The sequence below is a fragment of the Pseudoalteromonas sp. JSTW genome (assembly GCF_013423925.1).
GTDB classification, from domain to species: Bacteria; Pseudomonadota; Gammaproteobacteria; order Enterobacterales; family Alteromonadaceae; genus Pseudoalteromonas; species Pseudoalteromonas lipolytica.
In genome coordinates, this window is the sequence record NZ_CP058972.1 from 1,893,874 (window position 1) to 2,009,216 (window position 115,343).

99 protein-coding genes and 2 tRNA genes (2 of these 101 only partly in view) are annotated in these 115,343 nt (G+C 40.7%); 40 read left to right on the forward strand and 61 right to left on the reverse strand.

The window, feature by feature from the left end:
• The 4 genes from GZH31_RS08720 to GZH31_RS08735 form a co-directional block, all read right to left on the reverse strand.
• A protein-coding gene (locus GZH31_RS08720; RefSeq protein ID WP_180310857.1) for a M28 family metallopeptidase crosses the window boundary here: on the reverse strand, window positions 1-978 show its 5' portion. Its footprint begins 417 nt before the window's first position; 978 of the gene's 1,395 nt are visible here — the first part of the coding sequence; the start codon lies at window positions 976-978; its stop codon lies beyond the left edge, outside the window.
• Window positions 979-1,186: 208 nt separating this feature from the next.
• A complete protein-coding gene (locus GZH31_RS08725; RefSeq protein WP_180310858.1) occupies window positions 1,187-2,098 on the reverse strand; it encodes a diguanylate cyclase domain-containing protein in 912 nt (303 codons plus the stop codon).
• Window positions 2,099-2,166: 68 nt separating this feature from the next.
• Window positions 2,167-2,562, reverse strand: coding sequence for a VanZ family protein (locus tag GZH31_RS08730; protein ID WP_180310859.1), 396 nt, complete (start codon window positions 2,560-2,562; stop codon window positions 2,167-2,169).
• 4 nt (window positions 2,563-2,566) lie between these two features.
• Entirely contained in the window at window positions 2,567-3,394 is an 828-nt protein-coding gene (locus GZH31_RS08735; protein ID WP_180310860.1) for an alpha/beta hydrolase family protein, read from the reverse strand.
• Window positions 3,395-3,552: 158 nt separating this feature from the next.
• Between GZH31_RS08735 and GZH31_RS08740 the strand changes: the two genes are divergently transcribed.
• On the forward strand, window positions 3,553-5,400 hold the full coding sequence (locus GZH31_RS08740; RefSeq protein WP_074989601.1) for an ABC transporter ATP-binding protein: 1,848 nt from the start codon (window positions 3,553-3,555) through the stop codon (window positions 5,398-5,400).
• A gap of 116 nt (window positions 5,401-5,516) precedes the next feature.
• Here the strand turns inward: GZH31_RS08740 and GZH31_RS08745 are convergent, their stop codons facing one another.
• Window positions 5,517-5,933 (reverse strand): MAPEG family protein, encoded by a 417-nt coding sequence (locus GZH31_RS08745; protein WP_036968147.1) that lies wholly within the window; start codon window positions 5,931-5,933, stop codon window positions 5,517-5,519.
• A gap of 1,119 nt (window positions 5,934-7,052) precedes the next feature.
• Between GZH31_RS08745 and GZH31_RS08750 the strand changes: the two genes are divergently transcribed.
• Window positions 7,053-8,252 carry an Nramp family divalent metal transporter gene (locus tag GZH31_RS08750; RefSeq protein WP_036968144.1) on the forward strand — a complete coding sequence of 400 codons (1,200 nt, stop codon included), beginning with the start codon at window positions 7,053-7,055 and terminating at the stop codon, window positions 8,250-8,252.
• A 139-nt stretch (window positions 8,253-8,391) separates the two neighbouring features.
• Here GZH31_RS08750 and GZH31_RS08755 read toward each other — a convergent pair whose 3' ends face one another.
• The 7 genes from GZH31_RS08755 to lrp all read right to left on the reverse strand — a co-directional run bounded on the left by GZH31_RS08755 (window position 8,392) and on the right by lrp (window position 16,911).
• Window positions 8,392-9,936, reverse strand: coding sequence for an arylsulfatase (locus tag GZH31_RS08755; protein WP_065979977.1), 1,545 nt, complete (start codon window positions 9,934-9,936; stop codon window positions 8,392-8,394).
• A 202-nt stretch (window positions 9,937-10,138) separates the two neighbouring features.
• The gene (gene serS / locus GZH31_RS08760) at window positions 10,139-11,443 is read right to left on the reverse strand and encodes a serine--tRNA ligase (protein WP_036968138.1); all 1,305 of its coding nucleotides are present in this window, start codon (window positions 11,441-11,443) and stop codon (window positions 10,139-10,141) included.
• A gap of 8 nt (window positions 11,444-11,451) precedes the next feature.
• Window positions 11,452-11,838 (reverse strand): fluoride efflux transporter CrcB, encoded by a 387-nt coding sequence (crcB, locus tag GZH31_RS08765; RefSeq protein WP_074989576.1) that lies wholly within the window; start codon window positions 11,836-11,838, stop codon window positions 11,452-11,454.
• On the reverse strand, window positions 11,831-13,168 hold the full coding sequence (locus GZH31_RS08770) for a replication-associated recombination protein A (protein WP_036968135.1): 1,338 nt from the start codon (window positions 13,166-13,168) through the stop codon (window positions 11,831-11,833). The genes crcB and GZH31_RS08770 overlap by 8 nt, the downstream gene beginning before the upstream one ends.
• Before the next feature lie 3 nt (window positions 13,169-13,171).
• A complete protein-coding gene (gene lolA, locus GZH31_RS08775) occupies window positions 13,172-13,798 on the reverse strand; it encodes an outer membrane lipoprotein chaperone LolA (RefSeq protein WP_065979979.1) in 627 nt (208 codons plus the stop codon).
• Window positions 13,798-16,290: a DNA translocase FtsK gene (locus GZH31_RS08780; protein ID WP_036968127.1), complete on the reverse strand. Its 2,493-nt coding sequence runs from the start codon at window positions 16,288-16,290 to the stop codon at window positions 13,798-13,800. The genes lolA and GZH31_RS08780 overlap by 1 nt, the downstream gene beginning before the upstream one ends.
• A 141-nt stretch (window positions 16,291-16,431) precedes the next feature.
• Window positions 16,432-16,911 carry a leucine-responsive transcriptional regulator Lrp gene (gene lrp, locus GZH31_RS08785; RefSeq protein ID WP_036968123.1) on the reverse strand — a complete coding sequence of 160 codons (480 nt, stop codon included), beginning with the start codon at window positions 16,909-16,911 and terminating at the stop codon, window positions 16,432-16,434.
• A 142-nt stretch (window positions 16,912-17,053) separates the two neighbouring features.
• Between lrp and ald the strand changes: the two genes are divergently transcribed.
• Window positions 17,054-18,175, forward strand: coding sequence for an alanine dehydrogenase (gene ald, locus GZH31_RS08790; RefSeq protein WP_036968120.1), 1,122 nt, complete (start codon window positions 17,054-17,056; stop codon window positions 18,173-18,175).
• Window positions 18,176-18,249: 74 nt separating this feature from the next.
• Here ald and tnpA read toward each other — a convergent pair whose 3' ends face one another.
• Both tnpA and pssA read right to left on the reverse strand, forming a co-directional pair.
• On the reverse strand, window positions 18,250-18,684 hold the full coding sequence (gene tnpA, locus GZH31_RS08795) for an IS200/IS605 family transposase (RefSeq protein ID WP_036970631.1): 435 nt from the start codon (window positions 18,682-18,684) through the stop codon (window positions 18,250-18,252).
• Between the two features lie 152 nt (window positions 18,685-18,836).
• Entirely contained in the window at window positions 18,837-20,162 is a 1,326-nt protein-coding gene (gene pssA, locus GZH31_RS08800) for a CDP-diacylglycerol--serine O-phosphatidyltransferase (RefSeq protein ID WP_180310861.1), read from the reverse strand.
• A gap of 288 nt (window positions 20,163-20,450) precedes the next feature.
• Here pssA and trxB point away from each other — a divergent pair, with 288 nt between their 5' ends.
• The 4 genes from trxB to infA all read left to right on the forward strand — a co-directional run bounded on the left by trxB (window position 20,451) and on the right by infA (window position 23,229).
• Entirely contained in the window at window positions 20,451-21,401 is a 951-nt protein-coding gene (gene trxB, locus GZH31_RS08805; RefSeq protein WP_180310862.1) for a thioredoxin-disulfide reductase, read from the forward strand.
• 105 nt (window positions 21,402-21,506) lie between these two features.
• Window positions 21,507-22,223, forward strand: coding sequence for a leucyl/phenylalanyl-tRNA--protein transferase (aat, locus tag GZH31_RS08810; protein WP_036968111.1), 717 nt, complete (start codon window positions 21,507-21,509; stop codon window positions 22,221-22,223).
• Window positions 22,216-22,920, forward strand: a complete 705-nt coding sequence (locus GZH31_RS08815; protein ID WP_036968108.1) for an arginyltransferase — start codon at window positions 22,216-22,218, stop codon at window positions 22,918-22,920. Before aat ends, GZH31_RS08815 begins: the two co-directional genes overlap by 8 nt.
• Window positions 22,921-23,010: 90 nt before the next feature.
• On the forward strand, window positions 23,011-23,229 hold the full coding sequence (gene infA, locus GZH31_RS08820; protein WP_002962494.1) for a translation initiation factor IF-1: 219 nt from the start codon (window positions 23,011-23,013) through the stop codon (window positions 23,227-23,229).
• A gap of 173 nt (window positions 23,230-23,402) precedes the next feature.
• Here infA and clpA read toward each other — a convergent pair whose 3' ends face one another.
• Window positions 23,403-25,667 carry an ATP-dependent Clp protease ATP-binding subunit ClpA gene (gene clpA / locus GZH31_RS08825; protein ID WP_036968105.1) on the reverse strand — a complete coding sequence of 755 codons (2,265 nt, stop codon included), beginning with the start codon at window positions 25,665-25,667 and terminating at the stop codon, window positions 23,403-23,405.
• A 70-nt stretch (window positions 25,668-25,737) separates the two neighbouring features.
• Window positions 25,738-26,046, reverse strand: coding sequence for an ATP-dependent Clp protease adapter ClpS (gene clpS, locus GZH31_RS08830; protein ID WP_174403847.1), 309 nt, complete (start codon window positions 26,044-26,046; stop codon window positions 25,738-25,740).
• 209 nt (window positions 26,047-26,255) lie between these two features.
• On the opposite strand from clpS, the gene cspD reads away from it, so the two are divergent.
• Both cspD and GZH31_RS08840 read left to right on the forward strand, forming a co-directional pair.
• On the forward strand, window positions 26,256-26,471 hold the full coding sequence (gene cspD / locus GZH31_RS08835) for a cold shock domain-containing protein CspD (RefSeq protein WP_036968098.1): 216 nt from the start codon (window positions 26,256-26,258) through the stop codon (window positions 26,469-26,471).
• 560 nt (window positions 26,472-27,031) lie between these two features.
• Entirely contained in the window at window positions 27,032-29,254 is a 2,223-nt protein-coding gene (locus GZH31_RS08840; protein WP_180310863.1) for an NADP-dependent isocitrate dehydrogenase, read from the forward strand.
• A gap of 301 nt (window positions 29,255-29,555) precedes the next feature.
• Here the strand turns inward: GZH31_RS08840 and GZH31_RS08845 are convergent, their stop codons facing one another.
• The 3 genes from GZH31_RS08845 to GZH31_RS08855 all read right to left on the reverse strand — a co-directional run bounded on the left by GZH31_RS08845 (window position 29,556) and on the right by GZH31_RS08855 (window position 33,076).
• Complete coding sequence (locus GZH31_RS08845) at window positions 29,556-30,782, reverse strand: amidohydrolase family protein (RefSeq protein ID WP_036968090.1); 1,227 nt, start codon at window positions 30,780-30,782, stop codon at window positions 29,556-29,558.
• Window positions 30,783-30,793: 11 nt separating this feature from the next.
• Entirely contained in the window at window positions 30,794-32,176 is a 1,383-nt protein-coding gene (locus GZH31_RS08850; RefSeq protein WP_036968087.1) for an amidohydrolase, read from the reverse strand.
• 114 nt (window positions 32,177-32,290) lie between these two features.
• Window positions 32,291-33,076 carry a hypothetical protein gene (locus tag GZH31_RS08855; RefSeq protein WP_074989370.1) on the reverse strand — a complete coding sequence of 262 codons (786 nt, stop codon included), beginning with the start codon at window positions 33,074-33,076 and terminating at the stop codon, window positions 32,291-32,293.
• A gap of 364 nt (window positions 33,077-33,440) precedes the next feature.
• Here GZH31_RS08855 and GZH31_RS08860 point away from each other — a divergent pair, with 364 nt between their 5' ends.
• Window positions 33,441-33,803 (forward strand): DUF3718 domain-containing protein, encoded by a 363-nt coding sequence (locus GZH31_RS08860; protein ID WP_036968081.1) that lies wholly within the window; start codon window positions 33,441-33,443, stop codon window positions 33,801-33,803.
• A gap of 47 nt (window positions 33,804-33,850) precedes the next feature.
• Here the strand turns inward: GZH31_RS08860 and GZH31_RS08865 are convergent, their stop codons facing one another.
• Window positions 33,851-34,546, reverse strand: coding sequence for a hypothetical protein (locus GZH31_RS08865; protein WP_036968078.1), 696 nt, complete (start codon window positions 34,544-34,546; stop codon window positions 33,851-33,853).
• A 111-nt stretch (window positions 34,547-34,657) separates the two neighbouring features.
• Between GZH31_RS08865 and GZH31_RS08870 the strand changes: the two genes are divergently transcribed.
• A complete protein-coding gene (locus GZH31_RS08870; RefSeq protein WP_065978462.1) occupies window positions 34,658-35,518 on the forward strand; it encodes a fructosamine kinase family protein in 861 nt (286 codons plus the stop codon).
• A 212-nt stretch (window positions 35,519-35,730) separates the two neighbouring features.
• Window positions 35,731-35,934, forward strand: a complete 204-nt coding sequence (locus tag GZH31_RS08875; RefSeq protein WP_036968072.1) for a CPXCG motif-containing cysteine-rich protein — start codon at window positions 35,731-35,733, stop codon at window positions 35,932-35,934.
• Here GZH31_RS08875 and GZH31_RS08880 read toward each other — a convergent pair.
• Window positions 35,931-36,560 carry a riboflavin synthase subunit alpha gene (locus tag GZH31_RS08880; RefSeq protein WP_180310864.1) on the reverse strand — a complete coding sequence of 210 codons (630 nt, stop codon included), beginning with the start codon at window positions 36,558-36,560 and terminating at the stop codon, window positions 35,931-35,933. The two genes, GZH31_RS08875 and GZH31_RS08880, sit on opposite strands and share 4 nt — an antisense overlap.
• Window positions 36,561-36,657: 97 nt before the next feature.
• Between GZH31_RS08880 and GZH31_RS08885 the strand changes: the two genes are divergently transcribed.
• The 15 genes from GZH31_RS08885 to GZH31_RS08955 all read left to right on the forward strand — a co-directional run bounded on the left by GZH31_RS08885 (window position 36,658) and on the right by GZH31_RS08955 (window position 53,909).
• A complete protein-coding gene (locus GZH31_RS08885; protein WP_180310865.1) occupies window positions 36,658-38,013 on the forward strand; it encodes an MATE family efflux transporter in 1,356 nt (451 codons plus the stop codon).
• A gap of 28 nt (window positions 38,014-38,041) precedes the next feature.
• Window positions 38,042-39,010: a DUF3080 family protein gene (locus tag GZH31_RS08890; protein ID WP_180310866.1), complete on the forward strand. Its 969-nt coding sequence runs from the start codon at window positions 38,042-38,044 to the stop codon at window positions 39,008-39,010.
• Between the two features lie 113 nt (window positions 39,011-39,123).
• Window positions 39,124-39,200, forward strand: a tRNA-Val gene (locus tag GZH31_RS08895).
• A 26-nt stretch (window positions 39,201-39,226) separates the two neighbouring features.
• Window positions 39,227-39,303: transfer RNA gene (locus GZH31_RS08900), tRNA-Val, on the forward strand.
• 578 nt (window positions 39,304-39,881) lie between these two features.
• Entirely contained in the window at window positions 39,882-42,854 is a 2,973-nt protein-coding gene (locus tag GZH31_RS08905) for a TonB-dependent receptor (RefSeq protein WP_180310867.1), read from the forward strand.
• 201 nt (window positions 42,855-43,055) lie between these two features.
• Window positions 43,056-44,582 (forward strand): tryptophan halogenase family protein, encoded by a 1,527-nt coding sequence (locus tag GZH31_RS08910; protein ID WP_075593518.1) that lies wholly within the window; start codon window positions 43,056-43,058, stop codon window positions 44,580-44,582.
• Between the two features lie 9 nt (window positions 44,583-44,591).
• Window positions 44,592-46,079, forward strand: a complete 1,488-nt coding sequence (locus GZH31_RS08915; protein WP_180310868.1) for a tryptophan halogenase family protein — start codon at window positions 44,592-44,594, stop codon at window positions 46,077-46,079.
• A gap of 408 nt (window positions 46,080-46,487) precedes the next feature.
• Window positions 46,488-47,816 (forward strand): GH1 family beta-glucosidase, encoded by a 1,329-nt coding sequence (locus GZH31_RS08920; RefSeq protein WP_180310869.1) that lies wholly within the window; start codon window positions 46,488-46,490, stop codon window positions 47,814-47,816.
• A gap of 17 nt (window positions 47,817-47,833) precedes the next feature.
• Window positions 47,834-49,366 (forward strand): MFS transporter, encoded by a 1,533-nt coding sequence (locus GZH31_RS08925; RefSeq protein WP_180310870.1) that lies wholly within the window; start codon window positions 47,834-47,836, stop codon window positions 49,364-49,366.
• 34 nt (window positions 49,367-49,400) lie between these two features.
• Window positions 49,401-50,402 (forward strand): LacI family DNA-binding transcriptional regulator, encoded by a 1,002-nt coding sequence (locus GZH31_RS08930; protein ID WP_036968046.1) that lies wholly within the window; start codon window positions 49,401-49,403, stop codon window positions 50,400-50,402.
• A 110-nt stretch (window positions 50,403-50,512) separates the two neighbouring features.
• On the forward strand, window positions 50,513-50,917 hold the full coding sequence (locus GZH31_RS08935) for a MerR family transcriptional regulator (protein ID WP_180310871.1): 405 nt from the start codon (window positions 50,513-50,515) through the stop codon (window positions 50,915-50,917).
• 152 nt (window positions 50,918-51,069) lie between these two features.
• Window positions 51,070-51,765 carry a DUF4336 domain-containing protein gene (locus tag GZH31_RS08940; RefSeq protein ID WP_075593515.1) on the forward strand — a complete coding sequence of 232 codons (696 nt, stop codon included), beginning with the start codon at window positions 51,070-51,072 and terminating at the stop codon, window positions 51,763-51,765.
• Between the two features lie 166 nt (window positions 51,766-51,931).
• Window positions 51,932-52,312, forward strand: a complete 381-nt coding sequence (locus GZH31_RS08945; protein ID WP_180310872.1) for an NAD(P)H-dependent oxidoreductase — start codon at window positions 51,932-51,934, stop codon at window positions 52,310-52,312.
• A gap of 266 nt (window positions 52,313-52,578) precedes the next feature.
• Window positions 52,579-53,220 carry a bifunctional 2-polyprenyl-6-hydroxyphenol methylase/3-demethylubiquinol 3-O-methyltransferase UbiG gene (locus GZH31_RS08950; RefSeq protein WP_306822749.1) on the forward strand — a complete coding sequence of 214 codons (642 nt, stop codon included), beginning with the start codon at window positions 52,579-52,581 and terminating at the stop codon, window positions 53,218-53,220.
• 32 nt (window positions 53,221-53,252) lie between these two features.
• Window positions 53,253-53,909, forward strand: coding sequence for a LysE family translocator (locus GZH31_RS08955; protein ID WP_074989381.1), 657 nt, complete (start codon window positions 53,253-53,255; stop codon window positions 53,907-53,909).
• 69 nt (window positions 53,910-53,978) lie between these two features.
• Here GZH31_RS08955 and GZH31_RS08960 read toward each other — a convergent pair whose 3' ends face one another.
• The 6 genes from GZH31_RS08960 to bla form a co-directional block, all read right to left on the reverse strand.
• Window positions 53,979-54,770, reverse strand: a complete 792-nt coding sequence (locus GZH31_RS08960; RefSeq protein ID WP_180310873.1) for a LytTR family DNA-binding domain-containing protein — start codon at window positions 54,768-54,770, stop codon at window positions 53,979-53,981.
• Window positions 54,767-55,738, reverse strand: a complete 972-nt coding sequence (locus GZH31_RS08965) for a sensor histidine kinase (protein ID WP_206770745.1) — start codon at window positions 55,736-55,738, stop codon at window positions 54,767-54,769. Before GZH31_RS08965 ends, GZH31_RS08960 begins: the two co-directional genes overlap by 4 nt.
• Window positions 55,739-55,880: 142 nt before the next feature.
• Window positions 55,881-58,412 carry a glycoside hydrolase family 3 protein gene (locus tag GZH31_RS08970; protein ID WP_180310874.1) on the reverse strand — a complete coding sequence of 844 codons (2,532 nt, stop codon included), beginning with the start codon at window positions 58,410-58,412 and terminating at the stop codon, window positions 55,881-55,883.
• 35 nt (window positions 58,413-58,447) lie between these two features.
• Window positions 58,448-59,224 carry a family 16 glycosylhydrolase gene (locus GZH31_RS08975; RefSeq protein WP_065978475.1) on the reverse strand — a complete coding sequence of 259 codons (777 nt, stop codon included), beginning with the start codon at window positions 59,222-59,224 and terminating at the stop codon, window positions 58,448-58,450.
• Between the two features lie 60 nt (window positions 59,225-59,284).
• Window positions 59,285-61,975, reverse strand: a complete 2,691-nt coding sequence (locus GZH31_RS08980; protein WP_180310875.1) for a TonB-dependent receptor — start codon at window positions 61,973-61,975, stop codon at window positions 59,285-59,287.
• Between the two features lie 265 nt (window positions 61,976-62,240).
• Entirely contained in the window at window positions 62,241-62,996 is a 756-nt protein-coding gene (bla, locus tag GZH31_RS08985; RefSeq protein WP_180310876.1) for a subclass B1 metallo-beta-lactamase, read from the reverse strand.
• Window positions 62,997-63,284: 288 nt separating this feature from the next.
• Between bla and GZH31_RS08990 the strand changes: the two genes are divergently transcribed.
• Window positions 63,285-64,193, forward strand: coding sequence for an ABC transporter substrate-binding protein (locus GZH31_RS08990; protein ID WP_036968026.1), 909 nt, complete (start codon window positions 63,285-63,287; stop codon window positions 64,191-64,193).
• Between the two features lie 15 nt (window positions 64,194-64,208).
• Here the strand turns inward: GZH31_RS08990 and GZH31_RS08995 are convergent, their stop codons facing one another.
• The 8 genes from GZH31_RS08995 to GZH31_RS09030 all read right to left on the reverse strand — a co-directional run bounded on the left by GZH31_RS08995 (window position 64,209) and on the right by GZH31_RS09030 (window position 77,368).
• Window positions 64,209-66,077: a hypothetical protein gene (locus GZH31_RS08995; RefSeq protein ID WP_180310877.1), complete on the reverse strand. Its 1,869-nt coding sequence runs from the start codon at window positions 66,075-66,077 to the stop codon at window positions 64,209-64,211.
• A 9-nt stretch (window positions 66,078-66,086) separates the two neighbouring features.
• Window positions 66,087-67,178, reverse strand: coding sequence for a hypothetical protein (locus tag GZH31_RS09000; protein WP_075593509.1), 1,092 nt, complete (start codon window positions 67,176-67,178; stop codon window positions 66,087-66,089).
• Between the two features lie 59 nt (window positions 67,179-67,237).
• Window positions 67,238-70,312 (reverse strand): hypothetical protein, encoded by a 3,075-nt coding sequence (locus tag GZH31_RS09005; RefSeq protein WP_180310878.1) that lies wholly within the window; start codon window positions 70,310-70,312, stop codon window positions 67,238-67,240.
• 362 nt (window positions 70,313-70,674) lie between these two features.
• Window positions 70,675-71,844, reverse strand: coding sequence for a 2-methylaconitate cis-trans isomerase PrpF (gene prpF / locus GZH31_RS09010; RefSeq protein WP_180310879.1), 1,170 nt, complete (start codon window positions 71,842-71,844; stop codon window positions 70,675-70,677).
• A gap of 2 nt (window positions 71,845-71,846) precedes the next feature.
• Complete coding sequence (acnD, locus tag GZH31_RS09015) at window positions 71,847-74,438, reverse strand: Fe/S-dependent 2-methylisocitrate dehydratase AcnD (protein ID WP_180310880.1); 2,592 nt, start codon at window positions 74,436-74,438, stop codon at window positions 71,847-71,849.
• A gap of 116 nt (window positions 74,439-74,554) precedes the next feature.
• Complete coding sequence (gene prpC / locus GZH31_RS09020) at window positions 74,555-75,679, reverse strand: 2-methylcitrate synthase (RefSeq protein WP_118844358.1); 1,125 nt, start codon at window positions 75,677-75,679, stop codon at window positions 74,555-74,557.
• 24 nt (window positions 75,680-75,703) lie between these two features.
• Complete coding sequence (prpB, locus tag GZH31_RS09025; protein WP_036968012.1) at window positions 75,704-76,579, reverse strand: methylisocitrate lyase; 876 nt, start codon at window positions 76,577-76,579, stop codon at window positions 75,704-75,706.
• 87 nt (window positions 76,580-76,666) lie between these two features.
• Window positions 76,667-77,368: a GntR family transcriptional regulator gene (locus GZH31_RS09030; RefSeq protein ID WP_036968009.1), complete on the reverse strand. Its 702-nt coding sequence runs from the start codon at window positions 77,366-77,368 to the stop codon at window positions 76,667-76,669.
• Between the two features lie 281 nt (window positions 77,369-77,649).
• On the opposite strand from GZH31_RS09030, the gene rsmF reads away from it, so the two are divergent.
• The 3 genes from rsmF (at window position 77,650) to GZH31_RS09040 (ending at window position 80,214) form a co-directional block, all read left to right on the forward strand.
• Window positions 77,650-79,089, forward strand: coding sequence for a 16S rRNA (cytosine(1407)-C(5))-methyltransferase RsmF (rsmF, locus tag GZH31_RS09035; RefSeq protein WP_180310881.1), 1,440 nt, complete (start codon window positions 77,650-77,652; stop codon window positions 79,087-79,089).
• A gap of 310 nt (window positions 79,090-79,399) precedes the next feature.
• Window positions 79,400-79,648: a polysaccharide deacetylase family protein gene (locus GZH31_RS20000; protein ID WP_257473644.1), complete on the forward strand. Its 249-nt coding sequence runs from the start codon at window positions 79,400-79,402 to the stop codon at window positions 79,646-79,648.
• Window positions 79,639-80,214 (forward strand): polysaccharide deacetylase family protein, encoded by a 576-nt coding sequence (locus GZH31_RS09040; protein ID WP_257473645.1) that lies wholly within the window; start codon window positions 79,639-79,641, stop codon window positions 80,212-80,214. Before GZH31_RS20000 ends, GZH31_RS09040 begins: the two co-directional genes overlap by 10 nt.
• Here GZH31_RS09040 and GZH31_RS09045 read toward each other — a convergent pair.
• The 14 genes from GZH31_RS09045 to yceD all read right to left on the reverse strand — a co-directional run bounded on the left by GZH31_RS09045 (window position 80,211) and on the right by yceD (window position 91,912).
• Window positions 80,211-82,064 carry an alkaline phosphatase D family protein gene (locus tag GZH31_RS09045; RefSeq protein ID WP_180310882.1) on the reverse strand — a complete coding sequence of 618 codons (1,854 nt, stop codon included), beginning with the start codon at window positions 82,062-82,064 and terminating at the stop codon, window positions 80,211-80,213. The two genes, GZH31_RS09040 and GZH31_RS09045, sit on opposite strands and share 4 nt — an antisense overlap.
• A gap of 2 nt (window positions 82,065-82,066) precedes the next feature.
• Window positions 82,067-82,846 carry a TatD family hydrolase gene (locus tag GZH31_RS09050; protein ID WP_180310883.1) on the reverse strand — a complete coding sequence of 260 codons (780 nt, stop codon included), beginning with the start codon at window positions 82,844-82,846 and terminating at the stop codon, window positions 82,067-82,069.
• A gap of 12 nt (window positions 82,847-82,858) precedes the next feature.
• Window positions 82,859-83,185 (reverse strand): PilZ domain-containing protein, encoded by a 327-nt coding sequence (locus tag GZH31_RS09055; RefSeq protein WP_036967997.1) that lies wholly within the window; start codon window positions 83,183-83,185, stop codon window positions 82,859-82,861.
• 8 nt (window positions 83,186-83,193) lie between these two features.
• Window positions 83,194-84,087: a DNA polymerase III subunit gene (locus GZH31_RS09060; RefSeq protein ID WP_118844363.1), complete on the reverse strand. Its 894-nt coding sequence runs from the start codon at window positions 84,085-84,087 to the stop codon at window positions 83,194-83,196.
• Between the two features lies 1 nt (window position 84,088).
• Window positions 84,089-84,715: a dTMP kinase gene (tmk, locus tag GZH31_RS09065; RefSeq protein WP_036967991.1), complete on the reverse strand. Its 627-nt coding sequence runs from the start codon at window positions 84,713-84,715 to the stop codon at window positions 84,089-84,091.
• A 15-nt stretch (window positions 84,716-84,730) separates the two neighbouring features.
• The gene (mltG, locus tag GZH31_RS09070; protein WP_074989391.1) at window positions 84,731-85,711 is read right to left on the reverse strand and encodes an endolytic transglycosylase MltG; all 981 of its coding nucleotides are present in this window, start codon (window positions 85,709-85,711) and stop codon (window positions 84,731-84,733) included.
• Window positions 85,708-86,520: an aminodeoxychorismate lyase gene (pabC, locus tag GZH31_RS09075; RefSeq protein ID WP_180310884.1), complete on the reverse strand. Its 813-nt coding sequence runs from the start codon at window positions 86,518-86,520 to the stop codon at window positions 85,708-85,710. Before pabC ends, mltG begins: the two co-directional genes overlap by 4 nt.
• A 59-nt stretch (window positions 86,521-86,579) precedes the next feature.
• Window positions 86,580-87,818: a beta-ketoacyl-ACP synthase II gene (fabF, locus tag GZH31_RS09080; protein WP_036967982.1), complete on the reverse strand. Its 1,239-nt coding sequence runs from the start codon at window positions 87,816-87,818 to the stop codon at window positions 86,580-86,582.
• A gap of 117 nt (window positions 87,819-87,935) precedes the next feature.
• Window positions 87,936-88,172: an acyl carrier protein gene (gene acpP, locus GZH31_RS09085; RefSeq protein WP_016707440.1), complete on the reverse strand. Its 237-nt coding sequence runs from the start codon at window positions 88,170-88,172 to the stop codon at window positions 87,936-87,938.
• A gap of 238 nt (window positions 88,173-88,410) precedes the next feature.
• On the reverse strand, window positions 88,411-89,157 hold the full coding sequence (gene fabG, locus GZH31_RS09090) for a 3-oxoacyl-ACP reductase FabG (RefSeq protein WP_036967976.1): 747 nt from the start codon (window positions 89,155-89,157) through the stop codon (window positions 88,411-88,413).
• A gap of 11 nt (window positions 89,158-89,168) precedes the next feature.
• Window positions 89,169-90,095 carry an ACP S-malonyltransferase gene (gene fabD, locus GZH31_RS09095; protein ID WP_180310885.1) on the reverse strand — a complete coding sequence of 309 codons (927 nt, stop codon included), beginning with the start codon at window positions 90,093-90,095 and terminating at the stop codon, window positions 89,169-89,171.
• A 71-nt stretch (window positions 90,096-90,166) separates the two neighbouring features.
• Window positions 90,167-91,195: a phosphate acyltransferase PlsX gene (plsX, locus tag GZH31_RS09100; RefSeq protein WP_036967971.1), complete on the reverse strand. Its 1,029-nt coding sequence runs from the start codon at window positions 91,193-91,195 to the stop codon at window positions 90,167-90,169.
• An 11-nt stretch (window positions 91,196-91,206) separates the two neighbouring features.
• Entirely contained in the window at window positions 91,207-91,377 is a 171-nt protein-coding gene (rpmF, locus tag GZH31_RS09105; RefSeq protein ID WP_036967969.1) for a 50S ribosomal protein L32, read from the reverse strand.
• A gap of 10 nt (window positions 91,378-91,387) precedes the next feature.
• Window positions 91,388-91,912 (reverse strand): 23S rRNA accumulation protein YceD, encoded by a 525-nt coding sequence (gene yceD, locus GZH31_RS09110; RefSeq protein WP_036967966.1) that lies wholly within the window; start codon window positions 91,910-91,912, stop codon window positions 91,388-91,390.
• A 141-nt stretch (window positions 91,913-92,053) separates the two neighbouring features.
• On the opposite strand from yceD, the gene GZH31_RS09115 reads away from it, so the two are divergent.
• Window positions 92,054-92,662 carry a nucleoside triphosphate pyrophosphatase gene (locus GZH31_RS09115; RefSeq protein ID WP_180310886.1) on the forward strand — a complete coding sequence of 203 codons (609 nt, stop codon included), beginning with the start codon at window positions 92,054-92,056 and terminating at the stop codon, window positions 92,660-92,662.
• Here the strand turns inward: GZH31_RS09115 and GZH31_RS09120 are convergent.
• The gene (locus GZH31_RS09120; RefSeq protein ID WP_180310887.1) at window positions 92,598-93,290 is read right to left on the reverse strand and encodes an HAD family hydrolase; all 693 of its coding nucleotides are present in this window, start codon (window positions 93,288-93,290) and stop codon (window positions 92,598-92,600) included. The two genes, GZH31_RS09115 and GZH31_RS09120, sit on opposite strands and share 65 nt — an antisense overlap.
• Window positions 93,277-94,245, reverse strand: coding sequence for a 23S rRNA pseudouridine(955/2504/2580) synthase RluC (gene rluC, locus GZH31_RS09125; RefSeq protein WP_180310888.1), 969 nt, complete (start codon window positions 94,243-94,245; stop codon window positions 93,277-93,279). Before rluC ends, GZH31_RS09120 begins: the two co-directional genes overlap by 14 nt.
• Window positions 94,246-94,867: 622 nt before the next feature.
• On the opposite strand from rluC, the gene rne reads away from it, so the two are divergent.
• Window positions 94,868-98,083, forward strand: a complete 3,216-nt coding sequence (gene rne / locus GZH31_RS09130; RefSeq protein WP_180310889.1) for a ribonuclease E — start codon at window positions 94,868-94,870, stop codon at window positions 98,081-98,083.
• Window positions 98,084-98,121: 38 nt separating this feature from the next.
• Here rne and GZH31_RS09135 read toward each other — a convergent pair.
• The 7 genes from GZH31_RS09135 to yejK form a co-directional block, all read right to left on the reverse strand.
• Window positions 98,122-99,362, reverse strand: a protein-coding gene (locus GZH31_RS09135; RefSeq protein WP_374027183.1) for an IS3 family transposase whose coding sequence is annotated in 2 segments (ribosomal slippage) — window positions 98,122-99,005 and window positions 99,005-99,362 — 1,242 coding nt in all. Because the reading frame shifts where the segments join, the coding sequence is not laid out codon by codon here.
• A 100-nt stretch (window positions 99,363-99,462) separates the two neighbouring features.
• Window positions 99,463-100,329 carry a PhzF family phenazine biosynthesis protein gene (locus GZH31_RS09140; protein WP_180310891.1) on the reverse strand — a complete coding sequence of 289 codons (867 nt, stop codon included), beginning with the start codon at window positions 100,327-100,329 and terminating at the stop codon, window positions 99,463-99,465.
• Between the two features lie 286 nt (window positions 100,330-100,615).
• Window positions 100,616-101,035, reverse strand: coding sequence for a hypothetical protein (locus GZH31_RS09145; RefSeq protein ID WP_180310892.1), 420 nt, complete (start codon window positions 101,033-101,035; stop codon window positions 100,616-100,618).
• A gap of 980 nt (window positions 101,036-102,015) precedes the next feature.
• The gene (locus GZH31_RS09150) at window positions 102,016-102,288 is read right to left on the reverse strand and encodes a hypothetical protein (RefSeq protein ID WP_180310893.1); all 273 of its coding nucleotides are present in this window, start codon (window positions 102,286-102,288) and stop codon (window positions 102,016-102,018) included.
• Window positions 102,289-102,312: 24 nt separating this feature from the next.
• On the reverse strand, window positions 102,313-102,678 hold the full coding sequence (locus GZH31_RS09155) for a cupin domain-containing protein (protein ID WP_074989399.1): 366 nt from the start codon (window positions 102,676-102,678) through the stop codon (window positions 102,313-102,315).
• Window positions 102,679-102,833: 155 nt separating this feature from the next.
• Window positions 102,834-103,337, reverse strand: a complete 504-nt coding sequence (locus GZH31_RS09160; RefSeq protein ID WP_180310894.1) for a DinB family protein — start codon at window positions 103,335-103,337, stop codon at window positions 102,834-102,836.
• 190 nt (window positions 103,338-103,527) lie between these two features.
• The gene (gene yejK, locus GZH31_RS09165) at window positions 103,528-104,544 is read right to left on the reverse strand and encodes a nucleoid-associated protein YejK (RefSeq protein ID WP_180310895.1); all 1,017 of its coding nucleotides are present in this window, start codon (window positions 104,542-104,544) and stop codon (window positions 103,528-103,530) included.
• A 63-nt stretch (window positions 104,545-104,607) separates the two neighbouring features.
• Between yejK and GZH31_RS09170 the strand changes: the two genes are divergently transcribed.
• The 6 genes from GZH31_RS09170 to GZH31_RS09195 all read left to right on the forward strand — a co-directional run bounded on the left by GZH31_RS09170 (window position 104,608) and on the right by GZH31_RS09195 (window position 110,285).
• Complete coding sequence (locus tag GZH31_RS09170; protein WP_036967930.1) at window positions 104,608-104,820, forward strand: DUF1414 domain-containing protein; 213 nt, start codon at window positions 104,608-104,610, stop codon at window positions 104,818-104,820.
• A gap of 5 nt (window positions 104,821-104,825) precedes the next feature.
• A complete protein-coding gene (locus GZH31_RS09175; protein WP_065978494.1) occupies window positions 104,826-106,319 on the forward strand; it encodes a DUF3413 domain-containing protein in 1,494 nt (497 codons plus the stop codon).
• Between the two features lie 75 nt (window positions 106,320-106,394).
• Complete coding sequence (locus GZH31_RS09180; protein ID WP_036967925.1) at window positions 106,395-106,868, forward strand: DUF4124 domain-containing protein; 474 nt, start codon at window positions 106,395-106,397, stop codon at window positions 106,866-106,868.
• A 100-nt stretch (window positions 106,869-106,968) separates the two neighbouring features.
• Window positions 106,969-108,693, forward strand: coding sequence for a bifunctional isocitrate dehydrogenase kinase/phosphatase (gene aceK / locus GZH31_RS09185; RefSeq protein ID WP_036967922.1), 1,725 nt, complete (start codon window positions 106,969-106,971; stop codon window positions 108,691-108,693).
• Between the two features lie 16 nt (window positions 108,694-108,709).
• Window positions 108,710-109,648 carry a LysR family transcriptional regulator gene (locus GZH31_RS09190; protein WP_036967919.1) on the forward strand — a complete coding sequence of 313 codons (939 nt, stop codon included), beginning with the start codon at window positions 108,710-108,712 and terminating at the stop codon, window positions 109,646-109,648.
• Between the two features lie 193 nt (window positions 109,649-109,841).
• Entirely contained in the window at window positions 109,842-110,285 is a 444-nt protein-coding gene (locus GZH31_RS09195) for a PA2169 family four-helix-bundle protein (RefSeq protein ID WP_036967916.1), read from the forward strand.
• 57 nt (window positions 110,286-110,342) lie between these two features.
• Here the strand turns inward: GZH31_RS09195 and GZH31_RS09200 are convergent, their stop codons facing one another.
• The gene (locus tag GZH31_RS09200) at window positions 110,343-111,320 is read right to left on the reverse strand and encodes a catalase family peroxidase (protein ID WP_180310896.1); all 978 of its coding nucleotides are present in this window, start codon (window positions 111,318-111,320) and stop codon (window positions 110,343-110,345) included.
• A 289-nt stretch (window positions 111,321-111,609) separates the two neighbouring features.
• Between GZH31_RS09200 and GZH31_RS09205 the strand changes: the two genes are divergently transcribed.
• Complete coding sequence (locus GZH31_RS09205) at window positions 111,610-112,008, forward strand: biopolymer transporter ExbD (protein ID WP_036969180.1); 399 nt, start codon at window positions 111,610-111,612, stop codon at window positions 112,006-112,008.
• Window positions 112,009-112,066: 58 nt separating this feature from the next.
• Here GZH31_RS09205 and GZH31_RS09210 read toward each other — a convergent pair whose 3' ends face one another.
• Together GZH31_RS09210 and GZH31_RS09215 are read right to left on the reverse strand one after the other, a co-directional pair.
• Entirely contained in the window at window positions 112,067-114,973 is a 2,907-nt protein-coding gene (locus tag GZH31_RS09210; protein ID WP_374027184.1) for a TonB-dependent receptor plug domain-containing protein, read from the reverse strand.
• Window positions 114,974-115,098: 125 nt separating this feature from the next.
• Window positions 115,099-115,343, reverse strand: partial view of a FecR family protein gene (locus GZH31_RS09215; protein ID WP_036967913.1) — the 3' portion only. 826 nt of this gene lie beyond the right edge of the window; 245 of the gene's 1,071 nt are visible here — the last part of the coding sequence; its start codon lies off the right edge, out of view; its stop codon occupies window positions 115,099-115,101.

Consider the following 115,343-nt stretch of genomic DNA (forward strand, 5'->3'; position numbering starts at 1 on the left):
ATGTTGTTGATTATAATTTTCGTTGGTTTCCATTATACGAACAGCAGCAAAGCCAACATCGTTGAATGGGCGGTGATGCCCTCCACGCCCAAACCTGTCTAATCGATACACCAACATGGTATCAAGATTTTCTATGTATTTGTCGGCGATTGTATCGATGTAGCGTGCGAGGTTGCGGCTCGCAGAATCGACTTCTCCCCCGGTAAACCGACGCTTATGGGCTTGTTCTTTGGTTTCAATAACCCGTGTGCCTTCAGAGAAAATACGTGCGGTGGTGTTATCTGTTACACCATTAATACCGGTAGAATTACCGATCATATCGTTATTTAAGACAGCATGTACTCGCCAGTTATTATCTTGCGCGTATTTCGCTAATATTTTACCACCAAACAATCCTTGCTCTTCACCTGATAGTGCGGCATAAACAATCGAGCCATTAAATGTGTATTGTGACAACACTCGCGCAGACTCAATCACACCCGCTACACCTGAGGCATTATCGTTCGCACCCAGTGCATCTGAGGTGTAGTCCATCACATCACTGACACGAGAATCGATATCACCCGACATCATAACCATCCGATTAGGGTCAACCTGTCCTCGCTGAATGGCAATTATATTTACCACTTCAACAGGGTTTGGAATACGTTTTTCGCCAGAAATAGTGTCTTTGACCTCAATGATTTCAAGGCACTGGCCACACGCTTTTGAAATTGCTTCAAACTCCGCTTTTATCCAGCGTCTTGCAGCCCCAATACCACGAGTATTTGATTTAGTCTCTGATAAAGTATGTCGCGTGCCAAAATCAACCAAGGTTTGAATATCTTGCTCTATACGGGTCTTTGAAACTGCACTGGCTATTTCATGCAACGCTCGTTGGTTATTAACTTCAGGCGTTGTGGCGTGTGCAGCCGTTGCTAATAGTAATGATGAGCCAAACAAAACACTGCTCGTTGTTATTGTTTTTCGCTTTAACATAGTGTCACTCCTTCAATGAATCATTCAAGGCTAACTAATATTTCGCTTCAAGCAATAGTAATGAGTTAGAAGACAGATTATTAGGTTAAAACTTTTAACACAGCAGATAGGTATTAAGCGCCTCTATTAAATAAAGGCGATTGCTTTTTGTAATATGTGTCTATTTAAAGACCTATTTTGATGGCCTGAGTCGCAGTTGAACTTTTACTTATGGTTTAATACTTTGAGCGCCGGGTAGCTTTATATCATCGTTATAAAACACAACTTGATTCCCCCCCGAATGCTTGGCACGGTACATGGCTTTATCAGCACATTGAATCAAATACTCTGCATCACCATAATATTCAGGAAACATTACGGCCCCCATACTAGGGGAGTAAGCAAGCTCGGCATCGTTAAATTCAAGTGGCTTTGCTATCTCTTTCTTTAACGTGTCGACCAACATAAGAATGTCTTGCTTGTTCTTTATACTGTTTAAAATGACAACGAACTCATCACCCCCTAAGCGACCTACACTGTCATTTTTTTTAAGCACATGACGAATTCGCATCGCGATGGTTTTTAATAATTTATCACCTGCTGCATGACCATGAATATCATTAACTTGCTTAAATCCATCTATATCAATAAACAACACCCCAAGCACCGACGAAAGCGTATTAGCGATTGACAGTGATTCTTCAAGTTGGTTTATTAAAAAGCTTCGGTTTGGTAAGTCAGTGAGTGGGTCATGCCCTGCTAAATAGATAAGCTTTTGTTCGAGGTTTTTTTGCTCTGTTATGTCATACGCAATGGCGACTCTGACTTGCTTATCTTGTGACCAATACACTGACCACAAAACATGCACGATCCGGCCATCTTTTCTTACCCAGCGATTTTCAAACCGTGGATGCTGATTGTTGTTCATTATTTGGTTAATTGCGTGTATGGTTTTTGCTCTGTCTTCGGGGTAAACAAAATCGAGCATTTGTCTATTAATTGCTTCGCCAGGTGAATAACCAAAAATAGTTTCGAAGGCAGGATTTGTAAAAAGTAAGCAACCTTTAACATCTACAACACACACAGCGTCTAGTAAAAGCTCAACAATATCAGGCAAATATTCAGATGTTTTTGTATTCATAAGCGACTTCTAAGCAACCCATATTCTGAGTATAGCCGAAACAAAGCGAGTCACTAAACCACTAAAAATTAATTTTTGATCGGGTATAAGCGCTTAGATAACCAAACAGAAATACCACTAAAAAAAGCAATGCCCATAAAATCAGCGACTAAATCAATAAAATCCAACGTCCGAGTTTCAACAAAGTATTGACTCAACTCCTCTAACACCACGAACGTTACCACGATTGCTGCGGCATAATAGATAGTGTACCCGGCCACAACAAACGTTTTAAATTTAAAGGCAAGATTAATAAACAAAGTAAGTAACCCGAACAGACAAAAATGGCCTACTTTATCACCGTAAGGAATGGCAGCAACGAGATCAAAAAACACCGCTTTCTGACCCGTATTAGCGAGGTAAATTACCCAGCCGATAAAAATAAAAAAAGCAGCAGCTAAAACGACCAGTGCGCGTTGTAACATGTTATTACTCCATATGAGATGTTAAGAATAAAAACTGATAAGGGATCACTCGACGCCAATAATGCCAGTCATGTTTCCCAGCACGCTCAATATAGTCATGGCGTATTCGCATTGCGAGCATAGCGTGGTGTAATGCACGATTCTGTTCAATAAAAAAGTCATCAACTCCTATATCGAGCATAATCGCTAAACTGTCGTCGCCTTTTTTCCAAGCCGTATTCCCGGCAGCTATTTTATGAAGGTTGTTTATAATGGCAATATCATCCCAGCGGGCTTTATTTTGTGCATAACTGCCCAGCACATTTGCTAAGTCAAATTCTGCCGAAAACGGCCTTACATCAACCCCAGCTGAGATACCCGATACCGCAGCAAACCGTTCAGGGTTATTAATTGCAATATGCAATGCACCAAACCCTCCCATCGACAAGCCTGTTATTGCTCTGCCTGATTTACTGGCATTCGTTGCATATGTATTATCAATAAAATTAACGACATCATCTGCAATGTATGTTTCGTATTGAGATGCGTTATCTACTTCAGAATCAACATACCACGAACCATAGTTACCATCCGGATTGACGATAATGACGTTATAGTGATCTGCTAATCTTTCTATCTCTGTCAGGTTTGACCAATCGGTATGGTTTCCGCTAAAGCCGTGCAATACGTACACCACGTTATAACGTACAGACGAATTGTAACCCTGCGGTAGAATGACAGTCAGCGGCTTTTCAATCGCTGTTTTTTGACCTTTAAACGTAACGGTTTCGAGCTGATACGCACTGACAGGCAAACACACTAATAGCGACAATGCACAGAGTAATTTTTTCATGATGGCGTCCTTTTTCCTGCTATGTTTTCATTAATTTAAATACATGTAAATACATGAATAAATGTTGTATTTTAAACGTTATTTTTATCGTAAATGCTCTGCTAAAAAGCCAGCTCAATGATATAGTACCACTACTTAATTTTATAAAAGCGTCGCTTATGTATCGTATATTTGAACGGATGACCAATCCATTTCCTAAAGAAAAGCCTTCTCAGCCGCCCAATAGTTTGTTTGCTTTTTGCCGCCATTATACGCGAGGCATGGAGCTGTCATTATTCTTTATGTCATTAAGTGCAGCTGCATTAGCTATTTTAGAGGTTTCTCTTTTTAGTTACATGGGTCAGTTAGTTGACTGGCTAGGCCAATACACACCAGAGACTTTATTTGTTGAGCAAAAATCTGAGTTGATCAGAATGGCTGTGATACTGCTTGTTGTGTTGCCTATCGTGGTGTTTTTTCACTCTGCGGTTTTACACCAAGCACTCCTAGGTAACTACCCAATGTCTATACGTTGGTTAGCTCACCGCTACTTACTTCGCCAAAGTATCAGTTTTTATCAAAATGAGTTTGCGGGCCGCATTGCGACTAAAGTAATGCAAACCTCTCTTGCAGTTCGCGAGGCCGTGATGAAGCTGCTCGATGTTTTGATGTACATTGTGGTGTATTTTGGCGCGATGGTATTTTTAGTCGCAGAATCTGACTGGCGTTTAATGATCCCACTATTAGTTTGGTTACTATTATATGCAGCCATTCAACTTTACTTTGTTCCTAAGCTAAAGCGTGTTGCCAGCTCGCAAGCTGATGCACGCTCAGAAATGACAGGCCGCGTAGTCGATAGTTACACCAACATTTCAACAATCAAATTGTTCTCTTATACTCAGCGAGAAGAGCAATACGCCAAAGACAGCATGGATGTGTTTTTACAACCTGTTTATAAGCAAATGCGTTTAGTGACGAGCCTTAACTTTTCGATCAATACCTTAAATTATTTACTGGTCTTTAGTATTGCTGCCTTATCTTTATACCTGTGGTCGATTAGCGCTATTTCTGTTGGTGCAATCGCTATTGCTGTCAGTCTTTCATTGCGATTAAACGGGATGGCACAGTGGATCATGTGGGAAATTAGCAGCCTATTTGAAAACATTGGCACGGTTGCCGATGGTATGAAGACTTTATCGACGCCTATCGAGGTTGACGATCAACCCAACGCGTCAACGCTTGCGGTATCGAAAGGTGCAATTAACTTTGAAAACGTGCAGTTTAATTATGGTAAAGCAGCAAATGAAACGCACCGTGGCCCCGTTATTAATGGTTTAAATTTAAACATTAAAGCAGGTGAGAAAATTGGCCTAGTTGGCCGCTCAGGTGCCGGTAAATCAACGTTGGTTAATTTGCTTCTTCGCTTTTACGATGTTGATTCCGGAAATATCACCATTGATAACCAAAATATTGCTACGGTAAGCCAAGAGAGCTTACGTAAACACATCGCAATGGTGACGCAAGACACATCACTACTGCATCGCTCTGTAAAAGATAACATCTTATATGGTAGACCTGATGCAACAGAAGATGAAATGTTAGCCGCAGCAAAACAAGCAAAAGCGCTTGAGTTTATCGAAGATTTAGAAGACAGCAAAGGCAATAAAGGGTTTGCTGCTCAAGTGGGTGAGCGAGGTGTCAAACTATCTGGGGGACAGCGCCAGCGAATCGCGATTGCACGCGTACTACTTAAAGATGCACCCATTCTCATTTTAGACGAAGCAACCAGTGCGCTTGACTCCGAGGTCGAAGCCGCTATACAGACCAGCCTTGATGATTTAATGACGGGTAAAACGGTCATCGCAATTGCCCATCGCTTATCAACCATTGCGCAAATGGACAGACTCATCGTGCTGGATGAAGGCGGTGTTGTTGAACAAGGCAGCCATGAACAATTAATAGCGCAAGGCGGTATTTATGCTGCCTTATGGTCTCATCAAACCGGTGGTTTTATAGGTGTTGAGTAGTAAATCGCGTATTTAAACGCTTAATCGCAGAGGCATTGATAATTCATTCAATGCCTCTTTTTTTTCGCTAATGTGGTTTAAAAACAAAGCACATTAGGCTTAAAAAATGATGACCACTACACTAAACGTAACCCTATTAATACCACGAGGGCTATATTGGCAATCGCTGCAATCAAAAAGAAATAGCTGCGCGGGCTTGGGTTCTTTTCTGTTGCAATAGCGTAATACAGCAGCATGTGAATAATCCTTGCTATCACATACACCCAGATACACAGAGCGAATACATTACTATTCACATTTAGAAAAAAACCTAAAAATACCGCACCTAAAAACAACGGGCTATTTTCTAAACTATTCATAAACGTGCGATGCGCACGAAATACAAAGCTTTCATGACCCAAAGATGCGTTAAACTTACCAGGTACAGCACCGGGTTGTTTTGCCTTAACAACCGCAGCCACACCCCATTGAACAATAAGCATGATTAAGTAAACATAGACAGCAAAATAAGCAGACAAGGTTAATTCAGGCATTGTTAATTCCTTTTGTTAAAATAAGACGAATTATTTTAACCTTGCAAAAAGCAAACCAATTTAACCCACTGATTTTTAATGAGATTAATTTTTTAAAATCTTAAAACTGCATAATTAGTACGGACTGTGTATAAATTTTACAATGTGTGTGCCACATGCAATATGCGCTTATTTCCCGCGACCACTTCATTAAGTGCCCAACCTTATGCCCTAAAATATAAAGTACCCTAAAACATAAAGTACCCTAGCATTGCCATAAAAACACTGATAACCCGCTGTTTCATTTATTCAAGGCGCGAACATTCTTATCAAGACTGTTTAAAGAGTATTTTGCTTTCTCGAAGAGCTAAATAAAGTAAAATCAGACATATCATTTGTTGTCGATAAAATGCCCCAGCTCCTGCGATGTACCAGCGCGGGCCGAGCGCGCTTTGCTGCAGTAATGAATGACCAACAGGCTGGCTACTTGCTGCCTAAGTCACCAAGCGATGCGCTGTATACTATTGTACGCTTGTCAGTAGTCACTGAATTGAAAAGTCCGATATTAGTAGTACACCGTAAGCTTTGCTTGTGCTGCAACTCGGGCAATCCCTGTTGCTTTGCCGTCTTTAGAGATTGAACCCAGTTTACAATGCGTTGTTGGTGACATTAAAGTTCTGTTCTTTAGTTGCAAAACCAAATGACTGTGCGTAATTAACATGACCATGGAATGCGCTGAACACGCTTTGATAAAGTTAACTCACTCAACGTTCACTGCCATTTATCTCACTGCGCTAAATAAATGTGTATGACGCAATACCGCAAACAGCGTCGCAAATAAACAAGAATATTTTTTATTGTGCTCATTTTTACTATATTGATTTAAGAACGTTAAAACACTAAAAAGAGTAAATAAATTCATTCAAATAATCATAATTAAGTATGCTAACTATCAATTTACTTGCACTTTTGAAGTAGTTTTCGTTTTGCCCCCTCAAATCTCACCGTTTTTACTTTACCCTCAGAACCACACATTATATCGTGAGCATCTACAGACAGCACTTCTCACACGGTGGCTTTGCTGCCTAGCGATGAGTTGATTAGCTAAAATTCACTATTCTAATAATAAAAAGGTTTTACATGCGTTTAGGACCCGGACTTCTTGTCACTGCTGCCTTTATAGGCCCAGGCACCATTACCACCGCAAGCGTTGCAGGGGCAAACTTTGGTTTTGCTTTAATTTGGACACTCTTATTTTCGGTTATCGCCACTATTTTGCTGCAATCTATGGCTGCTAGACTCGGTGTTACAACGGGACAAGACTTAGCAACTGCACTGAGAACAACCATCAAAACGCCTGTGTTTAAGTTATTAGCCGCGTTTTTGGTGATCAGCGCAATAGGGATTGGCAGTGCAGCCTATGAAGCAGGCAACCTCTCTGGAGCAAGCCTGGGTTTACAAGAAATATTGCCCTCGTTTAATCCTTTGATTTGGACACCTTTGATTGCAATTTTAAGTGTCGTGCTGTTGTATACCGGAAAGCATAAAGTAATTGAAGGTGCATTGATCGTTTTAGTTGTGCTGATGAGCTTGGTCTTTATTTCGACATTAATAATGGCTGCGCCGCCCTTAACTCTCGTTTTAAAAGGCTTTATACCAAGTTTACCTGATAACTCCATTACCACGGTATTAGCCTTAATCGGCACCACCATTGTTCCTTATAATCTGTTTTTACATTCAGGCGTCCTTGCCCAAAAACATGACAAAAATAAAGATATTGAAAAGGTTATTAAAGAAACTAATGTAGATACCAGTATCTCAATAACCCTTGGCGGTATTATTACCTTAGCAATTTTATCAACAGCTTCCGTGGCATTTTATGGCACCGATGCGGGTAAAATTTCTGCAGCCAATATGGCCGTACAACTAGAGCCTTTGTTGGGTGGAATGGCTCACTACTTTTTTGCTATTGGCTTATGTGCTGCGGGCCTCACCAGTGCAATAACGGCTCCTCTAGCGGGTGCATATGCCGTGTGTGGTATGTTGGGTTGGTCAACAAAAATGAGTAATACACGCTTTAAAGGTGTGGCAATTATTATCCTAGCGTTTGGTGCGGTTGTGGCGTCTCTCGGACTTGACCCTGTTGCGGTGATCATCTTTGCGCAAGCAGCCAATGGCTTACTCCTGCCGATTGTGACTTGCTACCTTGTTTGGTTGGTGAATCAAAAATCAATTATGGGAGAATACACTAACTCTGTTTTTGTTAATGTTGTTATTTTCCCTGTCTTGTTACTCATTTTTAGTTTAAGTATTTATAAATTATTCAGTTTGATTTTCTAAAGTGATTGTGCGAAATGGTAAAATCAAAGCCATTTATAACAGATTAGTCGTCCATACCAGCGCAATATTACTTAATCAAAAGCCGCATGGTTTCCCTATGCGGCTTAAATTTTATGCGCTCAAGTCTATGCGCTTTGTCTTATTGCTTACCTGACATTAACTGCTCCATAAGCTGGCTAAAGTCAAAGCTTGCTGCTTTTTGAAGCGGTGGGTATTCAGTAAGCGACTTAATATGCTCACCTAATAAGTGTTGTACAGGTTCGTTAAGCCATTGTTTAGCCTGAACTATATCAGAGCGGTCAGTCAAACCATCAAAGCTTTCAAACGGATCCATGCGAAGGTTGTAGAAAATGGGGAACTTTTGTTTTTCATACTGTGCATAGTAGTTTTCGCTTGTTTCAAAATGCAGCTTCCATTGTTTATAGCGAATCGCTTTAATGCTTGATTCGTAATAATAGAAAAAGTGGTCACGTGCACTGTCATCTGTTTTTCCTAACCAGTAATCTAAGTTATTTACACCATCAAGTGGCTGTTTATGCTCTTTAAGTGCTTTTTTGGCTACATTAGGCTCACCCGCAGCAGCTGCCAAAGTGGTGTAAATATCCATGTGTGTTTGAATACCGTTTAAAATTCTATCTGCGGGTACTTTACCTGGCCAACGAACAATCATTGGTACACGTACACCGCCTTCGTAGGTTGTCATTTTTTCTCCACGGAATGGCGTTGTACCACCATGAAGACGCGCACTGTGTTCTGGACCATTATCTGTCGAGTAAACAACGATCGTATTATCTAGCACACCCATGTCTTGAAGTGCAGCCATCAATTCACCCACTTGTTGATCATGCTCAATTAAGCCACTACCATACAAATCGTGCTCTGTAGTGTGCTTGGCAGCTAAATAACGACTTTCATCACTTAAACGGGTATACATGTGCATACGGCTTGGATTAAACCACACAAAGAACGGCTTATTCTCTTTTTGTGCTCGCTTGATAAAGTCTAAACTTGCATCCATGAATTCTTTATCAACCGTTTTCATTCGCTCGCGAGAAAGCTGGCCTGTGTCTTTAATTTTTTGCTTACCAACTTTACCAAATCGTGGATCAACTGTTTTGTCATCTACATTAGTTGCATAAGTGTGTAAAACCCCGCGTGTACCGTATTTTTTGAAGAATTCAGGATCTTTAGGGTAATCAACTTGCTCAAACTCTTCTTGGGTATTTAAGTGATATAAGTTTCCAAAGAATTCATCAAAACCATGAACGGTTGGTAAGTGCTCGTTGCGATCACCTAAATGGTTTTTACCGAATTGACCCGTAGCGTAACCTTGCTCTTTAAGAACTTCAGCAAGAGTATAGGAGCCCGCTTTTAAACCAAGCTCTGCGCCGGGTCTGCCAACAGTTGTCATGCCACTACGGATTGGGTACTGTCCGGTAATAAGGGCCGCGCGACCAGCAGTACATGACGGTTGAGCATAATGATCAGTGAACATCGTGCCTTCATGGGCGAGTTTATCAATATTTGGGGTTTTATAGCCCATTGTACCCAAACCATAGGCACTTATATTCTGCCACCCTACATCATCAGGGAATATTATAAGAATATTGGGTTTATCTTTAGCGAACGCCACTGAGCTTACTAAATACAAAGCAGCAGATGCGACGGCGAGAAATCTTTTCATAACAGCAATCCTTCGTGTTTTGGAGTATCACAATCCACTTAACTAAATGATTAAGTATTAATGTAGATTGGTATTGAGTACTAAAGGTACCTTTTTAGTCTACTAAATGTTTACACTTCCGCAAATTAATTAGTTAAAAAACAAACAAAAATGCCGCATGGTTTCCCTATGCGGCATTTTTAACTTATTAGGCTAATAAAACTTATTTAATAACCTCTAAGCCTCCCATGTATGGGCGTAATACCTCTGGCACAACAATTGAACCATCAGCTTGTTGATAGTTTTCTAAAATGGCAACCAATGTACGACCTACAGCCAAACCTGAACCATTAAGTGTATGCAATAGTTCTGGTTTTTTCTCACCTTGACGACGGAAACGCGCTTGCATGCGACGTGCTTGGAAATCAACCATGTTTGAACACGATGAAATTTCACGGTAGGTATTTTGTGCAGGTAACCATACTTCTAAATCGTAAGTTTTCGCAGCACCAAAGCCCATATCGCCGGTACAAAGAATCACTTTACGGTAAGGAAGCTCTAATGCTTGTAAGATTTGCTCTGCGTGACCTGTTAGCTCTTCTAGCGCTTGCATTGAGTCTTCTGGTTTTACTAGCTGTACTAATTCAACTTTGTCGAATTGGTGCTGACGAATAAGACCACGTGTATCACGACCATAGCTGCCGGCCTCACTGCGGAAACATGGCGTATGCGCGGTTAAACGAATTGGCAAGTCACTTTCGTCATAAATTTCATCGCGGGCACAGTTCGTAAGGGGTACTTCTGCTGTTGGAATTAAGCTAAAACCAGGTTGTTGTTGACCTTCGTCATCCACTAAACCTAACGTGTGGAATAAATCACCGGCGAACTTAGGCAGTTGGCTTGTACCGTACAAACTTGCGCTATTAACAAGGTAAGGTACGTACATTTCTGTGTAACCGTTTTTATCGGTGTGCGTATCAAGCATGAATTGAGTTAATGCACGGTGCATACGCGCAACTTGGCCACGCATCACAGTAAAACGTGCACCACTGATCTTCACGCCCATTTCAAAATCAAGACCCTTTACGTCTTGACCTACATCAACGTGATCTTTTACTTCAAAGTCAAATGATTTTGGTGTACCCCACGTTGAGATTTCAACGTTTTGCTCTTCATCTTCACCAACAGGAACTGACTCATCTGGTAAGTTTGGAATGGCAAGGGCAATTTGCTTAAGCTCTTCAAGCACTGCGTCTTGCTCTGCTTTTACGCTGTCTAGTTCATCCCCAAGGGTACTGACCGAATCAAGCAAAGCTTGTGCTTTATCGTGCTCGCCTTTGGCTTTAGCTTGGCCGATAGCTTTGGAACTTGCGTTACGTTCGCTTTGAAGTTCTTGCGTTTTTACTTGTAATGTTTTGCGTTTTTCTTCAAGTGCAGTCACTGCATCGATATCAAGTTCAAAGCCGCGTGTTGCTAAACGCGCAGCCGCTTGTTCAATATCTTGACGTAAATATTTAGAATCTAACATGTTAGTTTTTAACCTTTTTGCATTACCAGCTGAAGGCCCAGCCAAGCCATAAATATACACACCACCACGTTTAAGGTGATATTGAGGGCCATTTTAAAAAAGTGACCTTGTTGCAACAGCAACAACGAATCCATTGAGAATGTTGAAAAGGTGGTCAATGCACCTAAAAAGCCAATACCAATTAAGGTCTTAGCAGGGCTAACAGCGATTATTTCTTTTTCAATCAAGCCGTATAAAATGCCCATTAACAATGAACCAAGAATATTAACTGTCAACGTGCCAAAAGGGAATCCCCTACCCAGCAGTTTTAGCATTGTTTCGCTAAGAAAATAGCGTAAGCAAGCACCTGATGCGCCACCCAATGCAATCATCATGTAAAGTTTTAAACTATTCATAACGTTTAATATCGCTTTGCTCATTTCGCTGCGTTAAATAATCCAGCTTTTGTTTTATTTTTTGCTCAAGCCCGCGATCCGTAGGAAAGTAATACTGCCTATCGCTAATAGCTTCAGGAAAATATTTTTCGCCTGCGGCAAATGCGCCTTCTTCGTTATGCGCATAACGATACTCAGCACCATAGCCCAAATCTTTCATTAGGCTGGTAGGTGCATTACGCAGGTGCTCTGGTACAGGGTAACTAGGTTCATTTTGCGCATCGTGCTTGGCCTGATTAAAAGCCATATACACAGCATTGCTCTTAGGCGCACTGGCTAAATAGAGCGTGGCTTGCGCTATGGCACGTTCACCTTCACTTGGCCCCACTCGCTGATAAATATCCCATGCATTGAGTGCAACTTCCATAGCGCGAGGGTCTGCATTGCCGATATCTTCTGTCGCGATGGCTAATAAACGTCTTGCAACATATAGCGGGTCGCCCCCCCCCGCTAAAATACGGCAATACCAATATAAAGCACCATCGGGTGAGCTGCCTCGTACAGACTTATGAAACGCAGAGATTAGATCGTAAAACTCATCGCCCCCTTTGTCATATTTCGCTAAATGCGTTGGCAGCACTTGACTTAAAACATGCTGATCAATTAGGTAATTACCTTGTTTTTCAGTGGTTAAATCAACGGCTTGTTCAAGTAAATTGAGTACTTTACGGGCATCACCGTCGCTGGCTTGGCAAAGTGCCTGCTTTGCGTTATCGGCAATGACGATGTTTTTTTCACTTAGCTCTACATCATCACGTAATGCGCGCTCAATCACATTGTGTAAATCGGTTTGCTCTAACGCTTTAAGTACATAAACACGCGCACGTGAAAGTATGGCGTTATTGAGTGCAAACGAAGGATTTTCTGTGGTGGCGCCAACAAAAATAAACGTGCCGTCTTCTATGTGAGGCAAGAAGGCATCTTGTTGTGATTTATTAAAACGGTGTACTTCGTCGACAAATAATAGCGTACGCTGACCTCGCCCAGCAAGGTTAGCTTTGGCTTCATTGACCGCTTCACGGATGTCTTTTACGCCAGCGGTGACAGCAGACATTTGAATAAGACTTGCATCTGCATGATTAGCAATAATTTGCGCAAGAGTGGTTTTGCCAACCCCCGGCGGGCCCCACAAAATCAGGCTGTGGCAGCGCCCAGCTAAAATTGCTTGGTATAGCGGTTTATCAGGGCTTAAAAGATGTTGCTGACCAATGTAGTCATTCAATGTTTCAGGTCGCATGCGCGCCGCAAGTGGGCGCACATCAGGACCAAAATTAAATCCTAGATTACTCAAGCCCTATTCACCTTGGCTTTGATCATCAACTTCAACACCTTCAGGAATGATAAATTCAAAGGTCGTCGTAGCCAATGGTTGATTAACCTGAGCATCTTTAAAGGTAAATAACGATTGCTGACCCGAGGTATCCATCACGGTCAATGAAGATAAAGCCTGTTTATCATCACTGAATGCAATATCAAGTTGCTCAACTTGGCTTTCTATGCCTTTATTTGGTGTAACACTAAAGCCTGTATCGGTGGCCAATACTTGGTATTTAGCCCACTGCTCAGGGTCTTTTGATGTAAGTAGCACAAACGGGGTTGAATCTATCAGACTATGGGTATTCATTATGGTAACTTGCTCAGCGAAGCTATCAAAATAATAGGTTTTTTCACCGTTAGAAACAAATAACGTTTCATCTGGGCTTTGCTGTTGCCAGCGAATCATCATAGGTTGCTGAAGCGCAATATTGCCCTCACCTTGCATAATGGCTTCGCCCTGTGCATCGGTTACTTTTTGTATAAATTGCGCTTTAAAACTGTTAATTGCGCCAAGTTGCTGTTGCAATGCTTGGCTGTCGTCAGCACGACTTTGACTGCTTAATAAACACCCTACTATTAGGGTTAACACTGTAATTTTTTTCATTAATTTGCTCCACCATTGGGCACTAATACTTCTCGGGCACCATTATGACCTGGCGCACTGACAATGCCTGACGTTTCCATTTGTTCCACTAAACGTGCTGCGCGGTTATAACCAACGCGAAGCTTACGTTGTACACTCGATACCGACACTTTGCCGGTTTCTATCACAAATGATACTGCTTCATCGTAAAGCGGATCTGACTCTTCATCACCGTCTTCACTGGTTTCTCCTGGTAGTAAAATTTCTTCTGTGGCATCACCATTTAAAATTTCATCAATGTAATTTGGCTTGCCCCGTTTCTTCCAATCGTCGACCACGGCATGAACTTCATGATCATCAACAAATGCACCGTGAACACGCACAGGCACGCTGGTGCCAGGCGGTAAGTAAAGCATATCACCCATACCCAGTAAGTTTTCAGCACCTTGTTGGTCTAAAATGGTACGCGAGTCAATCTTACTTGATACTTGGAACGCCATACGCGTTGGAATATTCGCTTTAATTAAACCCGTTATAACATCAACCGACGGGCGCTGTGTTGCAAGCACTAAGTGAATACCTGCTGCACGGGCTTTTTGTGCAATACGTGCAATTAGCTCTTCTACTTTTTTACCGACAATCATCATCATGTCAGCAAATTCATCAATCACCACGACAATACTAGGCAGTTTACCCAGCTCTTCAGGGCCATCAGCCATGCCGTCAGTGTCTTTAAAAAGTGGATCAAGGATCGGTTGACCGGCCTCTTTCGCATCCAATACTTTTTGGTTGTAACCTTTTAAGTTACGCACACCCAGTGCCGACATAAGCTTATAACGACGCTCCATTTCCCCCACACACCAACGCAGTGCATTAGCCGCTTCTTTCATGTCTGTGACCACTTCACACAATAAATGCGGAATACCTTCGTACACAGAAAGTTCAAGCATTTTAGGGTCTATCATAATCATACGTACATCATCAGGCCCTGATTTGTACAGTAAGCTTAATATCATTACATTAACGCCCACTGACTTACCTGAACCAGTGGTACCAGCGACAAGTAAATGAGGCATTTTACCCAAGTCAGCACACACAGGCTCACCGGCAATATCTTTTCCTAATACCATGGTTAATGGTGATGGGTTTGACTCAAACTTAGGGGCATTGATTACTTCGCTTAAACGCACGATTTCGCGGTGTTTATTCGGCAACTCAATACCAACATAGGTTTTACCCGGAATAACCTCAACAACACGCACACTGACAGCAGACAGCGAGCGCGCTAAATCTTTTGCAAGACCGGTGATTTTCGCCACTTTAATACCCGGTGCTAAATCGAGTTCAAAACGCGTAACAACAGGGCCTGGGTATACGCCGACAACCGTGGCTTGAATATTAAAATCAAGCAATTTGGTTTCAACTAAACGTGAAATGCCATCAAGCTCTTCTTGCGATAATGGGTTCTTCGCTTTATCTGGGCGGTCTAACAGCTCCAGCGACGGTAACGGGGTTGCTGGCGGTTGCTCTTCTAATAAGGCCTCAAATTTTTCTTTTGCAGTTGGAGGTGGCTGATACGCAGGCTTTGCCTTTGGCATTGGGCGTGCAGGAGAGACAACCGTTGTCGTTGGCTTTTCAGGTTCAACAACGGGGCTTTGATCAAGCGCATTGAGAGCTGATACAGTGTCAAACGATTCATCATCAAGCGCACTAAAACCGATTTCTTGATCTAAAATATCGTCAAGTTCATCAAAACCATTAAATTCAGACTCTGTTTTTTTAGCTGGTTTTGCAGCCGCTTTTTCTTGAGCAGGTTGGTTTACATCGGGTTCGGTAAAACCAATTGAAGGCTCACTATCAGGCTCGACAAAATTCGCATCGGGTTCTGATGAAAGAACAGCTTTATTTGCGTCTTTTTCGCGTTGAAGCCAGGCCGACAAGTGCTTGCGTGTAAAATAAAAGGCACGCATTACCCAATCACCTAAGAAGTCAACAAATTGCACCCATGACACACCCGTTAAAAGCGTTAAGCCTGCGAAAAAGAAACACAGTAATAAAATAGATGTGCCAGTAAAATTAAAGGTCGGCATCATCGCCGAGGCAATAACGTCCCCTACTACCCCGCCCGATGAAAAATTATAAATATCGTCAAAATTGATGCTGCTAATCGCGGTTGCAGAGGTAATAAATAAAGCAAAACCAATGATTCTTAAAGCCAGCGTGGTGTAATCAAGTTGGAATATGCGATGGGGCTGCTTAAATAATAAGTAACCAAATAACTGAATAGCCGCTGGCACCAAATAGGCAAGCCAGCCAAATGTAAGCAATAAGATATCTGCTATCCACGCACCTGCTGTGCCGGTAATATTCTTTACATTAACAAATTCACCGGTTTGCGACCATGATGGGTCGGCAGGATCAAAACTGATTAATGCACATAAAATAAATACTGCAGCAAAGGTGCTGATAATTAGCCCAGTCTCTAACAGTCTTTGAACACCATTTAGGCGCATAGCTCCCTATTCCTTATTATTCTTTACTCATCGATTAGCAGTGAAATACCTTAGCAGGAAATGCCGTTTGTTGCACTTTATCTTAACCATGATGGACTGATAATGAACAAGTTTTTGTTACTCTTTGTTTATTTTAACAGTTTATGCAATATAAGGACGAATAATCACCCCTTGCTCACCTTTTACTTCTTCCATCACGACGTAGGTACGGCTCTCACTTACATTAGGTAACTTAAGTAAGATATCACCCAGTACGTTACGGTATTCTGACATGTCATTAACGCGGGTCTTCAATAAAAAGTCGAAATTACCCGAAACAAGGTGACACTCAATTATTTCATCGTGCTTTTTTACCGCCGCATTAAATTCTTCAAATACATCAGGTGAGGTTTTCGTAATCGTGACCTCAACGTACACCGACAACCCCTGACCCAATTTTGCAGGATCAACAACTGCTTTGTACCCGAGTATGTAGCCTTCTCTTTCAAGCTTCTTTACACGCTCTAAACACGGGGTCGCACTTAAGCCTACACGCCTTGCTAACTCTACGTTAGAGAGCCTTCCATCAAGCTGTAATTCCATTAAAATTTTTCGGTCTATTCTGTCAAGTAATTGATGCATACGCCAAACCAGAGTTTTACACTGTTAAAATATATTTTTTAGATTATATCACTACAAATGAACTTAAAAAAGGTGAGACACACTGCCATGTCATGAATATAATAGTCGAAAATTTTATCCCGTTCTATTAAGGCGAAAAACTATGATTATTGGTGTACCAAAAGAAATTAAAAACCATGAATACCGTGTAGGTATGGTTCCTGCGAGTGTTCGTGAACTAGTAAACCATGGCCACCAAGTGTTCGTTGAAACTGATGCAGGTATGGGCATTGGCTTCACTAACGAAGATTATATTGCAGCAGGCGCTGAAATTTTACCTACCCCAGCTGACGTTTTTGCTAAAGCTGAAATGATCGTAAAAGTAAAAGAGCCACAAGCGGTTGAGCGTGCAATGTTACGCGAAGACCAAATTCTATTTACTTACCTTCACCTAGCACCTGATCTTCCACAAACTGAAGACCTTGTTAAAAGTGGCGCAATCTGTATCGCTTACGAAACAGTAACAGACGCTCGTGGCGGTTTACCACTTCTAGCACCGATGAGTGAAGTTGCTGGTCGTATGTCAATCCAAGCTGGTGCACAAGCGCTAGAAAAGTCGAACCACGGCCGTGGTATGTTACTTGGTGGTGTACCAGGTGTTGAGCCAGCTAAAGTTGTTGTTATCGGCGGCGGCATGGTTGGTCGTAGTGCAGCACAAATGGCAGTTGGCCTAGGTGCAGATGTGGTTGTTTTAGACCGTAACATCGATGTATTACGTGCACTAGACGCTCAGTTTGGTAACAAAGTGAAAGCGATTTACTCAACCGCTGATGCGCTAGAGAAACACGTACTAGAAGCTGACCTTGTGATCGGTGGCGTACTAATCCCAGGTGCTGCAGCGCCTAAATTAGTGACAGCTGAACACATTAAAGCAATGAAGCCTGGTTCTGCAATCGTTGACGTTGCAATCGACCAAGGTGGTTGTATCGCGACTTCAAAAGCGACGACACACGCTGATCCTACTTACATTGTTGATGACGTTGTTCACTACTGTGTTGCAAACATGCCAGGTGCTGTTCCACGTACTTCTACGTTCGCACTTAATAACGCAACATTACCGTTTATCATCAACCTTGCTAACAAAGGCTATAAGAAAGCGCTTCTTGACGATGCACACTTCTTAAAAGGCTTAAACGTGATTAAAGGCCAAGTTACTTACAAAGAAGTAGCTGAAGCATTCAACATGGAATATGTTGACCCACGTACAGCAGTTGAAAATGCTTAATTAGCATTGTGAAGTAAAAGATCCACCTTCTAAAGAAGGTGGCTTTGCATTAGCCCCCTAGAAGGGGGCGTTGTTTACTGGAGTGTTAACTGCGCCTGCTCTTGCACCTCTTCCTTTTCTTGGTGCCTGACATACCGCCTTATTATTTCTTCATTTATCCCTACAGTATCTACGAAGTACCCTCTCTGCCAAAAATGGTTTCCCCATAACTTGTTTTTCCTTAAGTATGGATATTTGCTAAATAGCTTTAACGCTATTTTTCCCTTTAAAGCACCCATTAATTTCGAGACTGATAACTTCGGCGGTATCTTTACTACCAAATGAACATGGTCAACCTGCACATTTAACTCGACTACTTTGCACCCTAACTGCTCACAATAAACTTGTATGCACCTGTAAACATCTCTGCCTACTTTGTTCTTCAATATTCTGAACCTATACTTTGGCGTCCAGACTATATGATATTGACATCGCCAATACACATGCGATGCTTTCTCGTATCTACTCATGTTTTTTCCTTATATGACTTCGCTAAAAATCAAGTAAGGAATTAACATGAGTATTTTTTCAGGCAAAGCCTAAATGATGATAACCACCTACTGAAGTAGGTGGTTTAGGGCCGAAAACAAAAAACACAAGACTCTGTTTATCTGGTTGATAGTTAGATAAATCGTTTGATTATAAAATCAACTTTCACACGTTTGGCCTGACCCAATAATTTTTTTACAGGCGCTGGGTAGTCATCCATCGTTTCTAAATCTTGCGGGCCTGATAAGCGTCGGCAATGTGTTAATATCGCCTGCTTTTCTTGCTCTATTTGCTTTAGTATATGCTGCTGCGGATCGTCAATTAAAATACCATTTTCAATATCAAGCCCCCATGCACGCGGATTTAAATTATGCCCGCTTAACAGATGCAAACGCTTGTCAGAGCAAATCCCTTTTAAATGGAATGAGTTGCTCTCGTGTTTCCACAGATAAACGTTAAGGTTACCATTGGCGATATGACGCTTTTGCGATTTTAAAAATTTATACAAAATGGTTTCGTATAAATATGGCAGCGCACCAATTTTACTAAACGGCTCAGATGGCGGTAAGTAAAAGTCGTTTGCTGTTTTATCTCCCACCACAATGGTCACGTTTTTACCTTGTTTTAATAGGCGACGCAACGAGCGCATCAACGGTGCAGGGAAATTAAAATACGGCGTGTAAAGAATGAGTTCGTGCTCTGTTGTATCAAACAATGATTTGATTAAGCGGTTTAGCTTATTGCTACGCCGACCTAAACCCAAAAACAAACGCACCCCTAACTCACCTGCACTTGCCTCAGCCGCACTGTCATAACTTGCTGATTTTAGATCTCTCATTAATTGCTTTTGAGCAACTTTGATATCATTGAATTGAGTTAACGGACGCGTATCAATGCGTGGAACAGCTGAAGAGCTCAATAAATGTGTGTTAATAAATTCGATGACCGAATTACATAAGCCTGCTTGGTGAACTAAAAAATAACGGTCAAGACGATAACGATCATCCTGTTGTAAATAAACATTATTTAAGCTCGCACCGCTGTAAAGTAAGGTGTCGTCAATTACGAAGCCTTTTAAATGTAATACCCCAAAAAGCTCTTTCGCTTTTACGGGTACACCATACACTTTAACGTTTGACTGATATTTTTCTTGAAAATCACAATACATGCTGGCATTGCCATCAGACTTGGCAGCACCAATTAAGCCCCGTTGAGCACGATGAAAGTCTACTAACACGTTTACTTCCAACTCAGGATTCGCTAGAGACGCCTCATGTAAGGCTGTTAAAACCTCTTGACCTGCTTCATCGTCTTGCAAATATAAAGCAGTAATATAAATTCTTTTCGTCGCCGAACGAATTAGACGCAATAGTTCAGTGCGATACTCTCTCGCATTGGTTAAGACTTGGACGTCTTCTGTAGTCAGCCCAAATGCGGGCTTTTCCTGCCAAAATACCATAATTGCCTGTTCGTTTATCTAGCCTAAAGTCTAAGCTAATATCAAAATTAGCTAAAACATACCAAAAAAATATTGCTTGGTCATGAATTAACGCACTTTGCTACGCTAATACTTCACTATTAGCTCGTTTTATAAGCAAAAAGAGGCATTTAAATTTTATTAAGTAAGGATTATTTGACAGCTTCGCGATTTACTTAAAAAAATAATCCGCCCTTTTGTTTACTTCCGTCTTGTTTTTCTTAGAATCGGGCGCATAGACATCGTATCAAAACGTTTTTAGGAAAAACCATGAGTGACACAAAACACTGTAAATTACTAATTTTAGGTTCTGGCCCTGCTGGCTACACTGCTGCTGTATATGCTGCACGTGCAAACCTTAACCCTGTTCTTATTACGGGTATTCAACAAGGTGGTCAATTAACAACGACAACTGAAGTTGAAAACTGGCCGGGTGATGCTCACGGCCTAACAGGCCCAGCATTAATGGAACGTATGAAAGAACACGCTGAACGTTTTGAAACTGAAATTGTGTTCGACCACATTAACAAAGTAGATGTATCTAAGCGTCCTTTCACTCTAACAGGTGATTCTGGTACGTATACGTGTGATGCACTTATTATCGCAACAGGCGCATCAGCTAAATACTTAGGCTTAGAGTCTGAAACAAACTTCCAAGGTCGTGGTGTTTCAGCCTGTGCAACGTGCGATGGTTTCTTTTATCGTGGTCAAAAGGTTGCTGTTGTAGGCGGTGGTAATACGGCTGTTGAAGAAGCGTTATATTTATCAAATATTGCAGCAGAAGTTCACGTGGTTCATCGCCGTGATAGCTTCCGCAGTGAAAAAATCTTAGCAGACCGCCTTAAAGAAAAAGCTGAAAATGGTAATGTTGTCTTACACTATAACCGTACCCTAGACGAAGTATTAGGTGATGAAATGGGTGTAACCGGTATTCGCATTAAAGCCACGGATTCTGATGAGACTGAGAATTTAGATCTTGCCGGTGTATTCATTGCAATTGGTCATAAGCCAAACACGGATATGTTTGCAGGTCAGCTTGAAATGAAAGACGGCTACTTAGTGGTTGAATCTGGCTTAAACGGTAACGCAACACAAACAAGCGTACCGGGTGTTTTTGCTGCGGGTGATGTATGTGACCATATTTATCGACAAGCCATCACATCAGCCGGTACAGGCTGTATGGCAGCACTTGATGCAGAGCGCTTCCTAGACAATCTGTAACCAGCGATTTAAAACACCTTTTTAAAATACCAAGGGGCTATACAGCCCCTTTTTTTAGGCAAAAATTTTGCTAAAATTATCAAAAAAAATAATGAATCCGCTGCAATGACAAAGCAAATTTATCAACTTCCTGAATCAGGTGTTGATTTCCCCAACCCTGAGCATGCCCTTGACGAGCCTGATGGCCTTTTAGCAATTGGCGGTGGGTTATCTGTTGCGCGCTTAAAGAACGCCTATCAATCCGGTATATTCCCTTGGTTTAGTGATTATGAGCCGATTATGTGGTGGTCACCTAGCCTGCGAGGCATCATTGAACTTGACGAGTTTCATGTTAGTCGTAGCTTAAAAAAATATTTAAAGCGCTCTGCGTTTCGCGTCACGATTAATCATGCTTTTTCTCACGTGATTTCAGCTTGCCGTGAACAACGCTTAGACGCAGAAGGTACGTGGATCACTGAGCAAATGATGGATGCTTACATTCAAGCCCATCAACAAGGTCTTGCACACAGTGTCGAGATTTGGCATGACAATGAGTTAGTCGCCGGTCTCTATGGCATTATGCAACATGGCGTATTTTGTGGAGAGTCGATGTTTCACCAAGTATCAAACGGCTCAAAACTAGCGATGTGGGCACTCGTTAACTGGCTAAAGAAACACAATGCTCATTTTATTGATTGTCAGTTAGAGAACCCTTATTTGCTAACTTTAGGTGCAAAAGTTATCCCACGTAGTGAATTTTTAACTAGACTTAAGTTAGCAAAAAACTATGTTCCCACAGCAGACATGTGGCAACCACAAGAGTTGATAAATATTTATGACTGAGCATTTACCCGCTAGGCTTGGTTTGAGCCAGCAATTTGATTGCAGTTATTTACCGGATCGCCAAGAGCAGCTCCTCGTTATATTGGACCCAAGTTGCTATTGCCCTGATAAATTTGAACAATTGTTAGCATTGGGGTTTAGGCGCAGTGGTGACCAAATATATCGTCCTCACTGCCCTGTTTGTAACGCCTGTAATTCAGTGCGTGTCTTAGCGCAACAATTTACGCCTTCTAAATCACAAAAACGTAAACTAAACAAAGCAGACAAACTTTTTACGGTTAGTTACAGTGAATATGAACGCGCAGAATATTACCCTCTTTATTGCAAGTACATTACGCAACGACATCAAGATGGCTCTATGTTTCCGCCTGATCAGAACCAATATGAAAGCTTTTTATTTTGCCAATGGTTGCCTGTGACATTTATTGAACTGCGAGAAGGTGACAAGCTCGTTGCTGTAGCAGTCACCGACTGCATGCACAATGCAGTTTCCGCAATTTACACATTTTTTGATCCCGATTATGAGAAGTACAGCATTGGTAGTATCATGATCATGCAGCAAATTAAGTTTGCTAAACAACAAGCAAAACAATTTGTCTATTTGGGCTATCAAATCGACGAATGTGACAAAATGAAATACAAAACCCAATTTTTGCCCGCAGAAAAGCATCTTGGCGATCACTGGTTGGCGATTTAATTTACAAATTTGAGCCCTGTAGCTTTACTTATTGCTGTATTTTCGGCAAAATCTGCAGCGTTTAACTATTAAAGAGGTGTTACGCTAAACATGGCGAAAGAAGACGTAATCGAAATGCAAGGTACGGTCCTTGATACTTTACCAAATACAATGTTCCGAGTTGAGCTAGAAAATGGTCACGTAGTTGTGGCTCATATCTCTGGAAAAATGCGCAAAAACTATATCCGCATCTTAACTGGCGACAAAGTAACCGTAGAAATGACTCCTTACGATTTATCGAAAGGTCGCATCGTATTCCGTGCTCGCTAAGTTAGTGCGATAACGAGAGATTTAGCTTTTTGCTGCTTTGAATGGGCAGGTGTGTTTATTACAAAGAGCTAAAAGCGTTTATTAAATGGTGTTCAAACTACCCTAGTTTCAATTCCATTTAATAAACAAAAAGCCCAGCATTAGCTGGGCTTTTTGTTTTCGCCTTTTAAACCTTACGCTGTTTCGAGGTTTGTTTCATATTCAAAGTGAATTTTCTTGTCCTTAACCGACACTTTCACTGAACCACCCGCGGCCAGCTCACCAAATAGAATTTCATTGGCCAACGGCTTTTTGAGCTCGTCTTGAATCACACGCGCCATTGGCCGTGCGCCCATTGCTTTGTCGTAACCTTTATCAGCCAACCATTCACGTGCTTTAGATGTCAGTTCAAGATTAACAGACTTCTTATCTAGCTGAGCTTGAAGCTCAACAATGAATTTATCAACAACCTGCAAAATAACGTCTTTTTCAAGGTGATTAAACCAAATAATGTTATCTAAGCGGTTTCTAAATTCAGGTGAAAAGACCTTGTTAATCTCAGTCATGGCATCGTGAGAATGATCTTGCTCTGTAAAGCCTATCGATTTACGCACAGTCTCTTGTACACCGGCGTTGGTTGTCATTACCACTACCACATTTCTAAAGTCGGCTTTACGGCCGTTATTATCCGTTAAGGTGCCGTGATCCATCACTTGTAATAAAATGTTGTAGATATCTGGATGCGCTTTTTCAATTTCATCAAGCAACACCACCGCGTGCGGGTTTTTGATAACGGCTTCGGTTAATAATCCACCTTGCTCAAAGCCAACATAGCCTGGAGGCGCACCAATCAAACGGCTTACTGCGTGACGTTCAACGTATTCAGACATATCAAAGCGAATAAACTCAACCCCCATGCACTTAGCTAACTGCTTAGTGACCTCTGTTTTACCAACACCCGTTGGGCCTGCAAATAAGAACGACCCCACAGGTTTATCTTCATTTGCGAGTCCAGAGCGAGATAAACGAATAGCCGAAGTTAATGCATCAATTGATTGATCTTGACCAAATACAAGCATCTTCAAGTTACGATCAAGGTTCTTCAATGTTTCTTTATCACTTGAAGAAACGCTTTGCTGTGGTATACGCGCCATTTTTGACACAATTAACTCGATATCAGCTACACCAATGGTTTTTTTGCGTTTTGATATCGGTTGTAGGCGCTGATTTGCACCGGCTTCGTCAATCACATCAATCGCTTTGTCAGGTAAATGACGCTCATTAATGTATTTTGCGCTCAGCTCAGCAGCTGCCTTAAGGGCTTTTTGCGTGTAACGAATACCATGATGCTCTTCGTAACGCTCTTTTAAGCCATTGAGGATTTTCGTTGTATCAGCCACACTTGGTTCAAGTACATCAATTTTTTGGAAACGACGTACCAGAGCACGGTCTTTCTCAAAAATATTTTTATACTCGTTGTAAGTGGTCGAGCCCATACAACGTAATTTACCACTTGAAAGTAACGGCTTAATTAAGTTAGACGCATCCATTACACCACCAGACGCAGCACCCGCACCAATAATGGTATGTATCTCATCGATAAATAAAATTGAATGCGGTTTAGCTTGCAGCTCTTTTAGTAACGATTTAAAACGTTTTTCAAAGTCGCCGCGGTATTTTGTACCGGCTAATAATGCGCCCATATCAAGTGAATAAACAACCGCATCGGCTATTACATCAGGCACTTCGTTTTTCACAATACGATAAGCAAGGCCTTCAGCAATGGCTGTTTTACCTACCCCTGCTTCACCAACCAACAATGGATTATTTTTCTTACGACGGCATAATACTTGTACCGTACGCTCGACTTCATTATCACGGCCAACAAGCGGATCGATATTTCCTTCAATCGCTTGCTGATTGAGGTTTGTTGTAAAGTTTTCAAGTTTAGTCGGCTCTTCGCCTTGCACCTCTTGTACTTCTTCATGAATATCATCATGGTCATCGCCACCGATATCATCATCGGCTTTCGAAATACCATGCGAAATGAAGTTAACGATGTCTAAACGATTTACATCCGCTTTTTTAAGTAAATAAACAGCTTGGCTTTCTTGTTCAGAGAAAATAGCCACAAGTACATTTACGCCTGTTACTTCGTTCTTACCTGACGATTGCACATGAAACACCGCGCGTTGAAGCACACGTTGAAAACCCAATGTAGGCTGTGTTTCTCTGTCTTCTTCTAAGTCAGGAATAACCGGCGTTGTTTCGTCGATAAAATCTGATAACTCAACTTTTAACGCGCTCATATCTACACCACAGGCGTTAAGCGCTTCTCCAGCAGAAGGGTTATCGAGCAGCGCGAGTAAAAGATGCTCGACGGTCATAAATTCATGTCGGCGCGTTCTTGCTTCGCGAAACGCCGCATTCAAGGTTAGTTCTAAGTCTTTGTTTAGCATTGGCAACCCCTTACTGAGATAATATTTATATACCGTTGTGATGGGCTAAATGTTCACCCTACCTTGGTATTTATTCCTGCTCACAACTACATAGCAGTGGATGCTCGTTGTCTCGTGCGTAACGATTAACTTGCTCAACTTTGGTGTAAGCAACATCAGCGCTATAAATGCCGCATATTGCTTTGCCATTATGATGAACTTGAAGCATCACATCTGTTGCTCTATCGCTATCCATATTAAAAAACGTCATTAGTACTTCTATCACAAAGTCCATTGGCGTGTAATCATCATTATTTAAAATGACCTTATATTTTCGCGGTGGTTGCAGTTTTTGCTTTTCACTATCGCGAACCGTTTCAATAACACCAGAATCTTTCATACCACTCATAATTAAATATAGTCTTGTCTTTAGAACTCAAGCAAACTTGAATAAAAAAATAAATAAATTGTTAAAAAATAGTTCAAAACACTTGACTGACTGCCTAAATAAACTACAGTCAATTATAGATTGATTAAACCTTAGTCAGTCTAGCAAATTACACGGTTTAGAATAACTAAATTAGTCAACTTATAGAAGGATGTAGAAGTATGGCTTGTGGTAAAGTCAAATGGTTCAACAATGCCAAAGGTTTTGGTTTCATCGTAGAAGACGGTAGCGAGACTGATATATTCGCTCATTACTCAACGATTGTAATGGACGGTTATAAAACACTTAAAGCTGGTCAAGATGTAACATTCGAATTGCAACAAGGTCCAAAAGGGTTACACGCAACGAATATTGCGCCTAACGATGAAATTTCTTAGGTATTACCTATTCGAGTATCAAGCGAGCGACCTTGTTAAGTTCCTCGCTTACTCTCTTCCCACTAATATATCTCATTTTTATCCTTGAAATTCCTTTTCTTCATCCCAATTGTTTAATTGTTATTAGCCCTTTAGAGCCAAGCTTGTTACACTCTTGTTGCTTAAATTTAGCTTTTTCGTCATTTTGACCTAAGGCTTATGGCTAATTTCATTTTATGCCTATTTAGGCTATAAGAATTTTACAGTCTGTCAGCTGTGGTTATTTTGATACCCCGTATTAAGTTGCAACAGCTAACAGACTGATTGCTATGATACCAATTCAGTTAATTAAATGAGCGATATTGAGGAAAATCTTGCCGATAACTCAGCAAAAGTCGTTATTTAGTGATTCTAAATAAGCGCTGCAATGCTGTTAGGTGCGGTTTATTCTCGAATAAAGCAAATGTTATGGCGAGTTGGTATTATTTGATAGCAATATAATTGCATTGTTGAATATGGCTAATTAAGGGTGGCTGCTTGCAGTAACTGCCAAACATTACGCCAACTATCTAGGAATGATGATGACATCAAAAATTATCTACACTAAAACAGATGAAGCGCCAGCACTGGCAACGTATTCATTGTTACCAATCATCCAGGCGTATACTAACGCGGCAGGTGTTGAAGTTGAAACACGCGACATTTCATTAGCAGGTCGTGTAATTGCTAACTTCCCTGAGTACCTTACAGAAGAGCAACGTATTGATGATGCACTTGCTGAACTAGGCCAAATGGCTAAAACGCCTGAAGCAAATATTATCAAGCTTCCTAATATCAGTGCGTCGGTTCCACAGCTACGCGCTGTAATCAAAGAGCTACAAGAAAAAGGTTACGCACTACCTGACTACCCATCAGAGCCAAAAACTGATGAAGAGCAAAAAATTAAAGCGACTTACGACAAAATCAAAGGCAGTGCTGTAAACCCTGTACTTCGTGAAGGTAACTCTGACCGTCGTGCACCTAGCTCTGTAAAAGAGTATGCTCGTAATAACCCACATTCAATGGGTGCTTGGAGCAAAGATTCTGAGTCGTATGTTGCAAGTATGGAAGAAGGTGATTTCTTTGGTTCTGAGCAATCAGTGACTGTTGCAGAAGCGACTGATGTGCGTATTGAGCACGTTGCAGAAAATGGCGACGTTACAGTACTTAAAGCAAGCACACCGCTTCTAGCAGGCGAAGTGATTGACGCATCTCGTCTAAGCGTTGCAAAATTACAAGATTTCTTAGCGAAAGAAATTCAGACTGCTAAAGAAAAAGGTGTATTGTTCTCACTACACATGAAAGCAACGATGATGAAGGTATCTGACCCAATCATCTTTGGTCATGCAGTAAAAGTATTCTTTAAAGATGTATTTACCAAACACGCTGACCTTTTCAAAGAGTTAGATGTTGATGTGAATAACGGTTTTGGTGACGTATTTGCTAAAATCGAAAAACTAGATGCTGCTAAAAAAGCTGAAATCGAAGCCGATATCCAAGCTGTTTATGACAACAACCCTGCTATCGCGATGGTTGACTCAGACCGTGGTATTACTAATCTTCACGTACCAAGCGATGTGATCATTGATGCATCAATGCCTGCTGCAATCCGTTCAAGCGGTCAAATGTGGAACAGCGAAGGTAAATTACAAGACACAAGTTTTGTCATTCCAGATCGTTGTTATTCTGGTGTATACCAAGCAACTATTGATTTCTGTAAAGAAAATGGTGCATTCGATCCTACAACCATGGGTAGCGTACCTAACGTAGGCCTTATGGCACAAAAAGCGGAAGAATACGGCTCACACGATAAAACGTTTGAAGTATCAGCAGCAGGTACTGTTCGCGTGGTAGATACAAACGGCACAACATTACTTGAGCACGCTGTTGAGCAAGGTGACATCTGGCGTATGTGTCAGGTAAAAGATGCACCAATTCAAGATTGGGTTAAACTTGCTGTTAATCGTGCTCGCGCAACAAATACACCCGCGGTATTCTGGTTAGATGAAAATCGTGCGCACGATGCCGAGCTAATCAAAAAAGTAAATGCGTATTTACCACATCACGATACTGATGGTTTAGATATCCGTATTTTAGCACCCCTTGAAGCGACTAAGTTCTCACTTGAGCGTATTAAAGAAGGTAAAGATACGATTTCTGTAACAGGTAACGTACTGCGTGATTACCTAACTGACTTATTCCCTATTCTTGAGCTAGGTACAAGCGCTAAAATGCTGTCAATCGTACCACTTATGAATGGTGGTGGTTTATTCGAAACGGGTGCGGGTGGTTCTGCTCCTAAGCATGTACAGCAATTCGAAAAAGAAAACCACTTACGTTGGGATTCTCTGGGTGAGTTTTTAGCACTTGCGGCTTCTTTAGAGCACTTAAGCGTTAATACTGGTAATAAGAAAGCACAAGTACTTGCTGATACGCTAGATAAAGCAACAGGTACTTTCCTTGCTGAAAACAAATCACCTTCACGTAAAGTGAAAGAGATTGATAACCGTGGTTCTCACTTCTTCTTAGCATTATTCTGGGCTCAAGAACTTGCTGCTCAAAACGATGACGCTGAGTTAAAAGCACAGTTCACGCAAATCGCTTCTGACCTTGAATCACAAAAAGAGCAAATCGTTACTGAGTTGAACGATGCACAAGGTCCAGCAATGAATGTAGGTGGTTATTACCAACCAAATGACGATGCGGCATTTAAAGCAATGCGTCCAAGCACAACATTCAATGACATTTTAGCTAAATTAGTTTAATTGTTATTGAAATCTGTTAAAAAAGCGCTCATTGAGCGCTTTTTTTATGAATGCGATAATACCAATCCGCAATACGACTTAATTATTTTGAGTGATTAAACCTGCCGCTACCTGCGTTAAAAATGTCTAATTTACGACAGCATGGATGCAGGAGATAGAGCAATGCAGGAGCAATTGCCGAGAACAACTAGCTAACGACATTTTTGCCTTGGTATAAACGGGGTTTTATTGCGTGAAAAAAAGACCAGTTAATTAAGCTAATTGGTATAAAAGGCCGCATAGGCGGCCTTTCTTATTAAAATTACTTTGTGTACGCTCTTGGCATCGCTGATTCGGTTGTGTAACGTTCGCGCAATTTATCTTGACGCGCTTCAGTTGAAACCTCTTCACCATTGATCCACATTTTACTTACGTGTGATTTCAATTCAAATGGATCATTAGACCACATTACTAAGTTCGCACGTTTGCCTGTTGCTATTGCTCCTGAGTTCAAGCCAAAAACATCCGCAATATTACTGGTCACCGCATTCAATGCACCTTGTTGTGTCATACCATACGACACAGCGTTACCCGCATCAAAACGTAACTGGTAAACATTGTGACTCGAGTCCCCTGCAACACCAATAATCACTTTAACACCGGCCTTTTCGAGTTTGCCTGCATTGGCTAAGTTAGCATGCATTGAATCAAAGCTACCCGGTAAGTTTGCCATAGAACTGATAATCACCGGCACATTAGCTTTTGCTAAAGTATCCGCAACAACAACGGCATCATCACCACCATGAATTACTAAATTAATTCCAAACGTGTCTTTTAATTTCACTAATTCATAGATATCTGACGCGCGTTGTACACTGGCAATCAGTGGCATTTCACCTGAGAGTACTTTATCAAGGATCTTTTGCTCTGTGGTGGGGTCTTTTTTATCATCTTTTTTAGCTGACTTGTGCCCTTCAAGCTTGTCGATCAGTGTTTTCATCGACATTGCACGTGAGCCTTTACGCTTTTCACCTAAATGAACCACAAGGGCAACTTGTTTTTGATTTACACTATCGAAAGAACCCGATAAATCAACAACAGAGGCAAGACCTGCAAAAATACTTTCACCACCATTTGGTACGATTACGTCTTGAGTAATCCCGCCTTTTCGAGCATAAGGAATTAAGCTACTGCGTGGGTTAAAAGCAAGACTAGGATCGAAATCAATACTCGCTTTATCATCACCGCCGTCACGAGAACCCGCAACAGCCCCTACTTCAACTAAGCCAAGTTGGTTCATCGTACCGATAAACCCTGCGGTCACGATTTGACCTTGAGCATCAACAGTGGTGTCTGCATTTATTGATTCTGGATTAATTGCAACAATTTTTCCCTCGTCAATAACGACACTAGCACCTTCTAATACACCTTGTTCTGTTGATGTGTGAATGGTTGCATTAATAATTGCAATCGATTGTGCGCTCGCTACCGACGAAAATAAACCAGCAGCAACTAAAGAGAGCGAAAATGTTTTAGTTAATTTTGTCATCAATGTTACTCCTACTGTTGACCAAGCATGAAATCGCTTTGTGCTTGATATTTTTCATCATGACGATCGTATACCTTGGCACCATCAATAAATACTTGCTCAGCTTTTGCGTACACACTAAAAGGGTTTTGATTCCAGATAACAACATCGGCTTGTTTACCCGATTCAAGTGAACCTGTTTTATCATCGATACCCAGTGATTTAGCAGCGTTTGCTGTGATCCACTTAATAGCGTGTTGTTCTGAAATATTAAAACCAACATCGTTTGCACGGTACATCACTTTACCTGCTTCTTGGTTTAAGCGTTGAATAGTTGTATCAGAATCTGAATGGACAATCGCGCATGAGTTTTTAACCGCATCGACAATAGCCACGTTTTCTTGAACCATGTCATAGGCTTCCATTTTAAAGCCCCACCAATCTGGCCACAGTGCTGCACAGTTGCCGTTTTCAGCGAGTAAATCGGCAATCTTGTACGCTTCAATACCGTGGTGGAAAGTGCCTGAGTGATAACCAAATTCTTTGCCTAGGTCGATCATCATCGCCATTTCTTCTGCTTTATAGCAATGGTTATGAATAAGAATATCGCCATCAAGGACACCCGCTAGTGTGTCTAGCTTAATATCACGGTGAGGAATTTCAGGATTTTTACCTGCCGCGTAATCGCTGTCATATTTTTCCCACTGACGCTTATATTCCGTTGCATCAATCCATGCTGTTCTGTAGCCCGCCATATTACCCATACGTGTTGAAGGTAATACCCCTTTACTTCCATAAACACGTTTTGGATTTTCACCACAAGCCATTTTTAAACCATAGGGTGCATCAGGGAATTTCATACCTTGCATTGTATGTGAAGGAACATTTTTTAAAGTAACACCACGGCCACCAATTAAATTTGCTGAGCCTGGTAAAATTTGTAATGACGTAATGCCGCCTTCACGAGCACGGTTAAAACCAGGGTCTTGCGGCCAAATAGAGTGTTCAACCCATACTTCAGCAGTCACTGGGCTTGTCATTTCGTTACCATCTTGATGCGATGCCACAGACGGTGTTGGGTATGCGCCTAAATGCGAATGCACATCGATGATACCGGGCGTGACCCATTTGCCTTGTGCATCAATGGTGTTATCTGCTTGTACAGATAAGTCCTTGCCTACTTGTTGTACTTTACCATCAACAAAATAAACATCAGCCTCGTCTAAACGCTCACCGGTGCCTGTTAGTACCGTTGCATTGGTAATAAGAGTACTTGTTGATGCCAGTGGCTTATAAGTACTTGGGTATGGGTTTTTATCAATGGTTACTTTTGGATCTTGTGGGCCATTATCTTGGCAACCCGCAAGCGCGATACCAAGTGAAATAACCATCAAGGATGGTGCAAATTTATGCATTTTGTTGTTTCTCCTTTTTTTTATTATATAACTTTAATCAAATGTTAATAGCAATGCTAACAAACGAGGTAAGTGACGTTTAAGTAAGACGAATTACGTTATTTCTTCCGTTACTTATTTTTTAATGTAATTCGTATAGAGCTTCTCTAATGCACCTTCGGTCGTGAGGCTAGGATCTTTATTAATAAAATGCGTCACGGTACGGGTTACGAAATCAGAGTTTTGTTTATGTTGTTTAGCAAAGCTTTTGATTAAAGTATTGGCATCAGTGGCTGCCGTTACTTTTTCATGACGGTGGCGATATTGACTCAAGGCACGATTAAAATCGCCGTTATAATCTTCAACGACTAATTTATAAAAGTCACTTTTATCGACGCTAAGCTCGTTGATACAGTAATTTAGCGCCTCTTTAAAGTCGTAAAAGACTATTCCTTGCACATCAAATTCAGTGCGTTTTTCGCGAATAGTAACGCGGGCATCTTCAGTCGCATAACTGTAGCCCTGAAAATCAAGCCGCTGTGCAGCTTCTTCGCCCAATTTCATTCCCGCTTTAATGCTATGAACAAATTCATCACTCATATCATCAAGCTCATTTTCGTGCCACATGTGAAATACTCGCAGCGCTTTGGCATATTTATTGGCTATTTTCTTTTTTACTTTGGTGAATCGGCCATCAATCGTTAGCACTCGCTCATTATGAAGTAGCGCAAAACATTCATAACACGCTGGTATTGAAATAAATTCAGCGTCTTCACCTAAATCAATAATACTTTGCATCATATGAAGAGGGGGGCAATAGTCGCGCTCAGTTGCCTCACAACCACAATAAAAGCATTGATTAAAATGCTTAGAATGTGAGGCATAGGCTTGTTGATAATAGCCTGATAATTTTGTGGTCACTTAAACTCCTTACACTTTATTCAGTGTCTAATAGTGAACATTTAAATTAGAGTTAAAACGTAAATGTAGCAATACCGTAAAACAAATAGAAAATACGCTCTCTAAACCTGCTCAGTTTGCTCTAAAATGAAATTATTTTCTCGTTATTTGTGTCAAAATTCATACTTTAAAATATGTCTAATCAAACGGTTATATATTGGGGTACACATCTACATACTTGCTTACATCTTGTCCGTTTTCATTAACAGCAATCAATCAAATTTAGGGTAATACTTTAATGGTGCCTAGCAAATAGGAATTGTGAAGTATCCCACGCGAGGTTGCACGACTTTCATGTCACATGGACAAACAACTGGAGAGAAAGATGAATACATTAACATTAGCATTTGGTACAGCACTTATTGTCGGTTCTTCAATGGCAGCAACAGATGCAAACGCCGCACAGTTTGTAGCTGCAGATAATTCTGCTGGGACACAAGCATGTATGGCTATTGTGTCAAATAAACCCATAAACCTTGCTCAAACAATGCGTGATTTACGCTTAAACAAACGCGTCATCTCAGACAAGTTACAGTGCAATGATATGTCTACGGCACAGTTTGCCAGCACCTATGGCTTTAATAAATCAGCAAGCTACTTAAATTTAGAGCAACAAACAAAAACAAGTATTCAAGATATCGCTAAAGTCAGTGATAACACCGTCTACGTCATTTCGGGTTCTAAATAATGACAGATTTGATGTAGCAGACCTTGTATAGGTCTGCTACACACTTTTTATAAAAGCGCAGCAATTAAGCCAAATACACCACCAAACACGCCACCCCAAATAACCAGCCAGCCTAAATGTTCTTTAATCATTGTTTGAATGATATCTTTTACCATGACGGGAGTTAGTTCGTTTAAACGCTCATCCACTAACCTTTCTACCGTGTTATGTAACGAGCCACCAATGTGCGAGTTTGCAAACAGCTTTTCATCGAGTATTGTTTTAAATTCGTCACTGTGAGAAATATCAATGACGGCCTGTTTCATTTTATTTATGAACGGCTCACGCATTGGCTCTAAGGCATCACGTCCACCAAACATTCCTAACATACTGCCAAATTGCGATTGCTCAATAACTTCGATTAATGAGTCATAGGCTGGGCTTAGGTTTACTTCAGCAATGACAGGCTCTAATTCTATTTGAGGTTTCGCAAGAGCCATCACTTGATCTATTTTCTCTGCCGCGAAAAATTCCGTCATGACTAACTGCCTGATGGATGCTTTAAACGACTCAAACTTTAGCGTAATGACACCTGAACCATACAAGAAAGGCACTTTTTCAAACAGCATATGTATCGCTAACCAGTTTGTTACAGCGCCAGACAAAGCAAATAATCCCACAGATAATACAATTGCCTGATCAAACAAAAATCCAACTAACACGAAGGCCAAAGCCACTAAATTAGTAACAAGACTTTTATTCATTTAAATCCTCACGCACACAGCCAAATATTTAATAATATTAACGCTATGAGATTGTTAATTCACCGACTTTTTGCCATAGTTTAACTACATGGTTAAAAGGTGAGCGATATTATGTGGAATTCAGTGAATGAACAGATAAGCCAAGCTATGCACTTTGATTTTAAGCATACCTTTAAACGCCAACTGCAATCGCCCAACAGCGATAAATACTTTGAACTGCGCGATGAAAATCACCGATTTTTTGTCAAGGTGGCTCACTTAAGTGATTTAGAAAGATTAGAGTGCGAATCCTTTAATTTAAAGCTTTTAACGCAAGAAAGCTTATTTATGATCCCCGACTGCATTGCCACAGGGTGCAATATTGAATTTTCATTCATCGTTTTAGAGTGGTTAGAACTGGACAAACTTCCTCACTCAAATTGGCATACGATGGGCGAACATTTAGCCACACTTCATCAAAAGCATACGCAAGCCATGTTTGGTTTTGATCACGACAACTTTTTAGGCCCCACAGTCCAGCCAAACCGATGGCACAAAAAATGGGATGTTTTTTTTGCAGAAGAACGGATTGGTTGGCAACTTCAACTCTTACAAGAGAAAGGCATTGAACTCGTTGATCAAGATATGTTTATCGCTTTTATTAAAGACACCTTGCACGGCCATAATGTCGAACCTTCATTACTGCATGGCGACTTTTGGCGACGAAATATGGGCTTTATACAAGCGGTTCCTAGTCTGTATGACCCTGCTTGCTATTATGGTGACCGGGAATGCGATATCGCTATGAGCGAACTTTTCGCACCGCTTCCTGATGCTTTTTATACTGCATACAATCAACAATACCCCCTGCAAAATGGCTATGAACAGCGTAAATTGATCTATCAGCTATACCCTATTTTAAATCACGCTAATATTTTTGCCGGACACTATCTGACTGAAGCTAAACAACAAATTGATTTGCTGCTTAAATAAACTTTAAATTGCTGTAAAACGAATGTCATAAACGCAAGAACAGGACTATAGTGTAAATAGAACACGTTTATATACAGGTGCTAGCCGCTTGTTTAGCGGTTAGTGTGTAAGTTATATCAATCTTATTAAATTTGCGTTCATCACCATTAGATTACGATTTTATAAGATTGCAATTTAACGAATTCAGGCATGCCTGATTAAGGTAAAAGCTGATGAAAGACAACTTTTCTCAACGTATATCCTGCCCTCATTGTGGACATCATATATTCGTGGCATTAGATGCCAGCGAAGGCGACCAAGATTATTACGAAGAATGTAGCGCATGCTGTAACCCTATTCATTTAAACATGCACATTGACTACGCACACAACAAATTAGAATTACATGTTGACAGTGACGACGAGCAAATTTTTTAATTTGCTTGTCGTGCCAAATAGTTTTCAACCGTGTTTATAATTGTGTAAGTTTGTTGGTCAACCTCAATATTGAGTAGATTGCCTTCGCGTTGTTTATCTAAATTAGTAATCGCGAGAGTTTCAGGTATGAGGTGTAACCAAAAACCACGCTCATCAACCTCACCCACGGTTAAACTTGCACCATTTACACTGACAAACCCTTTATACAAAACATATTTTTGCCACTTTGGATCGATTGCAAGATGCATTTTGCAGTTATTTTGTTCATGTATAATAGACGTTATGTTTGCCATACAGTGAATATGGCCCGATACAATATGCCCCCCAAGCTCAGTGCCTACCGTTACGGAGCGCTCAAAGTTGGCCCAATGTCCGTTTTGCAATTGACCAAGGTTAGTCAACTTTAATGTCTCATCAATCACATCAAAATAAATAAGTGTAAAATCACTGTCCTGAAGTGCTTTAAATTCAACAACAGTCAAACAACAGCCATTAATTGCAATGCTGGCACCCATAGTCAGTTTTTGCGCATACTCATTAGCGACTTTTAAGGTTAACCTTAGTACCCCACCCTCGAGCTTTGTGTGTTCGACAATGGCTTGAGTTTGTATAATTCCAGTAAACATCTTGGCGTCTTCTTTTATTCGCAAAATACATATCTGCGATTTTTATTGATCTTTGAATAGATTACAATGACAACCTGTTTTTTTAGTTGTGTATTTTATGTCTTTTTGTAGTTGGGAAGCCAAACGGTTAATTTCTTTAGCCATCCCTGTATTTTTGGCGCAAGTGACACTGATATTAATGACGGTTGTTGATACCGTAATGGCAGGACAAGTGAGTGCAACGGATCTGGCTGCTTTATCAATCGCAACAGGTATTTGGAACCCCTTAATGTTAGCGCTTCAAGGTATCCTGCTTGCACTGACGGGAATTATTGCGCAGTTTTCGGGCTCAAATGACAAACACGGCATAAGCCATTATTTTCAACAAGGTCTATATTTAGCGCTGGTGCTTAGTGTCATTGGCTTAGGGCTTGCTACTTTAGCTGACAATATTCTCTCTCATTTAAATACAACAGCGGCGATTACAACGCTCGCTGAACAGTATATACATTTTGTAAAATGGGGCATTTTTGGCTTTTTACTCTTTAGTGTTTATCGCAATATCACTGAGGGTATGGGCATGACCAAACCTGCTTTTTACATAAGCTTAATCGGCTTAGCCGTTAATATTCCTGCTAACTACGTGTTTATACACGGTCATTTAGGTTTTAATGCGTATGGCGGTGCAGGCTGTGGTATTGCAACGGCGTTAGTTTTTACGGCGATGGCTATCACACAAATGATATACTGCCATTTTGATAAAAAAATTAATGCAAAGGCGTTATTAGCGAATTTCTCGTTACCACAGCCTGCCACTATGTGGACAATCACTAAAGTCGGCATTCCTATTTCACTGGCCACATTTTTCGAAGTGACACTGTTTGCCTGTATTCCACTGTTTATTGCACATTTAGGTGCTGTTGCTGTCGCAGGCCATCAAATAGCGGCAAGTGTAACCACTTTACTTTTCATGATGCCGTTGAGTTTATCTATAGCTATTAGTATTCGTATTGGTAATTTGTTTGGACAACAGCATTTCAAACAATTAAGAAGTGCGGTGAGTACAAGCTATATTTTAGCCGCTATTATTGCCTTTTTATTGGCGAGTGTGACTTTCTTTGCGCGAGATATTATTAGCCAACTGTACTCAGATAATCTTGAGGTTTTAGCGCTTGCCTCATCAATCATGGTACTTGCCTGTATTTACCAATTACCTGATGCATTACAAGTTTCTGCCAATGGAATTTTACGTGGTTTAAAGTATACCGCCCCAATTGGTTATATTACCTTCGTGTCGTATTGGTTGATCGGTTTTGCACTTGGATTCGTACTTGCTCGTACAGATTTAATTGTGCCAGCGATGGGGCCTCATGGGTTTTGGATAGGTATTATCGTTGGCCTCAGTGCTGCGGCCATCATGTTGATGTACACAGTTCATAGGCGATTTAACTATGCACCTTTTCAGCAAAACTAAGTCTTTATTTAAGCTCACAGTGTGTGCTGTGAGCCTTGTGCTATTTGGTTGCTCACCCTCAGCCAGTGATATAAACAAAACATATGCCGAAAGGCTCAATAATGTTCTAGCATTTAAAGAATTTGAACTCACTAAACCCGCGCGCATTGAGCCCGTTCATTTTGATATCGTTTCAGGCAGCGTTCACACCATTGGCATGTTAGAACTTGCGCAGTTACGTCAATGTGAACTCGCAACGTTAATTGCAGAGCATAATAATCAATTAGGTAAAACAGCCACTGCTGCGGGTGTGCTTAGCTATCAAATTGAATTTATTCAAGCCGCTGAAAAGTGCTTAGATACCCTATCGCCTGACAATCCGCTGTATACAAAAATTGCCCAAGCTTCTGAGCAAAAACAACAAACGCTCCCGCAGTATTTTGAAGCAATGATAACGAACGAAAGAGAATTCAAAGTTATTTGGCAACTTACGTCATCTAACTTAGATGAACACACGGCAGGCTTCACAGAAACCGAGCACGCTATGAGCATGTTCGCGATGTTAAACGAACAAATTAAAACCGGTGACATTAGTAAAATTGATACAGCGTCGCTTATAAACGCGTTAGAAGTATTAAATAAGTTTAAATACAACACCTTATTAGTGTCTGCCGTAAGAACACAAATTCATTATAATGAGCAACTCACAACGTTATTGCAGCAATATGAAATAGACGCACTCTGCCCTGCTAACAAAAATAAACAGAAAGCACAAAAGCTCAGTAATATTTTTAAAAAGTTTTATTTAGAGCAGTTACAACCCTATCAATCATTCTTAACAGGTAAACTCGAGTCACTGCTACCTTTGTACGAAAAAATATGGCAAGACCCAACGTTAGGTCATTATGTTGATAGCAGCCATGAAGGCAACATTCTTACACAGCTTAAATTTTCAGCAAAACAACACGTTACTTGGTGGCAAAACTTTTATAAGCAGTGTGAAATTAGTCCATTATGAATAAAAAAACAGCACTTAACACAAAAATAGCTAAAGCAGCTTGATTCAAGTAACCAGTCGCTATATATTAGCCACCGTTGTTTAGCCAATTAAACAACCGCTAAAATCAAAATACAACCGTAGCTCAGTTGGTTAGAGCACTACCTTGACATGGTAGGGGTCGGTGGTTCGAATCCACTCGGTTGTACCACGATTTATTGGATATTTCTTTATTGTACGACCGTAGCTCAGTTGGTTAGAGCACTACCTTGACATGGTAGGGGTCGGTGGTTCGAATCCACTCGGTCGTACCAATTCTCTCCAAAATTTTTACATAAAAATAATTAGCCTAGTTACGTAAAGCACACCCACTCTTAATGACCCGGTCCAGTGGTCTGTGGTGCGTATCCACTCGGTCGTATCAATTAATTCTCTCCAAAATTTTTTCATAAAAATAATTAGCCCAGTGGCTTAAAGCACACCCACTCTTAATTATATTTTCCCTAGCACTGTTGGTTATATCACGCTCACTGCTCCTAGCCCACGCCAGATACTGCAAGCTTTAAGCGAGTCGTAGAATAATTAAAAATCGCAATGACTCTGTTAGTTACCGCACTTATTTATCATTTAATTACTACATGAAGTAAACGGTAATAATGAAAACGAATTAATAAATAACGGTAAATGGCTTGTGTTATTTTTTAATCAATTTTTTAAATCAACTGTTGACGTAAACGAAAATTAGCACTACCCTTTTCTGGAAGCGCTTTCAGAAGCGTTTTCTTTTTCGTTATTTATGGTAGCGCTTCCATATTTATGAAAAGGCATATTTAGACAACAATAGCATGCACTTGCTGCGTGAATAACAATGATAAAGAACGAGGGAAACCTAATGTCAAGCCATAACTTTAAAAGAACAAAGTTAGCAACTAGCTTATCTTTGCTCTTAGGTGCAAGTACCTGTTTACCGGCCTTCGCAGAACAAACTGAACACAACAGCGACATTGAAGTTATTCAAGTTACTGGTTTTAAAGGTAGTATAAAAGAATCAACGCAACTAAAACGCTACTCTTCCGGTGTTGTGGATGCAATATCGTCTGAAGATATTGGTAAATTCCCAGACACGAATCTAGCAGAATCATTACAACGCATTACGGGTGTATCAATTGATAGAAGTAATGGTGAAGGCTCGAAGGTTACTGTGCGTGGTTTTGGTCCTGATTATAATATGGTTACCCTCAATGGCCGTACTATGCCAGCAGCTTCCTTACCAGCGGGAGGAGGAACACCTAACTCAAGAGCTTATGACTTTGCAAACTTAGCCTCTGAAAGTGTTAAATCAGTCGAAGTTTATAAAACAGGTAAAGCAAGCATTGCTTCAGGTGGAATTGGTGCAGCAATCAACATTAATACAACTCGCCCATTAGATAACCCTGGTTTAATTGCAAACGTGGGTGTAAAAGCAATGCACGATACAACAAATCGTGTTGCTGATGATATCACTCCAGAGATATCAGGTATTTTTAGTTGGACTGATGCCGATGCCAAATTTGGCGCATCACTCACCGCGAGTATGCAAAAACGTGATAGCTCTGCAACGGGTGCATTTGTCAACGAATGGCGAACAACAGCATACGATGGAACAATTCCACAAGCAGCTGATGACATTATTGTTGAGAACGCCCCTGCTATGGGCCAGTATTATTCAATGCCATCTGATCTTCGCTATACAATTGCGGACCGCGAAAGAACACGTACGAACGCTCAATTAACTTTACAATATAGTCCCGTCGAATCATTAACAGCAACACTTGATTATACCTATTCGCAACAAGACTTATATGAAGCACGCGCAGAGCAGTCAATATGGATGGATAACTATAAAACCCACCTAATATTTGACGATAATTCCGTAAAAACGCCTATTTATTACCAAGAAGAGCGTCGTGATTTATCAACTCGAGATATAGGTTTGGCTCTACAAGAGTTAAATCAAGTAAATAAAAATGACTCTATCGGCCTAAACCTTGAGTACTTTTTTAATGATCAACTCAGCTTTGTTTTTGACGCACATAGCTCAAAAGCAACAAGTGAACCCGATGCCCCCTACGGCAGCTGGGTAAATGCGGGATTAGGTGCCAATATAGTTGCAGGCCAGCAAGTTGACTTTAGCCGCGATCTTCCTTCGATGGTTATCAATTTTGATGATTGCTCGCGCACTAACCTCAACTGCAGTGGTGCTTTGGAACAAAGCGATGTAGGTACTTCTATTCTTGATAGTAACTTTGCTCGTCAAGAATCAACGGTCGATGAATTCCGATTACTCGGTAAATATGAAATAGAAACGGGCGTGATTGACTTCGGCATTGAGTCTCGTTCAATGGAAAGTCATTCATTACAATCTCTTACTCGAAACACAATGGGTAACTGGGGTATCGAAAACCCAGGGGAACTTCCTGATGGTTATTTAAACCCGACTAATTTTTTAAATGAATTTGATGACTACGATACCTCAGGATCATTTGATCAAGGGTTTACTGGCAGTGCATCTGAAATTGGTTATTGGGCTGCACAACAGTACGGTTTTAACTTTGCTGCTGACGGTGCATTCGCGACCAACCGAACAATAAAAGAAGAAATTAAAGCAGCCTTTGTACAATATAAACATCAAGGTGAAATAGGTGATATGCCATTCAACCTATTAGTGGGTGCGCGTTACGAAACCACAGATGTCACATCAACTGCTAATATTGATTTACCTAATGCTGTTGCATGGGAAGGCAATAATGACTTCAATGTGCGTTATGGTACAGATAAACAAGATTACTCTCTCAGTTCTGACTACAACCATTTTTTACCGAGTATCGATTTCGATATAAACGTGGTTGATGATGTAAAAGTGAGAGCATCATACAGCACCACGATCGCCCGCCCTACTTATGATAATTTAAGTTCTGCAGCGACTGTCGGCGTACCTACAGGTCCAAAACTTATTCCGGGAACAACGAATGCACCAGCATCAACAGGTAACCCGGGGTTAGTCCCGCTTGAGTCTGACAATTTTGATGTGTCTGTTGAATGGTATTACAGTGATGTTAGTTATGTATCTGTTGGTTATTACAATAAAAAAGTCGACAACTTTATTGGTTTAACACCCATGACACAAAACTACTATGACTTACGTGATGTCTCAGCTGGCCCTCGTGCACAAGCGGCCATTGCTGAATTACAAGCCAGAGGACTTGCAATAACAGATTCAAACCTATTCCAAATGGTGGCTGCAATGGAAAATGGGGTTGAATTTGACTCAATGAGCTACGAAGAATTCGAAGCCGCATATGATATATTGCCTAATGGTGACGATCCGTTAATGGAATTTACAGCTCAAGTGCCAACCAACAATAAAGACGCCAAAATAGACGGGTATGAATTAGCGATTCAGCACTTCTTCGGTGACTCTGGGTTTGGTGTTCAAGCCAACTACACCATTGTAAATGGCGATATTGATTTTAACGTTGCAGCAGATCCCACAACAACACAATTTGCATTAGTCGGTTTAAGTGATACAGCAAATATCATAGCCATGTACGAAAATGATAAATTCCAAGCGCGTATTGCCTATAACTGGCGAGATAAGTTCTTAAACAGTGCTGCACGATATGTTAACGAACCAGCATTCACAGAAGAATATTATCAAGTCGATTTTAATGTGGCATATAACTACAGTGAAAAAATGTCTTTCTTTATAGAAGGGATTAACATCACAGAACAAAATAGCCGCCAGCATGGTCGCTACAAAGCACAGTTATGGAATTTAGAACAAAATGGCGCGCGTTATAATGTCGGTATGCGCTATAACTTCTAGATACTATCTCTTATCGTGATGCATTTTTAGCCAGTCTCTTGATGCACAAACACCGTACGTGTTTCAGTGTGAACCACTGGTTAATTATTGCTCATGGTAATGAGAATTAGCTTTGTTGTCAGAGGCATATTTAGCTGAACCCTTTTTATGCCCGCAAGCCGTTCCTTGTTTGGAGCGGCTTTTATTATTTAAAGTAATGCTATGAATACACACATAAATAACATAGTCATCGTGGGTGGTGGCGCCGCAGGTTGGTTAACAGCGGGATTACTGGCAAGCGAACACCCTGATAAAAACATAACGTTAATCGAGTCAGTTAATATTGGGATCTCTGGGGTTGGAGAAGGCACATGGCCGTCGATGCGAAACACACTGCAACGCATCGGTATTAAAGAAACTGACTTTTTACGTCATTGCGACGCCTCGTTTAAACAAGGTTCTAAATTTATTAACTGGCAAACAGAATTAGAAGGCGATAATTACTATCACCCTTTTATGGTGCCTCAAGGCTATACCGAATGTGATATTCATGCGGCATGGCAATACCTATCCCCAGAGCATAAATACGCTGACACTGTAAACATGCAAAGCTTTGTTTGTCAGGCCGCTCTCGCCCCAAAGCAAGCCCAAACACCTGATTATGCAGCTGTTACAAATTATGGATACCACCTTGATGCACATAAGTTTGCTCACTTTTTAGCGCATCATTGTGTTAACAAGCTTAATGTAAAACACATTGTTGATGATGTACTGAATGCAAATAATGATAGTCATGGCTATATTCAAAGCGTAAATACGCTCAGTAACGCAGCTATTTCTGGGGATTTATTTATTGATTGCTCAGGTAGTGCAGGCTTATTAATTGCAAAGCACTACCAAATAGAGTACTTAAATCAGAATCACATTTTATTCAATAATTGCGCCGTCACGACCCACCTTCCCTATCAGGATCCACACGATAATATCGCGTCAGCAACGTTATCCACTGCGCAACAAGCAGGCTGGATATGGGATATTGGATTACCTACTCGACGGGGCATAGGATACACATTCAGTGATAAATATTGTGACGAAGCAACGGCAATAAAGACCTTAAAACACTATGCAGAGCAATCTATTGGCTCCAAACTAGCGGAGCAACTTGATACTCGAACGCTGCGCTTTACACCAGGATACAGAAAAGAGTTTTGGCATAAAAACTGTGTCGCTGTTGGTATGTCACAAGGCTTTATTGAGCCCTTGGAAGCGTCAGCTTTAGCGATGGTGGAGCTAAGTATTAGTATGCTAAGCGAGCAAATGCCGTCAAACCGCCAACATATGACTTTATTAAGCGCACGTTTTAATGAGCGCTTTAACTACCGCTGGCAAAAAGTCATCGAGTTCTTAAAACTCCATTATGTGCTTAGCAAACGTAATGATAGCCCATACTGGCTCGATAACCGCCAAACGAATACAATTCCAACCGCGTTACAGAAATTACTCGAATTATGGTGTTATCAACCGCCAAGTCGGTTTGACTTAATTGAAAATGAAGAAGTATTCCCTTCGGCTAGTTATCAATATGTGCTTTATGGCATGGGTTTTCACACCCGTTTACCCGCTCATATGAGCACAAAACAGCAAGAATTTGCGCAGCAACTGTGTAAGCTAAATCGAGAGCGGATTGGGCACTACTTAAAAAATTTACCTAGCAACCGCTTATTACTCCAACAACTATTAGCTAAGTAAGGGTTAAGAATGACAAATCACTTTACCAAACATGTCGTTATTGCTGGGGGCGGTACCGCCGGTTGGATGGCCGCAGCTGCGTTAGCTAAATTATTAGGCAATGAAATAACCATCACTTTAATTGAATCTGATGAAATTGGGACTGTCGGTGTCGGCGAGGCAACAATCCCCCCTATTCGCACCTTTCATAAGTTACTGGGTATAGATGAACAGCGCTTCATGACCCAAACACAGGCGACTTTTAAACTCGGGATCAGTTTTGAGAATTGGCACAAACCAAACAGTGACTATATTCACTCGTTTGGCATCACAGGCAAAGAGTGCTGGGCTGGCGAATTCCATCACTTTTGGTTACATGCTCAAAATCAAGGTGTTAAAGATGATTTTGGCGACTATTGTTACGAATTGCAGGCTGCAAAACACGGAAAATTTGGCTTCAACAAGCAAAACCCAATCAACTATGCCTTTCATTTGGATGCCAATCGCTATGCTTTATTTTTACGAGACTTTGCTGAACAACACAGCGTAAAACGCATAGAAGGAAAGATAGAGCACATCAACAAATCTGCAACGAATGGCTTCATTGAAAGTGTCACGTTAAAAAATGGCACCACCGTTTCGGGGGATTTTTTTATTGATTGCACTGGCTTTAAAGGCTTACTTATAGAGCAAGCCTTGCATACAGGCTTTGAAGACTGGTCACACTTATTACCGTGTGATAGCGCTGTCGCTGTACAAACAACAGGCTCAGATGAAATTCTCCCGTATACACGCTCAATCGCACACCAATCGGGCTGGCAGTGGCAAATACCATTACAAAACCGTACAGGTAATGGCTTAGTGTATTGCAGTCGCTATTTGACTGACGCGGATGCCACACACCTATTACTCAACAATATTAGTGGCGAGATTTTAACAGAACCAAAAGTCATAAAATTTAAAACGGGGCGTCGTCTAAAAGGCTGGAATAAAAACTGCCTCGCTTTGGGTCTCGCAAGTGGCTTTTTAGAGCCTCTCGAGTCAACCAGTATTCACCTTATTATGACCGGTATAATCCGCTTTATACGATTATTCCCGTTCACCTATATCAGCCAACATGCAATTGATGAATACAACAAACAATTAAAATCTGAACTCGAGAGCATTCGTGATTTTATCGTGCTGCACTACAGGGTAACCGACCGCGACGATAGTGAATTTTGGCGTCATTGCAAAACAATGGAGATCACTCAAACACTCAGCCATAAAATTGCATTATTTAAACAAACAGGGCGCGTTTTTTTAGATGACGGTGACATATTTCGCGTTGATTCATGGGTGCAGGTAATGCTTGGCCAAGGAATAAAGCCACAGCAATATCATCATGTAGCCAGCTTAATGAGTGAACAAGAATTAATGCAGTTTTTACACGGTATTAAACAGCAAATAGCACATCGCCTTGCGCAATTGCCTAACCATAAAGAGTTTGTAAGTAAGTATTGCTCACAGAACAATTAGTGTATTGACTGATTGCCATGCACTTTTTAGGCTCATATCGCATAGAGTCTGTATGCTGTGTCAGTACTCATACCTCGTTAAATATGTTTGGTAAGTATACGCGTTTTATAAGGTCATACTATTACAGCGAGTGTCAGCAGAGATGTGGAATTATTAATCGTTTTTTCTTTTATAAAGCAAGCAGTAACACTTGCTTTATTGTTTTTTAAAATGCAAAAAACACCGTATTAAACCCGTTATTAAAATAAACTATTGACCATAACCAAATTAGTCTCTAACCTAAATATGGAAGCGCTACCATAAACACGCAATATTTTGCGTGTTTTTTTGAAAAAACATGGAAGCGCTTTCAGTAGAAAAGAATTAGTCACCATTTAACTTGCAATTGTTCACCAAAGGTTTCTTTAAATGACTCAGCTCACGTTACCAAAAAACTCACCTATGCTTAGCAAAGACTTTATCTATGGCGTCGCTACGGCTTCGTTTCAAATTGAAGGTTCTGCGGATAAGCGCCTCCCCTGCATCTGGGACACTTTTTGCGCAACCCCAGGAAAAATCGCCGATAATTCGAATGGTGAACGTGCGTGTGAACATGTCATAAAATGGCGTGAAGATATTGCTCTCATTGACTCTTTGGGAGTGGATGCTTATCGCCTCTCAATTTCTTGGCCACGAGTCATAACCTTAGACGGCACTTTAAATCATGATGGTGTAAAGTTTTATACCGATATACTAGATGAGTTAGCACGTCGTAATATAAAAGCCTTTGTGACGCTTTACCATTGGGATTTACCGCAACACTTGGAAGACAAAGGGGGATGGTTAAATCGAGAAACCGCCTTTGAATTTGAACGCTATGTTGATTTAATAAGTAAAGCATTTGGTGATAAGGTTTATTCATATGCGACATTGAATGAACCTTTCTGTAGTTCATACTTAGGCTATGAAATTGGTGTTCATGCTCCTGGAATAAAAGGCCGTGAATTTGGCCGAAAAGCAGCGCATCACCTATTACTTGCCCATGGATTAGCCATGAAGGTTCTGAATAAAAATAGCCCACACGCGCTCAATGGAATTGTACTTAACTTCACCCCTTGTTACCCGGTTACTCAAAGTGATGCCGATTTAGCTGCCACAGCATTTGCTGATGACTATATAAATCAATGGTACATGAAACCGGTAATGACCGGAGCGTACCCTGACATTATAGAGCAGTTACCTGAGGCTCATAAACCTGACATATTACCAGGGGATATGGAAACAATTGCTCAACCACTTGATTTTTTGGGTGTCAATTTTTACACGCGATTACACTATCAAGCGAGCGAAACTGATTATTATGAAGAAATGCCTCACCAAGCACCAATGACCGATATTGGCTGGGAGATATACCCAAAAGCGCTCACTGAATTATTAGTATCGCTGCATGGAAAATACCAGCTACCTCCTGTTTTTATTACTGAAAATGGGGCAGCTATGGATGACAAGATGATTAATTCAGAGGTTCATGATCAAGATAGAATTGATTATTATAATAGCCACTTAAATGCTGTGAACGACGCAATGGAGCAAGGTGTTACTGTCTCGGGGTATTTTGCATGGAGTTTAATGGATAATTTTGAATGGGCAGAAGGATACTCAAAACGTTTCGGTATTGTTTATGTCGACTATGTAACCCAGCAACGTGTTATTAAAGACAGTGGCAACGCATACAGTCACTTAATTAAAAACCGCTAATAATAAAGATACCAATAATGATAAAAAACACTCTGCCCTTACATGAAAAAATAGGCTACGCAATGGGTGATGCGGGCGCCAACTTAGTGTGGCGTGGCGCATTAGCCTACTTAGCCGTTTTTTATACTGACACGTTTGGTATTTCAGCGTCTGCCGCTGCCCTCCTTTTTCTAGTCGTACGTTTATCCGATGGTGTCACCGATATCATTATGGGAATGATAGCTGACCGTACTCAAACGCGACTAGGAAAATTTCGTCCTTGGATTTTGTGGTCGACGCCTTTTTTAGCGTTATTCATGGTACTGTGCTTTACCACCCCCAACATTAGCCCAGTCGCAAAACTAATATACGCCTACTTTACTTATATCGGACTCACATTAGCTTACACAGTAAGTAATGTCCCTTATTCAGCTTTAATGGGAGTCATGACAGGGGGTGACCTAGAGCGGGCAAAACTCTCTGGATTCCGTTTTGCTGGAGCATTCACTGGTGGACTATTAGTGATGGGTTTTTTACCGGATTTAGTTGCTTACTTTGGCCAAGGAAACAGTGCGCAAGGTTATCAATACACTATGTATTTATTCGCTGCTTTACTCACAATACTCATGCTGATCACCTTTGCCAGTACGAAAGAGCGCGTTCAACCCGCTTTAAAAAAACAGACCTCATTAAAATATGAGTTATTAGATTTAAGTAAGAGCTTACCTTTTATAGTGCTTCCATTATTAGCAACTACGTTGTTTTTTTATTATCGTGAACTTTATTCAGGCCTTTTCTTTGCAGTAACAATGGGCTTAATGACAATTGTCATTCGTAAATTGCTGTCTCAAGATCACAGTAAACTCAGTGGCTCTCAGCTGGATATGGTGGACTTATTAACCAATAAACCTTGGCTTATATTATTAGGCATGGGCTTTTTAACCATGATGTTTAATGGCATAAAGTACGGTGTGATTGCCTATTACTTTAAATATTATGTGGGTAATGAGCTGATGGCCGGACAATATTTTATTGCCTTGTTAGTTGTCTCTATCTTTGGGGCTTTACTAACGGGGAAGCTGGCTGAAATATTTGGAAAACGCACTTTATTTATTCTTTCATTAATTCTAAGCGCCCTGTTTACAATTGCCTTTTTCTGGCTACCAAGTGACAACATCCCGCTGATCTTTGCTCTTGGTTGTAGTGCCGAGTTCTTTGCAGCCATGATGCCTACCCTGTTTTTCTCGATGCTCGGTGATAGTGCTGATTATTCTGAGTGGAAAAATAACCGCCGTGCTACTGGCCTTATTTATTCTGCAGGTACATTTGTGCAAAAGACAGGCGGTGGATTCGCCGGTGCGCTTGTTTTAGTCGTACTCGCGGGCTACGGCTATAACGGTATGGATGAAACAACAATCGCTCAATCTTTAGAAGGTATGAAATTGCTTATGAGCTGGTTACCCGCAGCGTTTGCACTTTTAGCGGCCGCACTCATGCTCTTATATCCATTAACCACTGAGATGACAGAAAAAATTACAGAAGACTTGGCAATTAGACGTGCAAGTCTGTAAATTAATCTACAAAGGTATTTATTAAATTATCATTATGGCAACTATTTATCAGGTCTCTGAGCTTGCAGGTGTTTCTCTTTCAACCGTCTCTCGCGTGTTGAATGAAAACGACTATGTAAGTAAAAAAACAAAACAAAAAGTGCTTGATGCAATGAAACAGCTAGGCTATCAGCCTAACTCTATTGCTCGTTCTCTTGCTTCAAACTGTTCAAATAGTGTTGGCGTGTTAGTCTCAGAGCTCGACGGTCCATTCTTTGGAGAAATGATGTCTGCCATTGAAGCCCAACTAAGAGCGGCAGGTAAGCATGTCATAATCACACCGGGGCACAGTGAAGAAGACAAAGAAAAAAATGGTTTAGAATTTTTGATCTCTCGAAACTGTGACGCCATTATTGCCCATGTTGAGGCTGTTACTGATGATTATTTAGTTGAGCTAAATAAAGGAAAAACCCCTATTTTCTTAATCAGCCGATATGTTGAGCAAATGAAAGAAAACTGCATAAGCCTTGATAATGTCATGGGAGGCTATTTAGCAACCAAGCACCTACTAGACTTAGGGCACCGCGATATAACTTATATAGCAGGGCCCTTGTTTAAGCCAGATGCAGCGGACCGTCTGACAGGGCATAAAAAGGCTCTAAACGAATACAATATCCATTTTGATGAGCAATCTCTGTACGTTGGCGATTTTAAGGAAACGGGCGGATACAATGGTTTAAAGCATTTTTTTGAAAATAAAAAGCAATTTACTGCCATCGTGTGTGCTAATGACGAAATGGCGTCGGGCGTGATGAAATGTGCGCGAGAACATAATTTTGAACTTCCTAAAGATCTCGCAATTATTGGCTTCGATAATGTTCATTTTACAAGTTATTTGTACCCTACTCTCACGACGATTGACAATCCCGTTGAACAAATGGGGAAAATGGCCGCTAATTTAGTTTTAAGAGATATTTATAAACAAAATCGTGCCGATATAGAACATATCTTTTCGCCCAATCTTATGATGCGAGACTCAACGCCAAGGTCAAATTAACGGTAACCCCTTGAGAGTATTATCTAATATAAATAAGTAGAGCGTTGACAACGTCTTCGTTTCTACTTGTTACATTCAACTAATATCTAAATATGATAAAGGAGATGTTGGTGTTTATTGGTGAAGTATCAAAGAAGACACAATTAACAGTCAAAACAATCCGATTTTATGAAGAAAAAGGTCTAATACCAGTACCTCTAAGACAAGGAAAGTACCGTGTCTACACAGACGATCACGTTGAAATATTAAAGCTAATTTCTGAAGCTAAAACCCTAGGCGTCACATTGTCTGAACTTAAGGGATTAATTAAATTTAAAGATTCAAAGGCTAACTGGTCAGAAATTAGTGAGTTTTTAGTGATACTAAAAGAACGTCTAACAGAGCAAATAAACGCAACCGCAGCAAAAATTACCAAAATAGACTCATGTATCAGTATAATCAATCAGCAAACACCTCTTGACTCTCTCCTTAACGAGAGAGTGTATGATGGACAAAAGGTCGCGATTACGAAATAAATCAAATCATTTTAAACAAACTGCTTATCCGTTTACTAATCGGTTAGTTTTTGAATTGGTATGTTTTTGAATAGATAAATTCGCTTTGTAGTCTACTCTTTCAGGCCCTTGCCTGCGTTGTTTATAAGTAATTTCTAACTATAAGGAATGACATGGAAAATTTAGCAAAAAATCTTTGGATCTTTAATGGCAAAAGTGTCACGTTTTTAGGCTTACCCTTTTCTACGCGTATGACCATAATCAAGCTTTCAAATAATGAGTTGTGGGTACACAGTCCTATCGAATTAACAGAGGCTTTGCAGCAGCAAGTAGATAGCTTAGGAAAAGTAACGTTTTTAATTGCACCTAACCACCTTCATCATTTGTTTTTACCACAATGGATAGATGCATACAGCGACGCTAAAGTTTATGGCACGCAAGAGCTTATAAAGAAACGCAATGACATTTCATTCAACGCATCATTAAATAATGAAACGTCATACCCTTGGTCACACGACATTGCACAGATATTATTCACCGGTTCAGCATTAATGGAGGAATGTGTCTTCTTTCATAAGCAATCTAACACCCTAATAGTCACCGATTTGGTTGAAAACTTTTCGGGTAACGATTTTAACTTTTGGCAAAAATGGCTGGCTAAAGGCGCAGGTATTTTAGCGCCAAAGGGAAAAACGCCGATAGACTGGCGCTTAAGCTTTATGTTTAATAAAACACAAGCGAGTAAACATATTAGAAAGATATTTGCCTGGGAGGCAGATATGCTAATTATGGCGCATGGTGAAATAATTAAGAAAGACGCAACAGACTTTTTGCGGCAATCTTTTAACTGGTTGGTAAAAAATAAATAGCCGCAGCTACCCGTAATGCAATTTTGCCAAGACCCCATACAAGTACATTAATATTTCACATTATAAATATTTGCTAATAAACACTCTTTATAATGAAAGCCTATTGACTCTCCACCACAGGGGAGACTTTAAAATAACAATTATTTTCTACCCATGAGAGGTAATTGTGAAAAATATTATATTAGTAAATGGCAATCCTAAAAAGAACAGCTTTTCATCGTGTATTACTGATAAATATGCACAGGCAGCACGCAAGTCCGCGAACATTCGTATTTTTAATCTACCCGAAATGGATTTTGATCCAAATTTAATGTGTGGTTATGATGATGACCAACCGCTTGCGCCATGTTTAAAGGAATTTAGCAAATCTCTTCATTGGGCTAATCATATCGTCATAATATCTCCTTTGTGGTGGGGAGGATTACTGGCAAAGCTCAAAGGGGAAACTGCAAGAATGATTCTTACAATGGACACACCCGCAGAGCTAGCTGCAGAATACGCTCAGTCATATTATCTGACGATGCCCAAACAACACAGGCTTAATTGATATAATAAAATTGGTTCATACTATGACTAAAGGCTTATATTAAAAAATACAGGCTATTATACTCTATGTTTAGCGTTGCTCTTATGAGGGAGCCCTGCTAAATATTCGCATATATTTAAACGGAATAATGATGGATTATATTAAAATTAATAAAGAGGCGTGGAACAACAAGACCCCATTGCACATTGCACATTGCATCAAAATTTTACAACCTCCCCGCATTTATAGAAGGCCAAACGTCACTAAATCCCATAGAACTTTCACTTTTGGGTGATGTTAAAGGGAAGTCACTTCTGCATTTACAATGTCACTTTGGCCAAGATACTTTGTCTTGGGCAAGATTGGGGGCTAATGTAACTGGCGTTGACTTATCATCAACGGCTATCGAACAGGCAAATAAACTCAAAGACTCTCTTGCTTTAAATGCGCATTTCATTGAAAGTGATATTTACCAGTTCGGTCAGTTCAATGATACACAATACGATATTGTATGCACGTCTTATGGGGTAATTAGCTGGCTGCCAAATTTAGATAACTGGGCACAGGTTATTGCCGATGCTTTGAAGGCTGGTGGTGAATTCTACTTAATTGAATTTCATCCTTTTCAAGGACTTTTTGATGGCTACAGTTACTTTCCTAAATCAACACCTGATATTGAAGAGGAAGGAACATACACCGAAAACTGCGATGGCACGAAATCCAAAACAGTCAGTTGGAGTCATTCAATAAGTGAAGTAATCAGCTCATTACTAAAAGCGGGATTAAGTATAGAAGCATACGATGAATACCCTTTCAGCCCTTATGATTGCTTTGATGGCCTAGAATATATTCCCCACGCTGGTTATCAACTATTACATAACGGGCAACAGGTTCCATTGGTTTTTTCAATCAAAGCCCGTAAGCGCTAATTAAATCTAGATAATTTTTAACAGAGGTATATATGGATATAAGTTTACTGAGTATTTTTATTTCTGTGGCACTAGCTCATTTCCTTGCTTTACTCAGCCCAGGACCCGATTTCGTGCTGGTAGTGAAAAGTGCACTAAAAGGAAACCAAAAGAATGCTATTGGCGTCGCCCTCGGAATTGCGATAGCAAATGCAGTTTATATAGGGTTATGTTTGATTGGTGTGGGGGCAATTTTATCAACGTCTGTTGGCTTAATGATCGCACTTAAAGTGATTGGTGGGCTGTTTTTAATGTATATCGCTTTTCACGCGTTGAAAGCACCAAAGAGCGCTTACAATAATGTTGTTATCGCAGCTCACAGCTCGGTTGCGTTTTCGTTCACCTGCTTTTGTAAAGAGTTTGCGACTGGATTCCTCTCAGGTATTCTTAATCCAAAAAATCTCTTATTTTATCTGAGCTTGTTTACGGTCGCGCTCACTCCAGAGGTTAGCATTACCTTTAAGGTGATTTTAGGTGTGTGGATGACCCTGATTGTTTTTATATGGGATGTTGCCATTATTTACATGCTATCCAAACAAAGAGTCAGGGAAAAATTTGTTAAAGCGTCTTATTTTATAGATAAAGTTACAGGTGCTGTTCTCGGTGTGATTGGTTTTAATATTGTAAAATCAGTATGGTCAAAACAGTAATGTGATAAGTATTAATCATCGTTGCTGCCACTCGCAATATACGCAGTGTCAGCAACTATTATCACGTCATTATTTAAATAAGCCCTTTAGATGTTTACTATAAGTACGGCTTACTTTTAGTGTTTTTCCGTTGTGTAGTGTTGCCATGTACTCAGAGTTACGCAAGGGATCAAGCTGTTTTACATACTCTAGATTGATGATCGTCGATTTATGAATTCTCAAAAATGCCTCTGGCAAGGTATTGCTTTCAAGCTCTTTTAGTCTGGCTCGCATTACATAGGTTTCCGTTTCTGTGTGGACACACATGTAGTCACCCGCCGCATCAATCCATAGAATATCTGCAAAAGGTATTATTTGAATTGGGCTTTTTGCATCTCTAATAACCAAGTTTTCATCGTCAAACTTATAATCTGACTGCGCTGATTTTTCAAATGTTGATTCTTCTGCTTTGTCTATTTCTTGTTGTACTTCTATTAATTCACTTTTTTGGTATAGCTTTACATTATTAACCACTCTGTCTATGGCCTCTGCTAGCCTAGTGAGTTTGACTGGTTTTAATAAGTAATCAATTGCCCTGACTTCAAAAGCCCGCACTGCATGTTGATGAAATGCAGTGACAAAAATAACAGCAGGACAGGTTTCAGGTTGAAAATGTTTTATTAATTCAAAGCCAGACTTTGATGGCATTTCAATATCTAAGAAAATTAAATCTACTTCATGTTCATTCAGAAACTGAATTGCGTCATCCACACTGCTTGCACTGCCTATGACGTTAATCTCAGCAAATTCTTCTAACCTAATACGTAGGCCTTCAATTGCACTATACTCGTCGTCAACTAATAACGTTTTTAACTGAATCATTTAATAAGACCATTAATTGGCAATGTCATACATACCCAAGCTCCACCAGATGAATGATTGCCTTTTTCTATCCGCTGAGCTTTACCATAAATTAATTTCAAACGTTGCTCGCAGTTTGCCAAGCCTATTCCACGTTTAGTACTCTCATTATGTGTGAAGCCTTTGCCGGTGTCTGAAACCTTTATTATTAGGGTGTTTTTACTCTTTTCAATTACGATTGTTATAGCCATTGTTTTATCAGCTGCCATACCGTGCTTGAGTGCATTTTCAACTAATGGCTGAATTAGCATAGAGGGAATAAGTAGCTCACTACACCCTTCTTCAACTGAGATATTGACAGATAGTTTATCTGCAAAACGACACTTCTCGATGTCTAAATATGTACGAAGAATAGCGATTTCTTCTTTAATTGTGACTTTTTCAAGCGGGTCGGTATACAAACTGTGTCGCAATAAATCACATAACTTTTCAAGCATTTTAACGGCTTCTAAGCTTTCCTTTTTTAGGATTAATGTACAAATCGCATTGATACTATTAAACATAAAATGAGGATTAAGCTGGTAACGAAGCATTTTTAGCTGGGACTCTTTTGCTAAATGTGTTGCCTCAGCCGCTTTTTGTGTTTGTTCTAAGTTATCTAAATAAATCTTAATACCATAATAAAAGGCAGTCCATGTCGACAACATTGTCAATGAGGCGGATGTCCAAGTACCAAAATCAAACCAGCTCATTGGCAGCCAAAAGTTACCATAGAACCATTGTAAAGTGACCCACTTTATTTGGGTCCAAATTAAGGTTGCAGAGATAACGACCACGATATGCAATGCTACTTTTAACTTAAATTCGAGTAAACTGAGATAGGTGAAAACCTTTCTTAGAAAAAGAGTAATTAAAAAGCCAAAGCACGTATCAATTATCAGGTGAGGGATGTGAATAGCCCATGGTTCATTACTGGGAACTTTGATCATGAGTTCGGTCAGAATCGCGTAAACTAGCCAACCGCAAATTTGAAATAACCAAAATAACTGGCTACGAGGGTTCGATGTATTCAAATCATTTATCCAAAAAGCAAAGCAGTCGGGCTATCAACCCCACTGCTTTGCTCCAAATTTAATTACTGCATTTTACCACAACAGCATCACTGTTAGGTTTAATCGTTAAACCAATGTCTGCGAAGGCGATACTCGCTTCGTTTGCTTCAACTTTCAAAACCTCAGTTATCGCTTTCGACTCAGTACCCTCAACGTTACAGCTTAACGGTATTGCTAAGGTATGCCATTTTTTATCACTCAGTATCGCATCAAATGAAGAAAAACTAACCTTCCTTAAACACTGTTTCTGAGAACACATAACCTGTAAATCTGTATGTTCACCGGGTGACTTATTAATTCGCATCTTCAGTGTTAAGTAACCTGACTGATACATCTCACTCATTTTTTCTGGTTTTTGATACGCTAAAGCAAATGTCGCTTTATCTGTTCCAGAACGCCAAATAAATTGTCGCGCATCTTCTTGATAAGATAAATTCACCGATTGCATCAACAAACTCATACCATCAGTACTTGTAGCCGATGAATTTTTGGTAATGACTTTATCAGTTTGGCCAGCTTGAAGAGTCCACACTAAGTTGTCAGATAAACTTCTTACAAACAACGCTTTCGAATCTGTACTTGCCACTTTCCTCGGTGTCGTTTTTTCGGTTAACACAGGTAAGTTAACCGTATCATCGTATGTTAAACCATAACCATACTCAAATAATGGTTGGTAATTTTCGTCGCCAATATTTAACGAATATTGGTCATCATATTTTGGCCAAGAAAAACTCAATTTCCCTGTGAAATCATACTGAATAGCGCCTTTTTCATTGGTTAATAAAATATCAGCAATACCTTCACCTTCTGACCCCGGTAACCACGCAGCCACAAAAGCATCTGATGCATTCAGCTCTTTATTTACCCAAAGTGGACGACCCGTTAAAAATACAGTAACAACTGGAATACCTTTTGCCTTAAGAGTCTTCAATAATGCTAAATCTTTTTTGGTTTCATATTGATACTCTAGGTACTCAATGTCACCAAACCATTCGGCATAAGGTTCTTCACCGATTACGACAATCGCGACATCAGGCTTAACAGAATAATCGCCAAATTCAGCAAACTCAACGTCACCACCCGCCTTTTCAATTTGTGATTTTAGACCCGCAAAGATAGAGGTTGCATTGGGGAAGTCATCATTGGTGTTGTCCGTTCCCTGCCATGAGACACTCCATCCACCAGCTTGCTTAGCAATATTGTCAGCACCGTTTCCGGCAACGAGAACGCGACTTTTAGCATTAATTGGCAGTACATTATTGTTATTTTTAAGTAGTACAAGAGACTTTCGCACTGCCTCTCTAGCTAACTCTCGATGTGGTTGAGCACCTAACCATTCAGGGTGTTGCGACTCAGGTCGTAATGAAGGTTTACCCTTTGCAAACACTCCCCATCTAATTTTAGCTCTCAGAAAACGTCTAACCGCATCATTTATTCTAGCCTCTGGTATCACACCTTCTTTCGCTTGCTTAACCGTATTATGATAAAAAGCTTCAAAGTGTTCAGGCACCATTATGACATCAACACCCGCATTTATGGCAGCAGCACATTGCTCAAGATCGCAGCCTTCAACAAATTTATGCGCATTCCAGTCGCTAACAACGAAACCATCAAAGCCCATTTGGTTTTTCAGTACCTCTGTTAATAAATACTTATCACCGTGGACGCGTTGACCATTCCAACTATTAAAAGAGGCCATGACCGACTGCACACCCTCATTAATAGCTGAAAAATAGCCCGGACTATGAATTACTTTTAATCCTTGCTCGTCGATAATGGTGTTGCCACGGTCTATACCGCGCTCTGTACCACCGTCACCAACAAAGTGTTTGGCTGTTGCAATTCGCTTGGTATTTTTCAAAAAGTCGTTGCCGATTTCTCCTTGGATACCAATCACCATCTCTGCAGCATATTCTTTTACTAAATCTGGATTTTCTGAATAACTTTCATACGTTCTCCCCCAACGGTCATCCCTTACTACAGCAACGGTTGGTGCAAAGCTCCATTCAATTCCTGTTGCTGCAACTTCTTTAGCTGTCGCTTGACCGATTCGCTTAATCAAATCAGTATCTCTAGCTGCGCCAAGTCCAATATTATGTGGAAACAACGTTGCGCCATAAACATTACTGTGGCCATGCATGGCATCGGTACCCCAAATAGTCGGAATAGCAATACCATCGACAGATGCGTCCATTGAAGCGAGATACATCTCATCAGCGTACTTTAACCACATGTCCATTGATGCACGTTTATTGCCATAAGGGGCCGTGTTCCCACCATTTAAATATGAACCGAAGCCATACTTACGCATTTGCTCAACCGTTAAATAGCCAATCTCTGGCTGAACCATTTGTGCTACTTTTTGCTCAATTGTCATCGTGGCTAGCAGTTTATCTATATGCTTTTCAACTGCAGGATCGCGTTTTAGTTTCGTATTAACATTTGGCCATTTTACACTGCCCGTTTCTACACCATACGACAATGGGCTATGAACAACGCCGGTTAAAAAGAGTGGGCAAAACAGTAACTTTAAAAATTTAAATTTAGACATCAAAAACCTATAAGAACAATTAATTACAGAGAAAATCAACGCGGTATGTATTCAATAAAATCGTAATATACCCAAGATGAAGCGCCATAATATTGACCTGGAAAATAATTTGCTTCGACAGAATTATCACCATGCCAATGATTAATCATAATTTTGCTATTATCGATGGGCCACGCGTAAGCTGGAATTTCATTCTCTGCTAAATGACCATCTCCGTTTTCTTTATACACCGTTCGGATCGTTTGCTCATGGCCATTGGCATCGAATAAATACCAGCGAATGGCATTGCTTGACCAATCAAAGCCAATAGTCAGCAAGTTTTCTCGGTAATCTAGCCCATACTGACTTAAGTCAATATCCTTTTCCCAACTTTGGTATTGACCACCTTGCGGTTGGTAAATCACATTTGTATGAACAACATTACCTAACGAAGGAAGCAATTCAATATCAATTTCTTGCCACGCTCGGCCAGGGCTATCCCACCACGATGTATAGGTAAAAATTGATGAAACAGTGCCCGCCACGTTGCCAGATTTTAATCTTCCCTGAACTTTACCGTACCCATAAAAATGGTTGCTTTGTAGTTCTGAACATGAGCCTTGTGCTAATGACAACGTTAAACCATGCTCACTGGGATTTAGTAAATCAGTTTTAAATGCGCAACCAAAGGGTGTGCCATTACTGCCAGTACGTGCAGTCCAAACAGAGCTATCATATCCCCATGAAAAATTATCTTTAAAATAATTAGCATTCGCGTGGGTAGCGACTAAAGTTGTGCAGCCCAATAATGCACTAAGAAACAGTTTTTTCATTGTTATGCCTTAAATAATTTGGCTCCCATATTAAAAATATGGGAGCGTAAAATAGAGGGGTTAGAATGAAAATCCAGCTCTTACACCATAATACCTAGGCATGCCAAAGCTGCCCTTAGGAATACCTTTGCTGGTATTGTTCCAGTATTGAATCGTCTCATCAGATGCATTATTGATGAACATTTCTACATACCAGTTTTTCTCTTTTGGCTCATATTTTAAAGAGGCATTGTATACAGCAAAGGCATCGCGGCTATCGTCTATGTATTTAGTCGCTTCGTCTGAAACTGCAAAGTCCATATCATCCAAATGCTTATCGAGATTCCACACGGTGGTATACGCTTTATCTTTCCAGCTGGCATTAAACCAACCATGAATAAATCCATATTCACCCAGATCAAAGGTATGTGTATAACTAATGTTAGCCGTGTATTTTGGCGTCATTGCTAAGTTATTACCTCTAAGGTTAGTCGTTAGCAATGTATTTTCAGGGTCTTTAGATTCTTCATAAGAAATATTAAACAAATACTCAGAATCATAATCCCATTTAGTGTGCCAATCTTCCGTAATTTTTGCCTCAGTCCAGGTCACATAACCAGTAATTCGCCCATTTGGATACGGTTTCCAGTCAAATTCAAACTCAAGACCTTTAATCGTAGAGCCCGGAACGTTTTGAGTATAATAAGCAATCACAGGCTGATTCTGAAAATCAAGAATTGGCTGACCATCTTCACCGATTACAGGTGCCCCATCCTCATCTTCAACAACAGACAAGCGCTCAACATTACCAATTGATCCCACTGACGCATACTGCATATCTGTATAATCTGTATAGAAAAATGCAGCTTTTAGGTTCAATGAATTATCAAAAAAGCTAGACTTTGCACCGAATTCCCAGGTCAGCACTTCTTCGGGATCAAATTTTGTTTCAAACCGAGTTACTTCACCCGTTCTATCATTAACCACTTCGTAAACATCACCAATACCACCCGCTTTAAATCCGCTTGCAAGGTAGGCATAGAGCATTGTTTCTTCGGAGATGTCATAATCTAAGCCAACACGAAAATCATGATGCTGCCAACTTCCTTTATTGTCGTTTTCAAAGTACGACGCATAAATAGACGGATCTTCATAATAATCGACAGGTTGATTGTTAAGCTCTGTTCTATTTAACCAACCAACAGCACAGCCATCAGCATTTGAACAACGATAGGTACGACCGCCTTTATCCTGCTTCGTTTCATCACTAAAGCGATAACCAAATGTCGCATGCAACTTTTCAGTTAATTTATAAGTGCCTTGGCCAAACAAAGCATACGCATCTGTTGAACGGTCTGGCTGGTCCCAAAATGCTTTATCATCCATTGGATTATCGTAATAACCAACTGTGGTTGTTTTTTCATGAAAATAATTGGCACCCACAATCCAAATAAAGTCACCGTATTCATCTGATTGCAGTTGTAATTCTGTAGAAAATGATTCTGCTCCGGTGCCATCTAGGAAATAAGTAGCGCCATCCCAAGGGTCTAAACCAACTTCGCTATCTTGTGCTGAAGACCTTTCCATATCTTCATATCCCACTAACCACACCAGATCATATTGATCATTTATGGTGTAGTTAAAGGTATTACGAAGGTATGTTATGTCTAGATTCAACTTTCCTGGCACATTAACTACGGCTTGATACGTGTTATCACTCGGTAGGAAATTCGTACAATCACCTCCCATTTCAGCGGGTCTTCCACGTAACTTATCGCAGTTAACTAAATCAAGGTTATTATTACTATCGTTTACATATTTTTGGAAAACGGTGTGGTTTGAAAAATTGCCATCCAACGGCTCCCAAAGTGTACTTATACGGAAGGAATATTCATCTGCATTATTATAAAAATCACTTTTATCTGCAGCTGTTAACTGACGAACTTTTTGAGCCTCAGGATCGGTTCCTGCGCCATCAATCCACCAGTTTTCTCTTTGTGTCACTGTTTGTCCAACACCTTGGTATGAATCTTCAGAGATTACAGGGGCATTTAAAACCTCATCAGAAAGTCGGCGCGTGTCATATTGGTTAGGGTCATAGTAACCCTCTAGGTAAGAGTCACGCTTTAGGCCTTTCGCTGAAAAACGAACTGCAAACTCTTCAGTTACTGGAATATTGATAAGGCCATCAATACTGCGGCTATTAAACTTGCCCGCTTCAATATTCAACTGCCCATATTGGTTTTCAAATTCAGGCTTGGCGGAAATCACATTGATACTTCCCACTGTCGAGTTTCGGCCAAATAAAGTACCTTGTGGTCCACGAAGCGCCTCAACACGGTCAATATCATACATCAGCGCAAGCGCACCTTGCATTCTTGGTGAATAAATACCATCTAAATGAACACCAACAGCAGGGTCCCCTAACTCAGTTAAGTTAGTTGAACGCACGCCTCGCATTGAAATAACAGGAGCAGATTGATCCGTTGCTGTAGAAATATCTAAGCTAGGCACCAAGTTCGCTATATCCTTTATGTTATTTACACCATTTTTTTTAAGCTCAGCCTCTGTAAGTGCAGTGATGGCCACCGGTGTTTCCATCAATTTGGTTTTACGTTTTGTTGCCATTACTGAGATAATTTCTAACCCACTATTCTGCTGTTCAACGTCTTTAGACTTTGAATCTTGCTGATCATTATTCTGTGCATATACCGGTAATGAGCATGCTAATGCGACAGCGATAGCAACAGCTTTTTTATTTATTGTGTGCATATTCGACCTTTTTAATGTGTGTTCTAGTGTTAAAGTCTTTACGTTTAATTAACAGTATCTAAAGGAGCATTTTTCATTACTAGTCAAATTCGGCAAAGCGAGTTTCAAACAATACAAAGCGAGACTGGATTCAGATAAAAGAGGGTTAGCGACAGAATTTAGGTTTTCTAACGCGTAAAAAAAAGGGGGATAAACGGGGGCCATTGGGCTTTTAATCATTGCGAAATATTCCTAACAATTTTATTAAAAACCCAACGTTTTGACGTTACTTAAGTTGATTGAGAATGAGTTTTTCGGTGTGGCTCAATAAGTCAAACCCGCCTATTTCACCGTGTCCGGGAACCACTCTTCGTAATTTTTTGTAATCATTCTTCAACTGCTGAGTAATTTTCAGCCATGAATGAATATCTCCATGGGCCATATTCCCTACAGAGTTAGACTGTAATGCACGAACCGCACAGCCTGCGTATAAGATACGTTTATCTGGTAACCATACCATTATATTATCCATCGCATGACCGGGGCCTGGGAAAAACACATTCAATGAGCCAAATTTCACCTGTGCACCGACTGTTGCAAGTTCGGCTATCACATTGTTTGGTACAGCAGTCCCTTGCTCTATTGTCAATTGCTGCGTCAAAGGGTGAGAATACACTTTGATACCACGCGCTTCTAATACATCAACCCCTGAAGCTCGGTCTGCATGTGCATGAGTGACAAGTGCCTTGGTTATCGGCAAGTTTATTTCTGTGTTAATGACGCTTAATAACTGTTGTGTTAGTAACTCTCCCCACGCTGTGTCGATCAGGGTTAAACTTTGCCCCTCCCTGACAATCAAACCATTCGAAGGGAATGTTGTCCCGTTAGGATAAACATAAAAAGAGGTATGCAACCAAACGCCTTCATCTATTTTCGTGATAAAGACTTCATTCTCAGCGTGTATATTCGCTAAACTACTTTGAGTAAATACACCGCAAACAACAAAAAATAATACACCCAATATCCTTTTAAATATCATCATAATTCCTAATCTTCTTGACGTTATAATATTATAATTTTTTACGTGATCGTTTTGTACCAAAAACAACGCTAATTTTAAAAGTGGACTCAATTTACTCGATACGAATGCTCGCCCTAGTTCAGCCTCTGATAGCAGTGATTAAAAACGGGTGCATCGGCCCTTTATTCCCTGCTTTTAATTCTGCCAACTCGTTTAAGCGTATATTCTATTTACACGGTTACTTTTCGATGTTGTATATTTGCAACAAGAGGCTAAGCTTTATATACATAACAAATGCTTAGAAAAAATATGAAATTATTAGTAATGCTCTTTTTTTTCTTCTCTACTCAAGTGGTTGCAATGCTTACACCCGTGACCTATGAAAAAGATGGAGAAGTCATTACCAAAAATGCGGTACGCTACAAAGACGGCTATGGTTACAACGTAAATGCCGAACATGTATTAAGACTTGTTACGCTTGATTGGCCACCCTATATCGATGAACACCTATGTAACAAAGGCTGGCTTTACCAGTTTACAATTCAATCTTTGCTTAAAAAAGGCTATGGCGTCTATATCGGCTTCTACCCATGGGCACGAGCAGTAAGGGAGGCAGAGCTTGGCAAAGCAGACATCCTTTTTCCTGAATACTTTATTGAAAGCACGGTTATTTCAGATAACTTTTTAGACAAGACACGCAACGAGTTATTAGCTCTCAGCCAACCGATTCCTGGTGGGGATCTATCATTTGTTGCCTTGAAAGGAAACCAAATTCGTTTTAATGGCGACCTAAACTCTGTTAAAGACCAGGTAATTGGCGTTGTCAGATCTTACAAAAACACTCAGCAACTTGATGAAATGATTGATAATAAACAAATTGACACCATCGTTGCAAACAATGAGTACCAACTTATCCACCTACTACTAAGCAATCGCGTTAGTCTCATTGTTGCAGATCTTGAAGTGCTTAAAGCCAGTGTTTATAAATCAGAGTTATCGATTAATGGCAAAAGACAAATAATTGAATCATTGGTTGCGCTTGAACCAAAACTTGAATACAAGCCCCTCTATTTTTCTATTAGTAAATCAACACCGCACTGGCAAAAAGTACTGAAAGATTTAAATGACGAGATCAAGCAAAAACGACAAAGCGGCCAATTTGAAAACTTCATTAAAAAGATGAAACAGCAATGCTATGGAGTCGAAAAAGCGGCATGAATGCCGCTTCTTAACTTAAAATAATGATTCAAACGTACCATCAGGGAACAAGATACCGGGTGCCCCCCTCACAGTAGTAACATCACCAATCTGGGTATCTCCAAAATAAAGTCCACCACTAAAATTACGTCCTTTTTGTTTCAAATCTAACCATCGGCCATCAGCACCTTTGATAACCGCGTTTACATTATTACCAACAGTTCGTAGGTTAATATCCAGTGCTCGGCTATTCTGCTTGATAAATATATCTGTATTCGTCAACTGCGCTAAAGCAGTTAACTTACCAACAAAGCCAAACTCAAAATCTGTAGCACCATTTAGTGGCGTGCCTAAATGTAATGCGAAAACAAGATTTTCAGTTTCCTCATTTATAAAAGGCGTAGCCTCAATAGCCTGAAGATTAAATGATGTTGTTTTCGATGCGGTTGAAAACTCACCATCAAGATCAAAGTCAGATACAATAGTAAGCAACTCTTCAAACGGTGACACAAAGCGATTAAGTGTCAAGTTTAGGTTTCCTACAAGTTCGCTGTCTTTTTTTACTAAGGTAATATCTGTATTAAGAGTCCCTTCACCAGTAGAGTCCTCACTTAAAATTGTAAAGGGATCATCCGTTCCATCAAACGATAACAGTAACTCACTAACATCAACCAATAACTGAGTCTCATTGCTGCTCATTTGGGCGCTCATAACGCCTGTTATTTGATTTCCTAGTAGACTACTAATCCGCCATTGAGGAACGTTTATATCCATATTCACATCGATGCCATCGTATTGCCCTGAAATTGACCATCGATAAGGGGAATGTTGATACTGCACTGTAAGACCATTTACAGTATAAAGTCCTGGTAAGGTATCATCTGCGGGCGATACATTTGAGAGTACATCAAATAGTACATTTGCTAATGCAACTACAACCGACTGTGAATCATCATCCAATGCATTCGTGAAGCTATTTAAATGTGACGACAACTCAGCGCTGTATTGTTGTTCTTGTAACCTTACGACGCCGATAACATTACGAATATCATCCAATAATTCGCGCGATTGAAGTATGGGAGGTTGTTCATCTAATGCTGAAAGTTCAGAAACCTTGCCTAATCCAACTAAACGTTGCTTTAAATTCCCCACAACCGTTTGAATAAGTTGATTTCCTTTTACATTCAATAAATTTTCACGAATATAGCGATTTGCATACTGCGCGTACTCAGGGAAGCGTGAAATTTGCGCCTGGCTTTCAAGTTCAATAAGCTCAGGTTGCGATAAGTTTGCTTCTAATTCAGCCGCACGCTTTAAAATGACTCCAAAACTTAACGCGTTAGTTAATAGTTCAGCTTCTAATGAATCATTCAATTGGCTATGTGTTAAATGATAAAATGGAGTTGCGCTAACGCTCTGTGATGTAACATCTAACTTTTGAGCGCTAATTACGGCACTGACTGGCGATAAAAAGAGCCTATTTTCACCAGGAGCTGCAAAAAATGACGCACTGTAATCTAACGAAAGCGGTAAAACTTCTTCAAAATCAATTTGACGATTTGCGTTTATGTCATCAGGATTGTCACGATACGTTCTGCCGCACCCTTCATAACTTGGACACAAAACAAAGTCATCATTTGATACAAACTCAACTGAATAATTTGCTAGACTCGTTAGTGAGATATCTAAACTATTGAGATCTGAAGTTTCAAACGTTTGTCGTTCACCACTTGCGTTATTTGTAAGTATCAGCGTTCCAGCATTTGACTGCCATGGCGCAATGTAGAAGTTTGCTGTCGAGGTAGTTTTAATCACGACTTGTTCGGGTACGATGTTTTGCTCTGATGAGCCTCCGCATCCTACCAAAAATAAAAAAATGCCTAAGGGCGCTATTCTTTTTACCATGCTTTATCCTTAGAAATTCACTCTAACAAACCAATTCAAATTTGCATAATATGCTTCGTCTAAATCTAAGCTATCAGTTTGCAAAGTTAACCCTATATATTCATTTTCGATTCCGACTAAAAATGCCTGGCTGTTACTCTCATATCCACCAAGTAGTTTCCATGTATCTGCAAAATGATAGCGTCCAGTTACTTGAGTAAACGTGTCACTTTTTATTTGTTTAGCCATTAAATGCGCAGAGAATGCGTTGTTAATACGATAATTTAATGATGCTTTTAGCCGTACTGGCATTTCAAATGTATGATCAACCTCATGACCATTCGCTGAGGTAGTAAGCCTTATTGTAGGCTCAGTAATGATGCTACCACTCTCACTTTCAGTGAATGGCACTTCGGTTGTATAGCCTTGAACAAAACCCGCCTCTTTATATTCTGTTTCATACGCGAGGTCTTGGGCTTGTACATTCAACTCTAGCTCTGGTGTAATTTGCCAATTAATATTTAGATCGAAGCTATAGCCTAAACCGGTCGGGTTTTCATCTGAAGTAAATCGCTTAAAAAGTAGGTCCTTAGAGTAATAATAATCAACCTCCAAAGCTCCTTGAATTTCATCACTAAACACCGTGCCATCGACCTTGGCGTCTTGGAAATGTGCACTTGAAAAAATGGTGATTTTGGGGGTAATTGTCAGCGCATTATTATCTAAAAATTTAAAATCATAAGCGACAAAAACACCATTAGTAGTTGCTTGTTTGCCGTCTAAAAAATAACGATAATCACGTTCTTCAAACGGCAGATCATTTTTTTCTGTGTGTAAGTATCGTGCGGTATCAGGATCAAATTCAAGCAAGTAATCAAATCGACTTTGTACACCCACTGTATAATTTCGGGTTTTAATACCTAACTCAAAAATATTGAAAGTAAACGCACTATCTCCGCTTTTTAAAGGAGCATCAAAGTCATCTATAAAAGACTTTACAGGTTGAGATTCAGTGTAAACTTCTGCATCTAGGGTGGTGAAAAAAGTAGTTGGCTCTGCGGCAGCTGTAAAGGAAGAAAATAAAGAGCTTGTTATAGCCATAACAAGTAGTGTTTTTTTCATAGTTTATCCACTTATTATTATAAAGGGGAGCAAGCTCCCCTCTTTTTTATACTGCGTTATTACTTAGTCATGTCTAAAAAACTAATATCAGTGTAGTCAATAACTTCACCATCAATATATTCTATAGAGATACCATTGGTAATTTCAGTCACTGTACCAAACTTCATCATTTTCCCTGAATATAATGCATCAACAGAACCAGAGAAGTCAGCACTTTCAACAGCACTGAGTGACATCATATAAGCAATATCGTTATGAAGCTCTACGCTGACCATGTATGTTTCCATCTCATCAACAGCACTGTCTAAGCCAATCATCGCCGTAAATTCAGTGTCACCGGTCATACCTGATGCTTTAATATTAGCAAGACTAGTTAGATCAGAGCCTTCTAAACTTAACATCCCCGTAAAGCCAGAATCGCCATCAGTTACTTGAACTCGAGACCATGCTTCGATAGTTTCAACTTCACCATCCACTAATGTATCTGAAGATATCTCATCGTTAAATTTAACAATCAAACATGAATCAGATAAATCTGCAGCGATCTTACCGTCTTTTACATCAACACAATCTTGCGTTGCTTGCGCTGTATCCTCAAGCGTTTCAACGATAACGGTGACTCCATCTTCGGTGGTAACTGTACCACCAAATGCGAACACAAGTGTATCTGTTTCAATAACACCATTAACACTGATCATTTCAGATGTTGTGTCGTTAGACAACGATAACTCTAACGCATCTTTATCAAAGCTGTATGTCCATTCAGGGAAACGAGTAGACTGTACATTGTCGGCTTCGTCACCTAAGTCCCAAGCTTCTGTTAGAATGTCGTAGATTACTTCAGCTTTATCAAAAAGTGCTTTACCGCCTGACTTCGTAAGAATCGTTGCTTGAGTAACAGTCTCTGTTCCCGCTTTCACGTCGACTAATACTGTGAACTTAGCAATTGCATCCATAGCAGTATCATAAAGCGCTTGTGCTGCTAATAGTGCATCATCTGCGTTTTCTGCATACATAGCGGCTGACTTAAGTTCAGCTGCTGCAGTTTCGAGTTGCGCATCTGCCATTGCAATATCATCAGCTTCAGTGGCGACTTTCTTGAATGCTGTGGCAGCATCTGTTGATAAATTAGACGCAGAAATTGAAGCCGCAGCTTTCATTTGCGAGTCTGTTGCAGCCGCTATTGCTTGTTCTGCTGCCTCTAAAGCCGCAGTCGCACTTTCAAGGTTTGATACATCAGCAGCTTCAACGGCGATCATCGCAGTAGCCATAGTTGTATCAGCTGTCATTGCAACCGTTGCGGCTTCAAGTGCAGCAGCTGCTGCAGCTACCGCATTCGCTTTCGTTACTTCAAACTCTAAACCTAATGCCGATACCGCTTCATCTGCTCGTACAACTTCAGCTTCGATACCTGCAATCAATGACACAACGTTGTCGTATTCCTGTGCTACCGCATCACGGACACTTGCAGCTTGATCTGCAAGTTGTTGGTAATCACTATTTTTAGCTGCAAATGCCGCAGCTGCTTTCGCAATACCATTCATCTTAGATTTAACTGATTTTAATTGCTTCTGCCATACCGTGTAAGTATCAACATTACCATTTAGTAAATATACCGCTGAACTATATGCTATTACTTGCTCATTGGTCTCAAGTCCTGCATCACCTAATTCAGTAACATCGGCAAGTGACGCTTGCGCAGTATCAATAAGAGCCATCACAGCATCTAGATCAGCTTGGGCTTCAATCACTTTTTCATTTAGTTTTTGTGCAGCTTTCGAATCAAAGTCATCCCCAGCATCACATTCTTCACCAGAACAACCAATCTTACTTAGCGCATCTTTTACATTCTTAGCTGTTTCTTTAAGCTCATCATCAGCGCCTGCTTTCTTAGCGTCTTTTACTACTTTTTCAACAGCTTTCGTTGCTTTCGATTTTAGTTTTGCGATAGCGTCAGGGTCCGTTATACCTAAGCTTTGAGCTACCGCGGCAAAAGCTTCGTCAACACCTTCACCTGTTACAAGGGCTGCAAAAATTAAACTCGTATTAATTACCGATTGTTGTAATGCCGCAGCAACCGCTTTGACAGTATCATCATCATTATCGGCGACTTTGCCATCAGAAACACCTTTAGCAAGCTGTGACATCAGTTCATTAAGCGAACCGTTTGTACCCGTGCCAGCCATTGATTGTAGAGATATAGCAGTTTGAATTAGCGCTAATGTACCCGCGTCTAATGAATCACCGTCTTCAAGTTCGGTAAAATCTACCGCACCACCTGTTGAAATATCAGCTAACAAGGCTGCAGCCTCAATGGCAGTATCAGGACCAAGTAGTTGAATTAATGTTTTTAGACTTGCTTGAGAGATTGCGTCTTCAGAAATTGCTTCACCGTTACCCGCACCTTCAAGTAGAAGCTCTGCAGCAATACTGGTAAACAACGTTAAATTAGCAAAATACTGAGTTGACTTATTTTCGCCGTCAGCATAACTCATACCACGAACAGATGCCGCTGCAGCAGGAGCACTTATAAATTTAACAACTTGCAATGTTACATCGTCTTTATACCACTCGCCGAAATCGATGTTGCTATCACCATTGTTTTCCATGCCCGCTTCTTCTGATACACCTGGTGCTGTATCGTAGTCGCCACATCCTGTGAAAGAGTCACATTTGACCATACTGTCATCACCTTCAGATGAGGTTGTAACTGTGATATATAATGGTCCAGTAAAATCATCTTCAACAAATAGTGAGTAACCACCATTCATTGCCGTTAAAACTGACTCTGGGTTTGCAGCAAGAACTTTTGCTTTTGCCATCGCATCAGCTTCAGCTTGTGTGTTAGCAGTTGCTGTAAACGATTCGTCTGCAGAAGCTGCTAAACGAAATGCAACCGGTATCATCTCTCCTGCATCATTCATCGTTTTGACAACGACCGCTGCGTTTGATAATGAGCCTTTTACAGCTCGACCTGTTACTTCTGTTCCAAAGCTTGCAGAAGCTGAACCTTCAAATGTTTGAACCGGCTTGACAGTTTCTTTTTTATTGTCGTCGTCAAACCAATTACAACCCGTTAACCCAAGTGATAAAGCAACAGAAGCTGCTATCGGGGTAAATTTATTAATTCGCATTGTCGTTATTCTCCTTAATGGCTACTTCTGTAGCTTAGCAGTAATAAAATACTAGGTTACAATTTATTATCAAACATTAATTAAACGTAACCAAGAAACTATGCAGGCATAATTCCTTTTTATGGCGTGACAAAATAACGGATGTTTATGACATTCATAAGAAAATGGAATATAAAATACAGAAATACACAGAGTATTTCATCTAAGAAATAAAAAATAAGACATTTATTTTCATTAGGTTACATAAAAACCCTCCGTAAATTACAAAAAAAAATGTGAATAACTAAAAACAGTGCCATAAGGCGTTATCCCTGTTTACAATTATTCACATTTACAATGTAACTTTTTGTAACTGAAAGCTGTTAAGCTGGCACTCTTACCCACCCTTCCATGAGTACTCGCGCACTGCGGCTCATACTGGCTTTTGTTACTTGCCAATCTTCACCAACTCGTTCTGCTGCGGCTCCCACTTTTAACGTACCCGATGGGTGCCCAAAATTTACTTCATGGCGCTGTCCGCCACCTGCAGCTTGATTTACTAAGGTGCCGGGTATCGCAGCTGCTGTGCCAATAGCAACCGCTGCCGTGCCCATCATGGCATGATGCAGTTTACCCATCGACATAGCACGAACGAGTAAATCAATACTGTCGGCTGTTACTTCTTTTCCACTGGATGCATGGTAGCTTTTAGCGGGTGCAACCCACGCAACTTTAGGTGTATGCTGGCGTGCTTTAGCTTCATCTACGTGCTGAATTAAACCCATTTTTAGCGCACCATAGGCGCGAATTGTTTCTAGCTTTTCAAGGACTGAAGCATCACTATTGATAGCATCTTGAAGCTCAGTACCGTCATAACCGATTTCACTGGCATTAATAAATACAGTAGGAATGCCCGCATTAATCATGGTCGCAGATAGTACTCCAACGCCCGGAACGTCGAGTTCATCAACGAGATTACACGTTGGGAATAACGCGCCTTCACCATCAGCCGGATCCATAAACTCAAGCTTTACTTCGGCTGCAGGGAATGTCACACCATCTAGTTCAAAATCACCTGTTTCTTGAACTTCACCATGGGTAATGGGGACATGTACAATGATGGTTTTACTAATATTTACTTGCCAAACTTTAACTTCTACAACGCCGTTATCTGGAATCTTGCTGGCATCAACCAAGCCATTACTCACCGCAAATGCGCCCACTGCAGAGGTTAAGTTACCGCAGTTACCACTCCAATCAACGAATGCCTTATCGATAGCAACTTGACCAAAAAGATAATCAACATCGTGATCGTCCTTGCTGCTCTTCGATAAAATAACGGTTTTACTGGTGCTTGATGTAGCTCCCCCCATACCATCCGTTTGTTTACCGTATGGATCTGGGCTACCAATAACACGCAGAAGTAAATTATCGCGTGCTTCACCTGCCTCTTGGGCAGGTTCAGGTAAATCAGTTAAATTAAAGAACACCCCTTTACTGGTGCCGCCACGCATATAAGTAGCAGGCACTTTAATTTGTGGTTTAAAGGCCATAATTAATGCTCCTCAGACTCTAAAAAGTCTTGAGCAAAGCGCTGAAGTACACCACCAGCTGAGTATATTGATACTTCTTCGGCTGTGTCTAAGCGACAGGTCATCGGTACTTCAACCACCTCACCACTTGTGCGTGTAATGAGCAGAGTTAATGTCGCACCAGGTGTTGGCTCGCCTTTAACGCTAAAGGTCTCACTACCATCAATGCCTGATGTAGTTCGTGTTGTGCCCGCTTTAAATTCAAGTGGTAACACACCCATACCAATAAGGTTTGTGCGGTGAATTCGCTCAAAGCCTTCTGCAGCGATAACTTGTACACCAGCAAGACGAACTCCTTTTGCAGCCCAGTCACGTGATGAACCTTGACCATAATCAGCACCCGCCACAATGATGAGTGGTTGTTTACGCGCCATGTAGGTTTCGATAGCCTCCCACATACGGGTCACTTTACCTTCAGGCTCAATACGAGCATAAGAACCTTGCTTTATTTCACCATTTTCTTTAACCATTTCGTTCAATAGTTTAGGGTTTGCAAACGTTGCACGTTGAGCAGTTAAGTGATCCCCTCGGTGAGTAGCATACGAGTTAAAGTCTTCTTCGGGTAAGCCCATTTTAGCAAGGTACTCACCCGCAGCACTTGATGCTAAGATTGCATTGGAGGGTGATAAGTGATCAGTCGTAATATTGTCACCTAATACAGCTAATGCACGCATATCAGTTAAACTACGCTCACCAGCCAATGCACCTTCCCAATATGGCGGGCGACGAATATAAGTGCTTTGCGGACGCCATTGATAAAGTGGGTCGTTGTCTTCACCATAATCAACACTTAAATCAAACATAGGCTCGTAAACCTTTCTAAATTGTTCAGGTTTAACGCTTTGTTTAATCACTGCATCAATTTCTTCATCTGATGGCCATAGATCCATTAAGCGGATTTCGTTGCCGTGTGAATCGATTCCCAATACGTCTTTTTCGATGTCAAAACGAATAGTACCTGCAATGGCATAAGCAACCACTAAGGGAGGTGACGCAAGGAACGCTTGTTTGGCATAAGGGTGAATACGACCATCGAAGTTACGGTTACCCGACAACACAGCAGTTGCGTATAAGTCACGGTCAATAATTTCTTGTTGAATTTTAGGATCAAGCGCGCCACTCATCCCATTACAGGTTGTGCATGCAAATGCCACAATGCCAAAGCCTAACTTTTCAAGCTCTGGTAATAAATTGGCTTCTTCAAGGTATGATTTAACCGCTTTAGAACCTGGTGCCAAAGAGGTTTTAACCCACGGTTTACGTGATAAACCTTTCGCGTTCGCATTGCGCGCAAGTAAACCAGCAGCAATCACGTTACGCGGATTACTGGTATTAGTACAGCTCGTAATTGCTGCGATAATACATGCACCATCAGGCATTAAGCCTGCTTCATTTTCAACAACCCCTGTGATCCCTGCTTTAGCTAGGTCACTGGTTGCAACACGACGGTGTGGATTAGATGGGCCCGCAATATTACGGCCAACGGATGATAAATCGAACGTTAAAACACGTTCATATTCAGCCGTTTTTAAACTATCGCTCCACAAGCCAGTTTCTTTTGCATAGGTTTCCACCAGCTTAACTTGCTCTTCTTCGCGGCCGGTTAGACGCAAGTAATCAAGTGTGTTGTCGTCAATATAGAACATAGCTGCTGTGGCACCAAATTCAGGTGTCATGTTTGAAATCGTTGCACGGTCACCTAACGTCAGTGCATCAGCCCCTTCACCATAAAACTCAAGGTAAGTTGAAACAACTTTCTCGTTACGTAAAAACTCCGTGATCGCAAGTACGATATCGGTTGCAGTAATGCCTGGTTGTGGTTTACCGGTAAGTTCAACACCAACAATATCAGGTAAGCGCATGTACGAAGCACGGCCAAGCATGACGCTTTCAGCTTCAAGCCCGCCCACGCCCACAGCAATAACGCCTAATGCATCAACCATAGGAGTATGGCTGTCTGTGCCGACTAAGGTGTCTGGAAATGCAACGCCATCACGTTTTTGAATAACTGGCGACATTTTCTCTAAGTTGATTTGGTGCATGATGCCGTTACCCGGTGGAATAACATCAATGTTCTTAAATGCCGTTTTTGTCCAGTTTATAAAGTGAAAGCGATCATCGTTACGACGATCTTCAATGGCGCGATTTTTTTCAAACGCATCGGGTTCAAAACCTGCGTGTTCTACTGCTAACGAATGGTCAACGATTAATTGAGTAGGTACCACTGGGTTTACTTTCGCAGGATCGCCGCCTTTAGCGGCAATTGCATCGCGTAAACCGGCTAAATCAACCAGCGCTGTTTGGCCTAAAATGTCATGACACACGACTCGTGCAGGAAACCACGGAAAATCTAGGTCACGTTTACGTTCAATTAATTGCGAAAGTGCATCGTTTAACATTTCAGGTTCACAGCGGCGAACTAAGTTTTCAGCTAATACGCGTGATGTGTAAGGAAGTGTGGCGTAGCTGCCTGGCTTAATAGCATCAACAGCAGCGCGAGTATCAAAATAATCAACGCCGGTGCCTGCTAATGGTTTTCTATATTCTGTATTCATGATGACTCTACTTGTACTTGGTGACGATGAAGGAAGTTGGGCTTGTTTTTAGTGTTTTTATGCCCTTTTATAAAAGGGCGGCTTAGCCGCCCCTGTCATTGGTTTGATTGGTGTTATTAACGCTCAGTAATTGGCGTATAGCTTCGTGCTTCTGGGCCCGTGTAATCAGCGCTTGGGCGGATAATACGGTTATTAGCACGCTGCTCTTTAACATGAGCAGTCCAACCTGTTACACGGCTCATCACGAAAATAGGCGTGAACAACTTCGTTGGAATGTCCATGAAGTGATACGCTGATGCATGGAAGAAATCAGCGTTACAGAACAATTTTTTCTCGCGCCACATAACTTCTTCACAACGAACAGATACCGGGTATAACACAGTATCACCCACTTCTGCTGCCAGTTTTTCAGACCATTTTTTGATGATCACGTTACGTGGGTCAGACTCGCGGTAAATGGCATGACCAAAACCCATAATCTTATCTTTGCGCTCAAGCATGCCCATTAATGCTTCTTCAGCTTGATCGGCGCTCGTAAAGCTTTCAATCATATCCATCGCAGCTTCGTTCGCTCCGCCATGTAGTGGACCACGCAAACTACCAATTGCACCTGTCACACATGAATGAATATCAGACAAAGTTGAAGCACACACACGCGCTGTGAATGTCGATGCATTAAACTCGTGCTCTGCGTATAGAATGAGCGAAACATTCATTACTTGCTCAAATAATGCCGATGGCGCTTTGTCATGTAATAAATGTAAGAAATGTGCGCCAACCGAATCATCATCTGTTTCAGTATTAATACGTACACCGTCATGACTAAAACGGTACCAGTAACAAATAATGCTTGGGAATACAGCGACCATGCGGTCGATTGCATCATTGGCTTCACTAAAATCTTGCTCCATTTCTAGGTTACCTAGCATAGAGCAACCCGTACGCATAACATCCATTGGGTGTGCATCTTTAGGAATGTTTTCTAGTACTGTTTTTAGTGCGTCTGGTAAACCGCGAAGTGTTTTTAATTTAGCTTTATATTCAGTAAGCTCTGCGGTTGTTGGTAATTCACCGCGCGATAGTAAAAAAGAGACTTCTTCAAACTGGGCTTTATCAGCCAGTTCACTAATATCATAACCACAATACGTTAAACCAGAGCCTGACTTACCTACTGTACACAGAGCTGTTTCACCTGCTACTTGACCACGTAAACCTGCGCCGCCTAATGCTTTATCTACCATGAGTGTTCTCCTTCAATGTTGTCGTTATGATTTTTTAGCTGAGAAAAGGTTATCAAGTGTATTTTCATATGAGTGATAGTCTAAAAACTCATATAACTCAGCACGTGTTTGCATATTATCGATTTGGCTTTGTTGTGAGCCTTCGTTAAGAATAGATGCATACACGTTAAGTGCTGCTTTGTTCATGGCTCTGAATGCACTTAATGGGTAAAGCACCATTTCAACACCCACTTCACTTAACTGCTCTTTGGTATAAATCGGTGTTTGGCCAAATTCTGTGATATTCGCAAGGATTGGCACATTTAACGCTTTCGCAAACGCTTGATAATCGGCTAAATCATGAACTGCTTCAGCAAAAATTGCGTCAGCGCCCGCTTCAACACAAGCTGCTGCACGGTCGATAGCTGCATTTAGGCCTTCTTTTTGGAATGCATCAGTACGCGCCATAATGTAAAAATCGCTATCCGTTTTTGCATCAACCGCGGCTTTAATACGGTCAACCATTTCATCTTTAGAAACGATTTCTTTATTTGGACGATGACCACAGCGCTTTTGTGCTACTTGGTCTTCAATATGAAAACCCGCCGCGCCCGCTTTCGTCATTTCTTTAACTGTACGCGCAATGTTAAATGCCCCGCCCCAGCCTGTATCGGCATCAACAAGAAGCGGTAAGTCGGTAGCGCTGGTAATTCGACGAATATCTTCAAGTACGTTGTCTAGGCTGGTCATGCCTAAATCTGGCATGCCGTATGATGCATTAGCCACACCAGCGCCTGAGAGGTATAACGCTTGGTGGCCTGTTTTTTCAGCCATCATGGCACAATACGCATTGACAGTGCCGACCACTTGCAGTGGCTTATTGTTGGCTATCGCCTGTTTGAACTTTAATCCTGCTGACATTGGATAACTCCTATCTTTGAACGGTCACAGCTCTTTGGCTGTGTCTAATTTTTAAAATTAATCTGTGACGGTTTGACGACAACTCGGCTATTTTTTTGCCGCGTGTAAATCAAACTTAGTCTGTATATTGGCCTGAGAAGCGCTTATATGGCGCTTCATTAGCATTTCAGCTAACTCCCCATCATGATTTTCAATGGCATTAATAATTGCAAGATGCTCATCAAAAGCCTTTGATACGCGAGGCCCCGCCATGCCCATTTGTACACGGTACATACGGATTAACTGATACAACTCATTACATAAAAGATGAATTAAGTGTGCGTTTTTAGAGCCTTTGATTATGCGATAATGAAAATCAAGGTCACCCGCTTCTTGGTAGTAAGATTCACCTTCTTTGACACGTTGTGTTTGCAAGTGTTGATTAAGTAACTGCTTTAAACCTTGCACTTCTTGTGGCTCCATATTGTCGGCAGCTAAACGACACGCAAGACCTTCAAGCGCACTACGAACCTGATACACTTCAATAAGTCGCTCAGCAGTCAGTGCCACAACACGACAACCCACGTTTGCTTTACGTTCAACTAAGTAGCAACTTTCTAAACGATTAAGTGCTTCACGTAATGTAGCGCGACTAACGCCATAACGCTTCGCAAGTTCAGGCTCAGAAATTTTACTACCCTGTTCAATAGTGCCTTGAACTATTTCACGGCGCATGTCGACAAACACTTGGTCTGACGCTGTCGTTATCGTGATATCGTTATAGTTATCGTTGGCTTTTTGCTCTGTCATAGTCACTTCTTTAAACGTGCTGAATTTAGATTGTCGACAATTAATAACGTCACTATGCGCGCTATCGTATAAACTGTCAACCTTCAGACCATGAAAACAGGCTAAAAAAACAGCTAAATGTCGACATAAAGTGATATCTTTTGAAAATATTGACCATAAACAGTGTTTATAGGGGGGAAGTGTCGACAGTTTAGTCATACGTGTAAAACTATAAAAAAGTCCCCCGTACACATCAAAAATGATATGATCAGCACATTATCACGTGACTTGAGAGCCCTTTCGTGGACGCTAATACATTTATTCCCGATTCATTTATTGATGATGTAAAAAGCTACCTTCCTGCACATTTATCCCTAGACGATTTTATTGCTGCCTGTAGGCGCCCGCTCAGACGCTCTGTACGCGTTAATACATTAAAGATGTCTGTTGAAGAGTTTCAGCGCCAATGCGCACGCAAAGGCTGGGAGTTAACGGCCATTCCGTGGTGCGAAGAAGGGTTTTGGTTAACGCGACCAAGCGAAGAGGAATCCGCTCTTGCCATAGGCAATACTGACTTGCATTTAAGTGGCGCTATGTATGTACAAGAAGCAAGTTCAATGCTCCCCCCGGTTGCACTTAGAACAGAAGTACAGCACAGCGATGCGGTACTTGATATGGCGTCGGCGCCGGGTTCTAAAACATCACAAATTGCCGCCATGATGAATAATCAAGGGGTTTTAGTCGCGAATGAATTGTCGTCATCACGCTTAAAAGTACTGGCTGCCACACTTAAACGCATGGGCGTGGGTAACTGTGCGCTGTCACATTTTGATGGTGTGATCTTTGGTGATTACATGTATGAATGCTTTGATAGCATTTTACTCGACGCACCGTGTTCTGGTGAAGGCACCGTTCGTAAAGATGCAGACGCCCTTAAAAATTGGTCCATTGAATCTAACATCGATATTGCAGCGGTTCAAAAAGCACTCATTAAAAGTGCGTTTTATGCATTGAAGCCTGGCGGTACACTCGTTTATTCAACCTGTACCCTAACCCCACTTGAAAACCAGCATGTTTGTCAGTATTTATTAGACACATTTCCTAACTGTGTTGAAGTACAGCCACTTGATTGTTTATTCGAAGGGGCAAATAAGGCGACAACCCCTGAGGGCTACTTACACGTATGGCCACAAACATACGATAGCGAAGGCTTCTTTATCGCAAAATTCAAAAAAGTAGCCTCAGTTGATAACCCGAATCAAAAAGTCAAAAAAGGGGCATTTCCATTTACGGCGTTTGATAAAAAACAAAGCCAAGCATTTATGCAAACAATTAAAAAACAGTTCGGTCTAAAATCACTGCCAGGCAGCTTAATGCAGCGTGACAAAGAACTTTGGTTATTTCCTGAATCCTTTAATGCACTTCAAGATAAAATCAAATATTCCCGCTTAGGAATCCAAATTGGTGTGATCCACAAAGGGGGTGTGCGCTTAACGCATGAGTTTGCCACAGTATTTGGCCAATATTGCGATAAAAACACTTATGAAATGACAGCTTCTCAAGCAAATGATTACTTCAATGGTAAAGATATCCGTCTTGAGAAACCGGTTCAAGACAATGGTGAAGTTGTGTTATTGCTGTGTGGCTGTCCCGTGGGTTTAGGTAAATGGCAAAAAAATAAAATTAAAAACTCTTTACCACGCGATCTCGTGCAAAATACCCAGTTGATAACATGGGTATAACATGCGAATAAACGCTGTATAAACACGGTTCTACTTTGGGTAAACAAAGGTAACAACTTGATTTTAAATCAGTATAAAATTTGTACATTTATAGTGCAATTTTCATCTCATTAACTACACTTAAAAGTACTTTCTACTTCTCCCTACTGAATTTAGAAGGTGTTTTTTTAAAGTTAGCGCAGGCTCGCAAGAGCCACCCCCTAAGCCCAGAACAATGCGGATTCGTTCTGGGCGTTTTTTATTCAAAAGTCGCATAGCCAAACATAATCCTTTTTGATTTCATTAATAAAATAACTAAAAAGGATCCTCCATGTTAAAACCGCTGTGTGTATTACTTCCCGTTTTTATAAGCTTCCAAAGTATTGCAAAAAACAGCCAATACGAAGGCTTTAGCTATCCTAATAAGGCAAAGAACGCCATTAGTATTTCCTTTGATGATGCCAGACACAGTCAGGTAGACACAGGGTTAGCACTATTAGACAAGTATCAGGTTAAGGCCACCTTTTATGTCTCCCTTTTAATGTCAAAGAACGCGTTGAAAAATGGCAAGTGGCAGTAAAGTCTGGGCATGAGATAGCGAACCACACTACCAGCCATTTATGCACCGGCAATTTTGAGTGGTTGCGTAAACAGGGGGTTTCTCTTGAGCAAATTACGCTCAAAGGCATAGAACAAGATATTCTAAAAGCGCAAGACTATATCAAGCATACGTTGGGCATTGAACCAACCTCGTTCGCATATCCGTGTGGAAACACATTTGTAGGGCGTGGTGCTAACACAAAAAGTTATGTGCCTGTTATTGCCAGGCACTTCGAAACAGGTCGAACTTGGCTAGATGAAACCGCCAACAACCCTAATTTTACCGATTTTACTCAGCTTACTAGCTTAGCGATTGATGGCCTTACCTTTGAACAAATAAAAACCATGCTTGAGCAGCACCGTACAAATAACAGCTGGATTATTCTTGCGGGGCATGAGGTGGGTAAAAGCAGTCAGTACACCACAGACAGCGAAGCACTTGAGAAGCTTATCGTGTATTTACAAAACCCAGACAATGGTTTTTGGCTTGATACCGTGAGTAACGTGGCTAAATATGTAAAAGCTAACCGACAAGAAATTGATTAATGATCATTTAAATCAAATTCAGTAATTTGGTTATCAGCGTGAATAAGCTCATACTTTGCAAGCAACCCGTCATTAAGTTCAATCAAGCTGATAGCCGCATTACTTACAAGGTATTTTTGCCCGTCGCCTTTAGTTTGATGTTTATCAACTTCCATCTGCCAGCGCTTAGTAAAAAAATTAAGGGGACTTTTCGGGGCATATAAAATTGAATCAAGCTTATCGAGTACGTTAATAAGTTTTCGCGGGAACTCATTTTTAATACCACTGGCCGTTAATTGCCAAATACGGTTTTTATGTTTCCCAAAGCGCTTTTGAACAGAAAAACAAAATGAATAATGGACATCGCCAGAAAGAATTAATGTTTCTTTCGGTGTATCTTCACGCCGAAATGTATCGAGTAACTTTTTAGCAGAGCCTTCGTGAGCCATCCAGTTTTCAACATCAACTAATAAAGGCTGACCACAAAAATTAAACATAGCCTGAATCGCTTCTATTGATTTCACCCCAAATACGGGCGCTGGAGAAACGATAATAACCTTATCATGCGAAAGTAAACTTTCTTCAAGTTCGGTTAAGCGTTCCCAGTCGAGTAAACCTGAAGGCTCATTAAAGTTTTGCTCATTACGCCAGCGATGGGTGCGCGTATCAAGCACCACCACTTTAGGAATGGTATTGAGCTCGTAATGCCAATAATTGAAATTGAGGATCAGCTTATCGAACTCTTTGAACTGCCATGTTTGGCCGTCAAAGCTTTTTGTGAACGCAGATAACAAAGACAGCGTTTTTTCACCCGCATCATTACCAATTCCTTGCATTAACCAATAACTTATTAAGCCGTTATTAACGATTCGTCGGCTGACTGGGTGTTGATAGATAGCGTGCTCCCACCCTGCCGTTAAATTCCAGTCATCTGTAACATCATGGTCGTCAAACATCATCAGGGTTGATACATTAGCAAACAACCGCTGTGTTTTATTCAACCCATCCGCAAAGCCAAGGAGTGCATCCTTTTCAAGCTGAAATTGCGTGGCTTGTTTAGGCGGCAGTGTTGGGCAATCTGTCTGTGCAAAATCAATTAGCTGCCACGAAACAGCACTAAAGTTAAGTATATAAAGTGCAATGAACTCTTGAAAATGTACTAAATGATTTTCAGCTTTTAAACTAGAAAAATGAGGCTCATCTTTTTTAAGCCAATAACCGACTCCCCATTTGCTGCGATTTTGCCAAGGCACTTTAGGTAAATAAAGGTGGCGACTATAAAGCTGTTCGCTAAAACAAGCGGGTAAATTGAGCTTAAGCGGCGGCTCTTTAAAGATCCCAAACAGCGTTATGATTTTTTCTATCGCCAGTAACATCGGCCCTGCAACATCATCTGCGTATACTTGATCACCCGATAACAAAAGTAAATCAGCACCCGCGCTTAGCGATTGTCGCTGCTCATTTTGCCACGTGTCGGCTGCCACCAAACTATCTTTAGCAGGATGATGGGGGTTACGGCACGAACCATGTAAGATTTTATCGAGTCTATTAGGAATTACAAATGCAGGAAAATCGGCACGTTCGTAGCAAAATGCAGATAAATCGAGGCTTTTATCACGATCATGAAGTGAATAATAGATCAGTGAATCAACCCCAAATGGCTGTGAGGTTGGTAAAACAATGACATAGTGAAGAAAGAGAGCCTCGCCTAATTGAATGACCTCATGATGACAGGTAGATTCAAGGCCCTCAAACTCAATTCTATAATCACTATTTCGGGTTGTTACAAACTGAAAACAAACTTGATGAGGATCTGCACGGCGTACCATAGGCCCCATAATAAGTTGAGGTAAATTTGATACGCCGGTCATTGTTAAGCCCTTTTTACTTGCTTAAACAGTGAATAGAAATTATCTGTCGTGGCGTTAGACAATTCGTTAAAAGTAAGCCCTTTTAACTCAGCAATATAATACGCAACGTCTTCTACATACGCGGGTTGGTTTGTTTTTCCACGGTATGGTACAGGAGCTAAATAAGGCGAATCTGTTTCGATTAAGAGCCGATCTAATGGGATTTTCTTCACAACGTCTTTTAGTTCAACGGCATTTTTAAATGTGACAATGCCTGAAATCGAAATATAAAAGCCCATATCAATCGCTTTCTTAGCCATATCCCAATCTTCAGTGAAACAATGCAGTACACCACCACATTTTTCAGCATTATGAGCGCGCATCAGGTTAATTGTGTCCTCACGCGCATCTCGAGTGTGAATGATAAGGGGTTTGTTAAGCTCATTAGCAACGTCTATATGCCCAACAAAGCTCTCTTGCTGAACGATATGCGTTTCTTTTGAGTAATAATAATCAAGACCTGTTTCACCAATTGCAACGACTTTATCGTGAGTAGCAAGGTTGATCAGTCGATGTTTATCAAGTGCATCTTTTTGATCAAGAGGGTGTACGCCACACGAAGCGGATACATCTGGATAATCTTTAATTTTTTCAAGCATGCTTGGAAACTGCTCCAAAGTCACACTAACACATAAAAAGTGTTCGACTTGCTTTGCACGTGCGTTTTCAAGTACTTGGTCTAAATTAAGGTCGAGTTTGTCGAAGTCAAGACGGTCTAAATGACAATGAGAATCTACAATCATGGTACTACTTTTTTACATGGTATACGTCGGATTGTCAGAGTTTAACATAGTACCCAGCAGTTTTTCGATCTTGGCATTTAAATTGGTTTTATCGTCGATAAAGCTTATACCAATACCTGGCGGATTCGAGCTTTGTGCACCTTGTGGGGTTATCCAAGCAACCTTCCCAGTAATTACGTCATCTTCTAAAGCATCTGGTAATGTCACTTTTAAAGCCAATGAATGCCCCATTTCAAACCGCATATTAGTACGTACAAACAAACCACCATTTTTTATGAAAGGCATGTAACAGCGATATAATTCTTCTAAATCTTCGATATCTACTAATAATTCTTGCACAATATGTCCTAATTATGGCTTTCACGTAAAGAAAACGCTAGTTGCGAAATGGCCAGCGGCATATTCAAACCAAGCACATGTGAGCTGTTATAAATAAACTCAGAAATTGCAGATTGCGCTTTTTGATAGCTGAAAAAATCCATTCCCAATACTAATTGCGTTTTTAGATGCTCAGTTAAAAACAAAGTAAAGACATTAACCAAACTTGTATCTTTATTCAGTATGTCGACTAACGCACTGAAATTATGGCTGTCTTTTATCTCAGTTGCAAATTTATAGAGTGTATCAATAGACTCTAATTGCTGTTCATTTTGCCATTGTTCTACAAGGAGTGGTTGTTGCGAAAACAAACCTAACCAAGAATAATTAGGAATATCTAGGGAGGCTAACCATTGTGTCGTAGTTTCTATATTAACTTTCACTTCGTGCACAGCACAACGACTGAGTATGGTCGCAGGTAATTGCGCGATTTGTTCACAGGTTAATAATAGGTAGCGGTGTAAACTTGGCTCTTCAAGCGTTTTTAATAGCGCATTGGCAGCGGCTGTGGTCATTTTATGGCACTGCTCAAGTACAACCACCTTATTACCGTTTTGAGCAGCTGAATGGTTTATAAAATCGGTAATATCACGAATTTCATCAACACCGATCGTTTGCCCGTCTACTTTAACCACCCGTTTATCGGGATGCGTGCCTGCTTGATTTAACAAACAACTTTTACAATGACCACAGGCAACCAAATTATTGGCTGAGGCACATAACAAACCATCAGCTAACTGCTCTACTAAGCGCTGCTTGCCAACCCCTTTATCACCATTAAACAATTGCGCATGGTGAAAACGATGCTGAGAGTAGCTCTGTGCTAACTGCTGTTGTAAGGGTTCAAGCCAAGGCAATGGCATATTATTTTAAACTCTCAAAAAAGGTATCAAGTACCGTGGTGATGGCAGCATGCACTTCAGGCATCGCTTTATTTGCGTCAACAGTTTGAATACTGGGATCATGTTCAGCAAGTGCCAAATAACGCTCACGTGTACGTTCAAAAAAGCCGAGCGCTTCTTGTTCAATTCGATCAAGTTCTCCGCGTCCCTTCGCACGTGCAAGTCCCACAGCAGGGTCAATATCTAAATATATTGTTAAGTCTGGCTTTAAGCCTTTTAAAACCATATCAGCCAAAAAAGAGAGTTTTGATTGCTCAATACCACGACCACCCCCTTGGTAGGCTTGCGATGAGAGATCATGACGGTCTCCCAGTACCCAGGTCCCTTTATCGATTGCAGGTTTAATAACATTCGCAACAAGTTGAGACCGTGCAGCGTACATAATAAGCAATTCTGTCTCACCCGTTATTTGCTCTTCATGGGCCTGTTTTACAATGTGACGTAGTGCTTCCGCCACAGGGGTACCACCTGGCTCACGTACATTAATAAATTCAACCTGCTTGTGCTGTAGGTAAGCTTGGCACACGGCGATTGCCGTTGATTTTCCAGCCCCTTCAAGACCTTCAATCACTATAAATTTCGCTGTCATATGACTCTATTCTGGTTATTTGTTTAATTGGTACTGCTGCACAGCACGATTATGCTCTTTCAATGTTTTTGAAAATTGATGGCTCCCATCGCCTTTCGCCACAAAATAAACATACTCTGACTCAGGCGGATTCACCGCTGCAAGTAATGCCGCTCGCGATGGCATGGCAATCGGCGTTGGCGGCAGCCCTTTAATTTTATACGTATTATACGGTGTGTAAGTGGTTAAATCTTTACGTTTAATATCACCATCAAAGTCGGCTCCGATGCCGTAAATTACCGTTGGGTCTGTTTGTAAGCGCATATTGCTCTTTAACCGATTCGTAAAAACAGCCGATATTAAGGGCCTTTCACTTGCAAGCCCTGTTTCTTTCTCGATAATTGAGGCAAGTATTAGTGCCTCATACGGTGAGTTCAAGATTAAATCGTGTGCTCTATTTTGCCACGCATTATCGAGCTCTGTTTGCATTTTAGAGTAGGCACGCTTTAATACACTGCTGGCCGTGTCTTCACTATGATAGTGGTACGTATCAGGGAATAACCAACCTTCTAAATTTTCATCTTTATTGCTAATTTGCTTTGCTAAATTCTCTTCATCAAGGTCTTGCTTTAAATGAGTTTGCTTAGCAATGTTGGTAATTACTTCTCTCAGTGGTTGCCCTTCAATAATAGTAAAACTAAAGCTGACTTGAGCGCCTTGATTAATGCGGCGAATATTATCGATTACAGAGGTAGAATCAAGCTCATACAAGCCTGCTTTTAAATCCGTTAAGGTCGGGTCTAACTTTGCAAGCACCTGAAATTTAAAACAACTGTCAAGCCATTGCTTACTTTGCCACTGTTTGCATAATTGATTAAATCCTGTTCCGCGGTCCACTTTAAACAGAGTGCTGTTAGTAACATTTAATGGCATACTCAATGCTGCTTGAAGTTGTTGATAGCCAATACCACAACATAGCAATGCTAATAAAAGCACGCTAACAATGACTTTTATCACACATTCTCCTTGGCAAACTGGGTCGCTAATAATGCTTTACTTCGAGTAATGTCAAACTGTGTATCCATAATGGCTGCAACAGGCACAACACCCATTAAGCTATTACACATAAAAACCGCATCCATCGCTAATAACTCTTCTACGCTAATTTGTTTAAACTCAATTGCTAACTTAGCACATAACGATTTTAGGTAAACCCCAGTAATCCCACAGTTATTTAATTGTGGCGAAAAAATCTGTTCATTTTTTATCGCAAATAAATTAGCAGCAGAGCTTTCTATTACATTGTCATTAATATCAAGCACCACAACATCGTCGCAATTAAGTGTGTTCATTTGATTTTTAATGAGCACTTGCTCGAGGCGGTTTAAGGTTTTTAAACCAGCAAGCACAGGCTGATGTGCAAGTTTAATACTGCTTATAGCGAGTGAAACCCCCTGCTCTTGCCATGTTTTATAATGTGCAACAGCAGGTAATACCGTGATAAGAACTTGAATCGAAGGCGCTTCAGGTAAGCCGTAACCTCGGCCGCCACTGCCGCGGGTAATAACAATTTTTAAAATGCCTGATTGCATATCGCCTATGGCCTGAAGCGAGGCATTTTCTATTGCCATGAAATCTAAAGTTGGGAATGCTAAGCGCGCTGCACATTCTATTAAACGGGCTTTATGTAATGGCCAGTGCTCTATACTGGCATCATTAATGCGAGCCGTCGTGAAGAAGCCATCACCATAGTTAAGACCACGATCTTGAAAGCTGACCATGGTGTGGTCGTTGGTTATAATTATTGTTTGTTTAAATTTACTCATATAAAAAAGCCCAGTTAAACAACTGGGCTCTTCTTAATTTAGTCCGTTGTTACCGGCAATTATACCTTTTTAAATAGCAACGAGCCATTAGTACCACCAAAACCAAACGAATTACACAGTGCATAATCCAATTTAGCGTCACGTGCCGTGTGCGGTACATAGTCTAAATCACACCCTTCATCAGGGTTATCAAGGTTAATTGTTGGGCTTACTTTTTGGTCTTGTAAAGACAAAATAGTAATAATAGACTCAACAGAGCCCGCTGCACCTAACAAATGACCCATCATTGATTTAGACGAACTAACCATCACATCTTTTGCTGCATCACCAAAAATTGATTTAACAGCCGATGTTTCAGCTTTATCACCTGCATGCGTTGAAGTACCATGCGCGTTAATGTAGCCCACTTGGTCAGCATTTACTTGTGCATCTTTCAACGCATTTTCCATAGCAAGTGCTGCCCCAGCGCCATCTTCTGGCGGTGAGGTCATGTGGTAAGCATCACCACTCATACCAAAACCTACAAGCTCTGCATATATGTTTGCACCACGCGCTTTTGCATGCTCATACTCTTCCAGTACGATAACACCTGCACCATCGGCCAGAACAAAACCATCGCGGTCTTTATCCCACGGACGAGATGCGGCTTGTGGATCATCATTACGTGTTGATAATGCACGAGCTGCATTAAATCCGCCCATACCAATTGGCGTAGATGCTTTTTCAGCACCACCCGCAACCATCGCATCAGCATCACCGTATGCAATCATACGCGCTGCGTGGCCAATGTTATGCAAACCTGTTGTACAGGCCGTAACGATTGAGATATTAGGACCACGTAGCCCATGCATGATCGATAAGTGACCCGAAATCATGTTAATGATGGTCGACGGTACGTAGAACGGAGAAAGCTTACGCGGACCACTGTTTAATAGTTTTACGTGGTTTTCTTCGATTAACGTTAAACCACCGATGCCCGAACCCACTGCGACGCCAACGCGTGTCGCGTTTTCGTCAGTGATTTCTAAGCCAGAATCTTGTAGTGCTTGTACACCCGCTGCAATGCCATATTGGATAAACAAATCCATTTTTTTTGCATCTTTCGGTGACATGTAAGCTGATGCATCAAAGTCATTCAGCAAACCTGCGAATTTGGTGCCGAAACTTGAGGTATCGAAATGCGTGATAGTTTGAATACCACTTTTACCGTTTAACAAACCTTGCCAAGTAGATTCAACATCATTACCTAGCGGTGTCAACATTCCTAAGCCAGTTACGACGACTCGACGTTTAGCCACGGGTTGCCTCCAATAAGGAAATTATTTTAGGTGGGGTGTATACCAAAATATTCAGTATCATTCTTTAGATAGACTAAGGGCAGCCTAAAGCTGCCCTTAAAATCAAAATGCGATTGATTACTCAGCGTGAGCTGTAACGTAATCGATTGCAGCTTGAACTGTAGTGATCTTTTCAGCTTCTTCGTCTGGGATCTCAGTGTCGAACTCTTCTTCAAGAGCCATTACTAGTTCTACAGTATCAAGTGAATCAGCACCTAAGTCGTCAACGAAAGAAGCTTCATGTTTTACTTCTTCTTCTTTAACACCTAGTTGCTCGATAATAATTTTCTTTACGCGTTCTTGGATGTCGCTCATTCTTCTTTCCTTTATTAAATACGCCAATGCGTTATTTTCAGATTGCGGCGTAGTTTACGCCGCATAATTCTGTGATTCAAGGATTTGCTGATAATTACTTATCTGGTCAAACCTCTTGATTGGTATTTGTTCATTTATCGCTTATTTTCATAGCGAATTCAAGTATGTTTAAAGCAAGATCACAAAAAATTCAACATTTTTCGATAATCTTTTGTTAGCACTTTGGTGCTAACATTCATTAAACCATGTACATCGCGCCATTTACGTGCAATGTTTCACCCGATACATACGCAGCTGCGTCAGATGCTAAATAACACACTGCGGCTGCAATTTCTTCAGGCTGACCTAAACGACCCGCTGGCACATTTGCAAGCGTGGCTGCTTTTTGCTCATCGGTCAGCTCATCAGTCATGTCTGTTTGGATAAATCCAGGCGCTACAACGTTAACCGTGATACCACGAGACGCCACTTCGCGTGCAAGTGATTTAGTAAAACCAATCACACCTGCTTTTGCTGCAGCATAGTTTGCTTGACCCGCATTACCCATCGTGCCTACAACTGAACCAATGTTGATGATACGGCCATTTTTCTTTTTCATCATAGGACGTAAAACAGCCTTAGATAAACGGAAAACAGAGCTTAAGTTGGTGTCAATAATGTCATCCCACTCGCCGTCTTTCATTCGCATAAGTAAATTATCGCGCGTAATACCCGCATTATTTACTAATACATCAATATCACCTAAATCAGCTTTGATCGCAGCAAGTGTTGCTTCAATCGACTCTGGATCAGTCACGTTTAACGCATAACCTTTACCATTATCGCCTAAGTACTCACTGATTTTTGCAGCACCTGATTCGCTTGTCGCTGTGCCCGCAACTTTTGCACCTTGTGCCACTAAGGTATTCGCAATCGCTTTACCTATACCGCGGCTAGCACCTGTGATAAGGACAACTTTGCCCTCAAGAGAAAATAAATTTGTCATTCTATTCCTACTTATTTCGCTTCATCAATCGTAGCTTGCGTGTTTACCGCTGCGCATACCATTGCTTTATCAATACGTTTAGCCAGACCCGTTAATACTTTGCCTGGGCCAAATTCATAGCTTTGTGTAATGCCTTGCGCTACAAGGGCCTGTACAGTTTCAGTCCAGCGTACTGGGCTGTATAGTTGACGTACTAGCGCATCTTTAATTGCTTCACTTGATTGCTCTGCTTTAACGTCAACATTATTAATTACATCACACTTAGGTGTATTAAATGTTAAAGCTGCTAAATCAGCGGCTAATTTTTCTGCCGCAGGTTTCATTAACTCACAGTGTGAAGGCACGCTTACAGCAAGCGGTAAGGCACGTTTTGCACCTGCTTCTTTACACGCTTCTGATGCGCGCTCTACCGCGGCCTTGTGGCCTGCAATAACAACTTGACCAGGTGAATTATAATTAACTGGTGAAACCACTTCGCCATTAGCCGATGCTTCACATGTGGCTTTAATTTCATCATCACCTAAACCGATAATAGCTGCCATAGAACCGGTACCCGCTGGTACTGCTTCTTGCATATATAAACCGCGGTTTTCAACAAGCTTGACGGCTTCGCTTAAACTAACAACGCCTGCACAAACAAGCGCTGAATACTCGCCTAAACTGTGGCCAGCCATAACAACGTCTGCATCAGGGTTTGCTGCTAACCATTGGCGGTAAATTGCCACACTGGCAGTTAACAAGGCCGGTTGTGTACGATGGGTTTGATTTAATTCTTCTTCTGGACCATTAAGTACAAGTGCAGCTAGATCATAGCCAAGCGCGTCTGATGCTTCTGCAAATGTTGCTTTAACAATATCAGAATCGGCTAAAAGTTCAGATACCATGCCCACAGTTTGTGAGCCTTGACCTGGAAATACGAGTGCAATTTTATGTGCCATACTTTGCTCTTATCATTAAACAAAAAAATAATTCTTTTGTAGGCAGCATAACAAGTTTTTTAAATGCTGCACTACTTTATTGTTGGATGTGTTTGCTCAAAAATCGCAGCGATTTTTTCAGGGAGTTGGCGTTCGACTTCCCGCACGGCTTCATCTATAGCAGCATGGAACGCCTTTGCAGAGGCATTACCATGGCTTTTAACAACAATACCGCGCAATCCTACCAGACTTGCGCCATTATACTGGTCGGGGTTCACCCGCTTGTAGAGCTTTTTTATCACTGGACGCAATAAAAACGCCAAACATTTGTATAAAAAATGTTTGTGTAAGGCTTTCGTTAATTTATGCATGATAAGTTTGGCAATCCCTTCACAGGTTTTTAATGCCACATTACCTACGAATCCTTCGCACACAATCACATCGGCTTTACCACTGAAAATATCGCTACCTTCACTGTAACCTGTGTAGTTGAGATATTTACATTGCTGCATTAGTTGTGCAGCTTGCTTTATTCCCTCATGCCCTTTGATGTCTTCAGAGCCAATATTTAATAAACTAACGCGAGGATTATCACAGCCAAGCGCTTGTCCTGCGACCACAGAGCCCATAATGCCAAACTGATAAAGTGTTTGCGCATCGCAATGCACATTGGCCCCTAAATCTAATAGATAAACGGGATCTTTTCGCTCAGTAGGGACGGCTGAAATAAGGGCTGGTCGTTTTACACCCGGTAGCATCTTTAATACATAATGCGCCATAAAAAATAACGCGCCAGTATTACCCGAGCTTACACAGGCTTGCGCTTCACCCGATTTAACTAAATCAAGGGCAACTCGCATTGAGGAATCTTTTTTTGAACGAACAGCTGAAGCGGGTTCACACGCATTAGTAACAACTTCACTACAATGACGAATGATTAATCGCGGGTGAGAAAGCGAATCAAGCGCTTCAAGTTCTTTAAGAATAACTTGCTGATTACCACATAAGATCAGTCTTAAGTTGGTATTAGCATTTACCGCTCTTACGGCGGCGGGGATAGATGAACGGGGGCCGTAATCGCCCCCCATCATATCTAACGCTATGGTTAGATTGGTCAGCATATAGCAATCTCTTAGTTAGAAATTACTTTAACGCCTTTATAGTAACCGTCAGCAGTTACGTGGTGACGACGGTGAGTCTCACCAGAAACTTGGTCTACAGTTAAAGTTGGACCACTGATCGCATCGTGTGAACGGCGCATGCCGCGTCTTGCACGAGACTTTTTGCTTTTTTGTACAGCCATTAGTCTTCTCCTAAGAATCTTTCTTAAGTTGTTTCAAAATATCAAATGGATTTGGTTTGTCATCTTTTGCTGATAATTTACCAAAGCTTGTAGGCTCTGATGAATAACTGCACGAGGCTTCGTTGTGTGTAGGCACTATAGGAATTGCCAAAATCAGTTCGTCTTCGATTAACTCAAACACGTTGATTTCGCCATTTTCGTCCAGTTCTACTTCATCGTAACCTTCAGGAAGATGATCTGACTCTGCATCCAAACCGACTGGCGAATACACAAAGTCTTGATCCAAATCCAACCCTAATTCACCATTGCAGCGTTGACAAGTTACGGTTACATGTACTGATAAATTACCACTTATCACTACTAAACCCTGGTCATCAATTTTGCAATGAATCTTTACCGCTATTTCACCTGCTTCTTCCTGCACAACTTGCTCTAAACGAGAAAGTTTTTCAAGCGGTACAATACCGTCATACGTTAAACGATGTTGTGCTGCTTTGCTGGGATGAAGAGTGATGGGAATTTTCACCTTTTGCATAGGGGCTGCATCATATAGATAGTTAGTTGGTTAGTCAAAGTAAAAAACCAATTTTAGTCGGTTTTTAACGATCTTCTGCTTTGTTTTCGGATTCATTGTGGCTTATCCTTGCCAAAAGACATTTTATACCCAGAATATTTTATGAAACCAACACTTATATTAGCGTCAAGCTCACCATTTAGACAGCAATTAATAACTAAATTAAATCTACCTTTTGAAAGTTTTTCACCTGATATCGATGAATCAGCGCTAGAAAATGAAACGCCCTCGCAACTTGTTAAGCGACTAAGTGAGCAAAAAGCGCGTGTCGCAGTTGAACATTTTACCAATGGCTTAGTGATAGGCTCTGATCAGGTGGCCGTTTTCAACAATAAAATACTAGGTAAACCACACAATAAAGAAAACGCCGTTGCGCAATTATCCGCATTTAGCGGCCATACTGTGAGATTCTTAACGGGTTTGAGTGTCTTCGATATAGAATCAAATAACGCAATCACGACGGTTGTGCCATTCGACGTGACTTTTAGAACACTAACACTTGAGCAAATTGGCGCATATTGCGATGCTGAGCAACCTTACAATTGTGCTGGCAGCTTTAAAAGTGAAGGATTAGGTATTTGCTTATTTGACAAGCTCAGTGGCGATGACCCAAATACACTTATTGGCCTGCCACTGATCACATTAACTAAAGTACTGGCTGAGTTTGGTGTTGATGTACTGACTCTTCAGCATGAGATGTCAACACGCTAAGTAACTGCCAATACGAATCAACGACAGTAATCGGCGCATGTTGTTGCAACTGTGCCTTACTGTGGGCACCAAAGCTCACACCAATACAGGCAATACCAGCGGCATTCGCCATCGCCATATCCAATTGGCTATCGCCAATCATCACAGCATCACTTTTCGCTATGCCCTGCTCGTGCAAAATTTGCTCCAGCATATCAGGGGATGGCTTTGACATAGCATCATCTGAGCATTTTACGTTCATAAAATACTTACCGAGGCCCGACTCATTAAGTAATCTATCAATACCTTCACGTCCTTTACCTGTAGCCACAGCCAATTGCACACCTGTGTCGCTTAGCTGATTTAATACCATTTCTACATCAGCGAATAACGGTGTAGGTGTGACATCTAGCTCACGGTATTGGGCTTTATAGCCAGCGACTAGTTCATCATTTAAGTGTAAATAGGCAGGAAAAAGTGCTTCAGTCGCTTTGGTTAGCGATAAGCCAATCACATCTTTTGCTTGCTGCTCTGTTGGTATATCGATACCAAGCTGTTTGGCAGTATTTTGCAAACACGTAACAATTTTCGGCACAGAATCCATGACTGTGCCATCCCAATCAAAAATAACCAGCTTAAATTTGTTCATTATCAGCACGTAGTTTTTTAATACAGTTACTTAACGCTTTGTCTAATGGCGCTTCAACATGCATCGTTGTTTCGTTTTTAGGGTGGATAAAGCGTAAATCATGCGCATGTAAAAACAACCGATTTAACCCCGTTAACTTATTAACGTATTGATCAAATTCAGCCACACCATATTTATCATCACACGCAATTGGGTGACCTTTGCATTGCGTATGAACACGGATTTGGTGAGTACGCCCAGTCACCGGCGACGCTTGCACCAGTGAACACTCTGCATAACGCTCTAGAACACGGAAACGTGTGTGCGACGGTTTACCTTCGGTATTGTCTACACGCACCACGCGCTCACCAGACTTTAAAGTATTTTTACGTAAGCCTTCAGTGACGTTTTTAGTTTTCGCATCCCATTGCCCATCAACCAGTGCCCAATAATTTTTTTCCATGGTTTTTTCACGCAACTGCTGATGCAAGTGTGTAAGCACAGAACGGCGCTTTGAAATAAGTAAACAGCCTGAAGTATCACGGTCAAGACGGTGAACCAGTTCAAGGCTGCGCTCTTCTGGGCGAAGTACTCGCAGTGCCTCGATTAAGCCATAACTTAAACCACTGCCGCCATGCACCGCCATTCCTGACGGCTTATTAATCACCATCAAGTATTTATCTTCAAATAAAATGGCCTCTTCAAGCTGTTTAACCTTATCTAGCTTTTTCGGCACAAATTCATCTTTTTCGGCCACTTTTATGGGCGGAATACGAATAACATCATCAAGTTGTAATTTATAAACGGGTTTAATGCGCTTTTTATTTACTCGCACTTCACCTTTGCGAAGAATTTTATAAACTGCACTTTTAGGCACACCCTTCAGGTGAGTAATAAGAAAGTTATCAATGCGTTGACCTAAGTGGTCTTCACCTATGGTAACAAATGATACTTGTAAGCCGGTTTTTTCTGACATTGCCTAATCACTGATTTAAGTAAATAATTTAGTTGCTAACGCGGTTGTAATAGTGGGATAATCACCGCTGCGAACATAAAGTTTGCAAGTAACAACGGTGCTTTTTACCACATTAAAACATTCGTGATGCATATTCTGGGTTGCCGATCATACAGATCCGCGCTAAGTTTTCCAAAGCTTTTATAATTACCCAGCCAACACGAGCGTTCAATTATCGGCGATGCGCGTAATATATTGCCTGCATAATTTGAGCACGAATGCTGATTAATGAATAGAAAAAGCAATTGAACAAGATAAATTGTCTGATAGTGACGACGTAACAACGTCATTCAGAGTAAGCTGTTGTAGCAAGACATTGAATTAAAATTTGAACATGGTCGACTTCGGAACAGAACTCGTAAATTAAAACCGTGAAAGACGCGGCAGTTTTGGCACCAAAAAGAATTTAATAACGTGACAACATGTTATTGTCAGCCACACCATAGACACGCTCAATGTAAGCGAACAACGTCGGTTTTTGATTTTAACCAGTCGTGAGATTGCACAAGAATAACCGTCAAAAACCACTGAACAGACGAAATGATATCGTCATGTCAGCGACAGAAATTAGTAGAGTAACAATATGAAACGTATGCTAATCAATGCGACGCAGCAAGAAGAAATGCGCGTTGCACTGGTTGATGGCCAGCGCCTGTATGATTTAGACATAGAGAGCCCAGGTCACGAACAAAAAAAAGCCAATATTTACAAGGGTAAAATTACCCGTATCGAACCATCACTAGAAGCAGCCTTTGTTGATTATGGCGCGGAAAGACATGGTTTCCTTCCACTGAAAGAAATTGCACGCACATACTTCCCACAAGGCTATACATTCCAAGGTCGTCCGAATATTCGTGACGTAATCAAAGAAGGCCAAGAAGTAATTGTTCAGGTTGATAAAGAAGAACGTGGCCAAAAAGGCGCGGCACTAACAACCTTTATAAGCGTAGCAGGCAGCTATTTAGTACTTATGCCAAATAACCCTCGTGCCGGCGGTATTTCACGTCGTATTGAAGGTGATGAGCGTACTGAACTAAAAGAAGCGCTAAGCCGTTTAGAACTTCCTAAAGGTATGGGGCTCATCGTCCGTACTGCGGGTGTTGGCAAATCATTCGAGGAACTAGACTACGACTTAAAAGCGCTTTTAGTTCACTGGGATGCCATTCAACAAGCTGCAGATAGCGGCCCTGCTCCATTCTTAATTCACCAAGAAAGTAACGTTATTTTCCGTGCTATCCGCGACTATCTACGTCGTGATATTGGTGAAATTTTAATTGATAAAGCCCGTGTTTTTGAAGAAGCTAAAGCGCATATTGAACGCTTTCGCCCTGATTTCATGAGCCGTGTTAAGCTTTATCAAGGCGATGTGCCATTATTCACACATTACCAAATCGAAAGCCAAATTGAGTCAGCGTTCCAACGCGAAGTTCGCTTACCTTCTGGTGGTTCAATCGTTATTGATCCAACAGAAGCGCTTACCTCTATCGATATTAACTCGTCAAAAGCAACCAAAGGCGGTGATATCGAAGAGACCGCGCTTAATACGAACCTAGAAGCCGCTGATGAAATTGCACGTCAATTACGTCTACGTGACTTAGGTGGTCTTATTGTTATCGATTTTATCGATATGACACCACCTCGCCACCAACGTGAAGTTGAAAATCGCCTAAAAGATGCTGCACGTCCAGACCGTGCTCGCGTACAAATAGGCAAAATTTCACGCTTCGGCCTTCTTGAAATGTCACGTCAACGCCTGCGTCCATCTCTAGGTGAAGCAAGCCAAGGTCCGTGTCCGCGTTGTAATGGTCAAGGCACTATTCGTTCAAACGAATCAATTGCATTGTCTATCCTTCGTTTAATCGAAGAAGAAGCAATCAAAGACAATACATCGCAAGTAAACGCACAAGTACCTGTTGCGGTAGCTGCTTACTTATTAAATGAAAAACGCCGTAGTGTGCACCGTATTGAAAAACGCCATAGTGTTGATGTGGTCATTATTCCAAATCAACACATGGAAACACCGCACTATGAAGTAGTTCGTTTACGCAAAGATGAAACGATTGAAACTGTTAGCTATGAGCAAGTCGTTGCACCAGAGCCAGAAGCATTTGAAATGGCTAAAGCACCCACAGCACCGGTTCGTGAAGAGCCTGTGTTAAAAGGTGTTGTTATGCCAACAAACCCAGCGCCACAAGCTGCTCCAAAAGCTGAACAACCAGCTCAAGAAGTTAAGAAAAGTGACGGTGGTTTATTTGCAGCCATTGGTAAATGGTTTAAATCACTCTTCAGCAACTCTGAAGAAGAGACTGAAAAAGAGCAAGAAGAGAAAAAAGCGGCACAACAGCGCAGCAACAACCGTCGCAATAACGACAACCGTCGCAGAAGCAATAACCAACGTCGTCGTAACAACTCTCGTAATAAGCGTCCTTCAGACGTTGAAGCGAAAGAAGAGAAACCGGCCACTACTTCAGCTCCTGAGCAAAAAGAAAGTAACGAAAACCGTAATAAGCGCCGTCGCAATTCGACTAACCGAAAGCGAAATGAAAAGCGTACTGATGACGTAGAAACAACGTCAACAGAGGCAGTTCAAGAAACGCAAACGGAGCAACCGAAAGAGACTAAACCTAAGGTTCGCCGTCAACGTCGTAATATTCGTAAGAAAGTGCGTTTACAAGACGAAAATGCCGAGGAAGTAAAATCAACTCAGAGCAGTGATACTGTTCAGGCTGAGAAAACAGACAAAGCAGCAAAACCTGCCAAACAGGCGAAAGAAGCGAAAGACGATGTAGTACCAGAGGTTAAATCTGAAACGCCTGCACAGACTGAGGTTAAAGCAGAAAAACCTGCAAAAGCTGACGTTAAATCGGTTAAAACAGAAGAAACCAACACACCGGTTGAGGAGCAAAATGTAAACGCTGAGTCAGTTGCTGATGATGAACAAGCACAGCCGCGCACACGCTCACGTCGTTCACCTCGTCACCTTCGTGCAGCTGGACAACGCCGTCGTCGTCCTGAGCAAGATGAAAAGCAAAATGAAGATAAAGGTGACACACCTGCCTTTATTCCTGTTGCGGATCAAGCTGCTGCTGAATATGAAGCTGAATTAAAAGCTAAACAAGCGCAAACTGAGCAACCAGTTGAAGCGCCTGAATCAGCTAACACTGATGAGCCAGTTAAAGCTGAAGAGCCAGTAAAAGCTGAAGAACCAGTAAAAACTGAAGAACCAGTGCAAGCTGACGAACCAGTAAAAGCTGAAGAACCAGTTAAAACTGAAGAGCCAGTACAAGCTGAAGAACCAGTTAAAACTGAAGAGCCAGTACAAGCTGACGAACCAGTAAAAGCTGAAGAACCAGTAAAAGCTGAAGAACCAGTACAATCTGAAGAGCCAGTACAAGCTGAAGAACCAGTGCAAGCTGAAGAACCAGTAACAACTGAAGAACCAGTTAAAGCTGACGAACCAGTAAAAGCTGAAGAACCAGTTAAAGCTGACGAACCAGTAAAAGCTGACGAACCAGTAAAAGCTGAAGAGCCTGTTAAAGCTGAAGAGCCTGTTAAAGCTGACGAACCAGTGCAAGCTGAACAAGCACCTAACAATGAAAGAACAGTGTTAGTTAAGGGTTCAGCAAGCGCTGCAATGGCAAAACCTGCACCAGTTGCAGACAGCGAGCCAGTACCAACACCAGGTGCTATGGCACACGATAAACGTGAAGCTATTCCAGACAGTGGTTTACGCGCAGGTTCAATTAAACCTGCCGGTAAAGCCCGTGCTGATATGGCTAAAACATTATCGGCTGACTAGTCTAGCTGTTTGTCTCGTCCTAAAATACGTTGACGGTTTTAATTGAAGGCCAGTAGCTTTTGCTCCTGGTCTTTTTTATGCACTTGGTTTGGGGTTTCCATGCCTAAACTCAAATGCGGCCTCATTTCATTGTATATTACTATTGATTCTTCGACGAGTTCACGTAGCTCTTTCAGATTTTGGCATTTATAGAGTAAGAATTCTTGCTTCAATATGCCATTAATGCGCTCCGCCAATGCATTTTGATAGCAATCATAGCCATCGGTCATCGATGGAGTAATGCCATTTTCATTAAGCTTTACTTGATATACCCGTGAGCAATACTGTAACCCTCTATCTGAATGGTGAATCGTACTGCATTGATACTGACGATTAGCGATGGTCATATCTAATGCCTTAACCACATCTGTCGCCTTCATTTCATCACTGAGTTCATATCCCATAATTTTGCGACTATACGCATCAGTTACCAGCGATAGATAGTGAACACCTTGCGTTGATTGAACGTAGGTTATATCACTTACAAATACCTCTTCTGGCCTCGATGGTTGTCTATCTTTAAGCAAGTTAGGATGCTTTTTCATCCAATGTTTACTAAACGTCGTTTTTGTATAACTACGCTTAGGTTTAACCAATAAATGTTCACTTTTTAAGTAACTAAAAAAAGCATCTCGACCTAAACTTATACCTTGCTCTATGAGTTTGGGTTTCAGTAGAAAATATAATTTCCTTCCACCTAAACGCGGCATAAAGCGTCGTATTTCCAATACCATCGCTTTAACTGGTGCAAGTTCAATAGCACGCAATTTAGCTCTGCTCTCTCGTTGATATATTGCTTGTCTCGTTATCCCAAGCAGCTTGCAAGCACGTTCTAAGCTAACTATTTTTTGCTTTTGAAGGCTTCTTGCTCCTTGGCAATATACTTTTTTCTAAGGTTTGTCCCATGCTCAGCGTCAAGAATATTAACCACTTCATTGAGTAACAGGTTACGTAAGTGCTCATCTTCGAGCTCTCGTTCGAGACGCTTGATTTTTTGTGCGGGGCTTTCTTTGGCTTTAGGTGATTTAGGCATAGTCATCTTAGGTGATTGAGTCCAATCCATCTTACCGTGTTTTCTCAACCAAGTAAGCACAGTTGAGCGACCTTGTATGCCATAAATTTTTTGGGCTTGTTTATAAGTCATATCGCCTTTTTCTACAGCGTCGACAACTTGTAATTTAAAGCCTAATGAATAATCTCGTTGTGTTCGTTTGATCGGTGTATTATTTGACTTGGTCATAATAAGTCCTAAATGTGTAAACACATTTCAGGACGAGACAGTTATATGAAAAAAGCCGCGTTATGAAAATAACGCGGCTTTTTTGTTTTAGATATATACACTATATTTCGATTATTTGGGTTCCGAAGCCACTGGCGTATCCACCCACTAACACCTGACTCACACCTTGTTTGTCTGATCTAACGCATGCTGAGATATGTGAGGCACATCCCATAAGTCGTCCTTGTTCAAATTTGAAATGATTAATGTGTTCAGAATAAAGATGCCTAGTTAAGTAACAAGCAAGCGCACCACTCGCGCTCCCTGTTGCTGATTCTTCTGGAATACCCACTAAAGGTGCAAAGTTTCGACAACTTGCAGTCAGCTTTTCATGCGCATCGTAAAGCTCAAATGCATGCACACCAATCACTTCATGTTGTTTACAAAAATCACTGAGAGCAGCGTTATTAACTTCAATTTTATCGAGATAGCCCCGTGGTACAGGAACGATAATATCGGGTAAACCTGTTGTGATTACGTCTATCGGTAAAGCCGTTGATGCTAAAACCGCTTCATCAACCCCCAATAATCCAGCGACCTCATGATACGCAAAGCTGCCGAGGTATTTAGGTAAGGTTTGCTCCATCGTAACTTGACCGTCATTGGCAATCGTTATTCCGAGTAGACCCGCTTTGGTTCTCTGCGTGTAATTACCCGCAGCTATCACACATTGGTTGAATAGAGTCGAAAATACAGCAAGCGTAGCATGACCACAAAAATCGACCTCTTCTGTTGTGGTAAAAAATGACACCGAAAAATCGACCTCTTCATCGTCTGATACAAAGGCCGTTTCTGAAAAGCCCACGGCTTTCGCAATAGTCAGTTTTTCCGCATCAGAAAGTTTATCCGCATTGAATACAACACCGGCAGGGTTACCTCCGCTTCCATCTGCAGTAAACGAGTTAACTAAAAATGCTTCTACTTTCATTCACACAACTCTCTTTTTAGATTTAACGAATCAAAGCTACAGATAGTGTCAATATAGATAGTATTGTTATAGTCAGTACCAATATAGATATCACCGATATAAAGAGTACTGATATAGAGAGTACCGATATAGACGTTGAATATCCGTAGTTGTAATTTATAGCTTTGCGCCTTATTCTCAAACAGCACTATCAAATCTTGCGCAGTGCAACTTGTCTCACCTTATCTGTTGACGAGATGGTACTTTGGATATGTGCTGCAATCATAATGACTTTATTTAAATTTGCCTACAAACTAGCCCATTGTTGTTTCAGTCCTACTAGATGAACAACACCTAAAGATAAACAAATAATTGAACTCCAAATCCAAAACTCGGGAGTTCGACCTTGGGGTGACTTTACAAACAAAAAACCGACGATGCCCCGGGCAATATAAATGAACGTAATTAATATAAGCGCTAAACGCGTTAATGGGAGTTTGAAAATAATCCCAGCAGCAGAAAACGCATACATTGACCACATTGAGAGCACGAGTGTAATGCCACTGGTTATAAGGGTTGGTTTTATACTACCTTGCTCAGATAGTAGCGCCATTTGTTCCCCCGCACCAAAAAAGCGATACCACGGTGCGCCAAAATAAATACATCCAAGATGCAAAATTGCTACGATTCCACTTAATACACCTGCAATAATAAGAAATATATTCATGCTTTTAAAATCCCTTGTAAACAACTCAATAGTCATAATAGAAAAACAATAGCATTAAAAAGCGAATAAAAATTTTAAATATTTTCGTGCTTATTTAACTTCTATTCACCTAAATATTGCACAAGCCCTGCAAGTAAAAATGCCAACCACAGTAATGAGACTATTGCAGAAAATAACAAAGATGGTTTAACAGGCTTCCGTCTACATAAAGTCTTAATAGTGCTTAGAACACTTATAATGCCTATAAACGGAAAGCACAAAACTGTTAGTACTACCCTCAAGCTTGGCTCTGCAAAAAATAAAGAGAAAAAACTAGAACCTTTATCTTCGAACTGTTCAAGTTTTAATGTTATATAGTAAATATAAATGGGCAAACTAAAAATAATAAATATTAGAGCAAGAGAAAAATAAAGTTGATACATAGGCTAGACATCCTTTTCTAACTAAAACTAAATAATGGAATAATCAATTTGAGAAAAAACAGGGATAAAACCTTCTCATATTATCCACGGAATACTTTTGAAATGGATTAATTTTTACCTTAATATCACCTTCATCGAATAATCCTGTAGAATTAGCGACATGATAGATTTGTTCAATAATACATTCTTCATGATGGGATTTCAGGATACTTTCAGAGCAGTCCATTATAAAGTGTGGCATTAGTTCTCCTAACTAACATTTTCATTTTAACAACTTGCTAAAAAATGGGTTAAATGTGCTCAAAATAAAGAGCAGTATTAAAAGAAATTTACACCTCAAAACCTTTTCTTAGAATACGTCGTAATCATCTCAGTAGATTAGCGGTTATTTTGTCTCTGTTACAGATAAATATTAATAATTAGGCAATTATATTTTTCAGCATCAGAAAGCTTATCCGCATTTAATACAACGCCTGCAAGGTTCGCGACTGTGCCACCTGCAAATTTGCTACAAATGCAGTTACCATCATTACACGCTTCTTTTATATAAATTAAATACTAAGGCCATTGCACTTGCTCTATAACGTAACGATATGACGCCCATGCTTTATAGATCGATATTAATATTGGCTGTTTTTTATAAACTACGTGAAATATAAATACGGGTAATTGCCAAATAACAACTATGCTAATCTGTATCACTAAAGCGATAAACACAAACTCTGTATTACCTAAGAAAAACAACAGCAACAGACTGCTATTTAATAGCAAAAACACCCACACACTGCGCAGTGCTGCCTTTTTCAGGGTTTGTAATTGCTGCTGATTCAAATCTGACACCATCAGACTTGTTTGTTACACCCAAACATCATTCGCTGCGGTCAGTTCACCACCAGCTTCACCGGTATTTACCACGCCTTTCGGCTCAACAAGCATAATTTTACATTCAGTCTTCGCGTGGGGTTTATGTTCAACCCCTTTAGGGATTACAAACATTTCACCCGACTCTAAATTTACAATGCCATCTCTAAATTCGATTTCTAGCTCGCCTTCAATAACAATAAACACTTCATCAGTATCAGGGTGATCGTGCCAAACAAATTCACCTTCAACTTTAGCGAGTTTAAATTGATAGTCGTTCATTTCTGCAATTACTCGCGGTGACCAATGTTCAGTAAATTTAGAAAACTTCTCTTTAAAATTAATTGCTTTGTAAGTCATAAAATCCCTATTCGTAAATTTAATTTGAGGGTCGAATAAATCAAAAGACTCATCTCATTTATCTCTGTTATCTTCACTTTCAGTGACAATTAAACTCTGGATATACGCTTTATGTCGTCTTGAGGTTTTGCATATAACGCCCCATAAAAAAGAGGCTATACTATAAATCTTCTTAATGGCTCTAATTGATGCAGATAGCGAGTGAATGTGTCCTTAGGTCTCTCTAAATTATTTGCCGCAAGTACCCTAGATGCCATACCTCTGTGATTACTGCCATGAGTTAACAAATGGATTAGAATCTCTGCCACTGACATCTGCCCTGTATCACCATCAACAAATTTAAATGAAACAACCCGCTCTAGTTCTTCTTGCTGTACTGTTTTAGAATACTGAACTAACCATGAGTCATTTTCATCTACCCTCTCGCGCAACTCTAAAAATGTTGGTGTTTCAACGGTATTATCATCACTGTATTTTTCAGGTTCTCTCAAAATTCGGCTAATAAACAGGCTATCGACGACAGTTGTGTGATTTAAGATTCTGACGAAAAAGGTTGCATCACTTTCTGGAAGCCCTGAAAACTGCTGTTCTCCTAAATCAAGCAATTGAGTATTTGCCCACTTTTTGTAGTGAAACGCCTTAGAAAAGTCCCTATTCATCCTTACGTATACGCCAGCTTTTTACCAATCTTGACCGATAATACCCTAAAAGATTAATACCTAATAATAAACTGTCTTACTGCAAGCCTTAATTATTAAACAATAAAAAGCCCAGCAGTAACTGGGCCAAAAGTCTGTCAATTTTGTCGAGGTTTACCCAACTGTCTAATGCCTTAACGCATGACTTTATTTAACCTTCTTCTTGCTCCATAAAGCGTTGCAGTTGGTCTTTTAGGTTAGGTGGAATACCTTTAATCACAAGTGTGTCTGTTGCTTCATTATATGTAACGCGCTCGCCTAGGTGTTTGCGCTCAAAGCTCACACTTACGCCACCACCCATACCAGAGAACTTAACCATGCTCGTTACCGTCTTTTTATCAACAGGGAACGAGTCTTCCAAATCATAGTTTTGTTCTTGGCAAAAGCTGTCAAATGGGCTGTCATCACTTTTAGATAATGTCGCCGATAATTCTTTAACGTTGGCATCTTCACCTGTGGTCACACAGTCATTACAGTAATCGAAAACTTGTTTACGAAGCTCATCTTTTTCTGATTTATCAAACTGTTGCTCTGATAAGTAGTCTTCAACGGCGTTAAGCATTACTTGGCTTTGTTGTTTAGGGTCAATGCCCTCTTCACAACCTAAAAAGTCTAAAAAGAAATCCGCAACCTTACGACCCGCACGCCCTTTAATAAAAGAAATATAGCGATTATCTTCCGCTTGCGTGTCCCAGGCTGTCAAATCGACACGCGCAGCTAATTGCATGCGTGAGATATCTAAGTGACGCGATGACGCTAAATCAAGTTCCGAAGTAATTGAATAATGTTCTTTAATATTGATCAGCGCAATTAACACATAATCACTTGCAACATATTGATAATGGCAAAAAACTAAATAACCAGTTTCGTTAAACGCATACTTATTTAGCTCTTCTTTTAATACATTTGTGGCCTGCTCAGTCATGTGCCAAAAGCCCAGCTCATTGTTTCGATAGCTCTGCATTGCAGAAGCTACAACACTGTTTTTCTCGCCACTGAATGCACAATACCCTTTACCCGGTTTACCATTGTAAGCATGGTGAAGCTGTTCTATGAATACAGCGACTTTGTCGTTAACAACCATTTCATCATTGCGTAAATGAATTTCAGTATCGCCGTCTTTTTTGTCTACATAATGAACGACTAATTTTTTAACATCTATTGTCATCTTTGTTTTTCACGCCTCTGGTGTTAAAATACGGGAATATAACTCTTTTTATCGAACCAACTGATGCCTATCATATCAAAATATTCTAATGAGCAAGTAGAACAAATCGTTGATCAGCTGATTGATGTACTTACAGAGCATAAAGCGCCTGTAGATTTAAGCCTTATGTGTTTAGGAAATTCTATCACGCATATTTTAAAAGAGCATGTACCTTCAGAGAAAAGACAAGCGGTTGCCGACAACTTTGCCAAAGCATTAGCGCAGTCGGTTAAATAAGATTTATGAATTTATCGCAACAAAGTCAATTTTCATCAAAAGTAAGTCAGCTTCTTAGTTGGGGCCATTGGTTCACCTTCGCAAATATAGGTTTACTGCTGTTTATCAGCTTAAGTTATTTATTTGCCGACAGTGCCCCCACTACTTTTGTGGGTTACCTGTACATGTTTGTAACTTGGTTAAGCCACACAAGCTTTATTACGTTTATTGCCTTTGTTCTGACGATATTTCCGCTGAGTTTGGTGTTTCCTTACCCTCGACATATTCGGGGGATGGCCGCTGTAATTGCAACCTTTGGTGCATCACTGCTGACACTTGATGCCTACGTTTATTTCAACCTAGGCTATCATTTGAATTCATCAGCTTTACCTGAGATTGTGTCGTTATTGTGGCATCGTCTTACAGACTCCCCAGCACTCACGACTATTTTTGCGGGCGGTATCGTACTACTCATTTTAGCTTTCCAGTTATTAGTCAGTAATTACACTTGGCATCATCTGGCACGCTTAAAACAGTATAAATTCGCACGTTATGCTACGAGCACAATCTTAGTGTGTTTTGCTCTTAGTCACAGTATTCATATTTGGGCAGATGCTAATTTAAAATTTGATATTACTAAGCAAGATAATGTACTGCCATTATCGTACCCAACAACTGCAAAAAGCCTGCTGGCTAAAAACGATTTACTTGACCTTGACAGCTATAAAGAAGCTCATGATGTTAGGCTAGATCCGCACAATATTGATTATTTAGCACCGACGCCTCCAGCACAATGTGTTGATGAAACTACAGCAAAAATCGATATTTTAGTATTTTCAAACAACGACGCCCTTGAAAGCTTTGTAAATACTCAACCAAATTTACGTAAAACTGATTTATTCTTACAACCTATTGAAGTTGAAGATACGTTATTTAGCCTGGTTTATGGCTTACCGGCTTTTTACAAATCACCTATATTTGAAAAACAGCAGTCGCCTGTTTGGTTAAGCGAATCTCGCTCACTACAGGTAGAGGGCTTCGAACAATTTGAATTTATCAATTCAACCAATGAAGACTCATCAATAAGACTTGTCAGCGCAGATGAAACAACCACAGTGCGTAATAATGCACACGCTGTTTTCGCATTTAGCCTTGCTCAGCATAGCAACGGCATTGTGACTACGTCTCGCCTGTACAGCTCAGATAAAAAAGTTGTGCAAACAGACGGGCTTATTCAACCAAGTGACATAATAGCCACCAGTGTTGGGCATTATTTAAATTGCCAAACGCTCGCGAAACAAAGCATGCTAGGCAGTAATTTATATAAACGCCATGATGATACCGGCGTAAACTACTCTCAAAATGTGTTTATTGCATTTAAGAAAGATAGAATTACTTTAATTGACTCGGATGGTAATTTTAAAAACATCTCTGCAGCTCAGGGCTTTGCAATAGAGCAGCGACTTGATGTACCCTTTTTAGTGCAAAGCATTAAAAAACTAAAACGCTATACACCTTAGCCCTTTTGATTATTTGCTATACGAGCTGGCTTTATTATATTTAATAACACGTATTAAAGTAAGGACACGGATGTCATGAAAGCCACAATCACCGCGTTATTTTCCTCTCTTTTCATTACCTTTTCTCCCGCACTTACAGCGGCGGAATACTATAAATGTGTAACTGACAAAGGCACCGTATTTAGCCAATTTCCTTGTGGGAATCGCGCAACTAAACACCGCATTACAGTAACTGATCCTGATATACAAGCACCTGATAATTATGTTAAACAACTTAATGAACTGGAAAGAGAACAAATAATAAAGCGATTAGAAGCCGAAATTCGTAGTCAAAAACATCGTTTAGACATTTTAAGTCGCGAACGTGACAGAGCGCAGTACCAACAAGAGCAACGGCTTAACCGCATTTTGTCTGATTCACAAAGCAAGCAAATCAGCAAAGACATACAAAAGCAGCTAAACAGTATCAATAAGCAATACCAACGAGACGTAAAAAAGGCTAATAAAAAGCTGGCTGACTTAGAAAAAAAATTAGCACGCTATAATTAATTAACTTTACTATTGGGTTTCACTAATAAATAACATATTCTTAACACGGATAGAGTTAATGCTCTAAACACGACATTTCAGCCGTTTCGAAGGAGTTTGTATGCAGCCACAACATATTGCGGAGTTAATTTTATCTGGCTTTCGTAATCACTATAAACTCTTCCAAGCAATAACAGCCAAAGCCCCTATCGCATTTGCCAACCGAGATTGGCAAAAGATTAATGAAATTAGTAAGCTCAGAATTAGCCATTATGATGATCGGGTTAACGAAACCATTACCAAGCTAAAATCGCTGAATGAACAACAAATTATTGAGCTCAATCAGACTTGCTGGCTCGAAACCAAACAAATATACCAACAATTTTTAAGCTTTCACCCACAAGCCGAGCTGGCTGAAACTTTCTATAACTCCGTTTTTTGTCGCTTATTTCACCGCCGCTATTTTAATAACGACTTTATATTTGTAAAAGCCACTCTCGCAGATGCTCCCGCCCTCCCAATGGAAGCTGAATATCGCAGTTATTTTCCTGTCGTAGATGGGCTAAGACCCACAATACGTAAAATTATTAATCAATTTGACTTTAAAGCCCCTTTTGTGGACCTTGAGCGTGATATTCGATTGTTGGTTAAGGCGTTTTATAAGCAAGCTCCCGATACACACCACCAAGCGTGGCACATGCGCTTTGATATCCTTCAAGCCCCTTTTTACCGAAATAAAGCCGCTTACATTGTTGGCCGAGTGGTGTCTGAAAGTGGCGTACAACCTTTTATCATTGCTGTTTTACACCATGAGGATAAAGGCTTATACCTTGATGCGTTGCTGACGAAATCATCGCAAATGCGGGTTATCTTTGGTTTTGCCCGCGCCTATTTTATGGTTGAAACGCATGCTCCTTCTGCATTAGTTCGTTTTTTAAATCAATTAATGCCCAACAAAACATTGGCAGAGCTTTACAATGCAATTGGCTTTCATAAGCAAGGTAAAACCGAGTTTTATCGTGAGTTCTTACAGCATTTAAATAACTCAAACGATCAATTAGTTATTGCCCCTGGCACACCGGGTATGGTGATGATGGTATTTACTCTGCCATCCTTTGGCTATGTGTTTAAAGTGATTAAAGACACCTTTGGCGAAAGCAAACCGTTTGGGCGCGATACCGTGCTTAAACGCTATCAATTAGTTAAAAGTCATGATCGTGTCGGACGCATGGCCGATACTATAGAGTATTCTAACGTCGTATTTCCTCTGAGTCGTTTTGATAGTAAATTGTTAGCAGAGCTGCATAAAACAATCGCCTCTTCAATGATTATTGAAGGTGACTGGCTGATCATAAAACACTTATATATTGAGCGGCGCATGACACCATTAAATATCTACCTTGAAAATGCCAGTGAACAACAAGCATTTGAAGCCATTGAAGAATATGGTCAAGCATTAAAAGAAATGATAGCCGTGAATATATTTCCAGGCGACATGCTATTGAAAAACTTTGGGGTAAGTAAGCATAACCGCGTTATTTTTTATGACTACGATGAAGTGCAATATTTAACTGATATGAACTTTCGTGCCTTACCAAAAGCCAAGTCATACGATGACTACTTAACGAATGAGCAAAGTTATTCAGTGGCACCGCAAGACGTATTTCCTGAGCAATTGTGCACCTTTGTTACGGCTAACCCTGTGTACAAACACTATTTATTAAGTACACACCCAGAGCTTGAAGACCCCGCTTATTGGCGACAAGCTCAATATAATATTAAGCAAGGCGTGGTAAGCCACATTTACCCTTACCCTGCTGCACAACGATTTATCCATTATTGGTAAACACCAAGGACACAGAATGAATATAAGTAAAATAGATTTAAACTTACTTGTTTACCTAGATACATTACTCAGAGAGTGCAATGTAACCAAAGCGGCTAATCAGTTAAGCATTACACAACCCGCAATGAGTAACGGTTTAAAGCGCCTGAGAAATTTATTTAATGATCCGATTTTGGTACGCACCAGTGAAGGAATGGTGCCGACAGAGCGTGCTAAAGAGCTACAACCTGTCATACGCGGTATTTTAATGACGTTAGAAGAAACACTCGCTCCTAACCGTGAATTTGAAGCATCTCAAAGTAAACGTGTATTTCGTATTATGGCCAGTGACTATGCGGCCAGTACCCTTGCGCCCAAACTACTTAGTAAGTTACACGAAGAAGCGCCTGACACCACGCTTGATATCCTGACCCCCAGTGACGTTACGTTTCATGACGTTGAAAACGGCAAGGTCGACATGGCAATTAACCGCTTTGAAAACTTACCCCAATCGTTTCACTACAAACAAATTTGGAAAGACAGTTTTTGCTGCTTAGTAAAAGCCGACAACCCTATCATTAAAGACTTCAGTCTCGATAGTTACTTAAAAGCGCGCCATATTTGGGTAAGTAAAACAGGTTTTGGTGTTGGCGTAGGGATGGATCCAAAAGATGTCCAAAAGTTAGGTTGGGTAGACGAAGCGCTTGCTCATTTTGGTAAGCACCGGAATATTGCAACCTTTACTCGAAACTATCATGTCGCCATTCACCTGGCTAAAGAGCAGAATTTAGTGGCCACACTGCCATCAAAAGCGGCGAATATTTATTTAGATGATCCGGGATTAAAAATTCTTGAGCCACCTTTCCCTATTCCGCCTTTTGAACTCGACATGATTTGGAGCCCTCTTTTACACCGTGATGCCAGCCATATTTGGCTTAGACAAAAAGTAGCTGAAGTGGCCAATGAGCTTAAGTAATATTTTACCTATTAACCTGTAATTATTGCTGGTACGCCTTTTTATATGGGCGTACCAAACTCTCTTTATCTCAAAATAAAAATGTAACACTCTGATTATTAATGATAATACTTTTATATTAGGGATTGGAACATGCTTTGCTTCATGTAGAGAGCATTGTTTTAATTCAGTCTATATTATTAGAGAGGTCATTATGCAAACACATCAAGGACATGACGTTCATCATATTGCAGATATCATTCAAGTTATGAATAGTGGTATCGATTTTTATGAAAAAGCACAGGAAAAAGTTTCAGACCCCAGTATCGTCGCGTTATTTCAGCGCATGATCGATGCCCGTAAAGTAAGTATTGAACGTTTACAGCCATACGCCATCAACCAAACAGGTCACCGTGAAAATGGCTCAGACTTTGCGGTAGAAGCTCGTAAAGCTTACACATCTTTAATCACTAAACTCGGTGCAGACAAAGATGCAACCTACGTCAGTGAGCTTGAAGAAGTCGAAGACAAAACACTCGCAGAAATAAAAAGTGCGCTCAAAAAACCTCAACCCCACGACTGTGAAGCAGCGTTATCAAAAACCCTGCTAACTATTCAAAGCTGTCATGCCGAAATGAGTAAAATGAAAAAGCATTAACTGCTAATCATATGAAGCCCAGCATAACTGGGCTTCATATTGAAAATTTAAAGAACGTTATTGCCCAGTAATACGTTTTGAAAATGAAATAGCATAAGCAGTTGAGCGCAGCTTTAACACTTCATCTTCACTTGGCATAAAGCCTTGTGAAAGCAGATTTGGGTCGTAATTAGTAAAATCACACCCTGATTCACCCGTGGATTCTATCGTGAGCTTTCCTAAATTAACTGTTTTGCGATCAGCAGGCCATTGCACTGAAGGATCCGTTAATGCATCACCCGGCTCGGCTAATTCAGCTTGAAAACGGTAATGAACTTTCCCTTTCGCTAAATCCTCTTCAAGTCGCTTAGCAAGAAATGATTTAGGTAATGCTTTCATTTGTTCTTCAGTTAGTACTTGTTCTTGCGCTTCTGGCACCATGGTCCATCTAAAAGCTTGCTTAGTGCCCTTTTCATCAACCATGTAAAAGGTATGCACACCAAAATAACGTGAAGACACATACGATGCTGGCGGGTTATGGCTTTGTAACCAATTAAATTGCCCTAACGTACTCGGGTTTTGCTCACTGTATGCTTTCACTTTTGCAAAATCGATTTCACCTGTTTTTTCGTCAGGTACTAAGGTACTTAGCAAACCAAAAAATGCTTCAGGGCTGTTACCTGCAAATACGGGCGTAGTTAGCCCTGCAATATTGTGCACATCCCCATTTTCTAGCACAAACTGCACCCCTATTCCTCGCGGAGAACGTGATGTTTCATCAGCATTAGGGTTACCTCCACCCATAGAAAAACGAATATTTGCTCTTGATGGTGCGTTAAATAAAGGGCTGATTGAATACTGTTTTGCTGCTTGATTAGGTGTAAATGTGCCCACAGCGCATACACCTTTGGCGTGACCTTTTCTAATTCCGGGCTGCTTACCTGACAGCTTCTCAAATAAATTTATGAAATCTTGCCCGTTAACTGATTGCTCAGCAAAACTTGCTGTCGGTAAAACAAGGCACATAGCACAAACTAAAGACTTAATTTTTAGCATTTATCCATCCTTTAAACTTAGTTCCAACAAAAATGACCTGACAAACCTCGAAATGATTTCATCAAAGTTAATAAATATTTTTACCAACAAAAACGCTACAAACTTTTAATAAACTTAGAATATTTATTTAACTACAGTATTTTTAAAAGCTGCTAACTTTAAATTTAGGATCCGAAAAATGGCTGTGGCGCCCAGCATTTTAAAAATAATCCGTGTTCTTAACACGACTATGGCTAGTCCACTTAATCGTAAATTTTGTGGCTTGGTCAAAAACAACAAGGACCTAATTATGGTGAAACAACCTAAAAAAACCACTGCAAACGCTGATGTAGATATGACCCCGATGCTCGATATTGTATTTATATTGCTGATATTTTTTATCGTTACAACCTCATTTGTTAAAGAGCGCGCTATAGAAGTCAATCGCCCTTTAGCAAAACCAACTCTTGAAAACCCAAAAAAACAAGCGCAATTTACTATTACTGAAAACGACAGTATTTACTTTGCAAACCGACTTATAACACCAGAGCAAATTATAGCTAACCTCGCGTTATTTGCCGCACAGTTTGAAATGACACAGGTGCAAGTAACTGCAAGTGAGCAAAGCAGCCACAAAACCTTAGTCACCTTGCTTGATAAAATAAAACAATATCAAGATGTTCCAATCTCTATAAGCACGTCTCTATAACTAAAAAAGGGCCTAACGGCCCTTTGAAGGTTAAATAATAAAGGAATCGATAGGATTTTTAGAACTTATATTCTGCGCCTACGTAGTAGTACGCACCGTTAAAGCCAAAGGGTGCTGAGCGACGTGAATAAGTGAACACACCCGGGCTTGAAACAATAGTGTTTCCATTTGCATCAACAATGGTACCCGAACGCGAATTACCAATGGTATTCTTATCGGGGTAAACATCAAATAAGTTGTTTGCACCAATATTAAACGACAGATTTTCGTTAAAGAAGTAGTTAACTTTTACGTCAGTTAAGATTTCAGCACCATACGTTTGGCGACCTCCATCTTCTACCGTGTACTCACCGTAACGATTAAGTGATAAATTGACCGTCCAGTCTTCTAGTCGGTAAAGTGCACTTAAGTTAATGCGGTCTTCGGGTTGCCACTCTTCAATAATCGATGTTTCTTGCGCAGAAAACACATCTTCAACCGGAATCGTTTCAAGCCCACTGCCTGCAGGGGTGAATAAATCAACGACATCCGTTTTTGTAAAGTTAGCAGCAAAAGTAAAATCAAGTGTTCCACCAAGGCCCTCGGTATTCCACGTTGCGACTAAATCAACCCCTTCGGTTTCTGTATCAGCGCCATTTAAGAAGAACTGTCCAGCTCCCGCGCCAGCGCTTTCTAACGCTGCATCTAATGTGTCGGATAATCCTTTCCCTAAACGATTACTGATCACAATACGGTCATCGATATCAATCGCATAGTAGTCAATAGTCAGGTTGATGTTATCTGTGACGTTGTAAACAATCCCTAAACTACGATTTTGCGATTTCTCTTCTTTAAGTTTAGGAATACCAATAGATTGCGCCAACGTACTGTCATTTCTGAAGGTGCCCACTTGCTCTGCAATTAAGTCACCATTTGGTCCAACAACAAACTGTGTGCTTACGTTATTAAAGTACAGCTGCTGCATTGAAGGCGCTCTGAATCCTGTGCTCACAGCCCCACGTAACGAAACATCTTCAGTGATTGACCAGTTACCCGCCAGTTTAAAGTTAACGGTATCGCCAAAACCTTTATAGTTATCGTAACGAAGTGCACCTGAGATAATCACATCATCAATTACATACGTTTCAGCGTCTAAATAAAATGAAATTACATCGCGTGACTCATCCACTGACGAGGCCGGATCGGAACCACCAAACCCTTGAGCACCACTTGCAGCATCAACACTTCCTATGCCGTCATTAAGGCCTGCATAAATACTTACCCCATCAACTGTATCGTAATCACGATACGCATACTCACTTCCCTCTAGGATGCGAAATTCATCGGTACGAAGCTCAGCACCCAACGCCAGCGAAAAGTGCTCGTAATCTTTGGTGTAGTCAAGATTGAGTGTTTGTAGTGATAACTCAAGACCATAGGCATACGCCGAGCGCGGGATCGTAGTTCGAATTTCGTCAGCCGTTAAGCCTTGCTCATAACGAAGGTAATTAGCATACGAGCCATTAATCGTATCGCTTGTGGTGTAATCGATGCTGTTTTCGCCATAGGTGTATGACAAATCAATACTCGCGTCATTATCAAATGATTTTTTGAAACCAACATTGTAGGACACGTCATCGATTACTGTGTTAATTTTTGGTAGAAACCCCATAGGAATGGTTGCATCGCCATCTTGTAAAACAGGGTTACCACTTTCATTGGCATTATGTCGGAAGAATGCGGCTGATTCATTTTCACGGTTCGAATAAGTAATAAAACCATAAAGCTCACCACCAGCAAGTTCATAGCCTGTATTAACTGTGAGGGCAAATTGCTGTGAATCTGCATCACCAATTCTAAAAGTATCGCGCGGGGCTGTTAGCTCACGAGGATCGCCCGCGAGTAATGTGCCATCTTCAAGCTCAGTACAGCCATAAAATTGACATGAACCATGTAAGCCTGCACGGTTTGTTGGCGCACGATCTCGATAATTAATCGTCGTATTTAAATACCCTTCGTCGCCTAACGCAAACCCTTTATTAAAATCGATATTAACTGTTTCGCCATCGCCCTCTGAGTACTCACCATAATTAATCGCCGCTTTACCGCCTTCTTCTGCGTCTTTTAATACGATGTTGATAACGCCCGCAATCGCATCTGAACCATATTGTGCTGCGGCACCATCACGCAAGACTTCAATACGTTTGATGGATGCAGCAGGAATCGCATTCATGTCTGTACCGGCCGTACCACGACCAACAGAGGTATTGATATGAATAATACTTGCCTGGTGACGGCGCTTACCATTAATCAGAACTAACGTTTGATCGGGCCCTAAACCGCGCAATGTTGCTGGTCTTAACGCATCTGTACCATCGCTGATAGACGAGCTGGAAAAGTTAAATGAAGGCGCAATGGCTTGCAACATACGGCCAACCTCAGTTTGACCTGTATTTTCCAGTGCTTCTGCGCTTAAAATATCTACCGGTACAGGTAAATCTTCAACTGAACGCCCTGCGACACGGCTACCCACGACAGCTATTTTCTCAATATTTTCCTGTGCAGCTTGATCAGCAGCTACCGCCTGTGTATTCGAAGCAAACAGTAACGGCACGACTGCAGCGCTGATCCCTGAAAGGTTTTTCATGTTGTTATCTTTCCTATTGATTTGTTTGAGTTTTATACTCAGTAAACCATTTTGATCAACAACCGCATCGAGCTCAGTGCCTTTTAGCATGGCATCTAACGCATCTAATTTGGTGTAAAAACCAAACACAGATTGCGCTTGATATTGCTTTGCTAAATCGAACGAAAATATGACTGTTTGGTCGGTTTGCTTTGCAAATTCAATCAAAGCCAAATCAGCTCGTTGCGCTTTAATATCAAATTGCAGCATTTGTTTTTCAGCAGCGATGACTGTTTGACTTACATTCAGTCCATAAACAAAACAGGCCGCTGGTAACAAATACACATGTTTACTGCGCAACTTAACCAAACAGTTGAGAAAGAAAAATCCACTACATAAATTTAATTTTTTTGTGTTTAATTTTTTATGACAAGCAGCGTCTGCACCATTAACTGCATGAAATAAGTGTGCTCTCATAAGCAATATTAACTTTTAGTCGCTAAGGTCAAAGTAACACGATGTTCACCTAATCGTTGATGTTCAACAGCTAAGTTAGCAGCCAAAGAATCAAGTAAGCCTTTAATGTCGCCAGCTTTAAATACTCCCGCCACTTTCAATGTTGAGAGTTCAGGGTCAAGGAGTTCAAAGCGTGTTGCGGTGTATCGACTCACTTCCTGTAATGCGTCGCTGAGGGGCTCACCATTAAAAATAAGCATGCCATGTTGCCACG

What these genes read in the sequence shown, in the direction of transcription:
- GZH31_RS08980 (WP_180310875.1), bottom strand. Translation starts at nt 61,975, where the DNA reads ATGCACACAATAAATAAAAAAGCTGTTGCTATCGCTGTCGCATTAGCA.
- lolA (WP_065979979.1), bottom strand. Translation starts at nt 13,798, where the DNA reads ATGAAAAAAATTACAGTGTTAACCCTAATAGTAGGGTGTTTATTAAGC.
- fabG (WP_036967976.1), bottom strand. Translation starts at nt 89,157, where the DNA reads ATGACAAATTTATTTTCTCTTGAGGGCAAAGTTGTCCTTATCACAGGT.
- lrp (WP_036968123.1), bottom strand. Translation starts at nt 16,911, where the DNA reads ATGCATCAATTACTTGACAGAATAGACCGAAAAATTTTAATGGAATTA.
- GZH31_RS08865 (WP_036968078.1), bottom strand. Translation starts at nt 34,546, where the DNA reads ATGAATAAAAGTCTTGTTACTAATTTAGTGGCTTTGGCCTTCGTGTTA.
- pabC (WP_180310884.1), bottom strand. Translation starts at nt 86,520, where the DNA reads ATGAGTAAATTTAAACAAACAATAATTATAACCAACGACCACACCATG.
- GZH31_RS08965 (WP_206770745.1), bottom strand. Translation starts at nt 55,738, where the DNA reads ATGATCAAAGTTCCCAGTAATGAACCATGGGCTATTCACATCCCTCAC.
- GZH31_RS08750 (WP_036968144.1), top strand. Translation starts at nt 7,053, where the DNA reads ATGCGTTTAGGACCCGGACTTCTTGTCACTGCTGCCTTTATAGGCCCA.
- GZH31_RS08725 (WP_180310858.1), bottom strand. Translation starts at nt 2,098, where the DNA reads ATGAATACAAAAACATCTGAATATTTGCCTGATATTGTTGAGCTTTTA.
- infA (WP_002962494.1), top strand. Translation starts at nt 23,011, where the DNA reads ATGGCGAAAGAAGACGTAATCGAAATGCAAGGTACGGTCCTTGATACT.
- GZH31_RS09120 (WP_180310887.1), bottom strand. Translation starts at nt 93,290, where the DNA reads ATGAACAAATTTAAGCTGGTTATTTTTGATTGGGATGGCACAGTCATG.
- trxB (WP_180310862.1), top strand. Translation starts at nt 20,451, where the DNA reads ATGAGTGACACAAAACACTGTAAATTACTAATTTTAGGTTCTGGCCCT.
- GZH31_RS09190 (WP_036967919.1), top strand. Translation starts at nt 108,710, where the DNA reads ATGAATATAAGTAAAATAGATTTAAACTTACTTGTTTACCTAGATACA.
- GZH31_RS20000 (WP_257473644.1), top strand. Translation starts at nt 79,400, where the DNA reads ATGTTAAAACCGCTGTGTGTATTACTTCCCGTTTTTATAAGCTTCCAA.
- GZH31_RS09155 (WP_074989399.1), bottom strand. Translation starts at nt 102,678, where the DNA reads ATGACTTACAAAGCAATTAATTTTAAAGAGAAGTTTTCTAAATTTACT.
- rne (WP_180310889.1), top strand. Translation starts at nt 94,868, where the DNA reads ATGAAACGTATGCTAATCAATGCGACGCAGCAAGAAGAAATGCGCGTT.
- tnpA (WP_036970631.1), bottom strand. Translation starts at nt 18,684, where the DNA reads ATGAGTAGATACGAGAAAGCATCGCATGTGTATTGGCGATGTCAATAT.
- GZH31_RS08930 (WP_036968046.1), top strand. Translation starts at nt 49,401, where the DNA reads ATGGCAACTATTTATCAGGTCTCTGAGCTTGCAGGTGTTTCTCTTTCA.
- GZH31_RS08845 (WP_036968090.1), bottom strand. Translation starts at nt 30,782, where the DNA reads ATGACAAAATTAACTAAAACATTTTCGCTCTCTTTAGTTGCTGCTGGT.
- GZH31_RS09030 (WP_036968009.1), bottom strand. Translation starts at nt 77,368, where the DNA reads ATGACAGAGCAAAAAGCCAACGATAACTATAACGATATCACGATAACG.
- rluC (WP_180310888.1), bottom strand. Translation starts at nt 94,245, where the DNA reads ATGTCAGAAAAAACCGGCTTACAAGTATCATTTGTTACCATAGGTGAA.
- prpC (WP_118844358.1), bottom strand. Translation starts at nt 75,679, where the DNA reads ATGGTAGATAAAGCATTAGGCGGCGCAGGTTTACGTGGTCAAGTAGCA.
- GZH31_RS08780 (WP_036968127.1), bottom strand. Translation starts at nt 16,290, where the DNA reads ATGCGCCTAAATGGTGTTCAAAGACTGTTAGAGACTGGGCTAATTATC.
- GZH31_RS09115 (WP_180310886.1), top strand. Translation starts at nt 92,054, where the DNA reads ATGAAACCAACACTTATATTAGCGTCAAGCTCACCATTTAGACAGCAA.
- acnD (WP_180310880.1), bottom strand. Translation starts at nt 74,438, where the DNA reads ATGAATACAGAATATAGAAAACCATTAGCAGGCACCGGCGTTGATTAT.
- clpA (WP_036968105.1), bottom strand. Translation starts at nt 25,667, where the DNA reads ATGCTAAACAAAGACTTAGAACTAACCTTGAATGCGGCGTTTCGCGAA.
- GZH31_RS09205 (WP_036969180.1), top strand. Translation starts at nt 111,610, where the DNA reads ATGGTGAAACAACCTAAAAAAACCACTGCAAACGCTGATGTAGATATG.
- GZH31_RS08970 (WP_180310874.1), bottom strand. Translation starts at nt 58,412, where the DNA reads ATGTCTAAATTTAAATTTTTAAAGTTACTGTTTTGCCCACTCTTTTTA.
- GZH31_RS09145 (WP_180310892.1), bottom strand. Translation starts at nt 101,035, where the DNA reads ATGAATATATTTCTTATTATTGCAGGTGTATTAAGTGGAATCGTAGCA.
- bla (WP_180310876.1), bottom strand. Translation starts at nt 62,996, where the DNA reads ATGATGATATTTAAAAGGATATTGGGTGTATTATTTTTTGTTGTTTGC.
- GZH31_RS08975 (WP_065978475.1), bottom strand. Translation starts at nt 59,224, where the DNA reads ATGAAAAAACTGTTTCTTAGTGCATTATTGGGCTGCACAACTTTAGTC.
- plsX (WP_036967971.1), bottom strand. Translation starts at nt 91,195, where the DNA reads ATGCTGACCAATCTAACCATAGCGTTAGATATGATGGGGGGCGATTAC.
- GZH31_RS08875 (WP_036968072.1), top strand. Translation starts at nt 35,731, where the DNA reads ATGAAAGACAACTTTTCTCAACGTATATCCTGCCCTCATTGTGGACAT.
- GZH31_RS08925 (WP_180310870.1), top strand. Translation starts at nt 47,834, where the DNA reads ATGATAAAAAACACTCTGCCCTTACATGAAAAAATAGGCTACGCAATG.
- prpF (WP_180310879.1), bottom strand. Translation starts at nt 71,844, where the DNA reads ATGGCCTTTAAACCACAAATTAAAGTGCCTGCTACTTATATGCGTGGC.
- GZH31_RS08755 (WP_065979977.1), bottom strand. Translation starts at nt 9,936, where the DNA reads ATGAAAAGATTTCTCGCCGTCGCATCTGCTGCTTTGTATTTAGTAAGC.
- ald (WP_036968120.1), top strand. Translation starts at nt 17,054, where the DNA reads ATGATTATTGGTGTACCAAAAGAAATTAAAAACCATGAATACCGTGTA.
- fabD (WP_180310885.1), bottom strand. Translation starts at nt 90,095, where the DNA reads ATGGCACATAAAATTGCACTCGTATTTCCAGGTCAAGGCTCACAAACT.
- GZH31_RS08955 (WP_074989381.1), top strand. Translation starts at nt 53,253, where the DNA reads ATGGATATAAGTTTACTGAGTATTTTTATTTCTGTGGCACTAGCTCAT.
- GZH31_RS08995 (WP_180310877.1), bottom strand. Translation starts at nt 66,077, where the DNA reads ATGGTAAAAAGAATAGCGCCCTTAGGCATTTTTTTATTTTTGGTAGGA.
- GZH31_RS08730 (WP_180310859.1), bottom strand. Translation starts at nt 2,562, where the DNA reads ATGTTACAACGCGCACTGGTCGTTTTAGCTGCTGCTTTTTTTATTTTT.
- pssA (WP_180310861.1), bottom strand. Translation starts at nt 20,162, where the DNA reads ATGGTATTTTGGCAGGAAAAGCCCGCATTTGGGCTGACTACAGAAGAC.
- GZH31_RS09045 (WP_180310882.1), bottom strand. Translation starts at nt 82,064, where the DNA reads ATGACCGGCGTATCAAATTTACCTCAACTTATTATGGGGCCTATGGTA.
- yceD (WP_036967966.1), bottom strand. Translation starts at nt 91,912, where the DNA reads ATGCAAAAGGTGAAAATTCCCATCACTCTTCATCCCAGCAAAGCAGCA.
- GZH31_RS09200 (WP_180310896.1), bottom strand. Translation starts at nt 111,320, where the DNA reads ATGCTAAAAATTAAGTCTTTAGTTTGTGCTATGTGCCTTGTTTTACCG.
- tmk (WP_036967991.1), bottom strand. Translation starts at nt 84,715, where the DNA reads ATGACAGCGAAATTTATAGTGATTGAAGGTCTTGAAGGGGCTGGAAAA.
- GZH31_RS08815 (WP_036968108.1), top strand. Translation starts at nt 22,216, where the DNA reads ATGACTGAGCATTTACCCGCTAGGCTTGGTTTGAGCCAGCAATTTGAT.
- aceK (WP_036967922.1), top strand. Translation starts at nt 106,969, where the DNA reads ATGCAGCCACAACATATTGCGGAGTTAATTTTATCTGGCTTTCGTAAT.
- GZH31_RS09180 (WP_036967925.1), top strand. Translation starts at nt 106,395, where the DNA reads ATGAAAGCCACAATCACCGCGTTATTTTCCTCTCTTTTCATTACCTTT.
- GZH31_RS08905 (WP_180310867.1), top strand. Translation starts at nt 39,882, where the DNA reads ATGTCAAGCCATAACTTTAAAAGAACAAAGTTAGCAACTAGCTTATCT.
- serS (WP_036968138.1), bottom strand. Translation starts at nt 11,443, where the DNA reads ATGTTAGATTCTAAATATTTACGTCAAGATATTGAACAAGCGGCTGCG.
- acpP (WP_016707440.1), bottom strand. Translation starts at nt 88,172, where the DNA reads ATGAGCGACATCCAAGAACGCGTAAAGAAAATTATTATCGAGCAACTA.
- GZH31_RS08740 (WP_074989601.1), top strand. Translation starts at nt 3,553, where the DNA reads ATGTATCGTATATTTGAACGGATGACCAATCCATTTCCTAAAGAAAAG.
- GZH31_RS08940 (WP_075593515.1), top strand. Translation starts at nt 51,070, where the DNA reads ATGGAAAATTTAGCAAAAAATCTTTGGATCTTTAATGGCAAAAGTGTC.
- prpB (WP_036968012.1), bottom strand. Translation starts at nt 76,579, where the DNA reads ATGTCAGCAGGATTAAAGTTCAAACAGGCGATAGCCAACAATAAGCCA.
- crcB (WP_074989576.1), bottom strand. Translation starts at nt 11,838, where the DNA reads ATGAATAGTTTAAAACTTTACATGATGATTGCATTGGGTGGCGCATCA.
- GZH31_RS09160 (WP_180310894.1), bottom strand. Translation starts at nt 103,337, where the DNA reads ATGAATAGGGACTTTTCTAAGGCGTTTCACTACAAAAAGTGGGCAAAT.
- GZH31_RS09060 (WP_118844363.1), bottom strand. Translation starts at nt 84,087, where the DNA reads ATGCCATTGCCTTGGCTTGAACCCTTACAACAGCAGTTAGCACAGAGC.
- GZH31_RS08920 (WP_180310869.1), top strand. Translation starts at nt 46,488, where the DNA reads ATGACTCAGCTCACGTTACCAAAAAACTCACCTATGCTTAGCAAAGAC.
- GZH31_RS09170 (WP_036967930.1), top strand. Translation starts at nt 104,608, where the DNA reads ATGCCTATCATATCAAAATATTCTAATGAGCAAGTAGAACAAATCGTT.
- GZH31_RS09050 (WP_180310883.1), bottom strand. Translation starts at nt 82,846, where the DNA reads ATGATTGTAGATTCTCATTGTCATTTAGACCGTCTTGACTTCGACAAA.
- GZH31_RS08910 (WP_075593518.1), top strand. Translation starts at nt 43,056, where the DNA reads ATGAATACACACATAAATAACATAGTCATCGTGGGTGGTGGCGCCGCA.
- GZH31_RS08870 (WP_065978462.1), top strand. Translation starts at nt 34,658, where the DNA reads ATGTGGAATTCAGTGAATGAACAGATAAGCCAAGCTATGCACTTTGAT.
- GZH31_RS08880 (WP_180310864.1), bottom strand. Translation starts at nt 36,560, where the DNA reads ATGTTTACTGGAATTATACAAACTCAAGCCATTGTCGAACACACAAAG.
- GZH31_RS08840 (WP_180310863.1), top strand. Translation starts at nt 27,032, where the DNA reads ATGACATCAAAAATTATCTACACTAAAACAGATGAAGCGCCAGCACTG.
- yejK (WP_180310895.1), bottom strand. Translation starts at nt 104,544, where the DNA reads ATGACAATAGATGTTAAAAAATTAGTCGTTCATTATGTAGACAAAAAA.
- cspD (WP_036968098.1), top strand. Translation starts at nt 26,256, where the DNA reads ATGGCTTGTGGTAAAGTCAAATGGTTCAACAATGCCAAAGGTTTTGGT.
- GZH31_RS08745 (WP_036968147.1), bottom strand. Translation starts at nt 5,933, where the DNA reads ATGCCTGAATTAACCTTGTCTGCTTATTTTGCTGTCTATGTTTACTTA.
- rpmF (WP_036967969.1), bottom strand. Translation starts at nt 91,377, where the DNA reads ATGGCTGTACAAAAAAGCAAAAAGTCTCGTGCAAGACGCGGCATGCGC.
- GZH31_RS09005 (WP_180310878.1), bottom strand. Translation starts at nt 70,312, where the DNA reads ATGCGAATTAATAAATTTACCCCGATAGCAGCTTCTGTTGCTTTATCA.
- GZH31_RS08990 (WP_036968026.1), top strand. Translation starts at nt 63,285, where the DNA reads ATGAAATTATTAGTAATGCTCTTTTTTTTCTTCTCTACTCAAGTGGTT.
- GZH31_RS09140 (WP_180310891.1), bottom strand. Translation starts at nt 100,329, where the DNA reads ATGAAAGTAGAAGCATTTTTAGTTAACTCGTTTACTGCAGATGGAAGC.
- aat (WP_036968111.1), top strand. Translation starts at nt 21,507, where the DNA reads ATGACAAAGCAAATTTATCAACTTCCTGAATCAGGTGTTGATTTCCCC.
- GZH31_RS08860 (WP_036968081.1), top strand. Translation starts at nt 33,441, where the DNA reads ATGAATACATTAACATTAGCATTTGGTACAGCACTTATTGTCGGTTCT.
- GZH31_RS08850 (WP_036968087.1), bottom strand. Translation starts at nt 32,176, where the DNA reads ATGCATAAATTTGCACCATCCTTGATGGTTATTTCACTTGGTATCGCG.
- clpS (WP_174403847.1), bottom strand. Translation starts at nt 26,046, where the DNA reads ATGAAAGATTCTGGTGTTATTGAAACGGTTCGCGATAGTGAAAAGCAA.
- GZH31_RS08960 (WP_180310873.1), bottom strand. Translation starts at nt 54,770, where the DNA reads ATGATTCAGTTAAAAACGTTATTAGTTGACGACGAGTATAGTGCAATT.
- GZH31_RS08915 (WP_180310868.1), top strand. Translation starts at nt 44,592, where the DNA reads ATGACAAATCACTTTACCAAACATGTCGTTATTGCTGGGGGCGGTACC.
- GZH31_RS08885 (WP_180310865.1), top strand. Translation starts at nt 36,658, where the DNA reads ATGTCTTTTTGTAGTTGGGAAGCCAAACGGTTAATTTCTTTAGCCATC.
- GZH31_RS08735 (WP_180310860.1), bottom strand. Translation starts at nt 3,394, where the DNA reads ATGAAAAAATTACTCTGTGCATTGTCGCTATTAGTGTGTTTGCCTGTC.
- GZH31_RS09000 (WP_075593509.1), bottom strand. Translation starts at nt 67,178, where the DNA reads ATGAAAAAAACACTACTTGTTATGGCTATAACAAGCTCTTTATTTTCT.
- GZH31_RS09195 (WP_036967916.1), top strand. Translation starts at nt 109,842, where the DNA reads ATGCAAACACATCAAGGACATGACGTTCATCATATTGCAGATATCATT.
- GZH31_RS09175 (WP_065978494.1), top strand. Translation starts at nt 104,826, where the DNA reads ATGAATTTATCGCAACAAAGTCAATTTTCATCAAAAGTAAGTCAGCTT.